The organism is uncultured Maribacter sp. (assembly GCF_947500405.1).
In the GTDB taxonomy this organism is placed as follows: Bacteria; Bacteroidota; Bacteroidia; order Flavobacteriales; family Flavobacteriaceae; genus Maribacter_B.
In genome coordinates this window covers 403,700-509,052 of record NZ_CANMRY010000002.1, presented here as the reverse complement: position 1 = coordinate 509,052, position 105,353 = coordinate 403,700, and the positions used below count along the sequence as shown (strand labels likewise).

Here is a 105,353-nt window from a genome sequence, read left to right as displayed (position 1 = left end):
GTAGAAGGCTTGTTTACTAATCCCAAAACATTGGTAGAGCCATTTTCTTTTAAACGGTCTTTCTTCTTTTTTTCTATTTCTTTTGCTAATGTTTTGGGCAACGACTTTTTTGACATATCGACACCTGTGATTAGTTCCATGTCTGCAATAATGTCTTGTTGGAAGTCTTTGACGAACTCAAGTTCCTCAATTTTTTCCTTTAGTTTTTTGATTTCATCGTTTTTACTCATACCCATATTTTGTTGTGCCAAGGTACTATATTTTCTTAACCAATAGGAAATGGTTGTTCTAGGAACATCGTATTTTTTAGAAGCACAATTTCTAGAGATTTGACCGTTAAGGATTTGGTCAACGACCAAAAGTTTAGTCTCCAAAGTTGCTTTTTGATAGCTTTTTTTTAGCCAGTGGTCTTTTTGTGGTTTCATAAGTGACTGTAATTAAATGATTAATTTTTAGTCAACCTATTTCAGGAAAGTTCAATCATCAAATAATTTACTAACTCTTTTGTCTATAGTACTTTCGCTATTAGGTGCAATCTTATTTTGTTTAAATTTTTCTGCTATCTCCTTTTTACTAAGACCGTCTGCCAATTCAGTTAAAATTTGGATATCATATTCATCTAGTTCAACAACATTATTATTGGAATGCATCTTTATTTGAGGAGAAATATAGGTGTTATTCTGGTAGACTTCATGCATTGCTGAAATTAACTCATTTAAGTTTTCACGCCCTTTACATACATAGGCATCTATTTTCTGTTTATTAAACAATTCTTTAATCTTTACAGGATTATCTTCCATAGAATTAACAATAACTTTTATAGAAGGTTGTATAGATTTTATGGCCTCTATAAGGGCTATGCCAGAAGTAAGTCTACGATTTGTATGACTTTCTTTAAACATAAGATCCGTAATTAATAACTCAAAAGGTTGCTTTGCCATATTAGCTACCTTAATTCTATTATATGCCTTATCACAATAGAGTTCTTCTTGTATTTTAGGAATATTAAACTTATTAGATAAAGCATTTACAATACCCGTATTAGTATCTTGAAAATCTTCTGCTATTAAAACTTTTTTGAACATATTATAAACTTTTTAATTCGGGATTTTAATTTCGGCTTTAAAACCTTTTCCTTTTTTAGTATCAAATATAATTGTTCCTCTAATTGCTTGAATACGCTTTTCTGTATTCTTAAGTCCATTTTTATTATTCATTGCCATTTCTGAAGCTCCCACTCCATTATCCGAATAATTAATTTGTAAACTATCTAGCGTTTTTTTAAATGTAATTTTAACTGCTGTTGCATTACTGTATTTTGCCATGTTTAGCATTAACTCCCTAAGTACCTTATATAATACTGTTTTATTTAATGCATTTAAAGTAGTCCAATCTACTTCCTTACTTCCTGCGGTATATAGTTTAATTTTTGTTGATGTATAGGCGCTAAGCATTTCAAGCAACTCGTTCTTATAATTAGACCCTGTTTCTATTTCATTTATTTCTCTAGAAAAATCACGACTTTGGTTGTAGAGTTCATCAAGTGTATCTAGCAATTTAGATTTATCAGTATTATTTTGAACCAAAAGCATAGAGTGGTTTATTTTGGCTCCAAAATCGTCATGTAATCTTCTAGATAATTCTGCTTCCGTTTTGTAAATAGTTTTTACTATTTCTAATTTGTTCTCTTGTTTTAAAAACTCCGCTCGTTTTTTATAAAAGTAGGAAACAGATACTGTAATTAAACAAGCAATTATAAATGCAGATAAGTATACTATTTTAGAATAGCGTTCTTTAGTATAAGCTAGGTCTTTCTCTGCTGTTTCTTTTTGTAAACGTAAAATAGATTCTTGTTTTTGCTTATCGTCATATTTATACTTGGCAAATTGTGTTTTTACTTTTAGTTCTTGTGCATACAAGCTATCTTGTAAAAAAACATACCTATCTCTAAGCTTTATATTAGTAGGTTCTAATTTTATAAGATATTTTATTGCATCTTTTTCTGCTCTAGGAATTTTTAATGTTTTAGATAAACGTATTACAGAATCGAAATAAGCAATTGCTTTTCTTGGATTCTTTTTAGAATAATACTCTCCTAAATGTGTATAACTGGCTATTTGGCCTCGTTTTTCATTATTCTTTTTTCTAATATTTAGAGCCTTAAAAAATTGATACTCAAGATTATTACCTGTTTTTAACCATTTGGCATAGGTTAGATTATCTAAAGACCTTGCGTATTCTTTTGAGTTATTTTGAAACAAAGAATCTATGACATTACTTTTTAATAAATTTATTGCTTTATCAAAATCTTTATTATCTATAAAAGCAGTAGCTAAATTATTCTCATAAATAAGTTTATCCTTTTTAGAGCTTGTAATTTCAATCGCCTTCCTATAATATTTTATAGCATCTGATTTATTTAATAGTTTTCTATGGTTAGTCGCTAAAGCATTATAAGAAGATGCTCTATATTTTATATCCTTTTGGGAACGCAAATATTCTAATGCCTCTGTTATTGTTTCTTTACTTCCAAAATAATCATTCTGATCTTGTTGAATTTGTGCCATAACAAGCAAGCGCCTTCCTATTTGGCTGCTATCTTTTATTTTTTGGAAATAATTTTTAGAACGATTATAGTAATAATATGCACTATCGTATACTTGGTGGCTTTTAAAATAATAGCCTATTCTCAAACTAGCTTTACCCATGAAATAACTACTATTCAATATCTGAGATTTTTGTAATAAAAGTTTATCATAATAAAAAGCACTATCAATTTGTTTAAAATTGTAATGAACAGTACTCTTATGGGATATAATTTCAAGTGTTAATGAATCTAATGGGTACTTGTTAACCAGTTTATATGCCTTATTTATAAATTCTATTTGATTATTTAATTCAATATTTCGGTTTTTACTACTTTCAACTAAAGACAATATATCATTATCTATTAGATTAAAGGATTTATGATTATTACATCTAATAAAAAGTATCATCATTATAAAAAGAAAAAGTAACCTTTTCAACATAATAAAGTTTATTCGGGCTAAATGTATATAAAATAAAAAAGCTGAACAATGATATTATTGTTCAGCTCAAAACAAGTAGTTTTATTTTTTAATAATCTATCTTGATGGTAATAGAAATAAGTTGTTTAATACTTATCCTCTTCCATCATCAACATGCCCATTATCCCCCTCAGTAGCTTGTGTCTCATACAAGGAATCTGTTTCTGCTACTGTATCACTATTACAAGAAAATAAGGCCATATTTAAAACTAGTGCCATTACGGCTATGATAATTTTTTTCATATTATTTATATTTAAAAATTTGACAATAAAGTGGCTGTCCGAGCTTTTGCTCAGATTGTTTTTAGGAACAACCACCCATTAAAATGTTTCTGTTTTTAAGAAGTAAAAATTGTAATGCAGCAGCTCTTAACTACTTCTTAATCCGGTTAATTGCTAACCGCATTACAGATTTCCGTAACAGCTAGTTTTGTACATTTGTTATGTTAGCATTTCATAACAACAACTTGCCGATAGGTCAAAATTAGGGGAGGTTAAAAGCAGTAGCGATAGATGATTCCATAAATTCCAATAGTTCCATAGAATTCCATTAAAATTCCAATAATTCCAACAAAATCATTGAAATGAAGACGTCTGAAACTTATAAAAAAGAGATCTTAGAGAAGTATAAAAAAGAAAAAGGAGGTGAAATGAATGGCTATTTAGCTAAGCCTACTCGGAAACAAATTAGACTTGCCTGCTCATGGTTATTAAGTAGAAGAAAAGAAAAAAATGATGACTATATTTTAAATCAATTTTTTCAATTTAAAGAAGGAGAAAATAAAGAAGCGCATATAAAAGGATTAAAAGGATATAAAGCAGATAAATTTGTTCCTGTTATACAATTTTTAAAAGGAAAAACATATGACCCTAGCACCGAAATTATAGAACTTGTAAGTTGGTTGATTGATTTTCAACCAAGGCCTTTGCAGGAATATTTAAAATCTGAAAGTTTAACTTTAGAAAAAAAACCATTAAACAAACCTAAATCTGCAACTGTACTTGAACCTGATGATTTAGAAACTACAGGTAACAATAAATTAAAACTCAAAGAGGAAAAAGAAAGGAGGAAACAAGAAGAAATTGAAAGAAAAAAAGAAAAATTGAAGGTGAAAAAGCGTAGATGGATTATAAATGGCTCTACTAGTCTTGCTTTTGGAATTATTCTTCTAGTAACAGTAATAAATAAAGATGAAATATTTGGTGATGAAGCAATAGTACCCTTAGAAAATAAATGTATGGCTTGGGCGCAAAACCATTATGAAGAAGTTTCGTGCGATATAACATTACATAAGACATACGGAACCAAAGTAGAACCATACGATGCTAAATTAGTAGCAAATTTTAAAAAAATAAATGTAAGTATGGCTACAGATTTTTTTGCTCCTATAACTAATAAACCTTTAATATGGTATGTTAAGAATAAAGAAGGAGAAATAGAATATTTTACAAGTCCAGGTCTTCATCCCATTACAGGTAAAACCCTTGATGAAATTACGTCCTATATCATCCAAAAATATGTGCCTTTACATTCTGAAAATGTAAATTCTTTTGTAAATTAATAGATATTGATTATCAAGGTCATGGATAATAAAATTGATGTTTTTGACAAACAATGCGATGAAAAATATTTAACAGAAAAGAAAATAGCAATTATGTTTTCTCGTAAAGCAAGAAAAGCTAATTAGAGCTTTACTTTACAACACTTTAACTTAATTTCACAACATTTAATACAAAATTTCACTTATAAGTGAAATTTTTTAATACATTTACCGACCAATGAATGGAATAATACGCCTTAAACATGTAACAGATTACCAAAAGGTTTGTTATTATTCTGTTATTATAGATAAGGACGATGAGCCAATTGAAACGGCAAATTCTTTGTTTGAAAACTTTGTTAAACAGCAAACCATAGACAACCTTGAAAAGTTAAATCATATACTTTCATGGCTGGCAGAAATAGGCAATAGATATGGAGCACAAGACAGGTATTTTAGAGACGAACAAAACCAAGGTGAAGCAATGGGCCTTCCCCCTTACGCCATGGGTCGACCACCCGTTTATACAGAAGATGGTAAAACAGCTCCAAATAACTTAAGGCTCTATTGTCATCGTTTAAACCCAAATGTTGTAATTCTATTTAACGGTGGAGTTAAAACTGAAGCGCTAGCACAAGAGTGTCCTAATGTAAAAACACATTTTTTACTTGCTAATCAACTTACAAAAATTATAGATCAAGCTTTTCAAAACAAAGACATCAAATGGATAAATGAAGATACAGATATTGATTATGACAATAATTTGATTCTATATTACTAACTAACATGAAAAAGAACAAAAACAACATTATTAGCGATTGGATATCCGAAAACGGCAATCCAGAAATTGATATCATGGTCAAACATAACTTGGCCATATCAACTAAGCTAGCCCGTATTCTAAAAGAAAAAAGTATAAGCAAAACTGATTTTGCAATAAAAATGGGAAAATCTCCATCAGAAGTAAGCAAATGGTTAAGTGGAACTCATAATTTTACAATCAAAACCATAGCCAAATTAGAATACACATTAGGAGAAAAATTAATTCATATAGAAAAAGAATATAAGTATGTAAAATTCTATATTTCTAGAACTGAGAGATCAAAAAAATCAATAACATATAATTTTATGTCTAGCTATGCTAGCTAATTATGGTAAAAAAAGAACAAAATCATATTAATCCTGAAAAAATTCACCTCTTACAAATTGAACCAATTGAAGTTTCAATTTCGGATTTGAAAGAGCCTTTTAATAATGAAGAAGCTATTGATATGAAAATAGCTCATGTAAGTGCACATAATCTTGATGAAAAAGGATTTTTATTTGGATTAGATCTTATCCTTACTTTAACTGATAGAGAGACTCAAAATACAGCACGATTTCGTTATAATTTTCATTATACAATAGATAACCTAGAGGATATGTATATCATTAAAAAAGGTGGAAAACCTACCTTTGCCAAAATATTTGGAGCAACTTTAGCTGGAATTTCTTATTCTACCTTACGTGGAATTATTTTTGAAATTTTATTAAACTCTTCTTGGGGATCAATAACAATTCCTGTTATCAATCCAACCAATATTTTAGAAAACTGGATTGAATCAGAGTAATTAGTTGCCAAAAATATATTTAATATAATCTTTGATTTATAAATTAGGTAAAAAACACAATTTAAGGCCTCTAATAAACAAAAATTGAGAGTCCATCTCAATAAAAAAGCCTCCTAATTTGCCCCCTTAAAAAAATAAAACCTCCCAAAAACAAGTGTTTTGAGAGGTTTTGTGTGGTCCCACATGGGCTCGAACCATGGACCCCCTGATTATGAGTCAGGTGCTCTAACCAGCTGAGCTATAGGACCCGCAAAATGCGGTTGCAATATTACTACTTATTTTATTATGTTGCAAGGAAATTCGGCGCTTCTATACTATTTCTTGACACAATTCTATTAAAACCCCATTGGTAGTTTTAGGATGTACAAAGGCAACTAGTTTATTATCAGCTCCTTTTTTAGGAATTTCATTTAAAATAGTAAAGCCTTCTTCCTTTAAACGAGCTATTTCGGCAACAATATCTTGTACCTCAAAAGCAATATGGTGTATGCCTTCCCCTTTTTTTTCTAAAAATTTTGCAATAGGGCTATCTTCCTTTGTTGCCTCTAACAATTCAATCTTATTTAGACCTGTCTTAAAAAAAGAAGTTTTAACTCCCTCAGATGCTACTTCTTCTTCCTTATAACAAGGAGTTCCCAATAGTTTTTTAAACAAAATATTAGACGTTTCTATACTATTTACAGCAATACCAATATGTTCTATTTTCTTCAAAATGTTACTATTTTTAGATATGAATATAGGTAAAAACTAAATTACTCAATATTCTGCGTACTTTTGTGGTATGGAAACGCAAAGACAGAAAAAAATAGCCGGAGTAATACAAAAAGATATTGTAGATATTTTACAACGTGCCGCAATAGATGGCGGACTTAAAGGCACCTTAATCTCTGTGTCTAAAGTTAACATAACTACAGATTTATCTATAGCTAAAATATACGTTAGTATTTTTCCTAATAAAGGGGCAAAAGAGCTTTTAAAAGGAATACAGTCTAACCAACCGCTTATAAAACATGAACTTTCGCAACGAACTAAAAATCAATTACGTAGAGTTCCTGAATTGTTGTTCTATTTAGATGACTCTTTAGACTACATAGAGAAAATAGAAGATTCTCTAAAAGGAGAAGAAAACCCTATTGAAAATAGAGACCTTTTAGACAAAAGAAAAAAATACTAAACATTGGGCTTTCCTCTATACATTGCAAAAAGGTATCTGTTTTCTAAAAGCAATCAAAATGCAGTGAATATTATAAATTTCATTACTTTTTTTGTGATTGTTGTTGGTTCTGCAGCTCTTTTTATTGTTTTATCTGGTTTTGCTGGTTTAAAAGAGTTCAGTCTTTCTTATACTAACACTATTGATCCAGACTTAAAAGCCTTGCCGCAAACGGGAAAATTCTTTTCTATTACCCCTGAACAAGAGGAGCAACTTTTAAAAATTAAAGGAATATCTTCTTATTCTAAAGAAATAGAAGAAAAAGTTTATTTATCGCACCGACAAAAAAACCATATTGCTTATATAAAAGGGGTAGATTCTAATTACATTAAAGTAACAGGTATTGATAGTACTATACAATACGGAGATTGGGCTATTAACCTTAAACAGGGTGTTACTGGTATTGGTATTGCAAATTTATTAGGGCTTACCATTAACCAATATAGAAACCCTTTGGTTATTCTTGCTCCAAAGCCTGGAAAAGGAAATACATCGCAACTAACGCTTAAGACTAAACCCTATAATGAGCTTGCTTTAATAATGAGTGGCGTATATATTATTGAAGAAAATATTGACAAAAAGTATGTTTTTGCAGATTTACCATTAGTACAAGCCTTACTAGAAAAAGAAAATACGCAAGTATCTGGCATAAATTTTAAAATTTCGGACGATGCTACTTTAAATGAATTAAAAAAGAAAATAGCAACTGTTTTACCAGCAGCTAATATTAAAAACAGAAAAGAATTAAACAGTACACTTTATAGAATGCTAAATACCGAAAACTTAGCTACCTACCTTATTTTTACTTTGGTTTTAATTATTGCTCTTTTTAATGTTGTTGGCGCTATAATAATGATGATTCTTGATAAACAACAAAACTCTAAAACCCTTTACAACTTAGGAACCACCATAAACGAGCTTAGAGAAATTTATTTTTTACAAGGTGTTTTAGTTACTAGTTTGGGAGGTTTTATTGGTGTTTTATTAGGCTCTTTATTAATTGGTTCGCAGTTAGCCTTTGGATGGTTAAAAATTACCCCAACCCTATCGTATCCCGTTCAATATAACTTTAGTAACGTACTAATAGTTTTAGCAACAATTATTGTGTTAGGAGTATTAGCTTCTTTAGTTGCCAGTAGAAGAATTTCTAAAAAACTTATTACCGCTTAAGATAGCTGTTGGCTGTTGGCTGTTGGTAAGAAAATTATTCTGGCTTAAAAAATTAGAAAAAAACAACTATTTTTCATTAATAAAAAGAAGAGAGAATAGAAAATGAAGGCATTAAAGCCATGATTCAAGATGAACTACTTTATGCTTAATTCTTTTTACTAAAAAAGGGCCAAGAACTAAAAACTATCTACGAAACTGATAATTTCCAAATTTTTCTAGAACCTCATCAAAAGTAGCAAAGACATCTTTAGAAGCATCACTAGTAACCATTTTCATTCTATATTCTTTAAAATCTGGAATACCCTTAAAGTAATTTGTGTAGTGTCTTCTGGTTTCAAAAACACCTAATTTTTCGCCCTTCCAATCTATAGACATTTGTAAATGCCTACGTGCGGCTGTAACACGCTCTTCCATAGTTGGCGGTTCTAAATGTGTTCCTGTATTTATAAAGTGTTTAACTTCTTTAAAAAACCAAGGATACCCAATACTTGCTCGCCCAATCATTGCCCCATCTAAACCGTATTCATCACGCATTTTTACAGCAGCTTCTGGTGTATTTACATCGCCATTTCCAAATACAGGAATATGCATTCTTTGGTTATTTTTTACCTCGGCAATTGGTTTCCAATCCGCATCTCCTTTATACAACTGCGCTCTAGTTCTACCATGTATAGCTATAGCTTTACAGCCAACATCTTGTATGCGTTCTGCAACCTCCACAATTTTAATAGAACTTTCATCCCAGCCTAATCTAGTTTTTACCGTAATTGGCAGCTTTGTATGTTCTACCATTGCTTTGGTTAAAGAAACCATTAAATCTATGTCTTTTAAAATTCCTGCTCCAGCACCTTTACTAACTACTTTTTTTACAGGACAACCAAAGTTAATATCTATAATATCTGGGTTAGATTTTTCTACTATCTCTACAGAGCGTAGCATAGAATCTAAATTAGCACCAAATATTTGAATTCCTACTGGGCGTTCTTTTTCGTAAATATCTAACTTCATTACACTTTTTGCAGCATCACGAATTAGTCCTTCCGAAGAAATAAACTCAGTATAAACCACATCTGCTCCTTGTTCTTTACACAAAGCTCTAAAAGGTGGGTCACTCACATCTTCCATAGGTGCAAGTAATAGCGGGAAATCTGGTAATTGTATGTCTCCAATTTTTGGCATGATGCAAATTTACCACTATTCCGGTAGCTGTAAAAACAGAAAATGCTACTATCTTAGTTCTATATTTTTAAGCTTTTCTATTCCGTATGAACCTATTCTTTTGGAATGAAAATTAATCTGCACCTAATCTTAGAGTATTTTGCTTTTTTTATTGGCTTTCAATACTACCGTTTGAAACTATGAACCTTTTTAATAGAGATGCTAAATTAGCACGTTTAAAAGAACTACAAAACGAAATATAATGCAAGTAATTCTTCCATTAGAAGTTGGAAATTTATATGGCCTAGTTACATTTCTTTTTGCATTAATGTTTGGGCCAGCAATCTTATTATTAATAATAGGGTTTATTTTAAGAGGTAAAGGAAAGCTAAAAGCCAGCAAAGCATTTTTTATCTTGGCTGGTGTTTACTTATTAGTAAGTTTGGGCGTTTGCGGTGGATTAATGGGAGGATTTTAAGATTATATTCTTCCTCGCTCTGCATTACGTTTAGTCTTTTTATTACTTTTAATTTTTTCATTACCAAACTTATATCTAAAAGAAAATTTAAAAAGCCTATTTTCTCTTCTTGTATACGTGGTATTATTTTGGTCTAAATAAATTCTAGAGCTAAAATCGTTACTTTGTCTAAAAATGTCTGAAACTCCTAAGGAAATACTAGCTTTTTTATTCCATAGTGTTTTTCGCAAATCTATATCTAGACTACTAATAGATGAATACCTATTATTACCAGAAATTAATGGGGAATAATACCCAAAATTTACGTCGGCCATTAAGCTTTTATCTGTTAAAAGTGTAAAACTGTTTCTAAACCTTGTAACATAATACCGTAAACTATTTTCTATTAATTCATTAGACCCAAAATTTATAAATTCATTTTCTTTATTCATAATAGAAAACAATACATAAGTATCCCAATAAGATGTAATGTTTTTATTAAAAGATAAATCTATCCCATAAGAAATATTACTATTAATGTTATAACTTAAATAGCGCAATAAATTAGAGTCATTGTCTTGAAAAACTTGCTCTCTGTATTGGTTTTTTTCATTTCTGTAAAAAACCTCAACAGCATAAGTTTTATTATAAACATATTCTAAAGCCAAATAGTTTCTTGTTGCTGGTAATAAATTTGGATTCCCTTCTATTACAGAATTATTATTTTGAAAATACTGAAAAGGGTTTATTTTATTATACCTAGGTCTATTAATTCTTCTATAGTAATAAAGTCTTAAATTATTCTTTTTATTAAGTAAATAATTTAAAGAAAAGGAGGGGAATAACTCTAAATAACTTCTTTTATTTTTAATACCTGTGGTGTTTAAAAAGCCTATAGTTTCGGTATATTCTGCACGCAAACCGGTATTTAATTTAAAATTACTCCATTTTGTATTAAAACTAGAATATGCAGCAAAAATATCTTCATCATAATTAAAGGTACCATCTTCTGTAGGGTTTATTCCTGGTTGGCTTCTATCAAAACCTTCTTGTTTAATGGTATTTTTAGATTCTATTCCTGCATAACGTATACCTGCCTCTATTGCTGCTTTTTTTCCTATTGGAGTTATGTAATCTATTTGCGCATTATATAAATTTATTTTTTGAAAAGAATCTGTACTAAAATTACTTTCGTTAATTGGTTCTCCAAAAGAGTTAAAAAATTCTGTGCTTAAGTTTTGGTTTATAGCTGTATCATAAAATGTATAATGAGAACCAAAAGAAATTTCTTCTCCTTTTTTTCTTAATTTATGTATCCAATCTAAATAATAAGAGGTATTTAGCTTATTCCTATTATCAAGTATAAAGGTGTTAAAACTAGAATTATCGCCTTCTTCTTCTATTCTCGTTTTAGAGGCAATAAACCTATCTTCTTTTGGTGTTATAGTATTAAGGCTATAAATACTTATATGATTTTTATCATTTAAATAATAATCAAAATATAGACTTATTAAATGCTTGTTTTGTTTGTTAATAGTTTCTTGGTTAGCAGTCCAAATAGAATTCGGGATATCATTCTCAAAAAAATTAGTAATATCTGTGAATTTGGTTGTCTTTTTATCTTTAGTAAGGGCATAGTTTATAGAAAAATCTGTTTTATTTCCCTTAAAATAATGGTCTGTACCCAAAGTATTTTTGGCAAAAACTCCTTGTTTATAACTCCCATATATTGCCCCATTATAACCTTCAGATAATTTTTTGCGCATTACAATATTAATAAGCATTCCGCCTTCTGCACTATATTTTAATGGCGGATTGGTAATTACCTCTATAGACTCTACGTTGCTTGCACTGGTTCCAGATAATAAATTAAAAATATCTTGCTTTGGTAAATTAATTTTACGACCATTAATCATTACCCCTATTTTATCTTCTCCCTTAATTTGTATTTTATCTCCAGAAATATGTACCGACGGTGTTTTCTTAAGAACATCCCAAACATCTGAATCTGTTAAAGCAGTGTTAGCTATGTTATAAACCAATCTGTCTGCTTGTCTTTCCAATCTAGGTTTTTGTAGTGTAACAACAACCTCATCTAGATTTTGTTCTATTAGAGGTATTGTAATTGGATCAACAACAATATTAGAACCAATGTTAATCGTAACAAAAGAAGAATAATTTCCAATATAACTTGCAGAGATGTAATACTTTCCTTTTTTTAATTTTTCTATTGTAAAACTTCCGTCTTCATTAGTAGAAGTGCCTTTTAAAAGTACCGAATCTAATGATCTTACTACAACGGTAGCATAAGAAATTGGATTCTGAACACCATCAACAATTTTTCCTGAAACAGAAAATTCCTGAGCGGAAACAATAAAAAAAATAAAAAAAGACCATAAAAAGAGTAGGTAATTTTTATTCATATAAGATTTAGCTATACAGTAAATATATTAAATATATCTAAGAATAACCCTACGATTTATGTGGCTTTGTAAAAACAATAATATAAAATAAGAAAAAGAGGGTTTTTCCATAATAAATCTTAAACCCAGCTTCTATTTTCTATAAAATGCATATATATCAGTACTTAAATTAAGTTATATTTGCAATTGCTTTTAAATACCGTATACTACGGTAAAAAAGAAATATAATTGCTCATTTTGTTCCTATGAAAAATATTAGAAATTTCTGTATCATTGCTCATATTGATCACGGTAAAAGTACTTTAGCGGATCGGTTATTAGATTTTACAGGGTCTGTCACTGATCGAGAAAAAAAAGAGCAATTGCTTGACAGCATGGATTTGGAAAGAGAACGTGGTATTACTATTAAAAGTCATGCCATACAAATGGAGTATACTTATAAAGGAGAAGAATATATTCTTAATTTAATTGATACTCCTGGCCACGTAGATTTTTCATACGAAGTTTCTAGATCTATTGCTGCTTGTGAAGGAGCTCTTTTAGTAGTAGATGCTGCTCAAAGTATACAAGCACAGACTATTTCTAATTTATATTTAGCATTAGAGAACGATTTAGAAATTATACCAGTACTTAATAAAGTAGATTTGCCAAGTGCAAACCCTGAAGAAGTAACAGATGATATTGTAGATTTATTAGGATGTGATGCTGAAGAAGTTATTCCTGCAAGTGCTAAAACAGGTATTGGTATAGAAGAAATCTTAAATGCAATTATTGATCGTGTTCCTGCACCAAAAGGAAATCCTGATGAATCTTTACAAGCATTAGTTTTCGATTCTGTTTACAATCCTTTTAGAGGGGTTGAAACTTATTTTAGAGTTATTAACGGAGAAATTAAAAAGGGACAAAAAATTAAGTTTGTTGCTACCAATAAAGATTACTTTGCCGATGAGGTTGGTACTTTAAAACTAGAACAACATCCACAAAAAAGTATTAAGGCTGGTGATGTTGGGTACTTAATTACTGGAATAAAAGATGCCCGCGAAGTAAAAGTAGGAGATACTATTACCGATGCTGCAAACCCTACAAAAAATGCAATTGATGGTTTTGAAGATGTAAAACCAATGGTATTTGCTGGTATTTACCCTGTAGATACTGATGAATTTGAAGAACTACGTGCTTCTATGGAAAAATTGCAGCTTAATGATGCTTCCTTGGTTTTTGCACCAGAAAGTAGTGCTGCTCTTGGTTTTGGTTTTCGTTGTGGATTCTTAGGAATGCTACATATGGAGATTATTCAAGAACGTTTAGAACGTGAGTTTAATATGACCGTTATTACCACAGTACCAAACGTTAGTTACCATGCGTACACACGTAAAGACCCAGAAGAAGCTTTAATTGTAAATAACCCTACAGATTTACCTGACCCTTCTAGTATTGATCGTGTAGAAGAACCATATATTAAAGCTACAATAATTACAAAGTCTGATTTTGTTGGTAATGTAATGTCTCTTTGTATTGAAAAAAGAGGACAAATTACTAACCAAACCTATTTAACAACAGAAAGAGTAGAGCTTAATTTTGATATGCCTTTAGCCGAAATTGTTTTTGATTTTTATGACCGTTTAAAAACAGTTTCTAAAGGATACGCTTCTTTTGATTATGCTCCTATAGGTATGCGTACTTCTAAATTAGTGCGTGTAGATATTTTATTAAACGCACAACCTGTAGATGCTTTATCTGCCCTTATACACGCGGATAATGCGGTAACTATTGGTAAAAAAATGTGTGAAAAACTAAAAGAGCTTATACCAAGACAACAGTTTGATATTCCTATACAGGCTGCTATTGGAGCCAAAATAATCTCTAGAGAAACCACAAAAGCATTACGTAAAGATGTTACTGCAAAATGTTATGGTGGTGATATTTCTCGTAAACGTAAACTTTTAGAGAAGCAGAAAAAAGGTAAAAAACGTATGCGCCAAGTAGGTAATGTAGAAGTTCCCCAAGAAGCATTTATGGCCGTATTAAAGCTTAATGATTAAATATTTAGCAACATAGGCATTGTTAATATTATTTATTTACAACTATAAAAATAATAGTATTTCTTCCTATTTTTGCTGTCCTAATTATCCCCCGATTATGACATTATACATTGCTCAATTTACCGCTAAACATAGTATTATTCAGTTAGAAGAGCGTTCTATTTTTACTTGGAGACAAGAAAGTGGAGACATAGATGAGTCTATGCTAATAAACAAGATTAAAAGAGAATCTTCGGTTCACTTTTTTCAACTTATTGCTGGTGCCAATTACCAAATAAATGAGAAAGATATTACAGTAACCATTAATAAAGCCCAGCCTTTTTCTTAGCTACGAGCAACATTTTTTAAAAAAAAGCTCCTTTGAATAATCAAAGGAGCGCTTTATAAAATTATTATTTCTCTAATTACCGAATGCAGCAGCGGCACAAATAGTTTTCTTGTATACATCAACAGATAGTCCCTGCAATTGAGACTCACTAATTGTATTTGTATCCCCATTAATTGTTACGGATAAAGATCCATCTCCATTTTCGCATACTTCTATCTTTGAATCTCCTGACCCGCAAGAATCGCAAGATTTATCGTCATCATCCTTAGAACAACTAGTAAAACTAACGGCTAATGCAAGTGACATAAATAATAAAACTTTTTTCATAATTAAATTTGGTTTTTGGTTTATTAAATTAATTTGAAAAAAGTAAACGAGTCCTTTGTAGTTATATTCTTATAAAGCTTTTATTTTGTAGGTAAATGTTGTGAAATGGATAATTATAGATATATAACTAACGTTTTGGTATATAATAAATGAAGATTTATTATAAAGATTTTCCTAAATAAACAAGCTTAAATCCTTTAGCAATAGTTTTAGTTTCTGCATCTATAGAAGAAATTATTTCAAGATTTCCCTTAATACCTTTAATAAACAATGGAATTGTAAAGATTTCTTTCCTTGTAAGTTCTAAAAGTTCTGAATAATGCTCCGGGCTTGTAATTTCTATTTCATTAATAGTAGGAAACTCTCTTGCTACTTCTGTTAATTTAATAAAATCATCAGAAAGCGAAAAAAGACCTTCTTTTGGGTTGTTTTCAGGCTTATTCATTTCGTCACTACTTACCAACCTAAACGCTCCATTTTCACCAAATTGTTTTTGAAATTTATTAATAGCAAATTTATTAATATCAGAATTACCTGTTAAAGCCATTAAATATCCCATATCATTTAACTCTATATTATCTTCTAATGTGTCCGAAAAAATATTAGCTTCTATTGCTTCTAAACCTAGTTTTGTTGCTTTATCTACATTGGTCTGGTTGTTATCTATAAGTACCACATGTCTATTATTTTTAGCTAAATATTGTCCTATTAATCTAGAAACCTTAGAGGCTCCTATAATTAAAATTCCTTCAGACTTTATTAAAAACACACCTACTAACTTTGCAAATAACCTTGCAGTAGTAGCGTTAAGTAAAACCGTACCTAAAACAATCATAAAAACAAGCGGTGTAATGTATTCTGCACCAGGCTCTCCTCTTGCTATTAATTTAGACCCAAATAAAGAAGCTATACCTGCTGCCACAATTCCCCTTGGTCCTACCCAGCCAATAAAGAGCTTTTCATTCATTTTTAAATTAGAACCTTGAGTACTTAAAAAAACTCCTATTGGTCTTATAACAAATACTATTACAGCAAAAAGAGCAAGTGTTTTCCAATTTAAAATTAATTCCATATCCGAAATATTAATATTCGCAGCTAATAGAATAAATAATATAGATATTAAAATAACACTTAAAGACTCTTTAAAATATAACAGCTCTTTTAAGTTTGGTAAGTTGTTATTGCCTATTACCATTCCCATAACAACTACCGCAAGTAAACCAGATTCATGAGCAAATATATCTGAAACAACAAAAACCAGAAGCACCGTAGATAAAGACACTACATTAAGAAGATAATGAGGAATAAATTTTTGCTTAATAGAAACAATTAAACCGTGGGCAAAAGTGAAACCAAAAGTTGCTCCAAATAACAGTATTTTTCCAAACTCTATTAATGCTGTTTGTGTAAAAGCTTGTCCTTCTCCTACTACTATAAACTCATAAACTAAAACAGCTACTAAAGCTCCAATGGGGTCTATTAATATTCCTTCCCATTTAAGAACTGCTGACACATCTTTCTTTAAAGGAATATTCCTAAGTATTGGTGTAATTACTGTAGGTCCTGTAACAATAATAAGTCCTGAAAAAAGAAACGAAACTTGCCAACTTAGATTAAAAATATAATGAGCTGCTAAACCTGCTCCAAAAAAAGTAACTACAGAACCAAGCGTAATTAGCTTTGTTATAACAGGGCCTACGTTTTTAATTTCGGAACTTTTTAAGGTTAAACCCCCTTCAAAAAGAATAATACTAATAGCTAAGGAAACAAAATAATATAAACCCTCTCCAGGGAAAAGACCTTTTGTACCATTCCAAATAGGTTCTATTAACTTTAACCCGTCTTCTGTATATAATGTGGATACAGGACCTACTAATAATCCTATGAGTATTAACGGTAAAATAGCTGGTAATTTTAGCCTCCAAGCAACCCACTGCGCTATTATTCCCAAAATAACAATACCTGCTAATTCTACCATATATTAAATTTTTAGAAATTTACTTTTTTTATTTTAATTATGTGTTTTTACAGGACTTTAATTCCTAAATAATATATTATTTTACTTGGTCTAAACTCTTATAAGTGTAAAACAAATTCATTTGCTTAGCACTATATTATCAATATTTTTTTACCCATTATTGGTTGGATTTTTTTTACAAAACAATTAGTATTATCTATTATTTAACTGTCAAAAATAATTTTACTTTCTGTTAGTAAAAAAGAACGTAAAATTAAGGAATACTTTCCAAAACAAAGAACCATAAAATACAATGAAAACAAGCAACCATATTTAAAATAATACTACAGTTTATAGTAAATAACTTTAAGCTGTTAAAAAACACCCAATAAAACCTCCTAATTCTTAATTTACCTTCTATATTTCTTAATTTGCAAAAATTCATTTTTTTATGAAACTACACCCTATAGAAACTGGTAATTTTAAATTGGATGGTGGTGCAATGTTTGGCGTTGTACCCAAAACAATCTGGCAAAGAACTAATCCTGCAGATGCTAATAATATGATAGATATAGCTGCCAGGTGTTTATTAATTGAAGATGGAAAAAAATTAATATTGATTGATACTGGAATGGGTAACAAACAGTCCAAGAAATTCTTTAATTACTATTACCAATGGGGAGACTATACCTTAGATAATTCTCTAAAAAAAATTGGTTTTCATAGAGACGATATTACCGATGTTTTTATGACTCATTTACATTTTGACCATTGTGGCGGAAGTGTGCAATGGAACAAAGACCATACAGGTTATGAGACTGCATTTAAAAATGCAACCTTCTGGACAAATGAAGAACATTGGAAATGGGCCACCCAACCTAACGTGAGGGAAAAAGCATCTTTCTTAAAAGAAAACTTATTGCCGATGCAAGAAAGTGGGCAATTAAAATTTATAGAACGTGGAGAAACTTCTTTCCTAAAAGAATCTGAATTAGGTTTTGGAATACTATTTGTTGATGGTCATACTGAAAAACAAATGCTTCCACACATAAATTATCAAGGAAAAACTCTTGTATTTACAGCAGATTTAATAGCTACTGTTGGTCATTTGCCTGTGCCATACGTAATGGGTTATGACACTAGACCACTAGTAACTTTAACAGAAAAAGAAGTATTTTTGAAAAATGCAGTAGATAAAGAGTATCTCTTGTTTTTTGAACATGATGCGCATAACCAAATGTGCTCTTTAAAAACTACAGAAAAAGGGGTGAGATTAGAAAACACCTATACATTTAATGCTTATTTTAATTAAGCTCAAAACATTTTAAATTATAACTAATAAATTTTATATGACTATTAAAATTTCTAAACCATTTGCAGGATTAGCTTCTGCACTTTTATTAATGAGTTGCGGTGCAACCAACCTTGTAACTACTCCTGTAGAAAACATAGATAAAACACCACTTAAAATAGCAGACCTTACTGAAAAAGAAAAACAAAATTGGGGTCATTTAGATTTAGTTACAGATACTATTCCTGGAATGAGTGTAGATAAAGCCTATAAAGAGCTTATTCATAACAAAAAAGGAAAAAAAGTTATTGTTGCTGTTTTAGATTCTGGAATGGATTTAAAACATGAAGATTTAGATGGGGTGCTTTGGACAAATACCAAAGAAAAAGCGGGTAATGGAAAAGATGATGATAATAATGGTTATGTAGATGATATACATGGGTATAATTTTTTAGGAGAGTCTTACAATGAACAGCTAGAATTTGCACGTATGTTGCGCTTAAACATAGGAACGCCTACTATGCTTGCAAAAGCAAAAGCAGAACTAGACAAAAAATACCCAGAAGCGGTACAAAACAAGCAGCAATACGAACAAATTTTACAACAAGTAAAAACATCGGACGCCGCAGTAAAAAAACTTTTAGGAAAAGACACATACACCAAAAAAGATTTAATAGGTATAAAATCGGAAGACCAGACTATGCAACAAAATGTTGCGGTTTTAATGCAAATGCTTAACTATGCAGATACAATTCCTGAAGTTCTAGAAGAACTTAATGGTGGAATAAAACACTTTACAGAAAGTGCTAATTATAACCTAAATAAAGATTTTAATGGTCGTAAAGAGGTTGGCGATAATCCTTATGATATTAACGATTTAGGTTACGGTGACGGAAATCCTCAAAATAGAGTAGAAGATGAAAGCCACGGTACGCATGTAGCAGGTATAATTGGTGCAGAACGTAACAATGGTAAAGGAGCAAATGGTGTAGCAAACAACGTTGCAATTATGAGTATAAGAGCTGTGCCTAATGGCGATGAATATGATAAAGATATTGCATTAGGAATACGCTATGCGGTAGACAATGGTGCAAAAATTATTAACTGTAGTTTTGGAAAATCTTTCTCTCCAAAAGCAGAATGGGTATATGATGCTATTAAATATGCTGCATCTAAAAATGTTTTAATTGTTCACGCGGCAGGTAATGATGGTCATAATATAGACGATGCCAACAATCCTAATTTCCCTAATGATCATAATAACTATTCTGGTACAGAAATAGCTAATAATGTAATTACTGTTGGTGCTCTAGCAGAAAGATATGGTTCAGAAATGGTAGCGCCTTTTTCTAACTATGGTTTACAAAATGTAGACGTTTTTGCTCCTGGTGCTGCAATTTATTCTACAATACCTGGTAATAAATATAAATCTATGGGAGGGACTTCTATGGCTGCCCCTGCTGTGGCAGGTGTTGCGGCACTTATCATGTCGCAATATCCAACCTTAAAAGCAACACAAATAAAACAAATAATTATGCAGTCTGGTTTAGCACCTCATACTAAAATTATACTTGGTGGCGATAATGCTAATAGTAGTACTTTAGATAAAGTTTCTAAATCTGGGAAAATTGTAAACGCCTATAATGCTTTATTAATGGCTAAAAACGTTTCTGCAGGAAAAACACAGTTATAAATTCATAATACATGTCTTAACTCCTTAAATTTTAAAGGAGTTAAGACATTTTTTTTACGACTAAAAAAATAAAAACGATGAAAAAACTTCTCCCTTTTTGTACTTTATTAGTGCTTGGTATAACAAGTTCTCTTTTTGCACAAAACAATACAAGTTATTGGCAACAACATGTAGATTATACTATGGATGTTTCTGTAGACGTAAAAACATATTTATTTTCTGGAACACAATCTTTAGTTTATACCAATAACTCGCCAGACGAAATTTCTAAAGTTTATTACCACTTATATTTTAATGCTTTTCAACCAGGTAGTGAAATGGATGCAAGACTACAAAGCATTAAGGATCCTGACGGAAGAATGGTTACCAAAGAAAAAAAAAGTAGAATAGCTCCATTATCAGATTCTGAAATAGGTTTTTTACACGCCACTTCTTTAAAACAAGATGGAAAAAAAGTTGCTTTTTCTGAAGCAGGTACAGTATTAGAGGTGCAATTAGCAAAACCTATTGCCTCTGGAGAAAAAACTACCTTAGAAATGGTATTTAAAGGGCAAGTTCCTATTCAAATTCGTCGTTCTGGGCGTAATAACACAGAAAAAGTAGCTCTTTCTATGAGTCAGTGGTATCCTAAACTAGCAGAATACGATTTTGAAGGTTGGCATGCAGACCCATATATAGTAAGAGAATTTCAAGGAGTTTGGGGAAATTTTGATGTAAAAATTACGATAGATAAAAACTATACAGTTGGCGGTTCTGGTTATTTGCAAAATCCTAATGAAATTGGTCATGGCTATGAAACTTCTGGAACCAAAATAAAAAAACAAAGAGGCAAAACCTTAACCTGGCATTTTAAAGCCCCTAAAGTACACGATTTTATGTGGGCGGCCGATCCAGAATATGTACATGATATTCTAAAAATGGAAAATGGTATAGAGTTACATTTTTTGTACAAAGACAATCCAAATATTAAAGAAAACTGGAAAAAATTACAACCAAAAACGGCTGCGGCAATGACCTATTTTAATGCCAACATAGGAGAATATCCTTATAAACAATATTCCGTTATTCAAGGAGGAGATGGTGGTATGGAATACGCAATGAGCACCCTAATCACTGGAGAACGAAAATTTGAAAGTTTAGTTGGTGTTATGGCTCATGAATTAGCACATTCCTGGTTTCAGCATGTTTTAGCCAGTAACGAGGCTAAACACGAATGGATGGATGAAGGCTTTACTACTTATATTTCTACACTTTGTATGAACGAAATAATGGGTACTAATAAAACAAACCCTTTAGAAGGAACGTATAAAGGGTATCAATATTTAGTAAAATCTGGACAAGAACAACCACAGACCACACATGCTGATCGTTATCATAACAACATGGCTTATGGTATTTCTGCTTATAGTAAAGGTTCTATTTTCTTATCCCAACTAGGATATATTATAGGAGAAGAAAAACTACAAGAAACTATAAAAAAATTCTATTCCGATTTTAAATTTAAGCACCCCGTTCCAAATGATATTAAACGTACTGCAGAAAAAGTAACTGGCATAGAGTTAGATTGGTATTTAACTGATTGGACGCAAACAACCAATACTATAGATTATGCAATAAAAGAAGTAAAAGAAGATGGAGAAAAAACTAAAGTTACACTAGAGCGTATTGGATTAATGCCTATGCCTCAAGAAATTTTAGTGACTTATATAGATGGTACAAAAGAAACTTTTTACACAGCTTTACGAATGATGCGGGGTGAAAAAGAAGGTATACAAGCTACCGTATTACCAGATTGGCCTTGGGCATTTTCTACATACAATTTTACTATAGAAAAGCCTATTGATAAAATACAGTCTATAGTCTTAGATCATACTAACTTAATGGCAGATGTAGACTCAACTAACAATACATGGAAGCAGTAAATTAATAAACAAGCTTGTAAGGATAAAATGAAAAATGCCATAATTATTGGTGGAACTTCTGGAATTGGTAAAAGCCTTTCCGAAGTATTAACTACTAATAATTGGAAAGTTGCAATAACAGGCAGAAGAGAAAAATTACTAAAAGAAATAAAAGAAAGTTCTAATAACAAAATTTTAACTCTACAGCACGATATTACTGAAATAGATATTTCGGATATAAAAATGGAATCTCTTTTTAAAAAATTAGAATCCGTGAATTTAGTGGTAGTTTCTTCTGGAATATCTGATTTAAACCAAGAATTAGAATGGCAAATTGAAAATGAAATAATTAAAACAAATGTTAATGGAATAGCTAAAATATATGAATTTGTATTTTCTAAATTCAAAAAACAAGGTTACGGACATTTAGTTGGTATATCTTCGATTGCATCACTAAGAGGGAATAGACATTGCCCTTCTTATAGTGCATCTAAAGCTTTTCAAGCAAATTATCTTGAAGCTTTAAGGTGTATTGTAAAAAATGAAAGATTAAATATTAAAATTACGGATGTTCAACCTGGTTTTGTTAATACCGTTATGGCTAAAGGAGATGGATTATTTTGGGTTGCACCTGTAAAAAAAGCCTCAACACAAATCTATGCAGGAATTTTAAAAGAAAAGAGAAAAATTTATATTACTAAAAGATGGAGGTTAATCGCTTGGACTATGAAAATTGCTCCAAGTTGGGTATTAGAAAAATTATAAAAACGCATTACAACATTAAACTTTTGACAATAATTAAAATCAATGTCAATAATATTGTATTCCTATGACGTCCGAGAAATGGTAAACTTTGAACAAATTATCCTTTTATTAGTTTCTGGTCAAGGCTCTTTATTAAGTTTTGCATTGCTTTCGGGTCTACTTAAGAAAAACTACTCCAACTTTTTCTTAGGTTTAATTACAATGGTAATTACTTTAGAGATTTTACACATTTGGGGAATAAGTATGGGATACCACAGTTCCAAATATGTAATTCCTTTTTGGCTATTTGGGTCCTATTTAATAACACCACCCGCGGTATGGTTGTTTATGCAATTAAATACCCAACCAACATTTCAGCCTAAACCTAAACACTTTTTTCTATTCTTACCTGCAGTATTAGAAATCTCAATAGAAGTACCCTTATATTACGGAAATAAAATCTTTGGAACAGATTATCGTTTAGAATTAAATTCTATTTGGCACACTTTTACAGAAGAAATACCCGTTATTGTAATGATTATTGTTCTCTTCTCTTTTGCCAAAAAATTAAAGATTTTAAATACAAGGTTAAAAATAATTAAACCAACTAAAAGTAGCTTTAGTCAACTCTCAAAACTTTATTTCTTCTTTTTAGTCTTTTCATTCTTAACAATTTTTTGGTTATTAGTTTCTGTGTTTAACTTTCAATTATATCCTATAATAGAAGTAATACTATTACTCTTTATATTTATTCTTGGCTATATAAACTATTTTAACCCTACATTTAATACTATCCCAAAAGTTTTAAAAAAGGATATCATAAAAGAAAAATTCCCTCAATTTTATGATAAAAAAGAACTAGAAAGATTAAACGCTTTATTTGAATATGAAAAAATATTTAGACAACAAAAATTAACTTTAAATGAAGTAGCCACTATACTCGATTTACCAGAACGATATATTTCGGGACTAATTAACACCTATCATAATACTAATTTTAACACTTTTGTAAATACTTTTAGGGTTACAGATACCATAAAACGCATTAAGGATCCTAAAGAGAAAAACAAATCAATACTTGGCATTGCTTTAGAATCTGGGTTTAGTTCTAAGTCAGCATTCAATGGTACTTTCAAAACCATTACTGGAAAAAACCCTTCTGATTTTCTCGATAAATAAAATATGTCCATAATCATGATTATGGACATATAGTTCATACTCAACAGATGAATCCTTTAAATTAAATTCGTTTTTTTGTCATTATACAAATTATGCACCTGTACCTTAACAAACATTTAAAACAATCTTTGCAAAGTGAAAAAACTAAATTTAATACTTGGGTTTTTAATAGGACTATTAATTTTTTCTTGCTCATCGGACTCCACCTTACTTGCTCAAGGGAAATACAAAGGAGCACCAAAACATAAAAAACCAAGTATTGAGGTTATTCCGTATTTAACAGAATATACTATAGATCAAGGGTTAGTTAATAATTTAAAATCAAAATTAGACCAGCATATCGATGACCTTTTTGAACAACATAATATTGCAGGAATTACAGCTACTATACTAATTCCCGAAAAAGGTATTTGGCAAACAAATAAAGGCTTCATTTCTAAGCCCGATAATATAGTTGTAGATAGTTCATCAGTATTTTACTGGGCAAGTGTAGGCAAATTAGTAACAAGTACAATAGTTCATCAATTAATCGTAGAAGACAAACTTTCTTTAGAAGACAAACTCTACAAATGGTTTCCTGATATTCAATATGCAAAAAAAATAACGATTCAACAATTACTTAATCATACCAATGGAATTTATAGTTTCAATTCAGATCCAAATTTTCATTACAGCGACAAAGATGATAGTCCAATTGGACTTTTAGAAATTTCAAAAGCCAAAGAAAATTTATTTAAGCCAGGAGAATATTGGTCCTACACAAATACCGGCTATTTGCTATTAGCGTTAATAACAGAAAAAATAGAATCTAAGACATTTGAACAAGTCGTGAAAGAAAGAATTTCAGATTCACTACATCTAAAAACATTAGAAGCATCTAAAGAAATACCTTCTAACTTGGCATTGGCTCATAACAAAGATACTATTATACCTAAAGATTCTTCAGGACCTTTGGGAGCAGGTAATGTCATAAGTAATTCAAAAGATATCGCAGTTTTTTTAAGTGCACTACTTAGTGGAAAAATACTTCCTATAGAAATGGTACACGATATGTTAAAAAATTTATACCCAATGTTTAATAAAGGACAATATTATGGAAATGGAATAATGTTGTACGATTTTAAAGAAATTAACAGTACAGATAATATGTGGATTGGGCATAGCGGAGGGACTGAAAATTATAAAACCATTGCTTTGTTTGATATAAAAACTAAAGTAATTATAGCTATTTCAATAAATGAAAATATCCCCGTCGAAGCTGTGGCATTACGATTAATGGAATTAGTTAACGAATAAAATTACATATAACAAAACAATAAACTTTAACTTTGTACTTAGTCCAAAACGAAACATTTCCTTGCATTCTACATTTGAGAAAAATTTTGTTTTACTACTAATTTGTTTAAGATTAAAACTTTTAGAAGAAAATAAAAACAACAGAAAAATACTTAGGATTACTAAGGTTCATAATGTATTTACCCTATATAAAAAGATTTATGCTTCTTTTATTAAAATTTACGAAAAATGGTAAAAGCAAATTATTTATATTTGACTTAGTGCCAATTAAAACATAGTACTTTTTCAACTGCTATGCGTTTCTTACACTAAATGATAGCACAATAAATTATGGACTTGTCTTACCCAAAAAAAGAAAAACTAAAAAGCAAAAAACGCATTGAACAGTTGTTCTTGGAAGGCAAAAATGTTACTAGTTTTCCTTTAAAACTAATCTATTTAGAAACTGCTCTTCCAGACCAAATAAAGGTACAAGCAGGAGTGGCAGTTTCTAAAAAAAAATTTAAAAGTGCAGTAAAAAGAAACCGCGTAAAACGTTTACTTAGAGAGGCTTATAGGCTTAACAAAACCATAGTTACAGGCAATACCGAAAGGAGCTATGCGTTTTTAATTTTATACATTGGTAAAGAAATGCCAACCTATCCTGTAATTGAAAAACAATTACAACATTTATTTAAAAAATTTAATGCCAAAACAAATGCACAAATTGGTTAAAAAAAAAGTTTTAATCCCTTTCATTGCAATAGCAATTTTAGTTACTGGTTCTAGTTTTAAAAGTGATTTCTTTGAAATAGCTAAGCAAATAGAAATTTTTACAACGCTTTTTAAAGAGCTAAACATGAATTATGTAGATGAAACCAACCCTGCAGAATTAATGGATACTGCTATTAAAAATATGTTGGAGGATTTAGACCCTTATACCAAATTTTTAAATGAACAGGATGTTGAAGCTTATAAAATTAATAATGCTGGCGAATACTCTGGAATAGGTTCTTTAGTGCGCTCTTATAAAGATAAATTACTAATAGTAGAACCATACAAAGACTATCCTGCAGATAAGGCTGGTTTAAAAGCTGGTGACGAAATAATAAAGATAGGAGATATTAATGTTGCCGATTTTGATGATAATGCAAGTGAGCTTTTAAAAGGTGCTAATGGTACTTCTGTAACGGTAACATACAAAAGACAAGGGGAAACCAAAACAACTACCATTAAGAGAGAAGGAATTGAAGTAGATGCCGTTCCTTTTTACAAAATGGTAGATGGCAAAACAGGATATATTGTTCTTTCTAAATTTAATGCTAAAGCGTCAGACCAAACAAAAGAGGCTTTAAAAGATTTAAAAGGAAAAGGAGCAGAAAAAATAATTTTAGATTTAAGAGGCAACCCAGGTGGTTTATTATCCGAAGCCATAAATGTTACCAATCTTTTTGTTCCTAAGGGAGAACTTATAGTTACTACAAAATCTAAAGTAAAAAAGTTTAATAGAGAGTATAAAACTAAAAACAAAGCAGTAGATACAGAAATACCTTTAGTGGTTCTTGTAAATGGTAGAAGTGCTTCTGCAAGCGAAATTGTTTCTGGTAGTTTACAAGATTTGGATAGAGCAGTTATTATGGGAGCCAGAAGCTTTGGAAAAGGTTTGGTACAACGTCCAATGAAACTAACTTACGGCACGCAGCTTAAAGTGACCATATCTCGTTATTACACAACCTCTGGTAGATGTATACAAGCACTAGACTATTGGAATAGAGATGATAGTGGAAATGCTGTTAGAAATACAGAGTTTAATGATTTTAAAACCCGAAACGGACGTAAAGTACAAGATGGCGGTGGTGTTTTACCAGATATAGAAATTGAAGCAGCAAAAACTAATGACTTAACAAAAGCCTTATTAGCTAGCCATACTATTTTTGATTACGCTACAGAATATAGTTATAAAAATAAAGTGGAAAATGTATCAAAATTTTCTTTTACAAGTAATGATTTTGAAGGTTTTAAAAACTTTGTTTCTAATAGCGATTTTTCTTTTGAAACTAAATCCCAAAAAGCCTTAAGGGAGGCTTTATCTGGCGATGATAAAGAAATTTATGGTTCTAATGTACAAGAAGGGTATAAAAATTTATTAGCCGAAATGGAAAAAAGTAAATTAAACGCTTTAGATACCTTCCAAAAAGAAATACAAAAGAACTTAGAGGACGAAATTGTAAAACGTTATTTCTATAGAGAAGGTCTTTACAATTACTATTTACTAAAAGACGAAGCTATTCTTGCTGCTACAGAGTTATTAAATGCCAATGAAAAATATACTTCTATTTTAAAGTAGTAATTTAAAATTCACAAGAAGCTTCATCTGATTTAATATAATATTTTCTATAGTTTTTAGCTTTAGGATTCATACACCCTTTTAGGTTTTTAATTTTAATATTTTTAAAATCTATTGCTTGTCCTTCACTTTGTAAAGCGATAAAACCTTGAGTTAAAGATTGGCCGTCCTTTTTTATCTTTGGGTTATGCCCTTCTATTGGACCACCTCCTACTTTTGGCTTGGTGTATGTTAAAACCAATTCTCCATTTATAATATGTTTTACAATAGAATCTCCTAAAACGATTAACTCTGCTCTTACCCACTGTCCTTTAGGATATGTTTTAGAAGTAGAACGTAAACAATGTTCCGCGCTTTTTACACCATTAAAAATAACATCGGTACCTGGAGAACACATATTTCCTGTAGGTCTTTTTATTCCTTTTTCTATTTCGGCTAAAAGTTGTAGTTCTACAGAAATAGGCCAATTTTGATCCTTCAGCATTGTTTTAGGGTCTTGCGAATGAAACATAATTCCACTGTTTAAATTAGTATAGGCAGGTGCACTTACATACCAACCATCTACAAACCGATAATCCATTTCTAAATGAAAATAGGAATATGGTGTATTATAATATAAATGTCCAAAACGGTCATTGAAATCCCCTTCATACTTATCATATCTAACCTGTATAATACTATCAGCTACTCTAAATGTGTCTCCAAAATTATCGCCCGTTTCATAGTGTTGTATTTTGGTTGTCCAACCACTTAAATCTTTACCATTAAATAAATTTTTCCATTCTTTACCATCCTCCTGTGCCGTGGTAAATCCCGAAATAAGATAACAGAACAATACCATTATTGCCTGTAAAAATGAACTCGCGTTTTTTAAGTTTTTGTTAAATGACATAAAGATATTTTTTTGTAATTTTTTATAAGTTACTCCCTATTTTGTGAACTGCTATAATTATTTTAACAAACTAACAAGTTGGTGCTTTCTTTTTATAATTCTGTATTTTAATTAAAAAAAGGAGTTCCGCTAAATAATGCGTCTTTTACTCTAGTATTTACCTCTTTTTTAAAAAGCTTTCCATTAATAAAACAAACCCATAAGTTTGTTTCTTCTTTTTTAGAAAAGTAAAATCAATCTTTAAAAATAGGAGTATTTACCAAATTTACTAAAGCCGGGCTCTCTTCTTCTAACAAGCGTTTGGAGCGTAAATATCTATCTACATTATAGGCATCATAATTAGCAGCACTACTATCTGTACTCCCAATTTGTACACGTCCAGAACCAGAAGAATGTATAAACTCTTTATTACCAATCCACATACCCACATGTACTACTCTCTCTTTGGTAGAATCTGTTTTTTTTCTTCCAAAAAATAGCAAATCTCCTTTTTGAAGAGTATTAAAATTACTAACGGAGTCTATTTCTTTGCCTGTATGTACTTGTTGTGAGGCGTCTCTAGGTATAACCATACCATTTATGAAATAGATACTTTTTGTAAAACCACTACAATCTACTCCCTTAGTAGAAGTGCCTCCCCATAAATAAGGTAATCCCATAAATTTTTTAGAAGTAGCTACTAAATTTTCTCCAGTAGGTTTTAGGTTAGATATCCAATTATCATATTCCATAGCTTGTATCTTTAAAACAAATCCTTTTCTACCATCAGGAAAACCAACTTTATAAAACTCTTTTTCTTCTCCTAAAAACTCCATAATACCTCCAGCAACAACATCCGATAGTATTTGCGATTCTTTATTTGCCATAGAATAAACATATCCCGTAGTATTGGTAAATATTATTTTTTGGGCTTTTTTCCATTGTAAATAGGCTTCATGATTTAAGACCGTAATTGCACCAAAATCTACCCAAGAAATATATTTATCTGGTGTTTGTATTAAAAACCAATCTCCTTCTCTTTTTAAAACGTTAACAGGTGTTCCTAATGTTGCTTGCGTGGCCAATTCTGCCGAATGTTTTGCATTACTCCTAATATTTGCTACAGAAATGGTAACAATGCCTTTTGTTTTTCCTTCCAAATCTGCACCAGGTAACATAGTAATACTGTCTACAAAAGCGAAGTTCTTTTCCTTTAAGTTTTTCTTTAAGGCTTCTACTGCGTTAGGTACATTACTTTCTCCTTTTAAAATATAGGTATCCTTCTGTTTTGTTGCCGCAATAGAAAACAAAGCAACACGCTTATCTGGAGCATATTCTTCTCGTATTTCATCTATTTCTGCCATTAATGGTATTTTTTCTAATTTAGTTTCGTCTATACAAGAAGAAACTAAAGTTCCAGTAAAAAGCAGTAATAACAAGGACCTATAAAACAAATTCATTTCTTTTTTTTCTGAAAATTAAAACTTTTTAAGGACTTACCTCCTTAATCTTTAAAACTATCTTCTTCATTTTGACTAATTTTAACGCCTAACGTATGAAAAAACTAAAAGTAATAGAACTTTTTGCGGGTGTAGGTGGGTTTAGACTAGGGCTCGAAAAAACAAATAAATACCAGATTGTTTGGTCTAACCAATGGGAACCAAGTACAAAAACACAACATGCCTCCTTGGTTTATGAAGCTCGTTTTGGTTCTGAAAATCATAGTAATGACGATGTTGCGAGTGTGTTAACTTCTAATATACCAGATGCCGATGTTTTAGTGGGTGGGTTTCCTTGTCAAGATTATTCCGTTGCTACTACCTCTCAAAACTCTAAAGGTCTTATTGGTAAAAAGGGAGTTTTATGGTGGTCTATACATCGTATTTTATCTGAAAAAAAGAATCCTCCTAAATATCTATTTTTAGAAAATGTAGACCGTTTATTAAAATCTCCCACTTCACAAAGGGGACGAGATTTTGCTATTATGCTACAAAGTTTAAATGCTTTAGGCTACGCGGTAGAATGGCGCGTAATAAATGCTGCAGATTATGGAATGCCGCAAAGAAGACGGCGTATTTTTTTCTTGGCTTACCACAAATCTACAAATGCTTATAAAAATCTGAAAAAAGTAAATAAGTTAAATTGGATTAGTTCTGAAGGCACTATAGCTAAAGCTTTTCCTGTTTTACCACAACAAAAAATAGATGCTACCTTTTCTTTAGAAGAAGATTTAGTAACACTTTCTAATACCTTTAATAAAGAAGGAAAACTATCTCCTTTTTTAAATACAGGTGTTTTTTGTGATGGAACCGTTTATACTTCTAAAACCCAGCCTAAACAAGAAACCATGAAAACTGTTTTAAAAGATATTTTACAAAATGGAGAAGTAACTCCAGAATTTTATATTGATAAAAAAGACCTCCCTAAATGGAAGTATTTAAAAGGTTCTAAAAAAGAAGTTAGAACTGCAAAAAGCGGATTTACCTATAATTATAGTGAAGGTTCTATGGTTTTTCCAGATGCTTTAGATAATGCATCTAGAACCATTATTACTGGTGAAGGGGGCAAAAGTGCCTCTAGGTTTAAACATGTTGTTGCTACTCCAAAAGGGCTGCGAAGATTAACTCCTATAGAACTAGAGCGTTTAAATATGTTTCCAGATAACCACACCAAACTAGATGGAATATCGAACACTAAAAGGGCATTTTTTATGGGAAATGCATTAGTTGTTGGTGTTGTAGAACGTATTGCAAAAGAATTATTTACTACTATTAATTCTTAAAAATGGGAGTCCAAAGTAATTTTACAACGGACTTAAAAAAAGAAAAAGGCCTTGCTGTTTTTTTAGATACGCTTTACCATAAGCATTTAAAAAAGTATTCTACAAAACGTATACAAGATATTAAACAGCAACTCCAGGGGGTTGATGTTTTATTTACTAATAAAGAAACTCAAGAAGTTTTTAAAGTAGATGAAAAAGCCCAACTAGATTATATTGGAGATGATTTACCAACTTTTGCATTTGAAATTAGCTATTTAAAAAAAGGTTCTCTTAAAAAAGGATGGCTTTTTGATACCACCAAAACCACAGATTTTTATGCCCTTATTACTGCTATTTATAAAGATGAGCCCAATGCTTTTACCTCTTGTAAAATAGCCTTTGTTAATAGAGAAAAATTAATTGCGCTACTACATTCTAAAAATATTACCCAAAAAACACTTTCTAATTATATAGCGTTGGATTCTAAAATTCAAGGCAAAATAAAAATTAAAGAACTACATAGTTATAAAGAAGGATACCTTTATTTATCGTCTACTAATAAGTCCGAAAAACCATTAAATTTGATATTAAAACTAGATTATTTAATAGAAAAAGGGGTTGCAAAAAGGCTAATATAATTTTTATTACAAACTATTGGGTTGGTTTGCTATTTGTAATAGCTTTAATTAGCATAAAAATTGACTAATCATCTTAAGAAAAGTGTATATAATCCTATTAGAACAACTTTTGTTGCTATAGTACTAATTAAATAAACCAACCTTTAAGTCTGTTTTATAAAATTTAAGGAATAATTACGTTCTAATCATTCCAACATGCGGAATACCATCTTCTAAATACCCTTCCCCTACTTGTTTAAATCCTAAGGAACTATAAAATTTTATTAAATATTCTTGAGCAGAAATATGAATTTTTGTTTCTTTTAAATTTTCTTCAACAGCTTTAATAGAGGCTTCCATAATAACTTTTCCGTAACCATATTTTCTTTCAGATTCTTTTACCACGACCCTACCAATACTAGCATCTTTAAAGTATTCGCCAGATTTAAAAATACGTGTATAAGCTACAACCTCATCATTTTTAAAACCAATAACATGTAATGCTTTTTGGTCTTTACTGTCTACATCTTGATAAACACAATCTTGTTCTACTACAAAAACCTCGGAACGTAATTGTAGAATTTTATAAAGTTCCTCTGTATTTAAATCCTTAAAAGTTTTTATTTCTATATGTAACATTTAGTCTTGTACTATTATATTTTTACTATCACATTTACCATACTCTGGTTGAATATTAACATGATTTATTCCAAAATCATGATATAAGATTTCTTCAATATTTTCTAAAATTGCATCAAATTCTGATACTTTAATATCTACATTAAAATCTATATGCGCTTCTAGATGAAATTCATCATCATTTAATTGCCAAATATGTACATGATGTATGTTTTTAACAACATCTATCTTACAAATTTCATCTACTATTTTTTGAACTTCAATGCTACCAGGAGTAAATAACATAAGTACTCTTGTAGACTCTACTAAAAGATGGTATCCCATATAGATAAGGTAAATAGCAATTGCAATGGTTAGCGTAGGGTCTACCCAATACATTTTAAAATATTTCATTAATAAGCCTCCTATTAACACTGCAAAAGATGCCAACATATCTGTTAATAAGTGTAAATATGCAGATTTCATATTCATATTGCCCTTAGCGTCATTCTTTAGTAATAAAACACTAAAACCATTTGCGAATATGGCAACTAAAGACAACCAAATAACTAAATTAGACTCTATTTCTTGTGGGTTTTTAAAACGCTCTACACCCTCCATTATTAAAATAACAGCTACAATTATTAAGGCTGCAGCATTTACAAAAGCAGCTATAATTTCTGCTCTTTTATAGCCAAAGGTTTTATTTGTTGATGCTTTTTTCTTTGCTAATACACTTGCTATATAACTAACAATTAAAGAAAGAACGTCACTAAAATTATGTAAAGCATCTGATAAAAGAGAAAGGCTTCCAGAAAGTAGTCCGCCAATTACTTGTACAACCGTAATTACAATATTTAAAAAAATAGATATTATTAAATTTCTACCTTTTTCTTTGTGATGATGAGAATGGTTGTGCGTATGTGCCATAAAGCCCTTTTTTCAACATAAAGTAGCTCTAAGATACTGTAAATTTAATTTACTTTTTATTCTAATTCTTTACAGGAAAAATTATTATTTTCTAACAATTTTATAACTGTTTCTTGTATATAATATTCACTTTCTATTCGTAAAATATTATCACAATCTTCTAAATCAAAATTCCAATGTATTTCTGAAAACAAACTATCTAGATTTAAAAATTCTAATGCTTATTTTGAGGGTATTGGATGCCTTTGTCATAAAAAAATACTAATTAGTAGGTTTTACAAAGTAGGTAAAAGTTATCTGAATTTAAAAACTAATAAATAGAAAAGTAATTAAGAATTTCTACATTTGTAGTCTGCTATACTAATTAAACATATTATCTGAGTCTTTCTTAAAAGACAAACTCTAAAACAGAGTAATTAATGCATAAAAACTTTTTTAGTTTTTATGCACAGATAATCACATCAATTTATTTATCAAATTATAACCAAAACAATAGACTACAAATCAATTGTATCACTTTGTAATATGCTTAATATTCTAATAAGTGATAATAATACAATAATTAAAAATGATTAATAAAAAATTAATTAGTAGAGATATAGAACTATTCTACAACAACGCATCAGAAGAAACTAGATTAGATAAAGGAATGGGAATTTTTGAGTTTGAAAGAATAAAATTTCTTATAGAAAAGTATATTTCGACTTCAACTACAAAAATAATTGATGTTGGTGGCGGTACAGGAAAATATTCTGAATGGCTTGCTAAAAAAGGGTATGAAGTTCACTTAGTAGAACCTATTTTAAAACATATAGAAATAGCTAAAAACAGAGCCAGTAAATTAAAAAATAAATTTTCTGTTCAATTAGGTGAATCTAGAAAATTAGAATTCCCAGATAATTATGCAGACCTAATAATTTTACACGGACCTCTTTATCACCTTCAAAAAAAAGAAGATAGAGACTTAACTATTTTTGAAGCTAAACGTGTTCTAAAAAAGAATGGAATTATTTTAGGTTTTGCTATTAACTATACTGCATCAACTTTAGTTGGTTTGTTAAATGGTTTAATTCATAAAAAACCATTTTTTGAAATGTGTAAAGAAGAATTAAAAAATGGAATACATAATCCTCCAGATGATTTTCCCTGGCTTTTAAAAGAAGCATATTATCATAAACCTGAACAACTTAAACAAGAATTTATAAATCAAAAATTAACTTATATTAATACTTATGCTGTTGAAGGAATGGCTTGGTTAGATAAAAACTATTTTTCAAATATGTTAAATATTAAAAGGAAAAATACATTATTAGAACTTATTAAAATTACTGAAAATGACACTTATTTATTATCACTTAGTCCGCATATAATGATAGTCGTAAAAAAATAAAAACACTTATGAAAAATAAAGAAAGGTATTACAAAGCATTAATAAAAAATAATGGTAGATTAAATGAAATTGACCTCGGAGAAAAAAATTTTCTTAATGAAAACGAAACTAGAAAAATAATCTCAGAACTTTTATCCGAACATAAAATTAAATATATTGAAGATAAAAATTGTAGTTATTCTACAAAAAATAGAAATAGAAAATAAAAAAAGCTGTGTATTAGAAATAATCTGGTACACAGCTTTATAAGTTAGTATTAAAACTATTACTTACAAGGTATTTTTTCTATTCTACGTTCGTGTCTACCGCCTTCAAAATTAGTATTTAAAAAAGTTTTTACCATTTCTAAAGCTTGTGGTAAAGAAATAAAACGTGCTGGTAAACTTAAAATATTAGCATCATTATGTTCTCTGGCTAAAGCAACAATTTCTTTGGTCCAACATAATGCACAACGTACTTTTTGGTGTTTGTTAGCAGTCATAGATGCACCGTTTCCACTACCACATATTATTATTCCTAAATCTACAGTACTATTTTCAACATCCTTTGCAACTGGATGTACAAAATCTGCATAATCTACACTGTCTGTACCATCTGTACCGTAGTTATTAACATCAATATTTAACGATTTTAATAAACCTACTATTGCAAGTTTATATTCTGTTCCGGCATGATCATTACCAATAGCTATTTTCATATGTTTAGGTATACTAATTTACAGTACAAATGTACAATACATAAGTGTATACCACAATAAATAGCTGTTTCACAACATATATTAATGTTAATAAAATATAAGTTGTTAATTACACTCGCAAATAATTGTATTAGTTGTTAATAAACTTACCAAAGAAAATAACTTTTAAATTTTGATTTCTAATTTAGAATTTGCCTTATAAAAGAAATCCAAAAAAACTAATTAACTTCTTAGAATATAACAGAAAGATATTAAGTCTACTTTTATAGAAGTTAACACTAAATTAATATTTAGTTATTATTAATTTCATGTTAACAGAGGTTATTAATATATGTTAATAAAATACGTAACATATTGATAACTATAAATTACAGACTTGTATAAATTGTCAATAAAAATATTAAACGGTTCAATACAAATTATTCTTCATTTTTTTATCCCCATTATTAACAAGCTATAATAACCACCATTGTTTTTTTAAATTTAATAAAAGAAAAATATAATATAATATATATGTTAATAACGTTAAATTAATTTTACTGTAATGGATAAAATAAAAAGTACTGAATTATAATTCGTAATTTTCCAATAAATTAGAAAGAAAGATTAATGTCAAAGAGAAATAAGAAAGCAAAGAATCATAGAAAGAACGAAATTACTAAAGGAATTTTTACAGTTTTAGAAAAAGATCCTAAAAAAAGCTTCACATATAAACAAATAGCATCTAGAATACATATTACAGATGCGCATGATAGAAACCAATTAATAAAAAGATTGGTACAGTTAAAAGAGAAAAAAAGAATTTTAGAAGAAACTAGAGGGCATTATAAAGCAGTTGCCTCAACCAAAACATACCAAACTGGTACTGTAGATCTTACTAGTAGAGGCAATGCATATATTGTTATTGAAGGAATGGATGATGATGTTTTTATTCCTAACAATAAAGTAAATAAAGCATTTCATAAAGATACCGTTGAAGTATATGTTTTTCCACAACGAAAAGGAAAAAAATTAGAAGGAGAAATAACCAAAATTGTAGAACGATATAAAACAGAGTTTGTTGGTATTGTAGATATGCAAAAAGATTTTGCTTTTATAAGACCTACAGATCCAAGAATGTATACTGATATTTTTGTATCTAAAGATAAAGTTGGTAAAGCAGAAGATGGCGATAAAGTAATTGTAGAAATTACAGAATGGCCAGATCGTACAGATTCTCCTTTTGGAGAAATAAAAGAAGTTTTAGGAAAACCAGGAGAACATAATACTGAGATACATTCCATCTTAGCAGAATATGGTTTACCACATGAGTTTCCTTTAGAAGTAGAACGTTATGCACAACAATTAGATACTTCTATAAAAGAAGAAGAAATTGCAAAACGTAGAGATATGCGTAATGTTTTAACCTGTACTATAGATCCAAAAGATGCAAAAGATTTTGATGATGCACTTTCTTTTCAGATTTTAGAAAATGGTAACTATGAAATAGGGGTTCATATTGCAGATGTTTCTCATTATTTACAAGAAGATACTATTTTAGATGATGAGGCTTATGAAAGAGCAACATCGGTTTATTTAGTAGATAGAGTGGTACCTATGTTACCAGAAATTTTATCTAATAATGCTTGTTCTTTACGACCAAATGAAGAAAAATATACATTTTCAGCTGTTTTTGAAATAGATAAAAAAGCAAATGTTATTAACGAATGGTTTGGTAGAACCGTTATAAACTCTAATGAGCGTTTTGCTTATGAAGAAGCACAACATATTATAGAAACTAAACAAGGAGATATTCCTAAAGAAATTTCTATACGTAATTCTTCTTATATAGTTTCAGATGAAGTAGTTAAAGCTACTTTAGTTATGGATGATCTTGCAAAAATTATGCGTGGCAGACGTATGAATAGTGGTGCTATTTCTTTTGATAAAGTAGAAGTTCGTTTTAATTTAAATGAAGAAAGTGAACCAACAAGTGTGTATTTTAAAGAAGCAAAAGATGCTAATAAACTTATAGAAGAGTTTATGTTATTAGCAAATAGAAAAGTGGCTGCTTTTATTGGAAAACAAAAACCAGAAAAAACATTTGTATATAGAATACATGATGATCCTAATGAAGAGAAGTTATTAGCTCTTAATGGCGTAATTTCTCGTTTTGGACATAAGTTAGACTTTAAAGATAAAAAATCTATTAGCGCGTCTTTAAATAAGCTTCTGGAAGATGTTAAAGGTCAAAAAGAACAGAATTTAGTAGATACGCTTGCTATACGTACTATGAGTAAAGCAACGTATACTACTAAAAATATTGGCCACTATGGTTTAGCGTTTGATTATTACTCACATTTTACATCGCCAATACGTAGGTATCCAGATGTTATGGTACACCGTTTATTACAACATTATTTAGATGGTGGTAAAACTGCTAATGCAGAAGCTTATGAAGAAAAATGTAAACATTCTTCTGAAATGGAAATTTTAGCTTCCAGAGCAGAGAGAGATTCTATTAAGTATATGCAGATTAAGTTTATGCAAGATCGCCAAGATAAAGAATTTGTTGGTGTTATAAGTGGCGTAACAGAATGGGGTATTTATGTAGAAATTATAGAAAATAAATGTGAAGGAATGGTAAATATTAGAGATATAAAAGGAGATTATTATATCTTTGATGAAAAGGAGTATGCCATTGTAGGTGAGCGTACTAATAAAACCTACCAATTAGGAGATGAAGTTGTTGTAATGGTAAAAAACACCGATTTAATAAAACGACACTTAGATTTTTCTCTTATAGGAATAAATGAAAAGGTTTCTATTTTGGAATAACTTTTGTTTTAGTACGTATATACATACTTAAAAACGAATATGAAAAAAACAGTTTTATTTTTTATTTTCATCGTAATTAGTCTACAGACTATATGCGCTCAAAATGAAAAAATAACCGTAGGATTGTCAGAATTTTCAGAACTAAAAGGTTTTGATGGTCTCTCTATTAATCTAATTAAAAGTACAGAAAATAAAGCAGTAATATCTGGTGATAATATTGATGAGGTTGTTTTTGTTAATAAAGAAGGTGTTCTTAAAATACGAATGGAAATCAATAAGATATTTAGTGGTTATAAAACTTTTATAGATTTATATTATACAAAACCTTTAATAATTATTGATGTTAATGAGGATGCAAGAATTGTTTCTAAGAAAACAATTCAGCAAGATGTATTAGAACTAAAAGCCCAAGAAGGAGGTGAACTTGTTATAGCAGCTGAAGTAGAACAACTTTTAATAAAAACGGTTACTGGTGGCGTTATAGAAACATCAGGAACAGCAGATTTACAAGATGTAGCTATTAATACAGGAGGTATTTATGAAGGTAAAAGTTTAATTACTAAATTTTCTACTGTAAATGTAAATGCAGGTTCTAGAGCAGAAATATATGCATCAGATTATGTAAAAGCTTCTGTAAAAGCTGGTGGCGAAGTATTAGTATATGGTAACCCTGCTAAATTTGAAGAAAAAACGGTTTTTGGCGGTAAAATAACTAAAATGTAATTTACCCCAATATGTTAGAAGATATACAGGCCGCTATTCCTCTCGGATTTTTATTAAGTTTTATGATTGGCCCTGTTTTTTTTGTTCTTTTAGAAACCAGTGCTATAAAAGGATTTAGAGCAGCAATTGTTTTTAATCTTGGGGTAATTACTGCCGATATACTTTTTATAACCATAGCTTATTTTAGTAGTTTTCAATTATTAGAAAACCTAAGCAACGAACCTGGATTGTATGTTTTTGGAGGTGTAATATTAGTAATATATGGTATAACTAGTATTGTAAAGAAAGAAGCCAAAAAAGAAGAAACTATAAAAGTTACCTCAGGACATTATATTAGTTTATTTGTAAAAGGTTTTTTACTAAACTTTATAAATATTGGAGTTTTAGTTTTTTGGCTTGGAATAATAATAGTAGTAGGTCCTAGTCTAGAAAATGACTCTAATAGAATTATACTATTCTTTGCTGCAGTATTAATTACGTATTTTACTATAGATATTTTTAAAATCTTATTGGCTAAACAATTAAAAAGAAAATTAACTTTTGAGAGAATAAGGTTAGTAAAAAAGTTTCTGGGAGTTGTTTTAGTTATTTGCGGATTAGTACTTATTATAAAAGGGTTTCTGCCAAAAGATAAATTTACTATCGAAGAAGGTATAGAAAAAATGGAACAGATAAGAGAGTAATAATGTACTAATAAACAGTATATTAAATAAAAAAACCCTCTATTAAGAGGGTTTTTTTGGAGGCATCGAGCGGATTCGAACCGCTGTACAAGCTTTTGCAGAGCTGTGCCTAGCCACTCGGCCACGATGCCATTTTAATGGTGCAAATGTAATGCCTTATTTTTAGCTTTCAAAAATATATAATCAGGATCTTTTCGATTTTAATGTAATAGTTACTTTTTCTACATCGCCACCTATAGGAGGGTTTATTTTAGAAACAGCTACAGATACTTCCATAACTATATTGATTTCTAGTAAAATACGTTTAATTATACGATCTGCAACATGTTCTAAAAGTTTAGCAGCAATTGCCATTTCTTCTTTTACAATATGATTTATATGAACATAATCTACCGTATCTTTTAAATTATCAGATGCTGCTGCATTAGCTAAATCTGCTTTTACAGAAACATTTACAAGATAATCGCTACCTATTTTAGTTTCTTCTGCTAAGCAACCATGATAGGCATAAACCTTAATATTAGTAACTTCTATTATTCCCATGAGTATCTTTAATTTTTAGCAAAATTAAAGCAAACATTTGGTTTTTAGTAGGTACATCTACAATTACTAACACCTTGGAATAAATCTAAACCTAATGTTACTACATGTGTTCCTGTACTATATCCTAAAATTTCATTAAGAATTACTTGGTAAGAATATCCAAAATAAAAATTGCTCTTTTTTAAACCAATAATTGGAGCTATATATAGTGGGTCACCAATTTGATCATTTAAAAAACGGTAGGTAACACCAGCATAGTAATAGTCTTCAAAATCGTACCATCTAAATTTTACATTTAAATCGGTAACAGATCTACCATCACTTTCAAATAATTGAAAGAAAACAGAAGGCTCTATTTCTAAATTACTGTTTTTACTTCTTTTATATCTATATCCCGTATAAGCGTAATAGTTTCTTAGTCTATTAGGTTCAAAAATTGGATTAAATTTTGATAAATCTTTATCAATTATGTTAGATGCATTTGCACTTATATAAAACTTATCTTTTCTATATAATAAACCTACATCAAAGTTATGATTGGTTGTTGCTCTATCATCTGTTACACTTGGATCAATAATGCTAAAGTTTTCAATATCTATTCTAAATTGGTTAAAATTATACGATAAACCAAAGGATAAAAACTCATCATCATACCTATCTATAGTTAAATGGTGGGCAAAAGATAATCTAGCTCCTCTTTGCTTAGTTTCTCCATTACTATCATTATATAATAAAATACCTACACCAGATTTTTCTCCTAATCGCATATCTGCAGCTAAAGATTGCGTGTCTGGCGCATCTTTAATTCCTACCCATTGTGTTAATCCATTAATCCTAATTTTTACATGATCTCCAATACCTGCATAGGTAGGTGACATTACAAAAGGATTATCTGCTAAATACTGCGAGAGTTGTGGTAATGTTAACTCTTGCGCTTTAGCACCAAAGACACTTAGTAGTAGGAGGACTAAGGTTAATAATTTATTATACATAGTAGTTTAGGTTAAGTTTTTATCTGTATAAAGTAAAGTGGCCAACAAATTCACGATCGTCTTCTTCTCCACGTAATTTTATTACATACCAATAATCTCCTGTTGGTAGTTCTGTTTGTCGGTAAAGACCATCCCATGGATTATCATTAATACCCATTCTATAAACTTCTCTACCATAACGATCAAAAATGATAGTTAGTATTTCTGGGAAGGCTTCTTGGTTTTTTGGGAACCAAGTATCATTAAGACCATCGCCATCTGGGGTAAACACATTTGGTATATCAATATCTATAAATTCCATGTAAATACTTGCTTCAGATTCGCAACCATTTTCATCTATAACGGTTACAGTATAGGTATCTGTACGGTTAATTCTAAAAGTATTATCTGTACCATTATCTCTATCGCCTATGATAAAGGTGTATTCTTCTTTTCCTCCTGTTGCAACTGCTGTAATTTCATTAAGGTTACGTTGCTCAAGAGATAGAACAAGAGGTTCAAAATCTTCTATTTCAAAATCAAAGGTTTGTACGCATCCATTTGCGTGTGCTATTGCTATGTAATGTGTTCCTGGAGTAGAATTTCTAAAATCAGGATTCAATTGCATATCATTAGGATCCGTAGAGTCTATTGCATATAATACATCTCCTAAAACACTAGAATCTTCTAAGGTTATGTTTACATAATTTGTAGGCACATCTCCACTACACTCATAAACAGGAACAATAGTTGCATTAAGGTTAACACCAGGTTCTACATCTACAACAATATTAGTTTCACAGTTATTAACATCTCTAACAAATATTAGGTAGTTCCCTGCAGCAAGATTTGTAAAGTCTAAACGATCTTGTACAAAATCTGTCTCAGAATTAGAGTTTATTGCTGTTCTATATGGCGCTGTTCCTCCTTGAATGTTAATAGTAATAGCACCATCTTCATCGCCAATACATGTTTCTGGGGTTATTACGTTTGGATCTACTGTTAAAAGGTCTGGAGCAGTAATAGTATAATTTAATTCTTCAAAACATCCGTTTTGATCTTGTGCAATAATAGTATAGTCACCAGGAGCTAAATCTGTAAATGTATTAGTAGTATCAAATTGGTTTAAGTTTGGAGAAATAGCATATTGATACCCTCCAGAACCTCCAGAAAGAGTTACTGTTATACTACCATTTTCTTCACCATTACATAAAACATTTATAACTTCTTCAGTGTAAGTTAAAGGCGTTGGTTCTGTTATAATTACTTCTTCTGCAGGAGCTGTACAATCTTCGCTGATTACATTTACATAATATGTACCTGCTGGTAGATTACCAAACTCACCTTGTGATTGTGGTCCTGCTATTCTTGATCCTATTGTTAAAGCAGCATCCGTAAATAATTCATATTGATAGTTACCTAATCCACCATCTGCACTTGCATATATAGTTGCTGTAGATTCTCCATTACAACTAATGATAGCAGCGGAAGTATCAACCGTTAAAGTAAGAGGAACTATAGCATTTTCTGTAATAGCATTTGAAGCTACAGAAGCACATGCGCCACCTAAATCTCTTACAAAATATTGATGTTCCCCTGCACCTAATATACCTGTTTCAGGTAATGGCATTGGATTACTAGTCATAGGTAGAAAAGTAATATTATCTGAACTATATTCGTAAGTACCACTACCGCCTGTTGCACTTAGTTCAAACTCTACTCCTGTTGCACAAGTTAATGGGTCTGTACGTAGTAAAGTTGCTTCTATTCTAGTTGGTTCTGTAATAGTTACCTGATTAGTTTCCACATCACAATTCCATCCATCAGAAACAGTAATACTATATATGCCAGGACCAAGATTTGTAAAATCAGGACTTGTTTGTTGTCCAGAAGTAAATGTAATAGAAGTACCTGTACTATCGTAATAATTAATTTGATACTCATAACTACCACTACCATTTATAACATTTGTTGCAGATACTGTTGCTGTTTTATCACCAAAACAAGCTAAAGTAGTATTTAATGGAATTGCATTTGCAGTTACTGCAAGTGGCATTACCAATAAATTAGGATAGTTATTTGTAATAGAACATCCACCAGCATCTACAACGGTAACGCTATAGTCTCCTGCAGATAATCCTGTAAATAAAATTGTGGTTACATCAAAAGCAGTATCGAATACTTCTGCTGTTGTTGTATTAGTAACGGTAATATCATAAGGAGCAAAACCACCTGTTGGGGATATACTTATTTCTCCCTGATCATTAGTACATTCAACATTTGTTAAAACAGTAGTTATTTCGGTTAAGTCCATATCTGGAGATACTATAGTTACCATATTAGTATCATCGTCACAGAAAGGCTCCGTAGTTTCTGTTATTCTTACGTAGTAATTACCACCGTTAAGACCTGTAATTAATCTTGGATTAACACTTGTATCTGTATTAACTTGCGCTCCAATTGGGTTATCTGAATCATCAAATACTTGATAATCATATGTACCACTATAACCAGTAATATTAATTTCAATTGAACCATTACCATCATTGAAACAGATTACTGGGTCAATAGCGGTTGCAGTTACTTCTATTAAATCATACTGTGCAATATCATAAGGCGCTGTATCAATGTAACAACCAGTATTTGTGTCCGTAATTCTAAAAGTATAGCTACCCACTTGTGTTAAGTTAAATTCAGCTGTAACATTAGTAGGAGTTGCTGTTAAAGTACCGTTTGTGTTACCTAATGGTAATAATTCGTATGTATATGAATTAGTTGGGTTTCCATTATCAGTAACGGTAATTAATACTTGTTCAGGATTAGCAATATCACAAGTAATAGCATCTACTTGAGAGACAACAGCAGTAAATGTATTAATAGGGTTAATAATAACAGTATCATCATCTGTACAACCATTATTATCTCTAACAGTTACAGTAATATTTTGTACAGCCCCAGTATCCACAACATCAAAAGTATTAGTTGTAAAGAAATTAGTACCATCTATACTGAAAGTATAAGGAGCAGTACCAGTCGTAGGAATATCTGCAGTAATGGTTGCTATACTTGTGGTGTTATCCGCAGCACAAGTAAAGTCTGTTGTTAAAGTTGCATTAGCTACTAATATAGTAGGTTCAATAATTTCAATACTATCGGTTTCTGTACAACCTCTATCTGAAGTTACTGTAATAGCGTAAGTACCAGGATTAAGATTTGTAAATATACCAGTACCATTAGTTTGAGCCGGGTCTACCCCATTATCAATAGTAAAAGAATATGGTGGATTATCATTTACACCAACAGCAGGAGTTACTAAACTAACTGTAATGGTTCCGTTAGCATCACCATTACAAGTAATATCTGTTTTTTGTGTTGTGTTTAGCGTAACAGCAGTAGGCTCTTCTAAAGATATTGGAGCATCGGCTGTACAATTAGGAGTACCTAACGTATTATCGGTTATTCTAACAATGTAGTCACCAAATCCTACTCCAGTAAATTGATTAGCAGTTGGAGCTATACCTGTTGCAGATAAATCTGAATGTAATAAGGTAGCGGTAAAAGTTCCAGAACCACCGTTTACAGTAAATTCTATAACACCATCATTAGTAGCACAAGTAGGTTGTGTTAAAGGTGTTGCACTTACTGTTAATTCAGGATCTATAGTAATATTTTCAATTTCAGAACAATTATTAGCATCTCTTATTTCAATAGTATAAGCACCAGCTGTTAAACCTGTATAAGTATAAGGGAAGCTAGCAATACTTTGGAAAGCGCTACCATTAATACGCATAGTATAAGGAGCAATACCTGTATTTATGGCATCTAATGAAACCGTTATTCCAAAACTACCTTCATCTGCACATTCGTCGTCAATAGCTAATGAAATATCAGGAGTTGTATCTGTATCTACGGTGATAGCTAATGGCACTGCGATTACACACCCGTTAGCATCTTGTACGTAAATATCCCAGTTTAAGCTTGTTGTTGGGTCTAATTCTATGGTATTATCAAAAGGATAAACCCCTGGGTCACCAGCACCACTAATAGAAGCACCATAACTATATGCTGCAGTTCCTCCTGTAGCTTGTACGGTTACAATAGCATTCGTTTCAATACAATTAGCATTTACATTGCTTACTAAAGATAGAGCTAAAGCTTCTGGAGCATCTATAGTAACAGTATTAGAGGTATCGTCACAGAAAGGAGAATCTGTTGCGGTTATTTCTACATAGTAAATTCCTGCAGCAAGACCATTTAAAGTTCTTGGGTTAACAGAAGTATCAGTGTTAACAATTCCGCCAACGGCAGTTGCAGTATTATCAAATATTTGGTAAGAGTAATTACCAGTATAATTATTTATTTGAATACTCATCTCTCCATTAGAACTATCGCTACAAGTAGCATCACTTACAAGTGCCGCTGTTACTTCTATTAAATCATACTGTGCAATATCATAAGGCGCTGTATCAATGTAACAACCAGTATTTGTGTCCGTAATTCTAAAAGTATAGCTACCCACTTGTGTTAAGTTAAATTCAGCTGTAACATTAGTAGGAGTTGCTGTTAAAGTACCGTTTGTGTTACCTAATGGTAATAATTCGTATGTATATGAATTAGTTGGGTTTCCATTATCAGTAACGGTAATTAATACTTGTTCAGGATTAGCAATATCACAAGTAATAGCATCTACTTGAGAGACAACAGCAGTAAATGTATTAATAGGGTTAATAATAACAGTATCATCATCTGTACAACCATTATTATCTCTAACAGTTACAGTAATATTTTGTACAGCCCCAGTATCCACAACATCAAAAGTATTAGTTGTAAAGAAATTAGTACCATCTATACTGAAAGTATAAGGAGCAGTACCAGTCGTAGGAATATCTGCAGTAATGGTTGCTATACTTGTGGTGTTATCCGCAGCACAAGTAAAGTCTGTTGTTAAAGTTGCATTAGCTACTAATATAGTAGGTTCAATAATTTCAATACTATCGGTTTCTGTACAACCTCTATCTGAAGTTACTGTAATAGCGTAAGTACCAGGATTAAGATTTGTAAATATACCAGTACCATTAGTTTGAGCCGGGTCTACCCCATTATCAATAGTAAAAGAATATGGTGGATTATCATTTACACCAACAGCAGGAGTTACTAAACTAACTGTAATGGTTCCGTTAGCATCACCATTACAAGTAATATCTGTTTTTTGTGTTGTGTTTAGCGTAACAGCAGTAGGCTCTTCTAAAGATATTGGAGCATCGGCTGTACAATTAGGAGTACCTAACGTATTATCGGTTATTCTAACAATGTAGTCACCAAATCCTACTCCAGTAAATTGATTAGCAGTTGGAGCTATACCTGTTGCAGATAAATCTGAATGTAATAAGGTAGCGGTAAAAGTTCCAGAACCACCGTTTACAGTAAATTCTATAACACCATCATTAGTAGCACAAGTAGGTTGTGTTAAAGGTGTTGCACTTACTGTTAATTCAGGATCTATAGTAATATTTTCAATTTCAGAACAATTATTAGCATCTCTTATTTCAATAGTATAAGCACCAGCTGTTAAACCTGTATAAGTATAAGGGAAGCTAGCAATACTTTGGAAAGCGCTACCATTAATACGCATAGTATAAGGAGCAATACCTGTATTTATGGCATCTAATGAAACCGTTATTCCAAAACTACCTTCATCTGCACATTCGTCGTCAATAGCTAATGAAATATCAGGAGTTGTATCTGTATCTACGGTGATAGCTAATGGCACTGCGATTACACACCCGTTAGCATCTTGTACGTAAATATCCCAGTTTAAGCTTGTTGTTGGGTCTAATTCTATGGTATTATCAAAAGGATAAACCCCTGGGTCACCAGCACCACTAATAGAAGCACCATAACTATATGCTGCAGTTCCTCCTGTAGCTTGTACGGTTACAATAGCATTCGTTTCAATACAATTAGCATTTACATTGCTTACTAAAGATAGAGCTAAAGCTTCTGGAGCATCTATAGTAACAGTATTAGAGGTACCAACACATTCAGGGAATGCTGTTTCCGTAATTCTTACAGAATATATTCCAGCTCCTAAAGTTGAAGCTACATTGAAAATATAAGGATCACTTGTTGCATTATCAGAGTTTGCAGTACCCGCTACAGCTGTACCAGTATTGTCAAACACTTCATAGTTAAAAGTACCTGTATAACCTGTAATAGTAACTTGTATTACTCCGTCTGTACTATCGCTACATGTAGCATCGCTTACAAGTGCTGCAGTTACATCGATTAAATCATAAGGAGTAATAGTATGTTCTACAGTAACGGAACAATTAGTAACCGTATCTGTAATTTCATAAATGTAAGTACCAGGGCTAGTTAATATTATATTCGTTGGATCTGCAACTGCAGTACCACTTGGAAGTTCTGCATAGGTATATGTTCCAGAGCCATTTGCTGCAACAATTTCAATAATTTCTTGACCATTATCACAATCAATAATTTGATTTTGAGTAATACTAGCCGTTACCTCTTGGATAGCTGGTATGGATACAATTTCATTAACAGTACATCCATTAGCATCTTTTACAACAACAGTTACATCTGAAGAACCAAAAGGTACTTCATAAGTATTTGTTGGTTGGTAATTAGCTCCGTTATCAAAACTATAAACATATGGTCCTGTTCCAGAAGGATTTCCAGGAGTTGCATCATTAATAGTAACAGTTATGGTACTTGCAGAATCGTTACAACTAAATGCAGAAGCTGAAGCTGTAATATCTAGCTCCGTTGGTTCTATAACATCAATAGGTAATGTTGTTTGACAACCTTTGGCTGAAATTACAGTTACATTATATGTTCCTTGCGTAAGGCCGTTAAATACATTTGTTGGTTGCGTTGTGGTTCCACCATCTAAACTATATGCATAAGCAACATCAATATTCCCTGCATTTAAATTTACTGTAATAGTTCCATTATTTCCTCCAAAACAACTAACAGCAGTCGGTACTAAAGTAAATGTTGGATTAGCAGGAGCATCTAGTGTAATAGTTACAGGTGTTGAACAATTTGTTGTAGTATCTTCTACTTCAAAAGTATATGCAACTGAATGTGTTAAACCAGTAAATACACCTGTTGTATTTGTTGGTCCTGCTGGAGTTATTTGTGTATAACTATAGTTTCCTGATCCACCGTTTGCAGTAACTGTTACTTCACCAGAATTTGCTGGATCACAGTTATCAGCGGCAGATACATTAGCTCCTAATGTTAAAGGAGGATATATAGTAATATTTTCAGTTTCAGTACATCCGTTTACATCAGAAATGGTAAATGTATGTGCACCAGAACTTAAGTTGGTAACCGTCATTACGTCGCCAACAATAGATAATGTACTTGCTTGTGGTGCACCACCATCAACACTAATAGTATGTGGTACAATCCCAATGGCATCTAAAGTAATATCTACAGAATAAGCACCTTCAATGGCACTACATTGATCATTAATAGCAACGCTAATTTCTGGTGTTGGATCTGTAATTAAAGTTATAGCATCTAATTGAATACAATTATTTGCATCTTTTACATAAACGATATAATCTCCACCTTCTACATTAAATACATTGGTAGAACTACCAGACCATGTAGCAGCAGTTGGTGCTGGATCAGTACTTAATGCAAGTTGATATTCGTATGGAGCTGTACCATATTGCCCAATTGCTGAAATTTGTCCTGCATTTACATTACAATTATCATTTGTATCAGCAGTTGCAGTAACAGCAAGTAAATTATTAGATTCTGTTATTGTAAATTCTGCTGATGTAGTAGTACAATCAGGATATGCTCCTCCTATTTCTGTAAATAAGATATAATATACTCCTCTTGGAAGTGGTCCAGCATTTGAAACGGTTCTACCAGTACCTACAGCTGGAGGGTTTACATTTAATGTATTTCCTATTCCAGTTGTAACATTAGATTGAGAGTTAAAAATTTCATAGCTAACTTGTGTTGCGCCACTATCATAATTATCAAAAGTGAAGGTAACATTACCATCTGCACTTCCTGTACATGTAATATTAGAAACTGTATCTAATGTAGATGTAAGTCTCGAAAGTGTATTAATTGGTGCAGCAGCAGTTTCAAAATAATAACAGTTTGTAGTAATATCATGTACCACAAAAGTATATGTTAATCCAGGTTTTAATCCAGTAAAGGTATGTGTAGGACCATTAGCAACATCAGGAGCATAATACGTTGATGCATAAGGAACACCAAAACTATCTAAAATTCCAAATTCATAATTTGTTCCTAAAATTGCTGTAGTTACTGTTACTACTGCAGTACCACCTGTAGTACAATCAGCTGTTAATGCAGATACATCAATATCTAAATCATCTGGTGGAGATGCTATGATGTTCGTAGTTACTACAGAACATCCGTTTGCATCAATTACATCAACTTCATAAATACCAAACTCTAATATAGGGAACGTATGATCTTCACCTCCTGAGGTAGTATTATAGGTTGCAGAAAAACCATTATTTCCAGTTAAATAATATGTATATTCTGCTACTCCACCTGTTGTATTTTCTACGGTTATAGATCCTGGAGATGTACCAGTAGCTATACAAGTAATAGGTACAAGGTCTATACTATAACTAATTACATTTGGTTCTGAAATTATAATAGTTTCCACATCTGTACAAGACTTTGCATCTGTTACAGTTACCTCATAGGTTCCAGCGGGTAAACCAGCTGTTTGTGTACCATAATTTGTAGTAGTTGTTGTATTTACTACAGAAATAGCAAAAGGAGCAGTACCTTGTGTATTATCTATATTAACGTTTATTGTTGCGCCTTCATCACCATTACATAAAATATCAACGGTTTGTACTAAAGACGTAATTACAGGATTAATTATAGGGTTTACTGTAGTTTGTGTAATAACAGTACAACCATTATTATCTGTAATTCTAAAATCGTAAGTTCCTGCAGTAGCAGCCGTATAGGTAAAACTGTTTCCTGTTATTGTTGTTGTTGTACTCCACGAAGTACCAGAATCTGTACTTACCTCAAAATATGCATATGGTAAATAACCATTATTTATAGTAACATCAATTACTGCTTCTGGAAAAACTGTACAATCTAGTCCTTTTGTTAAAACAGAGTTTGCTGTTAATTGAGGTTCAATAGTTTCTGAAAGAATGTTAGATATACATCCATAAGCATCGGTTACTTGAATATTATAAGTTCCAGGGGTTAAGTTTACAATTGTAAACGGATTTCCAACTACAGCCGTTTGCGAACCACCATCAATACTATAAGTATATGGAGCTACACCATCGGTAATATTAATTACGAGTGATGCTTGATCAGTACCATCATAACAATAATCTGAAGAGGCATCTACTGCAATTGTTGGAGCATCTGCAGTAGTAAGTGTTATTGGTTTATCAACAATACAACCACCAGCATCTCTTACATAAATAGTGTAAGTACCTGCAGCTACATTTGTAAATACATTAGTACTTTGGTATGCATAAACTATAGCAGGGCCAACAGTATTCTCTAATTGGTATTCATAACTACCCCAACCATCTGTTGCGGTAACCGTTATAGTACTATTTTCTATACAAGTAACAGGTGTGTTCGAAAATGTAAAGTCTAAAGCAGCTGCAGGGTCATTTATTACCATACTAGTTGTTGCTGTACAATTTGTTGTATCGTCTGTTATTGTAACCGTATAGGTATCCGCTGCAAATCCGCTAACAGCTATTGCAGTTGTAAGGTTTATGTTATTTTGCGATTGTACTACTGTAGTAGCGCTATTTTCTACAGTATAACTATAAGTAGTAGCAAAATCACTTACTGTAAAAGTAAATGCACCATCAGTAGCACCTAAACAACTTACGTTATTAGTCAATTGCGAAATTGCAGCTACTCGTGGAATATCTACCACTGTATAATTTTCTTCTATTTGGCACCCTTTATTGTCAGTAACTCTAAAGGTGTAGGTATCTGGAGCAAGAGCTGTAAATATACCAGAGTTTACTCCAGAAGTATTTGCAGTTGCAGTAGCAGGTGCAATAATTTCATAAGTAAAAGGAGTATTTCCATTGGTAACGTTTACCGTTACATCAGATGTTTGTGCTGGGCAATTAGGAGCTGTTGCAGTAAAAGTTAAATCTGTAGGTTCGTTTAATGGATCAATTACAATTGCTGGAGTATCTTCAGTACACCCATTAACATCTCTAACAGTTATGGTATAAGACCCTGCTGTAATTCCAGTACTAAATGTATCTAAACCTTGGAAGTTAACCCCATCTAAACTAAAGGTATAACCAGGAGTTCCTCCAGAATATCCAGTAACTTGAATTGTAGCTGAAGAGTTATCACAACGATAATCTTGAACTATATTTATTGTTCCAGGAGCTATTACTGCTGGAGCAGTAAGGGTAACACTATCTGTTGTTACACAACCTTTAGCGTCTGTTACGGTATAGTTATATGTTCCAGCTGTTAAACCTGCATAGGTAGTTTGAGTTGAAGGGGTACTACCATTAAAAACAATTTGATACGGAGCTAGACCACCTGAGATTTGTAATTCAGCAACGCCATCTGCACTAGTATTACAAAGAGGATTTGTAATAACTTCAACTACTGTTGGTGGGTTGTTTGCTGTAACAATAACTTGATTGGTAGTAACCGTACAACTTTCAGTATCTGTAATAATAAATTCATAAGTACCAGCAGTAGTAGTGAAATACGAAAAAGGAATACTAGGTACTGCAGTACTTGCTTGTATAGAAGTACCATCTCTAAGCACTTCGAAATTAAATGTTGGATTTCCGCCAGACATTGTAATGCTAATTTCAGCATCTGGTGTTGCGGAACAATCTAAATCTTTTATTAATGCAGCGCTGGCAGTTAATGTTGGAAAAACATCAATACTTGCAGTAGCAGTACAATTTTTACTATCAATAACCTCAATAGTATAATTACCTGGAGTTAAACCTGTAAAATCTTCTTCACTTTGGTAAGCTCCTCCTATTAAACGATACTGGAATGGTGCTACTCCCCCAGAAGTTACATTGGCAGTTAAAACTAATCCTGTAGCACTATCATAACATAAGCTATTAGCGTTCACTTCTAAAACAGGAGCTACCGTTGGGTTTAGGGTAAAGTTTCCAGTTACAATACATCCATTAGCATCGGTAACATTTACCGTATATGCTGCAGAAGTATCTGAAATTCCTGAAAAAGTTCCTGTTGTATTCGTGGTAGAGACTGAACTAGGGTCAATAATTTCATAGGTATAACCTGTCCATCCTCCAGATACACTAATAATGACACTACCATCTGCAATACATGTTGGATCCGTTGGTACAATACTGTCAATAGCTAAAGCATTTGTAGGTTGGTTAACCGTAATAGTACTAGTGTCTGTACAATTTGTAGTTTCGTCCGTAACAACAATGGTATAATCACCAGCCGTAAGACCAGTTAGGTTAATTGTATTAGCAGATTGTGCAGTTATTGCTGTACCAGCATTAATAGTATATGCATAAGTACTAGCAAAACCATTTACAGTAAAGTCAACAGCACCATCTGCAGCACCAACACAAGAAACATTAGCGACCAATGCACCAGTAACATCCATTGGAGTTACGGGGTTTATTGTAAAGTTCTCGGTATATATACACCCTTTATTGTCAGTAACTCTAAAGGTGTATGTATCTGGAGCAAGAGCTGTAAATATACCAGAGGTTATTCCAGAAGTATTTGTAGTTGCTGCTGCAGGGCCAATAATTTCATAAGTAAAAGGAGCATTTCCATTGGTAACGTTTACCGTTACATTAGATGTTTGCGCTGGGCAATTAGGAGCTGTGGCAGTAAAAGTTAAATCTGTAGGTTCATTTAGTGGATCAATTACAATTGCTGGAGTATCTTCAGTACACCCATTAACATCTCTAACAGTTATGGTATAAGACCCTGCCGTAATTCCAGTACTAAATGTATCTAAACCTTGGAAGTTAACCCCATCTAAACTAAAGGTATAACCAGGAGTTCCTCCAGAATATCCAGTAACTTGAATTGTAGCTGAAGTGTTATCACATCTATAATCTTGAACTATATTTATTGTTCCAGGAGCTATTACTGTTGGAGCAGTAAGGGTAACACTATCTGTTGTTACACAACCTTTAGCGTCTGTTACGGTATAGTTATAAGTACCATTAGATAAACCTGCATAGGTAGTTTGAGTTGAAGGGGTACTACCATCAAAAACAATTTGATACGGAGCTAGACCACCTGAGATTTGTAATTCTACAGCACCATCTGCACTAGTATTACAAAGAGGCTCAGTAATAACTTCAACTACTGTTGGTGGGTTGTTTTCTGTAACAATAACTTGATTGGTAGTAACCGTACAACTTTCAGTATCTGTAATAATAAATTCATAGGTACCAGCAGTAGTAGTGAAATACGAAAAAGGAATACTAGGTACTGCAGTACTTGCTTGTATAGAAGTACCATCTCTAAGCACTTCGAAATTAAATGTTGGATTTCCGCCAGACATCGTAATGCTAATTTCAGCATCTGGTGTTGCGGAACAATCTAAATCTTTTATTAATGCAGCGCTGGCAGTTAATGTTGGAAAAACATCAATACTTGCAGTAGCAGTACAATTTTTACTATCAATAACCTCAATAGTATAATTACCTGGAGTTAAACCTGTAAAATCTTCTTCACTTTGGTAAGCTCCTCCTATTAAACGATACTGGAATGGTGCTACTCCCCCAGAAGTTACATTGGCAGTTAAAACTAATCCTGTAGCACTATCATAACATAAGCTATTAGCGTTCACTTCTAAAACAGGAGCTACCGTTGGGTTTAGGGTAAAGTTTCCAGTTACAATACATCCATTAGCATCGGTAACATTTACCGTATATGCTGCAGAAGTATCTGAAATTCCTGTAAAAGTTCCTGTTGTATTTGTGGTGGATACTGAACTAGGGTCTATAATTTCATAGGTATAACCTGTCCATCCCCCAGATACACTAATAATGACACTACCATCTGCAATACATGTTGGATCCGTTGGTACAATACTGTCAATAGCTAAAGCATTTGTAGGTTGGTTAACCGTAATAGTACTAGTGTCTGTACAATTTGTAGTTTCGTCCGTAACAACAATGGTATAATCACCAGCCGTAAGACCAGTTAGGTTAATTGTATTAGCAGATTGTGCAGTTATTGCTGTACCAGCATTAATAGTATATGCATAAGTACTAGCAAAACCATTTACAGTAAAGTCAACAGCACCATCTGCAGCACCAACACAAGAAACATTAGCGACCAATGCACCAGTAACATCCATTGGAGTTACAGGGTTTATTGTAAAGTTCTCGGTATATATACACCCTTTATTGTCAGTAACTCTAAAGGTGTATGTATCTGGAGCAAGATTGTCAAAATTTGCTGTAGAACCAGAAATGGAAGTAGCTGTAATGTTTGATGGTGCAATAATATCAAAAACAAAAGGAGTATTACCGTTTACTACAGATACTGTTACATTAGATGTTTGTGCTGGGCAATTAGGGGCTGTTGCAGTAAAAGTTAAATCATTAGGTTCATTTAGTGGATCTAATGTTATTGGGTCTGTTGGAAATAAACAACCATTAGCATCTCTTACTGTTATAGTATAAGTTCCTTCAGTTAAATTTTCAAATCTATGTGCGTTAGGGGTTGTATCTGGAATAAAAGTAACTCCATTTATGCTATACGCATAAGGAGCGGTACCACCAGTTACATTTTGAGCTTCTATGATTCCGTCTTGTGTACAAGTATAATCATTAATAAGGGATGAATCTGCACTTAAAGCAGTACTAGGAGTAGAAATAGAATAATATTCAAAGTAATCACAAGAAGAACTTCCTTTTCTTTGGTTAATTGCTATAGCATAATCACCAGCTGTTAAATCTGGAAAATAACCCGAGGTATTTGTATCTAAAGCAGTTGCTAGGTTATAGTTGTCTTCATCAAAACCTACAGCATTAAATAAATAATATGTAAGTTGATAACCGTTGGCACTTAGCAGATTAAATTGAATAGATCCCGTAGTATCGCCAAAACACAATACATCTGTAATAGATATTGGGTCAAATTCTGCTGCAGGTTGAAATTCAATACTTACGGTATTTGATATCGCATGACAACTATTTCTGTCTACTACTACAAATGTATAGTCTCCTGGTTCTAGAATATCGAAAATTACACTGGTCTGATATTCTGAAGGAGGTATATCATTAATAGTTGGGTAAGATGTTATAGTTGTGCCTGTTTCATCAACATATTCCCAAATGGCATAGGTATGTGGTGTTAGCCCACCGTCTGAATCCATTTGAATATTCCCTTCTTTACAACTAATATGTTGCGATACTTGGGCTGTTAAGTCTAAATCATTTTCATCTATAATAGTAATTTGTTCATTATAAGAACAACCATCTTCTGTTGTTACGTAGGCTATATAATTGCCTGCATTTAAACCTGTGAAAGTAAAATTATTATCATCTTCAGCAGCTGTACTAGTGTCAACAATACTTCCTAGTCCTCCATTGGAGCCATCATTTAATCTAATTTCATAGTAATATTTTGCATCTGCATTAGTCACTTGTATTGTAGCTGTGCCTAAAGTCGTGCAGTTTGCAGGAGTAACATTTACATTATACTGTACATCTCTTTCTATAATACCAATTACTAGAGTTTCAAAAATACAACCATCTACAATTGGAGTTCCAGTGCTGTCTAGTTGTGTTACTTGTACTCTATATGCTCCATTTTCTCCTGTTCCAAAATCAAAATTAGGGCCGTTATTTGCACTAAAAGGGATTATAACATTACCAGTAGCATCATCTACCAATTGGTAACCATAACCCGCTCCTAATGGATTCATATTAATATATCCATCTGTAGAACAAATTATATCTTCTTTTGTAAAGGATATAGGTAAAGTATTTAGAAAAACATTAAAATAGAAACGACTTGTACATCCGTTTTGGTAGGTTACAGACAATCTATATTTACCAGCATCATTAACTAGGTAGTTATTACCTGTACTTACTTCATTCCAGTCGCATGTTAAATTTTTATTTGCGCAATCATCGCCAGGGTCATCCCCTTCACAACTACCCTCAACTAACCTTTCCCATACTATGTTTTGCGTATCTAATATGTTAATTTGAAGTAGTCTGGTATCATTAATTCCACATAAAAATAGTTTAGGCAATTCATCATTATCTATACTACATTGAACAATTTCACCTGCTAAATCATTTGCAGGGTCAGTATCGCTATTTACATCATTAAAATATTCAATTATTGGGTTTGTAATACTCCCTGTTCCATAAGGTTCTACATGGATTATTTCTTTAAAACCTTTACATGGATCTAGATCTTCTTTATCTACAATATAAGTACCTACTTCAGTAACAATTATTGTACTTGGGTCGTTGTCTGGATCGCCATCGGTTATTATGGTATCCGTTTGGTCAAAAATGCCATTATTATTATCATCTCTTCTCCATTCGTATCCTCCAAAACCATCTCCTGCATCTAATATTGCTTCATTACCACATAGTTCAACCGTTCTTTCAAAACTACAGTCAGAAAGGTCATCTAGTAAAAAGTTAGTAGCTCCTGGGATAACAAAACCGCAGGCATTGAAATCTGTTACACTAGGATCATCGGTTATTATAGCTGTATTTTCAACACCACTATAAGTAGAATAGGCTATATTTTCTATTAAATCGGAACAAGCATTAACAAAATCAAAACAGTTTTCTGCTACTTGTACACGCATTCGAATGGAATAAGGAGTAAGCCCTTGTTCTACTAAATTATTAGGTATGGTAAAAGTAACGGTTCGTGTTGCTGGATCATAAACATAAGTTACGCCTGTTGGTAAAACCATGTCTGCAGCTGTAAAGTCTGTTCCATTTGGCGGAGCAACATTTACAGGAAGAACATCTCTAATGGTATAATTATTAGCATCATCATTACCAATGTTTTGAAAAGATAATACATAGTCTAGAGTCTGTCCAAGATTTACCCCTTGCCCTGTAATATCTACACCGCCAGGGGTATTTACTCTTTTTTCTAATACAATATTGGGTTCTATAATTTCTACATCAAAGGAAACGAAGAAAACATCATACTTGTCTTGATCGGAGTTAAGGCGTAAAACGGCATTAGTAGCATCGTTAGGAATTACATTGTTGTTAGGGACATTGGTAACAGGGAATAAATCTACATCCCAACCTAAGGTGTTTGTACTGTTAGGATTACGTGTTGTTACTATGTTTGGGTCAATGGAAATACTGGAGTTAAAAAAGTTATCTACAGGGTTTACGGTACTGTTTAATGGAGTGAAAGCGATAGGGTCATAAGGAATGGTTGCATTAATAGCTAAACCATCTCCCGAATTTCCATTAACACCACCAAATGCATTATCTCCTTCTAGAGCCGCTACCCCTATATTAGCACGTACATTAAAAGGTGCTGGCAATGTAGTAAAACCACTTATTGGAATTTCAACATCTGGAGCAGCTGATGCAATCCCTGCATAACCATCAAAAGTGGTAATGTATTTACTACCAGGTAAGTTGGGGTTTTCATAAACTATTACCATAGACCAACCACCTGAAATTCCACCTGAAATTCCACGACCATTACTAGCAAGCACATTGGCAACAGTATATTCTCCATCTGGATTTGCAAGACCTGTAATTATAGAGGTTACATCTTTATAACAAGCATATGGGCTATAATATCCAAAATCTGTATCGCCATTACCATCAAAAAGGATTTCGTCTGCTGTTATATCTTGGTAAGAACCATTTGGAGTTTTAAATTTTATATTGTCTATATTGCTCCTGTCCGAGTTTACATAAACGGCACCCCAATAAAGACCCGCATATCTAACTAAGGCGCAACCTTCATCTGGAACATCTAATGTGGCACTACTGGAGCTAAATGTGGAATCATCAGTATCAATGTCAATATAATACATATGAGAGTTATCATTCGACATTGATGATGGACCTGTAGAGTTATAAGGGATATTGGCAGTATCATGTCCATTACCCGTCCATACCCATTGCCATTGAGACCAACTCCAATTCCAGGATCCAGTTTCTCTATTAACAATGTTGTTGGCTATGAAAGTTAGCTCACCGCGAATATCTGCTGAATATCGAACATCAAAGTCGTTTTTTACTTGCGAAAATCCTGAAAATCCTAATAAAAAAAGGAATAGTATAAAAAAAAGTAGGTTTGGTTTCTTAAAAGTAATGGCTTTCATTTGGTCACATCTTATGTTTTGGTAAAATTTCCAAAGATTTTAGAAAACAGATTCTATTCCTATTGGGGGGATTTTACTAAAACAAATATTAATTATATAAATGATGTGTAGAATTTTATGTTGTAACATGCTCTTTTATTGTTGTGAAAGCACATTTACCTAATGTTACAAAAACAAGGGTTCTCGTATTTTAATGAGGTTTTTTGTTTATTTTTTTAATTAAAAAGGTATAAATTGTCTTTATTTAAGGTGTTATTTTTATAAGAAATGCTCAAAATAAGGAATGTTTTTCAAGTAAATGAACACTAAATTTTAGAGTAGTTTTATGTGTTTTTTATATTTTTTGCACAAAATAAATTCTCTTTTTTTACTAAAAAAATATATGATAAAAGTGAGTGGTTTTCAATGAAAATTTAAGGGTGTAAACTATACTTTTGGGATGAATTTTTTTCCTCTTTTTAGTTCTTTCCAATAATTTTCGTTTTTTAAACATCTAGGATTTTTCCTTATTGTTTTTCTCAAAAATTTGATAGGATCCTCTTATAATATTAAAAAATTATGTCTAGCATAAATAGAAAACAAACATTATGTATTGTCCTGAAATAGATTGGCCTTTTTTGCATTATAAAAGGTTAGAAATTCTATTTTTCGTTTATTTTTTTGATACGATTTGTACGGAACGTTTTTATTTAAGTGAGCATGACTAGGAATGTTTAATTCCAAGCTGCAATGCTTTTTAATAGTCTTGTACGCTGGATTTTTATAGTTGTTCCACTAATTTTCTGGCGGTAATAGTATCCTATATAATTTTCAGTTTACTTATCTTATTTTGATTATCGAATTCAATAATGTCAACGACATCAAATTCTACTCTTTGATTATTTTTTAAAGTCCATTTATAGGTAAAATAAAGAGCTAAATTGTTTGAGTCATTTTCTTCAAAAATTCCTTTTAAGTGAAGTTCAGAATTTAATGTATCACTATTTAATTCACGATAAAATTCATCTGTTTTTTTTATTTCGTATAGTGGTGAATCCACCATTCCATTTTCATTGAATAATGCAACTACTTTTTCAATATTTCCATTTTCAAGATGAGTTATATATTGCTTTGCTATTTCCTTTTTATTCATTATTTCATCAATTTTAAATTTCAGAGTTTGTTTCTCAGCTTTTGTACAACTGAGGTTTTTAATTTTTTTTAATAAAAAAACTATTAAACCAACGCTATAGATTAGTTTAATAGTTTTTACTCGATAATCGAGATTTAAATGCTCCGACGCTTGCGTCGAAATCAATGCTAATTTTCTTTCTAATGCCTCGTGGGCTTGCCCCGAGGTAGTTTACTTTTTCTCTAATTTAAAATTAATTCAGTATTGGTATTTGTGAATTACAAAGGAGATAATTTTAATTATTCCTTTGCTTAACAATTTTATTTACTACTTTAGTTTGTTATAAATATTCGATTTTTTTTTGATTACCAGAAATGAATTCTATTAAATAATCGATTTTTAAAATTTGTTTTGTAAATCCGACGTAGTTTAACTTCAATGTTATTTAATACCTAATTTACACAAAATCTTCTTCTCTATTAACTCTCATAATCCACATCTTATCATCATAAGAATCATTTAATTTAGAGTAATAAGATATTAGTGCGTTATTCCAAGACTCATGTCTTTTTAAATACACATAACGGTATTTGTTTTCTGGATTAATAAAATAACTTGCATTTAATCCATAAGAGTTAAGCAGTTTAACAAATCTATTTGCGTTGTTAGGGTTTGCAAAAACATTTGCAATTATGTAGTAACCAGAATTAGCACCATCTATAACATAGGTTTTTGGTGAAGGCTCTGTTGCAGCAATATTATCTTTTACGATAACATTAGATTGTAAATTGTTAGTAGCATATTTAGAAGATTTTTCTTTTAATTTGTCCACATTACTTGCATAAGCTTCATTACTGTATTTATTATCTACATTCATGATCCATAGCTTACCATTGTAATTGCCGTTTAAATTACTTTTATAAGCTTCAGCAGCTTGATCCCAAGAATCATAACGTTTTAAATACACATATTTAAGTCCGTTATTTTGGTTATCTATATAATTTGCATTAATGCCTTTATCTTCTAATTTGTGTAAAAATTTATCTAAATATTGCCCACCTTTATACACATTTGCAATAACATAATACCCATCTTGTACACCATCTAGATTTTTAAATTTTCTACTTTTTATTGGTTCTTGTGTTGGGGTTATAGCAGCATAATCTCTTTGTTGCGTGTTATCTCTAGTAGCTTCTGGTTGCACTGTTTTTTCAATAACTTTATTTGTTTTTGTAGTATTAGGAGTTACAGTTGCAATAGATGTGTTTTTGGTGTATGAATTATCTTGTTCTTTTAGTATTGGGTTTGTTGTGTTTTGTGCAACAGTTGGTTTATCTCTACCAGTATAAAATAAGTCTTTAGCTCTTTTTTCTACATCTGGTCTTTGGCCATTAGTTTCACTACGAACCATTTTCATCACAAGATTAAATCTTCTTTCTAAATCTAGTTGTCTGTTAGCTTCTAATGAATCTTGCTTAAACATAAGTTCTGCAAGTACTTCATCATTCTCTTCTAGTTTCTTTTTAAGAGCCTCTAACTCATCATTTTTTACTAAATCTTCTGCTTTAATTTCTGAGTTATCTGCTAGATTTTCTTCATAATCGTCCTCTAACATTACACGGTCTTCTGTAAGATTAGGAGTAAAGGAATATGCAAAAGAAATTTCATGCGTTACTCCAAGATTATCAAAATCGGTACTTAGCCCCTTTTCCATGGTATACCCAAGAGATATTCTTCTATTAATATTAAAACCAATACCGGCAGATGCTCCATAAAAAGAATCATAACCACCTTGTACCCATCCTAACTTTGGCAAATCTAATAACAAACTACCGCCAAGTTCTACATCTTCTTCTCCTTGCATTTTTACTCTTGCTAAAGGCATAAGTCTTGCGTTTTCCATTATACCAGCAGAATTTTTAAACCGATGAGTATATTGTAAATGCCCAGAGTAGGTCTTATCTTTAAACTCGGTAAGTGTTTCGCTTGTTTTTAAATTATAATCAAAAAGATTTTCTGCAAAAACACCAACATCAAAATTTCCGTAAGAAATATTAAACCCTGGTTGAAAAGAAAGCACATTACTATCTTCTGTTCCGTTTAGCCTAAAATCATTTACATCTACAACATCTACATTATTTCTATTTAAACCAGAACTATAGTAAGCAAGGTTGGCTCCAAAAGTAAAGTTGCTTTTATCGCTTAATTTAATACCATAAGCATAGTTAGCCAAAACACCTATATTAGATAAAGGTCCCACTTTTTGAGTATACAAACTTAAACCTAATCCACTACGGTCTCCCATTCTACCACTATAACTTAAAAAATACGTTTGTTCGTTATCTTTAAATTGTACCGATTGGTTTCTGTGTAATAAATTTATATAAGATTTATCCTCTTGTACCGTAGAAAAAGTAGGGTTTATTAAAAAGCGATTGTATTTTAATAAGTTTTGTGGTGCTACTTTATATGGTAAAATAGGGTCGTCTTCTTGCGCATTTACAGCTGTAAATGTTAAGAAAGCGAATAGGATTAGTTTGGTTAATTTTTTTAGTCTCATCTTGTTAACGAATAACTGTAATTGTACCTTGTTTAAGAGTTTCATTAGCATTCTTTATTACGTAATAGAATACCATGTTTTGTTTAGCAAATGATGTTGTAGATTCTGGCCAGTTATTTTGGTAGCCATTTACATTAAGTAATTCTAAACCTTTATCTGTATAGATAACAACATTAATATCTTGTTTATTAGAATAGGTATTTGGTATAACCCATTGGTCATTTGCTCCATCACCATTTGGCGTTATAACATTAGGAACATTAAATAAGTCTTGGTAAACAACAGTAAGTGGTTTACTAATTTCGCAATTATCAACATTTGCTATTAATACATATTCTCCTTCTTGCGTAAATGTGTACGAGTTTGTAGACCCTAATTCTATACCATTAGCATCTAACCAACGGTATGTTGTACCACCACTTGCAGTAACTGTTTTAGAACTACCTTCTGGAAAAACTATCTCTCCATCAACATCTACAGTTATTAAACTTGCATCTAGAGGAGTAATATTAATTTCATTAGAATATAAGGTACATCCATTTTTATCTATAGCTAATCTATAGGTTCCTGGCGCAGTAACATTCAGTGTTACCCCAGAAGTACTTACAGAAGAACCATTAAGTTCCCAAGTATATGTTTCTGTAGATAAATCTTTTGTGGTTGACACTGTAATTACATCACTAGAACTACAATAAATAGTACTTGTACTACTAATAGTTACGGTTTCATTTGTTAATAATTGTACCGGTAAAGTGTCTGAAGTGTCATTATACGTAGCAATAGTACCTTCTATAGTATAATCTCCATTTTCAGAAGTATCTGTTAAGCTAATAGTTTTACTAGTTGCCCCAGAAATATCTACACCATCTTTTTTCCATTGGTATGTAAAACTGTCTATAATAGAAGTTGTAACATCTGTTTTAGTACCGTCGTTTGCAACAGCATTAATGGTTTTTACTTCTAATACAATAGCAGTTGATACACAGGCCGTATAATTGGATTGATAATCTGTAATAATTTCAAATGATGCAGGAACTACAGCTGTTGTAGTTTCAGAATTTCTTATTGTACCAGGACAGGCACCACCAGCTTGTGTTACTTCTGCATAGTACGTTCCTTCTTCGGTTATATCTAATGTACTGTTAGTGGCACCACTTATTATAGTATTGTTTCTATACCATTGGTAGCTTGGTGTAATTGCTGTAGTAGTTACACTTAAGGTTTCTGGTTGTGATGGTAAAACCACTACATTGGCACCATTGTTTCTTGTTACCGTAAAATTGTCTGCGTTAGTTATTGTAATAGCAGCAGATTTTTCGGTACAAATTCCAGAAGCAGAAATTTCTACTTGGTAGTCTGCCTCAAAACCACTAACACTTGCATCAACTATATATGTTTCTTGGGTTGCTCCTGTAATTATAGTATTATTTTTATACCATTGGTAAGACCAACTAGGATCTGTTAAATTCATGGTAAGTGTTTCGGTATCTCCATTACATAGAGCAGTTTTAGAAGGCGAGTTAATTGCAATACCAGAACCTGTTGCTCCAATAGTAACATCTACCCAGTTAGAATCTGTATTCCCAGAACCAGTACATTCTGGTCCATAATCTATAAACGCATTATAAATACCGCTTTGTGTTACATTTATTGTATGCCCTTTTTCTGATGTTAATTCGGTACCACTTCTATACCATATATACTGGTATGTTTCTGGATTTGCTATATTATCTACCTGTAGTGTAATAGGATTTTCACTACATATATTTCCTGGAGGAATACCATTGCCAGCTTCACTAATATTTAAGTTACTTGTTACATCCATGTAGTACATACTATAAGTAGAAGATTCTGGACTAGTTTTTTCTGGATCCGTACTACGAACTCTCATTTTATACCCCTGTCCTCTTGTTGTTGTTGGTATTGCAAATTCTATATCAAAATCTGTAGTAGTATTTTTATCTGTTGCTTTTGCTAACTCTGTTGGAGAACTAAAATCTCCACTAGCATCCGAAAGTTCTAAAATAAATTCATTGTTAGTGTTTACGGTACCTGCCCATTTAATTTTTGCATAGTATTGGTTAAAACCACCATTACCTGCGCAAATATTTACCCAAGGAGAGTTTCCAGGTAAGTTTGGATTATCAGCAGGAGTTGGTGCATTTATTACAATTGCTTGTGCGCTAAGTGTTGTTGCACCAAGAAAAATAAAAAGCATTAAGAGTAATGCATTGCCGTAAGTTAGTCTTTGTTTCATAAGTAGATGTAGTTTTGGGTTACTACTATATTGGGCCGTTTTTTTACTTAAAAGTGTTTTTACTGTCGTTCCATAACGTAAAAATTTTGAAAATAACGCATTTGAACCCCTTTTTTTTACACTTCATAAGTAACAAACACAAATATGTTAATTATTTTAGGGCTATAGAATTTAATGTTGTATGGGTATTTAAATGTGTTGTGAAACGCATTTTTTATAGAGTCTGTACTTTTTAATGTACCAGTATTACTGCATTTTTGCTACTTTTGCAGACTAAAGATTAGAAAGAATGAGCGACGATTCAAAACCGTTAAATTTTATTGAGCATATTGTTGAGGAAGACCTAGCAAATAATTTTCCAAAAGAGCATTTGCGCTTTCGTTTTCCACCAGAACCAAATGGATATTTACACATAGGACATGCAAGTTCTATATCTCTAAATTTTGGACTTGGATTGCGCTATAATGCACCTGTAAATCTACGTTTTGATGATACAAACCCTGCAAAGGAAGAGCAAGAGTTTGTAGATGCTATTAAGAAAGATGTTACGTGGTTAGGATATGAATGGGATACCGAACGGTATGCTTCAGATTATTTCCAGCAATTATATGATTGGGCTATTTATTTAGTTAAAAAAGGAAGGGCATATGTAGATAATCAATCTTCTGAAGAAATGGCTGCTCAAAAAGGTACACCAACAGAGCCTGGAACAGAAAGCCCAAACAGAAATCGTTCTGTAGAAGAAAATTTAGCTCTTTTTAATCAAATGAAAAAAGGAGAGTTTAAAGAAGGAACTCATGTTTTACGCGCTAAAATAGATATGGCTTCTTCCAATATGCTTATGCGCGATCCTATCATGTATCGTGTGTTACACAAAGCACATCATAGAACAAATACCGATTGGTGTATTTATCCTATGTATGATTGGACACATGGAGAGAGTGATTATATAGAGCAAGTATCGCATTCTTTTTGTACCCTAGAATTTGCTATGCACCGCGAATTGTATGATTGGTTTTTAGATCAAGTATATGATGAAAAAAAGGTAAGGCCAAAACAAAGAGAGTTTGCTCGCAGAAACTTAAGCCATACCGTAGTTAGTAAAAGAAAACTAGCTCAATTAGTAGAAAACGGAGTAGTTGGTTCTTGGGATGATCCAAGAATGCCTACTATTTCTGGTTTGCGAAGAAGAGGATACACACCAGAATCTATCCGTAATTTTACAGAGACTATTGGTATTGCTAAACGAGACAATTTAATTGATGTTTCTTTATTAGAATTTCAAGTTCGTAACCATTTAAACAAAGTTGCTCCTCGAGTAATGGGAGTTTTAGACCCTTTAAAAGTGGTTATTACAAATTATCCAGAAGGAGAAGAAGAATGGTTAGATGCTGAAAATAACCCAGAAGATGAGAGTGCTGGTTCTAGAAAAGTTCCTTTTTCTAGAGAATTTTACATAGAAAAAGAAGATTTTAGAGAAGAAGCAAATAAAAAATTCTTTAGACTTAAGTTAGGTAAAGAAGTTCGTTTAAAGAACGCTTATATTATTAAAGCAGAGTCTTGTACAAAAGATACCGATGGGAATATTATAGAAGTGCAATGTACCTATGACCCAAAAAGTAAAAGTGGTAGCGGTACCGAGGAAAGCCTAAGAAAAGTAAAAGGAACATTACACTGGGTATCAATAAAACATGCTGTAGAAGCAGAAGTTCGTTTATATGATCGTTTATTTACAGATGAAAGTCCAGATACGCATAAAGGCAAAGATTTTATGGATTTTGTAAATCCAGATTCTTTGCAAGTAATAAAAGGATATTTAGAACCACACCTTAAAGAAGCTAAAATTGGAGATAGAGTTCAGTTTCAGCGTTTAGGATATTTTTGTGTAGATCCAGATTCTACTTCAGAAAAATTAGTTTTTAATAAAACAGTTGGTTTAAGAGATTCTTGGGCCAAAATTGCGGAGAAATAGAAGTATAAGCTTTAACAATAGAATAAAAAATAATCATTGGTATTTTTTATTCTATTGTGTTATTTTACGAGGTTTTGCAGAGTTTTTAAAATAATTAGAAGCGCATACAAGCACTGAAGCTCAAAGTGCTTTAATATTGCTTTATTTTAAGTTTTTGCTTCAAGAAGTACTTTTTTTAATTGTTGTACTATATTTTCTAATTCTTCTAAATTATAAGAGGCAAATCCAAACCGCATTCCGTTATGACCAGAATTTGTTGGATCGTAATTTTTCCAATCTGTAATTATCAATTTCTGTTTTTTAGAAATTTCTGAAATTTGCTTCCAGGAATATTTTTTATCTAAAAGAATCCAAATTGCCATACCACCTTTAGGAATTTCAAAATTTATAAATTCAGAAACTTCTTCTTTTAATCGTTTGCAGAAATAATCTCTTCGCTCTTTGTAAATTTTTAAAATCTTATTTGTGTGTCTATTTAAATCTCCATTAGAAATAAATCTGGCAAATGTCATTTCTAAAATTGCATCTCCTTGCCTATCCATATATTTTCTTCTAGTAGCCGCTTCATCAATAACATCTTTTGTAGCAATCATATAACCAACTCTAAAAACTGGCGCCACACTTTTACAGATAGAACCTAAGTAAATTACATTTCCATTGGTATCATGGCTGGCTAATGGTAGTATTGGGGAATGGCTGTAATGAAAATCATAATCATAATCATCTTCTAAAATTGCAAAGTTGTATTTCTTAGCTAGTTGTAAAATAGCAACCCTGCGTTCTGCAGATAGTGTTACTGTTGTAGGATGGTGGTGGTGCGATGTTATGTAAATTCCTTTAACCGTATTTTGTGAACATAGTTTTTCTAGAGATTTTATACACAATCCGTCCGAATCTACTTTTACTCTTTTTAATTTAGCTCCTTGGTGCAAAAAAGTTCTATCTGAAGAAATATAATTGGTTTCTCCAACTACAATGCAATCGTTTGGTTTAATAATTAATTGCGCCGCCAAGTATATTCCCATTTGGCTTCCTCTTGTAATTAGTACATTGTTTTTTGTAATTTTTAAGCCTCTTGTTTCATTTAAGTATTTTGCAATATTATTTCTTAAATCCTTGTTTCCGTGTGCAGTACCATAATTAATAAACTGTAAGGTATTTTTTTTAGCTACAATATTTCTATAAATTATAGCAAGTTCTTTTAGTGGAGCTAATCTTGTATCTGGGACGCCATCATTTATATAAATAAAAGTATTGGCAGTTTTTTCTTCATGTGCTATTAGGTGCTCATTCCTATAAAAAGAAAAGCCAGCTTTTCCAGTTTTAGTAGCTTCTTTATTTTGTAAAAAATCTTTTTGAGTAATAATTGGAACTTTAGAATTCACATAAGTTCCTTTTTGTGGCAATGTAGTTATCCAACCTTGTAGTTGCAGTTCTTCATAGGATGCAAGAACCGTTTTTCTATGAATGTCTAATAATTCTGATAATTTTCTAGAACTAGGCAATTTTGCTCCAGAAATTAATGTGCCATCTTTTATTAAGCCAATAAATGCATTGGTTAATTGCAAATATATAGCAGTACCTTTTTCTTTATTTATTTGAATGATAGATTTGTATGGAATCATCTGGACTATTATCTATTTTAAAACTGGATTATTTAAGTAGTCCATTAATGTATTAATTTTATTTTAGAATTAAGATTTCTAATTAAAAAAACATTCCATGCTACAAATTAGACCCACATGTGAAAATTGTAATAAAAAGTTACCTCCAGATAGTACAGAAGCTATGATTTGTAGTTATGAATGTACTTTTTGTACCGATTGTGTAGAACATATTCTTTATAATGTATGTCCTAATTGTGGAGGAGGTTTTGCACATAGACCAGTAAGACCTAAAGAAGAATTACTAAAGAATAAAGCAAGTAATAAAGTGGTTTACAAACCTATAAAAATGAATGACTTTAAACTTTTATTAGATAAACAAAAGAGTATAGAACCACAAAAAAGATAAGTATGGCAGATTATAAAATTACAGACTTAAACAAAGTAAAGAGAGGCTCTAATAGAGCAACGTACGATATTACTACAATAAATTCTATTATAGATGCGGGTTTTATAGCCCACGTTAGTTATATATATCAAGGAAAGGCAATTAGTATTCCTATGGCATATGTTCGTTTAGAAAATAAGATATATATACATGGTTCATTAAAAAATAGAATGTTATTGGCTATTCTAGAAGCAAAAGAAGCTAGTTTAACCATAATGCATTTAGACGGATTAGTATTGGCGCGTTCTGGCTTTCATCATTCTGTAAATTACAGGTCTGCTACCATATTTGGAGCTGTAACCTCTATTGATGATGACGATCAAAAAACAACTATTTTAAAGGCTATAGTTAACCAAATGGTACCAGACCGATGGGATAGTTTAAGACCAATGACTCATAAAGAAAGAAACGCAACTTTAGTTTTAGAAGTTAGTATGGATACAGCTTCTGCAAAGATTAGAGATGTTGGTGTAGTGGATGAAAAAGTAGATGAAGACCTACCAATATGGGCTGGTGTTGTGCCGGTAAAACAGGTAGCTTTACCTCCAATATCGGATGATAAGCTTTCGGATGAGACTAAAATTCCAGTTCATGTTTTGGAGTATTATGAAAAAAACAAATTGTAATAAAAAACCCGTTTGGAAAATCTTCCAAACGGGTTTCTATTTTTTATGGAAATTCTTATGAATTATCAGATGTAGAAGGCCCCTTTTTCTTATTTACAATTCCTTTCTTAGCATTTTGTTCTTTCATTGCCTCCCCAATTTGGTTAGACGCCGTAAAAGATGCAATCATATTATTTAGCATATCGCTTCCAGCCTGTGGCGAGTTTGGTAATAATATTAAGTTAGAATTGGTTTCTTCTCCAATAGATTGCAAGGTATCATAATGTTGCGTAACAACAATAAGAGCAGATGCTTCTTGAGAGTTGATACCAACGTTATTTAATACATCTACAGATTCTTCTAATCCACGAGCAATTTCTCTACGTTGGTCTGCAATACCTTGTCCTTGTAAACGCTTGCTTTCTGCTTCTGCTTTTGCTTTTTCTACAATAAGAATACGAGCAGCATCCCCCTCAAACTGAGCGGCAATTTTTTCTCTTTCAGATGCATTAATACGATTCATAGCTTCTTTTACCTGTGCATCTGGATCAATATCGGTTACTAAGGTTTTAATAATTGTAAAACCATAATTAGTCATTGCTTCTTGTAATTCTGATTTCACCGCAATAGCAATATCATCTTTCTTTACAAAAACATCATCTAATTTCATTTTTGGAACTTCGGCACGTACCACATCAAAAACATAAGAAGTAATTTGATCGTGAGGATATTCTAATTTATAAAAAGCATCATATACTTTATCTTTATGTATAACGTATTGCACAGATACCTTTAGTTTGGTAAAAACATCATCAAGTGTTTTAGTTTCTACAATTACATCTAATTGTTGAATTTTTAAACTTACTCGTCCGGCAATACGTTGTACAATTGGAATTTTAAATTGTAATCCAGATTGGCGAATGTTACTAAATTTACCGAAGCTTTCTATAATTACTGCGGTTTGTTGTTTTACTATAAATATCCCAGAAAATATAATTACTGCGACTAATACTAGAATGGGTATTAATGTTAAATTCATGGTTGTGTGGTTTTAAGTTAAAAAATCAATTTACAAACTCTTTCACTAATTTGTAGGTAAAATACTCCTTTTGTTACATTTTTCTCTTTTAAAGAGTATTAATTGCTTTTTTAATTCTTGCAATGGTTTGTTCTTTTCCTATCATTTCTAGTATGTCAAAAATATGTGGGCCCTTCATATCGCCAACAATAACAAGACGTAATGGAGGCATAACTTTACCAAAAGAAAGTTCTTTATCTGTAATCCACTTTTTTACAATAGTTTCTACATTGCCAGAATTAAAATCTTCTATTGGGCTTATTACAGAAATTACTTCTTTCATAATATCTGGTGTGCCTTCTTTCCATTGTTTTTTTACAGCTTTTTCTGGATAGGAGGTAGGAGCAACAAAAAAGTAATTGCTTAAATCCCAAAAATCTTTTACAAAAACAGCACGTTCTTTAATTAAAGAAACTACTTTTTCTGTCCATTCATCATTATATTCTTGTGAAGGAATCTGTTTTTCGGCAAGTATTATTTTAAATAACGAGGCCAATTCTGCATCCTTCTTATTTTGTAAATATTGCTGATTGTACCACTTTGTTTTATCTGGATCAAAACGTGCTCCAGATTTGTTTACACGTTCTAAACTAAATTCTTTTACTAATTCTTCTAAGCTAAATATTTCTTGCTCGGTTCCAGGATTCCATCCTAATAATGCTAAAAAGTTTACTACGGCTTCTGAAAAGTATCCTTCTTCTTTATATCCTATAGATTCATTCCAAGACAATGGGAATACAGGAAAACCTAATTTTTCCCCATCACGTTTGCTTAGTTTTCCTTTACCAACAGGTTTCATAATAAGTGGTAAATGTGCAAAAGTAGGAGCAGACCAACCAAAAGCGTCATACAATTGTTGGTGTAAAGCTAAAGAAGGTAACCATTCTTCACCACGAATAACATGGCTAATTTCCATTAAGTGGTCGTCTACAATATTTGCTAAATGGTACGTGGGCATACCATCGCTCTTATAAAGAACTTTATCATCTAACACATTGGTATCTATAGTGATTGTTCCACGAATAACGTCTTGTAAAATTAGAGTTTCGTTTTCTGGTGTTTTAAATCGTATAACATAAGCATCCCCATTATCTAATTTTTTTTTGGTTTCTTCTTTAGTTAACGTAAGAGAATTATCTAATTTTAATCTATTATGCCAATTATATATAAAGGTTTTCCCTTTTTCTTCGTGGTCTTTTCTATGCGCATTTAAACTATCGGCAGTATCAAAAGCATAATAGGCCATGCCTTTTTCTATAAGCTCATCGGCATATTTTTTGTACAAATGTTTACGTTCGCTTTGTCTGTAAGGACCAAAAGCACCTTCTTTACCTGGGCCTTCATCAAAAGAAAGTCCGCACCAGTTTAGTGCGTCAACAATATAGTTTTCTGCACCTTCTACATATCTATTTTGGTCTGTATCTTCTATTCTAAGAATAAAATCTCCGCCATTTTTTTTTGCAAATAAATAATTAAATAAAGCAGTACGTACACCGCCAATATGTAAAGGTCCGGTAGGACTAGGTGCAAAACGTACACGAACTTTGTTATGAGCCATTATTTTCTAATTTTTAAGGTGTAAAGATAGGTTTAACGGCCTTAAACCCCAAAGCCCTTTTTTTGTAACTTTGGTATAAATTTATTTGTATTGCACAGTTACCAAGATGTACTATTTAAAATAAACCTCTTTATTCGTAAGTATTATACTAATATGCTTATTAAAGGGGCTTTGCTTTTTATAGCATTTGGTTTTCTTTTTTTAATTGCAGTATTAGGAGTAGAGTATTTTCTTTGGCTTAATTCTACAGGCAGACTCTTATTATTTGTATTAGGAATAAGTATTATTACATACCTTCTAATTACATATTTATGTATTCCATTATTCTATTTATTTAAATTAAAAAAAGGATTATCTAACAAAGAGGCAGCTGTAATTATTGGTAAACATTTTCCAGAAGTAGGAGATAAGCTCTATAATCTTTTAGATTTAGATGAAGACCCAAATAAGTCGGAATTATTATTGGCAAGTATAGAACAAAGAAGTAAAAATTTACAACCAATTCCTTTTGTAAATGCCGTTACCTTTAAAGACGGATTAAAGTATATAAAGTATGCTGCAATTCCTCTAGTTATAATTTTAATTATTGGTTTAACAGGAAATCTAAAATCGTACTTTGATTCTTATAAAAGAGTTGTTAATTATGATTTGGCATATGAGCCACCCGCACCTTTTTCTTTTCACTTGTTATCTACAAATTTAACCGTTTTAGAGAACCAAGATTTTACTTTAAAATTAAATGTTGTTGGCAAAATAAGACCAGATGAAGTTTATATTATTGTAGATGGTAAAGAAATGTTATTGCACGAAAATAATGGGGAATATGAATATACTTTCAATGCGCCTTTAGTTTCTACTAATTTCTATTTTAAGGGGAATGAAGTTACATCTAAAACGTATTCACTTATTGCATTAAAAACGCCGAGTATTGAAAATTTTAAAATGATTTTAGACTATCCAAACTATACCGGACTGTCTAATGCTATTATTGAGAGTACGGGCAATGCAAGTTTTCCGGAAGGCACAAAAGTAAGTTGGAATATTATTGGGAAAAACACCGATGCTATTCATATGAATACAAAAGATTCTATCTATACTTTTCTAAAAAACAAGAACAGGCATACCCTTTCGGAACGTATTTATAAGGACAGGGAATATACACTTACTACCTCTAATAAGAATGTCTCTAATTTTGAACAAATTAATTTTACTTTTAAAGTTGTAAAAGATGCTAGTCCTACTATTTCAGTTAATCAGGTAATAGACAGCTTAAATCCTAATATTTCTTATTTTGTTGGTAATGCCACAGATGATTATAAGTTAAAAGAACTTAGGGTGGTTTGTTTTGAAAAAAGTCAACCAAAAGCATCGCAAAGTATTGTTTTAGAGCAACTTAACACTAATTACAATCAATTTTATTATACGTTTCCTTCTGGCTTTTCTTTAGCGAAAGGTAAAGAGTATAATCTTTACTTTGAAGTAACAGATAATGATGCCTTGCACCATGGTAAAACAACAAAAAGCGAAGTATTTAATTTTGGTCTATTAGATGATAATCAATTAAAAAATAAAGAATTAGAGTCTCAAAAATCATTGATTAATAATTTGGATAAGTCCTTAGAAAAGGCCAAGGAGCAGAAGCAAAGTCTTAAAGAAATTAACAACAATCAAAAAGAAAAAGAAAACCTTAACTATAACGAAAAAAAGAATATTCAAGATTTTCTTGAAAAACAACAAGAGCAAGAATCTTTAATGCAAAAATTTAGTAAAGAACTTAAAGACAATTTGGATAAGCAAGACAAAAATTCTGAAAAAAGTAAGTTATTACAAGAGCGTTTAGAGAGACAAGAATTACAAGCTAAGAAAAACCAAAAATTATTGGAAGACTTAAAAAAGGTTGCCGATAAAATTAATAAAGAAGACTTATCTAAAAAATTAGAAGATGTTGCTAAAAAACAAAAAAATAGTGAACGTAATTTGGAGCAATTACTAGAGCTTACAAAACGATACTATGTTACCGAAAAACTAAATCAACTCTCTAAAGACTTAAAAGAACTTTCGGAAAAGCAAGAAGAATTATCTACTAAAAATAAAGAGGAAAAAGCTTTACAAGAACAATTAAAATTAAATAAAGAGTTCCAAGAAATATCTAAAGATATGGAAGAACTTCATAAGGATAATCAGGATTTAAAAAAACCATTAGATTTAAATACTAATCCTGAAAAGCAAAGTGCAATTAAGGAAGACCAGAATGCTGCTAAAGAATCTTTAGAAGAAAAAAACAAAAAATTTTCTCCAGAGAGTAAAGAAAGCGAAATAAAAAATGCGAGTTCTAAGCAAAAGTCTGCTGCCCAAAAAATGAAAGAATTAAGTGAATCTATGGAAGAGAGTTCTAGTGCTTCTAGTGATTCTACTTCGGTAGCTGAAGATGCAGAAATGTTACGTCAAATCTTAGATAATCTAATTACATTCTCTTTTAAACAAGAAGCACTTTATAATAAAATGAATGTACAAGATGATGGTCAAAATGTTTTTGATACTAACATTAAAGAACAACAACAGCTAAGACTTTTATTTGAACATGTAGATGATAGCCTTTTTGCACTTTCTTTGCGGAGAGAAGAATTATCAGAATTTGTTAATGAACAAATTACTGAGGTTTATTATAATGTAGACAAGGCCTTAGAAAATGTAGCTGATGGTCGTTTATATCAAGGTGCATCTAATCAAAAATATGTTATAACAGCTGCCAATAGTTTATCTGATTTTCTCGCTAGTATTTTGGATAATATGCAACAAAGTATGCAAATGGGAAAAGGAGAAGGGGATAGTCAACAAGGTTTTCAGTTACCTGATATTATTAAATCTCAAGGCGATTTAAAGGAGAAAATGGATGGTAGTGGTAAACCAGGACAGGGCCAATCTGGTGGTAAATCTGGTGAAGGTAAGAGTGGCGCTAATGGTGAAAAAGGAAAAGGTAAAGAAGGAAATAAATCCGGTAGCGAAAATGGTCCTGGTTCTAAAAAAGGTGCATCTGGATCTAATGGTAAGGATGGTAAGGGAGTAGGCAAAAAAGGAATAAATGGGGAAGGTAATGGTACATCTAGTGGTGAAGGATTAAGTGAGTCAGAATTAAAAGAAATTTATGAAATTTACAAAACACAACAAACTATACGTAAAGCTTTAGAAGAACAACTTTCTAATATGATAAAAGAAAGTGATAAGGAACTTGCTAAAAAGTTGATTAAACAAATGCAAGAATTTGAGAATGACTTATTGGAGAATGGTATTACCAAGCGTACAACCACTAAATCTAATGTTATTCAATACGAACTTCTTAAGTTAGAAAATGCTGCTTTAAAAAAGGGAAAGAAAGAAGAAAGAGAGAGTAATAGTAATAAAAATACTTTTACGAATCCAATACTTACTAAGCCCTCATTATTAGAGGATTATCATAATGAAACCGAAATATTAAATAAACAAAGCTTACCTTTGCGCCACATTTTTAAAAACCGTGTAAAATTGTACTTTAAATCTAATGATTAATTTTCACTATGAGACAGATTTTAATACTCTTAACCAAGCACATTATAGTACTTGGATTAATGCTATATTAGAATCTGAAGGTTTTACTGTAAGTACATTAGATTATATTTTTTGTGATGATAATTATTTACTTAAAATTAATCAGGATTATTTAGACCATGATACCTTTACAGATATAATTACTTTTGATTATACTGTTGGCAAAATTATTGGAGGAGACATTTTTATTTCTATAGAACGAGTAAAAGAAAATGCTTCTAAATTTGGTGTGCAATTCCACAATGAACTACATCGTGTTATGGCGCACGGAGTTCTTCATTTAATTGGATATAAAGATAAAACTAAAGAGGAATCTTTAGTTATGATAAATAAAGAAGAGGAAAAAATTAAAATGTTCCACGTGGAACAATAAGGATATGTTTGGAGAAATATATGATGTTATCGTTGTAGGAGGTGGTCATGCTGGAGCAGAAGCAGCTGCTGCAGCTGCCAATATGGGTTCTAAAACTTTATTGGCAACAATGAACTTAGAGACCATTGGACAAATGTCTTGTAATCCTGCCATGGGCGGAATTGCAAAGGGACAAATTGTTCGTGAGATTGATGCACTTGGAGGATATAGTGGAATTATTACAGATAAGTCTGCTATACAATTTAAGATGCTAAATAAATCTAAAGGACCTGCAATGTGGAGCCCACGTGCACAAAGTGACCGTAGACGTTTTTCCGAGGAGTGGCGTTTAATGTTAGAGCGCACACCTAATGTAGATTTTTACCAAGAAATGATTTCTGGTTTACTTATAGAAAACAATAAAGTTGTTGGTGTAAAGACGTCTTTAGGAATTGAGATTAAAAGTAAATCTGTTGTATTAACTAATGGAACTTTTTTAAACGGACTTATCCATATCGGAGAAAAACAATTCGGTGGTGGTAGAGCAGGAGAGAAAGCTGCAACTGGTATTACAGAACAATTAGTTGGTATTGGTTTTGAAAGTGGACGTATGAAAACAGGAACACCTCCCAGAGTAGATGGTAGATCGTTAGATTATTCTAGAATGATTGTACAACCTGGTGATGTAAGACCCGAAAAATTCTCTTATTTAGATACTGCTTTTCTTGAAACGCAAAGAGATTGTCATATGACCCACACTTCTGAAATGGTTCATGATTTATTGCGTGAAGGTTTTGATAGATCTCCTATGTTTAACGGAAGAATTAAAAGCCTTGGGCCTCGTTATTGTCCTTCTATAGAAGATAAGATTAATAGATTTGCGGATAAGAATAGCCATCAAATATTCGTAGAACCTGAAGGTTGGGACACTGTAGAGGTTTATGTAAATGGTTTTTCTACATCATTGCCAGAAGATGTTCAATTTAAAGCATTGCGTTCTGTGGTTGGTTTTGAAAAAGTAAAATTCTTTAGGCCAGGATATGCTATAGAATATGATTATTTTCCACCTACACAATTGCAACATACATTAGAGACAAAGCTTATTGAGAATTTATATTTTGCAGGTCAAATTAATGGAACTACTGGTTATGAAGAAGCAGCATCACAAGGTTTAATGGCTGGTATAAATGCCCACTTAAAGATTAACGAAATAGACCCTTTTATTCTAAAAAGGGATGAAGCTTATATAGGAGTTTTAATAGATGATTTAATTACGAAAGGAACAGAGGAGCCATATCGTATGTTTACCTCTCGTGCAGAATATAGAACATTATTACGTCAAGACAATGCAGATTTACGTTTAACACCTTTAGGTTTTAAACTTGGTATTGCCAAAGAAGAACGTCTTATTAAGATGGAAGAGAAGGAAGCTAAATCTAATATGTTTGTAGATTTCTTTAAAAACACTAGTGTTGTTCCAGAAGATATTAATCCAATTTTGGAGAATATAAATTCTGCTTTAGTTAAGCAATCTGATAAAATGTTTAAAGTATTTTCTAGACCTAAAGTTAAGATGGAAGATATGCTTAAGCTAGATAAAGTTTCTTCATTTGTAGAAGAACACAATCTTAATAGAGAAGTTTTAGAGCAAACAGAAGTACAAGTAAAATATGCAGGATATATTGCTAAGGAAAAAAATAATGCAGACAAACTTCAACGTTTAGAAAATGTAAAAATCCCTGCTAATTTTGACTATACCAAACTAAAGTCTTTATCTTATGAAGCAAGAGAAAAGCTTACGGCTATACAACCTGTAACTATTTCTCAGGCATCAAGAATTAGCGGAATTAAACCCAGTGACATTAGCGTGCTTTTAGTATTTATGGGAAGATGACGCAAGGCCTTTTTTATAACCAAAAGAAGTCTTTAACAGTATTAATTCTTGGGTATATTTTATTAGTTGTTTTAATCTCTTTATTAGTTACAAATTCTGGACCCTTAAACCAACATATTGTTCTTTGCATTATTACTTCTTTGCTTATTGGATATTCTATTTCTTATGAGGTTTCTAAAGATTTCGTAATATTTAAGCATTTAAAAATATTTGGGTTCACCATTTTTAAGTCTAAAATACATTTTCCTTTTCCAGACTATTTAATAGTTTTTTCTGCTAAACATAAGCAAGGAGCAGAGTGGGGTTCTGTTGCTGCTATTGGAAAAGAACGAGGTGGTGATAATTATGTTATTAGATTTTTTAAAGGAAATAAACATTTTACTATTTATCGTACTAATTCTTTAGAAGATGCTAAAGAAAAGGCTAGTGAATTATCTGTTTTCCTTAACGTAGAAATTCGTGGTAAAAAGTAAATTGTTCCACGTGGAACAATTTTAAGAGTTATTTTTTGGCGTAGTTTTTGATGCGTAAAAGCAACTAATTAAAGCCATTAAAAAATGAAGAAACTTCTATATGTTTTTGCTTCTGTTGCCTTCCTTACTTCTTGCGTTCCTATTCGTATTGCACCAAGCATTTCTGATTACAATGTTACTAAAGGAAAAAAGTTTAAACGAAGTTTGTCTAAAAGGCAAATGTTTATTTTTGAGGATCCAAAAGAAGCAAATGATTTTTACAATTATGTGAATACTAAATATGATTTACAACATATAGATGTGTACGATAATGTTCCTTTTAAAATTAATGAAGAACAATATTTCTTTTCTTTTTATGAAGTAAAGATTCCGGATAAAGCAATTAATTTTTTTCCTTTTGTAACTAGCGTTTTATTCAATGCTGCAATTGGCAATTTTGAGGACGCAGAGATTGAAGACCCAACTATGGACAGAAAAGATAATTGGTATTTGGCTATTGAAGTGTATAGCGATTTAGAAAAAGATTGTTTAGAGATAAATTCACTTTCTAGAGAAGTTGTTTTAAAGTATCTTCGTACTTTGAAAAAAGAATATTTGTCTACGCACAATTACAATGAAATTGTATTTAAAAACTAAAGATTTTTTAATAACAGGAGAGGAGTTTCAACTAGAATATAATTCTGATTTAGATATGTTGGTGACTAAACCCCAACCAGAAAATTTAGATTTGTATTACGAGAGTGATGCTTATATTTCACATTCCGATGCTTCTGTTTCTTTTTTAGATAAGATTTACCAAATTGTAAAGAAGTATAGCATTCAAAAAAAAGTTTCACTAATTAATTCCTATGCGGTTTCTAATAAAAATGTATTAGATGTTGGAGCAGGAACAGGAGATTTTTTATTAGGAGCAAAAAATGCAGGTTGGCAAGTTTGTGGAATGGAACCAAATACAACTGCAATTACAAAAGCACTGGAAAAAGGAATTATACTGTATCCAGATTTTTCGCAACTACAAAATAAGAAATTTAATGTTATTACCCTTTGGCATGTTTTAGAACATCTTCCAAATTTAGACGACCAAATTCAAAACTTGAAGAACTTGCTTATAGAAAATGGAACCCTAATTATAGCAGTTCCTAACTATAAATCTTTTGATGCAAAATGGTATAAAGAAAATTGGGCAGCTTATGATGTGCCAAGACACCTTTGGCATTTTTCAAGAACATCTATTTCTAAATTATTTAAGAAGCATAACATGGAAGTTGTAAAAACAAAACCCATGTGGTTCGATTCTTTTTATGTTTCTATCTTATCCGAAGAACACCAACCTGGAAGTAAAAATATTTTTAGAGCATTTATAGTAGGTTTGTGGTCCAATATCCGTGCGCTGTTCAATAAAGAATGTTCTTCTGTAATTTATATCCTTAAAAAGTCTTAATTCTTGTTTTAAGCGTTTTTAAGAGCTTTTTGCAGTAGGGAATTTATAATCTAATTACTTTTTTTAGAAGCAGCGCTGAGCTTATTCTATTACATCAAAATAGTATAATATATATTTATGATAAATGCATGAATTAATAGATTTTCGTTATACACTAAATTAGTGAGGAATTTTGAAGTGTTGGTGTGCAATTTTAACAAATATGAGTATAAAGGCTTTCAATTTAAAAAGCTTTGTTATTTTAGCGCAGCAGAAAAATAATTTCGGCAATAAGAAATATTAAACAGAACAAAATGAAAAAGATTTTATTAGTATTAGCTGTATTAGGAATGGCTTCTTGTCAGCAAGAGAAGATAGGTTATGTAGATAACGTAAAGCTAATGGATGAATACCAAGAAAAAATGGATGTAGAAGCTAAGTTTAAGGCAAAATTAGAAGCTTTAGCAAAAAAGAGAGATAGTATTTCTCAAGCTTTTCAACTAGAAGCTCAGGCTTTTCAAATAAAAGCACAAAAAATGTCTCAGAAAAAAGCGCAAGAGGAGTATGGCTTAATGCAACAAAAAGGGCAAGTAATGGGACAACAATTACAACAAGAAGACCAACAACTACAAGCTGCTGGACAAGTAGAGATGGATAGCATTGTAAGCAAAGTAAAAAAACAAATTAAAGCTTTTGGTAAAGCACAAGGATACACATACATCTTAGGCGGTGGCGATGGTGGTAGCGTTCTTTACGGTACAGATGCTAATAATTTAACAGATAAAGTTGTTAAAATCTTAAATGATAATTACAAGAAGTAAGTAAACTTATTTTACGTTATAAAAAATCCCGCTAATTTTTAATTAGCGGGATTTTTTTGTGTATTACATCTAAAACTCAAAAAAAGAGGGAAAAAACTTAGGGAAATTACCGTATTTTAGTAAAAAATACAACTATGTCCATTAAACTAGATAGGCTTAAATTTTTTTTGCAGGGTGAAGTCAGTACAGCTCAAATTTTTTCTGAAGGAAGAAATTCTCAAAGGTATAGTCCTTTTAATTCTTTGGACTACATATTAGAAAATAGGTTAAATGAAAAAAGTGTAGAACTTTCTATTCTTTTACAAGAAGTAGCCCAAGAAGAGTTTAAAAAACAAAACCCATCGCCTGAAGATCCAGATTTTTCAAAATATGTAAGATATTCATATACAAATATGGAATATAAAGAGGTTTTTGTAGGAAATAAATGGATATTAGTACCTATAGATACCTGTGTAGATTTTAGATCTACAACGATAGGAAATGTAAGAGGTTTTATAGTAAATATTAATTATGGTAAAGATTTTGCTACTTTTTCATCTACAGAGAGATTAAGAACTTTTAACCAAAGCCAATGTACTGGAGAGCAGTTAAAAGTAGAACAACAAAAAAATCCTTATTCTGTTAGAGACGAACAATTTAATTGGCAAAGAGCAGGGCAAAAAGCTTATGGAAAAATAGAAAAACACGTTACCACTTTAGATGATGTTGGCTATATGTATGGGAGATTACCAAAAGAGTTTAAACGTACCTATGCCTATAAAATATCTAAAGCTGCTAAAAAAGTAGGAAAACCAGCAAAGGCAGGTAAAATTTTTCAAGGGGGAGAAAAATTGGCACGAAAAGCAAAAGTACTTGGGCCTATTGGAAATGTACTTACAACTGGCAATATATTTTATGAAGTTGTTTCAAATACTTGGGACGCTCATACGGTTGTAGATGGAGTTTTACTAGTAGTTGCAATTGGGGCGACTACATTTGGTGCACCAATGGTATTAACGGGTATTGCTATTTATGGAATACTAGATTATGCTTTTGATATTAGTGAAACTATAGATCGGCATTTTGGTAGAGATTCTGGTCTATGGGATGAAAAACCAATAAGTTCTTTTCCTTTAGATAATAAACCACTTTTAAAATTATAATTTAGGTAGTAGAATGATGAAATTTTTATTTAAGGGTTTATTAATGGGAAATTACTGTTTTGCACGTCGCTGGGTAAATAAAAAGATGCCCTATCAGATTATACCTGCTACAGTTCATATTTTCACTTCACCTTTTGCATTTATTTCAGCTGGTATTTATGCAATTATTTTAGATAAGCTAACTTTTAAATTTGAAAGTTATTTACCAATTTTTATTTTTTTGGTAATAGTTATGTTAGGAGTTTCTTATCCTACAGAATATTATGCAAAAAAAGCTATTTATCAGTGGGGTTTAGAAAAGGAGTATAAAAGTTTAAGTAAAGGACAAAAAACTATTAAAATGCTTTTTGCTTTTTGCTTTTTTTGGTTTGGTTTTGCCATTTTCTTTTATCTAACAATTAAATATGTAGAGGGATATTTAATAAACGTATGAAATTTTTATTTAAGGGTTTATTAATGGGAAATTACTGTTTTGCTCGTCGTTGGGTAAATAGGAAAATGCGTTATAACATTATTCCAGCAACACTTCTTACATTTATTTCACCTTTTGTTTTTGTAGTAGCAGGTTTGTACTTTACATTTATAGGTTTATTATCGTATAAATTTGAAAGTAAGTTACCAATTTTTATATTTATAGGTGTTGTTGGCTTAGGCTTTTCTTACCCTGTAGAATACTATGCAAAAAAAGCTATTTATCAGTGGGGTTTAGAAAAGGAGTATAAAAGTTTAAGTAAAGGGCAAAAAAGGAGTAAAAGGATATTTGCTTTTATTTTCTTTTGGACTGGCTTAATAATTTTCTTTTATTTAGGAACAAAGTATTATGCGAATTATACTAATAGATAAATAGTTTTTTTAAGTAAAATTTATTTATCTAGATATAATCAGTTATGAAATTTTTATTTAAGGATTTATTAATGGGAAATTATTGTTTTGCTCGTCGTTGGGTAAATAAGAAAATGCTCTATAATATAATACTCCGTAGCTCGAGTGTCACGGTCGTTCCGAGTATTTTTATCATTTTCTGATTGTAAGTTATGTCGTAAAAATTAATTCAAATTTCTTACATTTGAAATACCACTTAAGAGGAAAGGAGATTAATAAATATAGGGTAACAGCGTGGTCATACGAGTTAAAGAATTTTTATGATGCTTAAATGAGTTGTATACCATATCGCTTGGTCTCCCTCATAAGATTTAACTTAATTTAATAGACCCGAGCAGACAATCATGTCACTCGGGTTTTTTTTAGAATATGAAAACATCAATAATATACAGTCTTACTGAAAATTTTGAATCCCAAGCAAGAACCACGTCTGATGGTGTAGAATTTTGGATGGCAAGAGATTTACAGCACCTTTTAAGTTATAAAGAATGGAGAAATTTTAATCTAACCATAAATAAGGGAAAAACAGCTTGTGAGGTTTCGGGAGAGCATATAGATGACCATTTTGTTGACGTCAACAAAATGGTTACAATAGGTTCAGGAGCGGAGAAAGAAATTCAAGATATTATGTTAACAAGATATGCTTGTTATCTAATAGCTCAAAATGGTGACCCTAGAAAAGAAACTATTGCTTTTGCCCAACGTTATTTTGCTATTCAAACAAGAAAAGCAGAGCTTATAGAAAAGAAAATTCTTGAGCATGAGAGAGTACAGGCTAGAGAAAAATTAAAATCTACTGAAAAAGAATTATCTCAAGTAATATTTGAACAAACAGGGGGGAATAAAAATTTTGCATTAATAAGAAGTAAAGGAGATGCTGCATTGTTTGGAAAAACAACCCAACAGATGAAAGATAGGTGGGGTATAAAAAATAAGCCTTTGGCAGACTTTATGCCTACAATACTTTTAAAGGCTAAAGATTTTGCCACGGAGATTACCATATTTAATGCTAAAGAAAAAAGCATGAAGACAGAAGGGCAAATTTCTAAGGAGCATACTACCAATAATAAATCTGTAAGAAGTACTTTAATCTCAAGAGGTATTAAACCTGAAAATTTAGCACCAGAAGAGGATATTAGTAAGATTGATAGACGCTTAAAAAGTGATGAGAAGAAGAGTATTAAAAATCCAAAAAAATTAAAATAACTTTTTAAATTATCCCTGCAACAAAAACACCAAGAATATGGCTGGCATAAAGTAAATAGCTATAGTTCTTGCGCCATCATAATCTTTGGCAACACGTTGTCCAAAAAGAAGCATTAAGAGCACTAGACAAGATAATATAGCTCCATACATAGCCATGATGGAAACTCCATCACTACATAATTGGTATATGCCAAGAATACACAAAACACCAGCAATAATTTCTGTAATTAAAATTATTGCAACCATTGCAGGAACTATATTTTTAAGAGGCGTTTCTGCAAAGTGCCCTTTTAACCAAGAAACGTTACCACTCCAATCGGCAATTTTATCGTATCCACTTTGTAAAAAAGTAATGATTAAAAATAGAAGAATAAGAATTTCGGTAGCGTTGGTAAGTAATGGTTCCATAGTTATAGTTTAGTTAGGCTGCTTTTGCGTGTAGTAGTCTGGTTAATCGTATAGAAAGGTCTGTTAATATTAGTTTAGAATTGCCGTTACGTTCTATATGGTAAATAGCAGTTTCTAATTCTTTTACAATATTTACAATATTATTTTCATGTATAAAGGGCGCAAACTTTTTAAGCTGAAACCCCTCGGATTCTATATGCATATAAGCAAGCTCTTCGGCATTAAAGTTAATAAGCATAGCTTGGCGCATTACTGCCATGCAGTAGAGTAAAAACTTTTTTTGTGTTTCTCTACCAGTTTTAGCAACCTCTTCGCTCCACAAAATTAAATCATGGATAGCAGCTTTATTTCCTTTAGCTTTAAAAGCACTACGTACCCATTGTACAAACCATTTTTCAAAAACTAAATCTTCAGAATCTTTATTTAATAAATCTAACGCTTTATTAAAATTACCATCGGCTTCATGAGCAAGACGTAATGCTTCTTCTCTATTTGCTCCTTTTTCAATAAGGGCATTGGCAATAGCATCTTCTGCAAGCGGAGGAAAATGTAGTATTTGGCATCTAGATTTTATAGTTTGTAGTATTTGCTCTTCATCCTCAGCAAGTAAAAGAAAAACCGTTTTATTAGGTGGTTCCTCAATAAGTTTTAAAAGTTTATTGGCTGCAGAAACATTCATTTTTTCGGCCATCCAAATAAGCATCACCTTATAACCACCTTCGTAAGATTTTAAGGCTAATTTTTTAACAACATCTAGTGCTTCATCAACCCCAATTTGTCCCTGTTTTTTTTCAATATCAATTAATCTATACCAATCAAATAAATTACCATAAGGTTGTTCGGTTATAAATTGTCGCCACTCTTGCATATAATGGTTACTTACCGCATGGCTTTTTACTTTGTCTGAGTTAGCAACCGGAAAAACAAAATGCATATCTGGATGCGCATAAGAATCGAACTTTGTATTGCAGGAACTATTGGCTCCATTATTTTCTTCATTGGTGTTTCCACAAATAATATATTGGGCATAGGCTAATGCCATAGGCAGTAAACCACACCCTTCCGGCCCTACAAATAGTTGCGCATGTGGTATTCTACCAGCATCGGCACTTGTTGCTAAATGTTTTTTAATATGGGAAAGCCCTAAAATTTGACTAAATAACATAAGCTCAAAGATAGCTTTTTTGGTCTATTCTTTAATTATAACGTTATAGTAGATTTATTAAGCCTTATACTTTAGCTAAAGGCCAGAAATCTTTACCTTTACCATTCAAGAAAGCATATTTAGAAGTGTTTAATGATAAGTTAAACCGAATTAAAAACAAACACACAGCAATAGATGAAAGTAATTAACGATTTTAATTTTGAAAACAAAAAAGCACTAATACGTGTAGATTTTAATGTGCCTTTAGATGAAGATTTTAATGTGGCGGATGCAACAAGGATAGAAGCTGCAAAACCTACAATTATTAAAGTTTTAGAAGATGGTGGTAGCGCTGTTCTTATGAGTCACTTAGGAAGACCAAAAGGATCACGTAATGCCGATATGTCTTTAAAGCATATTTGTGATAAAGTTTCTGAAATTTTAGGTGTTGCTGTAAAATTTGTAGAGGACTGCGTTGGGGAAGCTGCAGAAAAAGCAGTTGCAGAATTAAAAAGCGGAGAAATTTTATTGTTAGAAAACTTACGTTTTTATAGTGAAGAAACTAATGGAGATGTTGCTTTTGCTGAACAACTTTCTAAATTAGGAGACATTTATATTAACGATGCTTTTGGAACAGCACATAGAGCACATGCTTCTACAACTGTTGTTGCTCAGTTTTTTCCAGAAAATAAATGTTTTGGACTTTTACTTGCTAAAGAAATAGAGTCTATAGAAAAAGTTATGCAAACAGGAGAAAAACCAGTTTTAGCAATTTTAGGAGGAGCCAAAGTTTCTTCTAAAATAACAATTATAGAAAACATATTGGATAAGGTAGACCACCTTATTGTTGGTGGTGGAATGACCTATACTTTTGTAAAAGCACAAGGAGGTAAAGTAGGAGATTCTATTTGTGAGGATGATAAAATGGAATTAGCTTTAGAAATTCTTAAGCAAGCAAAAGAAAAAGGAGTAGAAATACATATTCCTGTAGATGTATTAGCTGCAGATGATTTTAGTAATGAAGCCAATACACAAGTGGTAGATGTAAACGAAATTCCTGACGGATGGCAAGGTTTAGATGCAGGTCCTAAAACATTAGAAAACTTTAAAGAGGTTATTTTAAAGTCTAAAACTATTCTTTGGAATGGTCCAATAGGTGTTTTTGAAATGGAGTCTTTTGCCAAAGGAACTATTGCATTAGGAAATTATATTGATGAGTCTACACAAAATGGAGCTTTTTCTCTTGTTGGTGGTGGTGATTCTGTTGCTGCAGTAAAACAATTTGGCTTCCAAGATAAAGTAAGCTATGTATCTACAGGCGGAGGCGCAATGTTAGAGAGTTTAGAAGGAAAAACGTTACCAGGAATTGCTGCTATATTAGCATAGTAGGTACGTTATCGACAAACGGTAATAAATTAAAAATCGCACATTTTAAGAGAGAAAATTTTATTCTCCCAGAAAAATGTGCGATTTTCGTTAGTCCCGAAATTAAATAACGTACTATGAATTTTTTAAAAAAGCGTTTTCATTATAGTATTTCGCTATTCCTTTTTGCGTTTCCACTACTTGCACAAGAAGAAGATACTACGCCACAAAACGAAGTAAAAATTATTGAGTCTAAGGATATTCCTTTAGATACCTTGGCGTTACCATTATTAAAAAAAGAACCTGTTGCTATTACAGACCCTACTGCGGTTATAAAAGATAATCCGTTAACTCTTACTGTAAAAGAAAATACATCAGCTAAGTACGATTTAAAAGACCATGAACATGCTGCAAAGTACGATAGTTTGTGGATGAAAGAACTTTTAGAAACTAACGTTCTGTTTGAGGATATATATGCCGAAATAGAAAATTTAGATTTGGATACAACCTTTGAATCTGAAATTAACACCGATTCTTTAAAAGTAAGACTAGAACGTTTAAACCAAAAAACGCCATTTAATATAACCTACAACCCATCTTTAGAAAGCGTAATTAAATCTTTTTTAAGCAGAAAAAGAGGTTTAATGGAACGAATGCTAACGGTTAGCCAATTTTACTTTCCGCTTTTTGAACAACAATTAGACAATTATGATATTCCTTTAGAAATGAAATATTTGGCTATTGTAGAATCTGCATTAAACCCTAGAGCAAGGTCTAGAGTAGGAGCAACAGGGTTGTGGCAATTTATGTACGGTACTGGTAAAATGTATAACCTAGATGTAAGTAGTTATGTAGATGAACGTAGCGATCCTATAAAAGCAACGGAAGCAGCCTGTAAATATTTAGGAAGACTGTATGATATTTTTGATGATTGGGATTTAGCATTAGCAGCCTATAATTCTGGTCCAGGGAATGTAAATAAAGCAATTAGAAGGTCTGGAGGACAAAAAAATTACTGGAATATAAGAAGAAACCTTCCTAGAGAAACCGCAGGTTATGTGCCAGCATTTATAGCAACCATGTATTTGTTTGAGTATGCAGATGAATATGGTTTAAAAGCAAAAGAAGTAGACCGTAATTATTTTATCACAGATACCATACATGTAAAAAGCCTAATAACCTTTAAACAAATATCGGAACTAGTTGGTGTTGATGTCGAGGAACTAAAACTTTTAAATCCGTCATACAAATTAGACGTTATTCCTTATGTAGATGGTAAGAATTATGCATTGCGTTTACCAGTTGCTGCTATGGGTAAGTTTGTGGCAAATGAAGCTGCTATATATGCCCATGTAGAAAAAGAATTAAAGAGTAAAGAAAGCCCTTTACCACAATTAGTAAAAGCGCAAGACCAAATACGTTACAAAGTTCGTAGCGGAGATTATTTAGGAAAAATAGCAAGTAGGTATGGAGTAGGAGTTAGCCAAATTAAACGCTGGAATGGTTTACGAAGTAATAATTTACGAATAGGACAAAGGCTTACTATTTTTACAAGAAACCCATCTACTACTACTTCTAAGAAAACAGTAGCAAAAACTACTAAAAAAGTGGTGATTCCGCCAGAAGCAAAGGTGCATACGGTACAAAGTGGAGACTCCCTCTGGACTATTTCAAAAAAGTATCCTGGAATTAGTATAGAGAATTTACGAGAATGGAACGGTATTAGCGGTAAGAACTTAAAACCAGGAACAAAGCTTAAATTATGTGCTTGTCCATCATAAAAAATATACCATGAAAAAGAAATTAAGGGTGTTTTCTGTGCTGCTTTTTGTAGCAGTGCTTTTTGGCTGTAAAGAAACCAATAAAAAGAGTTATTTACCAGAGTCTATCGGAGCAATAAATAACCTTACGGTTGTTATAGAAAACGACTTATGGAAAGGAGAAGTAGGAGACAAAATTAGAGAACATTTTGCGGCACCCGTTGTTGGCCTTACTTGGGATGAACCTTTATTTAATATAACCAACGTTCCCGCTAGTGTATTTTCTGGCGCTCTAAGAAATACAAGAGCAGTATTATATGTTCAAAAAGACACGTTAAATATTGCACATATAAAAACAGATATGTATGCTAGACCTCAGAAAATAGGTGTTATAAAAGGACATAACAATAAAGAAATAATTGCCAATATAGACAAAAAAGCTACCGAAATAATTGCAGCATTTAAAAAGCAAGAAATTGATGAAGCGCAAAAAAGATTTTTACGCTCTTTAAACAAAGAAAAAGCTTTAGAAAACCAGTTTAATATTAGTCTAAACATACCTTCTATTTATAAGGTAGGAAGAGAAGTAGATAATTTTGTGTGGATAGACCATCAAATTCCAAAAGGAACAGTAAATGTAATAGCCTATGCAGTGCCTGCAAACAGTTTTAAAACAGATTCTACCTTAGTAAAGAATATAGTGCGTATGAGAGATTCTATTGGAGAGAAATATATTCCAGGACCAGATGTAGAAGGCAAAATTACACACATGCGTACAGAGCCAGCCTTTTCTCCAAATATTTTCCCTGCAGAAATAAGCGGAATGAAGGCTATAGAAGTGCGTGGTATTTGGGATATAAAAAACTATCCTATGGCAGGACCTTTTATAACTTATATTATTGATGATACTAAAAACAATAGAAAATTAGTATTAGAAGGTTTTACGTTTGCACCAGCAACAGAAAAGAGAGATTATATGTTTCAGTTAGAAGCAATCTTAAAAACACTTAAGATTAATGTAAAAGAAGGCGAAAAATAGACCTTTTAAGGCACTGTTTTAATAAACACATTCTTGGCCTTGTTTGAAACAAAAAAGCTCATTAGCGATTGCTAATGAGCTTTTTTGGTTTTAAGCTTTACTTTTTATACAAAGGCAAATCCAGTAGACATTCTATATATTAATGCATAAAGGGCAATAGCAATTAAAAATACACATGCCCAAGAAAGCACTTTAAAATATCTTTTTAAAAACTGGCTTCCCCAATTTTTGAAAGCTTCAAAATAAATTTCTTTTAATAGTAGTAATTTCTCCATAGTAAACAATATTTGGTTCACTACAAAGTTCTGACTTGTTTTGAATGAGGGAAAAACCTTTGGCTAAAACGCTGAATTAAAAGGATGTAAGGGTTTTATTTGCAGGCGCATAGATAAACAGCAATTTTATGGGCTAACTTACTAAGGGAGCTTTAAGCATTTGCTTACAAAAAATAAGTAATCACTATTTTTTCACCTCTATTTGTAAGATTTATCTTTACTGCCTGTGAAGTTAAATTTCGGAATTAGTCATAAAAAAAGAAAAAGCATCTTAAAAAGACACTTTTTCTTAAAATTGGTTGGTTGAAATATTTTTTACTGAAATGGAAAACCAGTAGCTATTCTAAAAATAAGAGCATAGAGCACTACAAGAAAACTGGCAAAGCAAAACCAAGTGAATATTTTAAAATATGATTTTACAATTTTACTCCCTAAGCTTTTAAATGCTTCGAGATAAATCTCTTTAATAAGTAGGACATTTTTCATGATTTTTGGGATTTGGGGTTAAATAGTATTATGTATACATAACTATAAATGAGCTTATAAGGTATGTATTAGCCTTGTGTTTGTTGTGAAAACACCCACTTTTGTTGTGAAAAATTAGTTTGTGTTTATTTAAGTATAAAACAGTAGAATATTAGGCAATAAAAAAGCCCACAGATATATAATATCTATGGGCTACTATATAGGTTAAAAGTTTTTTACATTTTTACTATTATAAATTCTGATCTACGGTTTAGGTAGTGTTTTTGCTCTGTACACCTAACAGTACCATCACATTCATTAATTAATCTTTCTTCACCATAACCTATTGCACTTTCTATACGTTCTGCTGCAATACCCTTAGAGATTATATAGTCTCTAGAAGATTTAGCCCTTTTGTCTGATAGGTATTTGTTATAGGCTCTTTTACCTCTAGAATCGGTATGAGACTCAATTTTAATAATCATATTAGGATATTCTGTCATTACTTCTACAAGTTTGTCTAGTTCTACAGCAGCATCTTTGCGTATGTAAGATTTATCAAAGTCAAAGTGAATCATTTCTGTTTTCAGCTTCTTAATCCCATCTTCTACAGCAATCATTTCTTTTAGCTTACGTAAAGAAACATCTACGCTAATTGTATCGTTTTCTTTTGTTGTAACCTCTTGCAAGTCGTCAAAATAAGTTCCCTTTGTGGTTTTAATAACATATTTGGTTGTAGCCTCTAAGTCTTCAAAAATAAAGCTACCATCATCACCAGTTATTACTTCTTTTAGTTTAATGTTATTTTCATCTAATAATTCTACTAATGCTTTTGGCATAACATCATCGGTAATTAACTCTGTTACAACACCAGCAATTGCATTTACATTAGCAGGTATTTCTTCTAAAACTAAGTTTTTAAAGGCATAAATATCATCATCTCCTTTACCACCGTCTCTATTAGAAGCAAAGTAGCCTTTTTGAGTCTCTTCATCTATTATATAAGAGAAATCATCTTTATTACTATTAATTGGTTGTCCTAAATTAACTACATCTAAAAAGCCTTCCTCTTCTTCAAAAGATACTTCATAAACATCTAAACCACCAAGACCAGTATGCCCGTCTGAAGAAAAATAAAGCTTTTTATCATTAATAAAAGGAAACATTTCTCTTCTTTCTGTATTAATTTCTGGACCTAAATTCCTAGGTTCAGAAAAACTACCATCTTCACGAACGTCTACCATAAAAATATCAGTTTCTCCGATACTTCCAGGCATATCAGAAACAAAATATAATTCTTTGCCATCTGGACTTAAAGCTGGGTGCCCTGTGGAGTAATTATCACTATTAAAAGGTAATTCTGTAGCCTCTGTCCATTCTCCATCTACTTTTTTAGATTGATAAATTTTAAGGTGATTTATTCCTTTTTTATCTCTCTTTAATTTTTTACCATAATTATTTCTTGTAAAATACATGGTTCTATTATCAGGAGCAAAAGTTACTGCTGCTTCATGATATTTTGTATTTACCTTTTTAGAGAATTTAATAGCATCTTTTAGCTCTTGAGATTCTTCATTTATCTTGGCAACATACAAATCTAAATATGGTTGGTTATTCCATTTATACCGTCTGGTACTAAAAAAAGAAGAGTCTTTTGCAGAAGCATAAACAACTCTATTATCATCATGAAACATTGGAGAAAATTCTGAAAATTCTGAGTTTATAGAAAGATTTTTTACTTCAAACTTTTTACTTGTTCCTAAAATATTATCTAAAACAATTTCATTAGGAGTAGCTTTCTCTGAATTATTTATTGCAGCAAGGTCTTCTTTCTTTAATTTTCTATTGTATAAACGCATTAAACGTTTAGATCTAGCGTATTTTCCTGTTCCTTTAAGAGAGTGTGCGTATTTAAAAATATTATCGGCAGACATTTCTTTTTCATACTTTTCATAAAGTATGTTATACCAATGGTATGCTTTTTCCATGTCGGTATTAAAGTAATGGGAATCTCCTGCTTTTTGTAAAACATCGTAGGAGTAATTTTTTTCGTTCTTTTTAAGAGCCATTTCGTATAAATCTGCTGCTTCTGCGTACCACATTTTATTAAAATAGTAATCTGCTCTTTGAATAAGTTTACTTTTGTTAGGTGTACCGTCTATGCTTTTAGAGGTTAAATTTTTGGTAATACTTTCTTCTGAAGAATTATTTGTAATAAAATCTTCTTTAGTTGGAGTTTCCATAGCTGGTTGGCTATTCTCAACTTCCATTATCCAAACTTCATCTTTAAATTTACCATTAAATTTTGAAGTTACTTTTGCTATAGACTCTTTCCAATTACTCTGATAATCAATATATAAGTAGTTTAATTGATTTTCTGGATTTAGAATATAACCAGAATTAAACCCTTTTTTCTTATATTTTTTAGCAGCTTTTTCTTGACTTTTACTGAAAACACCAGCAATTATATAATAACCATTATAAATATCAGTAAGGTTTGTAAAAGTTCTATGTGCAATAGTATTTGCTTCTGCTGCCTGGGCAAAAGAAATTTCATTTGTTTCTTGCTCCAGTATGGGGCTAAGATTTGCGCCTGGTTGTAACATAGCACTATTTTCTTTCTCTTGTGCACTAATGCTTAAGGATAGAAAAAGGATAAAAGCTGTAAGTAGTTTTTTCATGATTTGGGTAATTAGAAAAACCTTGGGGATTTAATTTTGGTTAATTTAGATATTAGTTGGTATCGTATAAAAATCTCGTGCGTACCCGAGTTATAAGCATTTAGTTCATTAGTATTGTAATCATAAGCGTACCCTATGTTAAATTGTGGGCTAATTTGAAAGCCAAAAAGTGCTCCGACAGAATCATCCCATCTATAGTTAACGCCTAAATTTAGTCTTTCGTATAATAAGAAGTTTAGAGAAAGGTCTGCTATAAGTGGAGCTCCCTCTACATACTTCACAAAAGTAGATGGCTTAAATTTTAATAAAGGGTTTATATTAAACACATAACCACCTATAAAATATAAGTGCATACGGTCTTTGCCAACGGACTCTTCTAAAACGTCATACCGTTTGCTATATAAAATATTTGGGGTAGAAACTCCTAAATAAGCATTACCGGTATAGTAAAAAAGACCAGCACCAACTGTTGGTAAAAATTCACTATTTATATTCTCATTAAAAAGAACATCTGGGTCTCTAAATGTTCCTTTAGACCAGTCTACACTTAAAAAACGTCCGCCAGCTTTTATACCAAGAGCCAATTTGTGTCCTTTTCTATTTAATATAATATTGTGGGCATAATTAACATCTATAAAAGTTTCACTAGATGGGCCAATTTGATCTTGCACAATAGATAAACCAATTCCGTCAAACTTTTCAAAAGGAGAATCTAGTCCCAACGAAATAGTTTTTGGAGAACCTTCTAAACCAACCCACTGACTTCTGAATAGTGAAATTGCTGTAAAATGACCCCTAGAACCCGTATACCCAGGATTTACCGTCATGGTATTATAATTGTATTGGGTGTACTGCGGTTCTTGCTGTCCGAATAGGTTAGGAACAGATAGGAGAAACATAGCAATGAAACTTAATTTTGGAATTATATGTCGTTTTTTAGTATTCATTTTTTAGCGTGTAATGTATAACCATCCTGTTTTTGGTTCTTTTTGGTTTTCATTTAAAAGAAGTATATAATAATATGTACCAATTGGTAGTTTTTGTTCTGCATTTGCAGTAGCTCTACCTTCAGAGGTACCATCCCAATTATTGTTGTATCCTTTTGTTTCATAGACTAAAGTTCCCCAACGGTTAAATATTTGCAGAAAATTATTTGGATAATTTTCTATACATTCTATAAAAAAGAACTCGTTACTACCATCATTATTTGGCGAAAATTCATTGTAAATAACTAAGCATTCTTCTTCTACAGAAATGGTAACTTCAGATTCATCATTATCTGTATTTAAATCCATTTGGTCTACAAAAGACATTCTTGCTACGTTAGTATAATTTGTTCCCTCTATTACTTCTACCGTTAGATTTAATTCTGCAGATTCATTACTGTTTAATGAAGGAATGGCCCAACTACCAATAGTATAATCATAGGTGCCATGCGTAGTGTTTTGTGACACAAACTCAAAACCATTTGGTATAATTTCTTCTACTTCTATATTTGTAGCTTCTATGGTTCCTAGGTTTGTAGTGTTTATAGTAAATACTATTTGATCCCCAACCGCTGCTGTAGTTATAGATGCTGTTTTGTTTATAGCAATATCTGTAATAGGATTTGTAAGTGTGTATTCACTTTCATCATCTTCATTAGGAGTATTAGCATCATAATTGTCTGGAGTAGAATCTACATCTAATTCATTAGTTCTTGTAACCTGAGCTACATTTTTATATTCATCTGTAGCTCCTGTTGGTTCATTAATACTAACAGAGTAGCTTAAAATTATATTTCCAGGAGTTATAGAATTTATAACCCATGTAATTGTATTGCCAGCGTAGGTACCTCCATTAGAAATAGAAGATGCATCTACATTTAAACCAATTGGTATATAGTCTTCGATTACTATTCCTGTTGCCGTATCTGTTCCTGCGTTTGTTACTGTAATCTCAAAAGTTACTTCTTCTCCAATGTTTGGACTTGAACTAGAAGTTGGTGCTAGTTGTTTATCCAAACTTAAATCTACGGTTGTAATAGTAACATTATCTACAGTATCTTCATCATCTTCAGACTGGTCCCCATCATCATTATTTGGTGTAGAATCTGGATCTATTTGATCACTAGCGGTTACTTGTGCAATATTTTTATATTCATCTGTAGCGCCAGTAGGTGCATTTACAGAGACCTCATAAGTTAAAGCAGTTGTACCGTTTGTTACTGTTGCTAAATTCCAAGTAATGGTATTTCCAGTAATGGAACCGCCGTTAGAGATAGAAGTAGCATTTACAGTATACCCAACCGGAACTATATCCTGGATGCTAACATTAGTAGCATCATTAGGTCCATTATTGGTAAGGTCTATAGTAAAAGTTATAGAATCTCCAATATTTGGATTAGTGTCAGAAACAGATTTGCTAAGCGATAAATCTGCCGAGTCATTAGTAGTTGAAATTAAAAACGAAACAGCATTACAAAAACAGTTTCCAACAGCTGGTTCTAATTCTATTAATAAGTTAGTACCTACTCCACAAAAAGTAGTAGTTGTAAAAGAATCGGTTTCGCTAATAGTATTTCCACTTAGTATTTCGGCATCTAAACTTCCTGTATAAATTGCAGGTCCAGATTTGTTATCTGATGCATCGGTACAATAAACAGAATAATTTGCTCCGGATGCAATAGTATATGCACCAATATTATCAATACTAAAATCTATAGAATAGGTATAATCCGAACCACTATTGTTATAAGCTCCTTGCGGAGTTATAGAAGATAATGCTATTTCCGATTTAAATGTTTCTAGTGCAATTGCGCTGTCTCCAGTAAAAATCTCTGTAGTACCACATGCAACTCCATTACAATTTAAAGCATCTGTAGTTACATAGGTTGTTAAATCTATATTTGCGGAGGTTGTACAACTAGTAGACTGGTTTGTAATATCAAAACTATAAGATAAAAGATCTGATGCCGTTGCTCCTTGCGGAAGCTGTAGTTCTACTTCTTCATGGTTACCAACCGTATTTGTAGTAATATAAGTTAATTGTAAAGCACTTGTTGATGCAAAAGAAGAGGGTACGTAATGTACGCCATCTGGAAGGATTATTCTAACAAAATCACTAGTACCAGTAGTACCATCTAATATAGAAGTTGTAATATCTACTGTTTCTGGTGTACAACCTTCTAAACGAGCAGTGTTTGTTATAGATAAAGAATTGTCTGTACTATAAGGAGGTTCTGCACCAGTAATGATTATTGGATTAGCAGCTGTTCTACTTCCACTACCTGTTGCTGGTGTACCATAAGGATTATTTCCTGTTACGGTATATGCTGTTCCAGTGTTAGAAACGTAATTACATTGCGGACTTAAATCTAAATTAATTATTGCAATTTGCTCATTTATATTAGCAGAATTTAGAGAACCTACTAGTCCGTTATTTGCTGCAATTAAGGTATGATCTAATAGATTTACAGATACATTATTCCCTGTAATTGTTGGGGTTATACTTTCTGTATTACCAGAACCTCTAGGGTATTCTATAATAATATCATTAATTAATATAGCCGAGATATCTCCAGGAACATCAAAATTCATTACAGGAGAAATTAAATCGGCCTCTCCAGCATTTCTAGCTTCTAAAATAATATCGTAGTTTGTACAAGTATCTACCGTTGTATTTGGCTCACTTAATATTTGTAACTGTATAGCTGCTGGTGCTGGCTCTAGTGTAAAAACTTCTTCATGGAAAAAAGCTATGCCACTAAAGTTAGTTGGATATGCAATACAATCATAATTATGAGATATTCTTAAATCTATAGGAGTACTAGAGGTATAAGTTCCTTCAAAACGAATTTTTCTACAAATCCAATTACCCGCTTGCATATTTCCAAACTGTATATAGGTAACATCATTTTCTTCTGTAAAAGTTAAAGGGGTTTCCGTTGCACCATTAACTAAAAATGCATTTGTAATAGTATAATCTGCTCCTGTATCTACGCGTAACCAGTTATTATTTATTTCGCCAGCATCTTGCTTACAGATGTCTATTATGAAACCTTCAATTTCTGAGTTTCCTATTTCCACCGCATTATCTGAAGAAATCCAATAGTTTGGTATTGTATAATTAAAATCTTTAACATCACTTTCGGTTTTTTGTACAGGGCTATCTGCATAGGCATATTCATCATAGGTAACCGAAATGTTATGGGAACTTAGAGCAGGTGTAGCACTAGTTGCTGTTAAACTTATAGATACACTAGGGTAATAATTTCCTCCTTGGTCTAAATGTGTAAATCTTGGGCCAGGTGTTATTGTTACAATATTTCCTGAAACCGAGTAATTTAGTCCATTATTCCAAGATGCGGGATCTTGGTTTTCTGGTATAAGATTGGGATACCCGTAACTACTTACAAGATTATTAAATTGCATACCGTCTGGTATTTGTATTGTAGTATTATCCCATAAAAGTGGTGGTCTAAATTCATCTGGAAATTTGTCTCCAACACCAGATGCTTGTGACAATCCTACATATAACCATTTTTCATCGCAGCCGTTAACAGAATCATTTATATCGGTATTAATTTCTATTGTATTTTGAAAAAAGAAAGCCCTTTCATTATAGGTGCCGCAACCTACTTCATTACTAGAACTATCTAAACTGTAAAAACGACCTAGGAAAGAGTGAAATTCATATAGTCTTGCTTCTTCTGGAAAATCTTCTCTGAATTCAAAATTTAATTCTAAAGAAATTTCATCAGCCTCTAAACCTTCTCCATATTGGTATGTACCAGATATTAAAGATTGATAAGAAGATAAATCTAAAGTAAAGAAATTATCATTTGTTCCTTGTGTGGTTATTACTGGGCTATTGGTAATTGGAAAAGTTTGGGGTATTCCAGTAGATATATCGTTTATAGTAATTGTTCCATCTGTAAACGTTATAATATCTGCCATGCTTTGGCCGTTATCTGTAACATAACGCATTTCAAAATGTAAATTATCTTGTGTACTATTTTCCATTATAGCACTAGAAGTAACAACCATTTTATCTTTGGCCATATAATACTTTGTAGCATGTATATTTGGGTCTAATGTTACTTTAGTACTCATAGAATCATCTGTCCATCCAGAAGTGGTTCTATGTGCATCAAAACTTGTAGTTGTGGGGCCTGTACAACCATTAGGGCAATGCGTGGTTATATTAAACGTGCCACAATGCAAGTCTTTATCATAACAAGAACTTTCATAAGAAGTAGTATAATTTAAGGCTAATTCTTCTGGTCCAGAATAGGTGCTACAATCTATATTTAAAGGAAAATTTATAGGAATGCGTAAAGCATAAGAATTGTATTCAAAATCTTGTAATTGTGTTTCTGTAAAAATAATTTGATTACCAATTTGTACGTATCTAGAGTCTGCACTAGCATCTAATGTTATACCATTTTCTATATCTAAAACTACTCTGTAAATTGTAGAAGGATCGTTAGAAAACATTTCTATTCCATTACAAGTAGGAGATTGGTTAGATGCTACAAAACCTCCAATAAAATTTAGATTAAAAACAGCACCATCTTCGGCATCTAAGTCATAATCTTCTGGAAATTCCCAATTAAATAAAGCATCTCTTCTTACATAATGTCTTTCTAATTCTTGTCTTAAGGTTTTATTACTATTGTTACATTTATTTACGGTCCATGTATCTAAATTTAAACTTAAACTTTCTGAGTAGGTCGCACTATAAGGATCACATGCAGGGTTTAATTGTAGCATAGTAAGGTCTACACTTATTTCTGTAGATGCACCAGGTAACATATCATCATAAAAACCATCTCCATCTAAATCTTCTAATCCGCCAGCACCATCTGGATCGCTAGTAAAAAAATCTGTTCCAAATAAATAGGAGCCTAGTCCAGTACCACTTGCTGTTGTAGTTGGCCATCTTTGTGGAGAAAAATTTGTACCACCAGAAAATCTAAAATTAGATAATTCGCGATTTGTGTTATTATCATCTCCATACATAGGGTTAAAACCAGTAGAAGAATATCTATTATCCCATGTAAAACCAATATTAAAGTTTACATCATATGCATTATCTGCACTAGCATCATTTTCTAGTCTGTAGGTATAGGTTACTGGTGCGTCCCAACGTGGTCGTGGCTCGCTTACGGTATATAAATATATGTCTGACCATTCTTGATCTACGCCAATAAAACCAGGAATTTGCGCACCTATTTGGCAATATGCACCGGGAGAACACCCCCATTTTGGACTATGCCTAGTTACTTGGTTGTCTGCACAATTTGTCAGGATTAGTCTTTCATTAAGAACAATATTTTCATTTTCAAAAAGAGCATCTCCATCTCCAACTTGCCCAGCAAACGGAGCAATATTAAGGTCTATTTGGTAGGTATATATATTACCATTTATAGATGGGGTAAGTATAGTACCGTTAAATGATAACTCGTAATTGCTTTGTAAACCGGGTGAAATTTCTACATCATGAACAAAGGATTGTATGCTACCGTTACCTGAGTTTGTTATAGTAATAGGTCTATTTGTAGTTTGCCCAACAAGAGCATTTTCTGTAGTAATATCTTCTACGGCAAGGTAGGCACTTAAAAAACTATAGGCATTTACGGTTACATCTGTATCATTATGAGACCTAGCTGATGTTCCTTGTAAATAAGTTATAGTATGCGCATCTTTAAAAAGTCCGCCATTATAAGAATATTGTACAGCTTCACAAGCAGCTGTTTTACTAAAAGTAAATTCTACAAAATCAGAAACTTGCCAATTTGCATTACTTGGTCTTTCTATTTGAAAGATTGGATTATTTAAATCTGTTATATCAAATTCTGATAATGTAAAGTTAGAAGAACCTGTTTGGTTTGTTATAAGTGCTGTTCCTGTTTGGTAAGTTACACCATCTGGTAAATCAAAAATTATTTTAAAAGTATTTATGTTCGCCATTTTGGCTGTAATACCAACGGTACTTACACCATCATTACTTCCTCCACAGGGCCCCATATTTGTAGAACTTAGGTCTACTCTAAAATTTCCATTATTTATTTGAGAGAACCCTGTGTTTATTGAAAACAGAATAAAAATAAATAATAGTAATAAATTAGTCTTATTAGGTATAGATTTATTTAAATCAAGGAAACTTTTAACATGCATAGCTTTCTGATAAACACAAGTGCCATATTTTTTGACTGCTTGTGGTTTATCACAAATCTATATATATAGGTGGAGGAGGAATATTTTTTGTTGTGAAAGACCAATAAATAGAGGTAAAGTCTAAACTTATGTTAATTTCCTACAAAGCTAATTTTTAAAAAGTTAATGGAATTTGAATATTAAAAAGAGGTAATGCTTTTATAATTTCTGTAAAAAGAGAGTAATTAGAAAAATTGAGCCATAAAAAAACCCAGCATTAGCTGGGTTTTTTTATGGCTTTATATAAAGATTATTCTTCTTTATTTTCTTCTAATTTGTCTTCGTCTTTAGAGGCATCTTTAAATTCTTTAATGCCACTACCTAAGCCCCTCATTAATTCAGGTATTTTTTTACCTCCAAATAATAAAAGAACTACTACTACTACTAATATTATTTGTGGTGCACCAATGGCTAAAAATGTTTGTAAAGCTATCATATTTTATGATTTTTATAGAAAACAAAGATACTAAAAAGTTTATAGAATTGTATTAAATTTTAAAAAGTGAATATTTAAAAAAATAAAGTAACAATTATATATATTTATAATGCTTAATAAGATAATTTATTGTTGTGCTAGTTAAAGTTTAATACTAGCATTATATTTGTGACTAATGGCTAAGAAAACAAAGAAAAGGAAAGAAATAAAAAGAAAACTGCTTCATAAGTATCGTTTAGTAATATTAAACGAAAGCACTTTTGAAGAGAAAATATCTTTTAAGCTTAGTAGATTAAATGTTTTTGTAACGGGAACATTATGTATTATAGCACTAATTGGCCTTACTACTTTGTTAATAGCTTTTACCCCTTTAAGAGAATATATTCCTGGGTATTCTTCTACAAAATTAAAAAGGCAAGCTACTGTACTTACCTATAAGACAGACTCTCTAGTAAGAAGATTAAATTATACCAATAGGTATTTAGATAATATTCGTAAAGTTCTAAGAGGAGATATAGAGAATAATGAAGTGAGTAGAGACTCCCTTTTTGGTAAGTTTAAGTTGGATCCTTCTACGGTAGATTTAACACCCATTAAACAAGATTCTTTATTAAGAGCTGAGGTGGCTTTAGAGGATAAGTATAATTTGTTTGAACAAAATACAACAAACACAGATTTTATTCTTTTTCCTCCAATCTCAGGAATGATTTCTCAAGAATACAATGCAAATGCAAAACACTATGCGGTTGATGTGGTTGCACCAAAAGATTCTCCAGTAAAAGCTATTGCAAACGGCATGGTTATTTTTGCAGAATGGACAGCAGATACTGGTTATGTAATTATTATAGAACATAAAGATGGTTTATTAAGTATTTATAAGCATAATGGTTCTCTAAACAAAAAACAAGGAGAAGTAGTTAGGGCAGGAGAAGTAATTGCTTCTGTTGGAAATACAGGAGAGTTAACTACAGGACCGCATTTACATTTTGAAATTTGGAATAATGGTGCGCCAGTAAACCCATCAGATTTTATAGATTTTAAATAAAACTTATGTCATTAAAATCCGTAGCTGCAAAAATATTTGCAAAGAATATTGTAAATAAAACTTTAAAATGGGTAAATAACCCAATTAAAGCACAGGAAGAAGTGTTTAAGAATCTTATTAATTCTGCAAAAAACACTTCCTTTGGAAAGGATCATAATTTTAATAAAATATCTTCTTTTCAAGATTTTTCTAAGCAAGTTCCAGTAAGAGACTATGAAGAGCTAAAGCCTTACGTAGAGGAAGTTTTAAAGGGCAAAAAAGATATTCTATGGCCAGGAAAACCTATATATTTTGCCAAAACATCGGGAACAACTTCTGGAGCAAAATATATTCCAATTACAGAAGAATCTATAAAAGAACAAGTAAATGCTTCTCGTAATGCAATACTAACTTACATACACGAAACAGGTAATTCCTCTTTTGTAGATGGTAAAATGATTTTTTTACAAGGTAGCCCAGAATTAGAACTAAAAAATGGAATTAATGTAGGTCGCTTATCAGGAATATCAGCACATTATGTTCCAAACTATTTACAAAAAAACAGACTTCCTAGTTGGGAAACAAACTGTATAGAAGATTGGGAAACTAAAGTAAATGCTATTGTAGAAGAAACCATAAATGAAGATATGACTGTTATTGCAGGAATACCTTCATGGGTACAAATGTATTTTGAAAAGTTAAATGAAAAATCTAAACTAAAAGTTGGCGACTTATTTAAAAACTTTAATCTATTTATTTACGGAGGTGTAAATTACGAACCATATAGAGCCAAGTTCGAGAATTTAATTGGAAGAAAAGTGGATAGCATAGAACTGTTTCCTGCAAGTGAAGGTTTTTTTGCTTATCAAGATTCTCAAAAAGAAAAAGGGATGCTTTTGTTACTAAACTCTGGAATATTTTATGAGTTTATAAAGACAGATGATTTTTTTGAGGAAAACTCAGAAAGACTAACCATAAAAGATGTTGAGGTTGGTATAAATTATGTAATGATTATATCTACAAACGCAGGTTTATGGGGCTATAATCTTGGAGATACCGTTCAGTTTATTTCTTTAAAACCCTATAGGATAATAGTTTCCGGACGTATAAAACATTTTATATCAGCATTTGGAGAACATGTAATAGCAAAAGAAGTAGAACAAGCAATGCAAGAAGCTATTGGCGCAACTAATGCTAGCGTAAATGAATTTACGGTTGCACCACAGATAACACCGCGAGAAAATGAACTTCCTTATCACGAGTGGTTAATAGAGTTTGAAAGGGTACCAGATAATATGGAAAAGTTTATTGAAACTTTGGATGCATCTTTACAAAACCAGAACAGTTATTATTACGATTTAATAGTTGGAAATGTGCTTCAAACATTAAAAATTACTGAAATAAGAAATGGAGGTTTCACTTCTTATATGAAATCTATTGGAAAATTAGGAGGTCAGAATAAAGTGCAACGTTTAAGTAATGACCGTAAATTAGCGAATGTATTGCATAAGTATAGTACTACAATTAGTTAAATATAAATTGTAATTTTACGCGAAATAGATATGGGAAAAGCAATAATTACAACTAGAGCGCAAGAATCTACAAATGCTATAGAACGCTTATATATTACAATGCGTCATTTATTTAATCGTGGCTTTTATAAACCTACAGGAATATCTGGCCAAACACTTAAAGACGCTTTACTTTTATTACGCCCAGAAATTTATGGTTCCATTGCAGAAGAAAAATCTGAATTAAATGGCCTTATCTATGTTTTAGAACGCTTACCAGAAGGAATAGAGCAATGCAGATTTATTAACCTTACCGCAGACGAAGGGTACAGCAAATCCCACTTTAAGGCTATAGTACCACCAAAAAGAAGAAGAAATTGTTATAGAATAGACGATGAGCAAATGAATATTGAAATAACCAGAGGACGCTCTGATATTTATGATATTCTAACGCATATCACTTTTTTAATTATAGAGTCCGAAAAAATTTGCAAACGCGTATTAATAGAAGATACAAACAAAACAATAAGAGACTGGGCAAAGTTAGAAGCTGCAGTTAGTAAAAAGAAACTATCTCAGTCCGAAAGAGAAGTAGCGCTAATACACACAGCAAATATATTAGGGCGCTCTTTTGATGAAATTATTAGTGTTTACGAAAAGTTTGCTACCAAAACTGACCCAGAAAGGTTCTTAAGAATAATATACTGGTTAGGTAAACTAGCAATAGAAGAAGAGGTTTCTGGAAATAAGCGAGCAATTACATTTAGCGCTATTCTTAGAGAAACCTTAGGTCACCATATCTATGGAGAACTTTGGGCAAATACAATAAAAGAAACTTTAGTAGCTAATAATTTACTAAATAGACCCATCCATATTATTAGTGCAAACATGCATAGTGTAATGAATTCTTTATTTGCAAGAAAAGCACTTAAAAACGAATTTAAAGACACGAATAACGATTTAGAAATATATGAAGCCTTAAGTGCTCCAGAAAACGGTAAATTAAGGGATAAGGTTAAAAGTGTTGCATTAAAAAATGGGATGATTAGTATAAACGATAAATCTGGAACTAATATAGATATTCAGATTTTTGACATGGCTAAATTAGGAAAAGATAGTTGTTGTTATTCTTTGTCAGATACTTTAAGAGAAGACGAAATACCGGTAATTTTTGTGATGGACTATGCATTTGGAGAGCAAGCTTACGAAACTATAGATGAGTTTTTAAAACCATTTAAAAAAGAAGGTAAAGAGCCACAATTTTTAAATATAGATTCAATCTCCGTAATGGGTAAAGCAGGTATATTAGATGGTGGTAAAGGAGATATAATGATTCCGTCTGCTCATATTTTTGAGGGTACAGCAGATAATTATCCTTTTAAGAATGAATTATGCGCAGAAGATTTTAAAGGAAACGGACTGCAAGTTTTTGAAGGAACAATGGTATCTGTTTTAGGTACGTCATTGCAAAATAAAGATATTCTTAAGTTTTTCTATGAATCTACATGGAATGTAATTGGTTTAGAAATGGAAGGGGTACATTATCAAAAAGCAATACAATCTGCATCTAAAATACGTAAGAGTATAAAAGAAGATGTTAAAGTTAGGTATGCATATTATGCATCAGATAATCCGTTAGAAACAGGTAGTACATTAGCTTCTGGTGGACTTGGAACAACAGGAGTTAAACCAACCTATTTAATTACAGATAAAATTCTAAAACAGATATTTAACACAAAATAAAATGGCAGATAATTTACCAAAAAACAATACTTCTTCTGATGAAATAGATTTAGGGCAGTTGTTTGAGCTAATTAAAAAGGGATTAGATAATATTGTTAGAGGATTATTAAGAGTCTATTTATACTTTAAGAAGAATTTTTTAATTCTTGTAGGGCTTGCAATTATTGGGGTTACCATAGGATATGGATTAAACCAAATATCTGAAACTACAAAAAAGACTGAAGTAATTGTAAAGCCAAATTTTGAAAGTAAAGATTACTTATACGGAATAGTATCAGAATTACAATCAAAAATTAAAGGCAAGGATTATGACTTTTATAGTAATTTAGAAATTGAATTAGAGCAACTTAAAGGTTTTAAAATTGAGATTGAGCCAGTACAAGCAAAATCTAATGTTGATTTAGAAAAATCTTTAAAGTATTTAGAGTATTTAGGAAGTCTTAAGGATGATAACTCAATAAAAGAAGTTATTAAAAATGAAGTTTTAGAAAGTAGCTATGTAAACCATAAAATTTCTTTTTATTATAAAAATGAAGAACTTGGACAGTCTGCTGCAAAAAAGATTATGACTTTCATTAATGATAATGATTATTTTAAAGAATTAAAAGAAATATATTTAGTTAATTCTGAATCTCAG

Annotated in this window: 77 protein-coding genes and 2 tRNA genes (1 of these 79 cut by a window edge); 45 read left to right on the top strand and 34 right to left on the bottom strand. The window is 31.6% G+C overall.

The genetic code is table 11. From position 1 onward, the window contains the following. From Q0945_RS04400 to Q0945_RS04385, 4 genes are all read right to left on the bottom strand, one after another. Positions 1-425: helix-turn-helix domain-containing protein (locus tag Q0945_RS04400; RefSeq protein WP_299431156.1), on the bottom strand; the 425-nt coding region annotated here is incomplete at its 3' end. A gap of 51 nt (positions 426-476) precedes the next feature. After that, positions 477-1,085, bottom strand: a complete 609-nt coding sequence (locus Q0945_RS04395; protein WP_299431154.1) for a DNA-binding response regulator — start codon at positions 1,083-1,085, stop codon at positions 477-479. Positions 1,086-1,097: 12 nt separating this feature from the next. Continuing rightward, the gene (locus Q0945_RS04390; RefSeq protein WP_299431152.1) at positions 1,098-3,029 is read right to left on the bottom strand and encodes a hypothetical protein; all 1,932 of its coding nucleotides are present in this window, start codon (positions 3,027-3,029) and stop codon (positions 1,098-1,100) included. Positions 3,030-3,161: 132 nt separating this feature from the next. Further along, positions 3,162-3,311: a hypothetical protein gene (locus tag Q0945_RS04385; RefSeq protein ID WP_299431150.1), complete on the bottom strand. Its 150-nt coding sequence runs from the start codon at positions 3,309-3,311 to the stop codon at positions 3,162-3,164. A 341-nt stretch (positions 3,312-3,652) separates the two neighbouring features. Between Q0945_RS04385 and Q0945_RS04380 the strand changes: the two genes are divergently transcribed. The 4 genes from Q0945_RS04380 to Q0945_RS04365 all read left to right on the top strand — a co-directional run bounded on the left by Q0945_RS04380 (position 3,653) and on the right by Q0945_RS04365 (position 6,219). Continuing rightward, positions 3,653-4,630 carry a hypothetical protein gene (locus Q0945_RS04380; RefSeq protein ID WP_299431148.1) on the top strand — a complete coding sequence of 326 codons (978 nt, stop codon included), beginning with the start codon at positions 3,653-3,655 and terminating at the stop codon, positions 4,628-4,630. Between the two features lie 217 nt (positions 4,631-4,847). Next, positions 4,848-5,390, top strand: coding sequence for a hypothetical protein (locus Q0945_RS04375; protein WP_299431146.1), 543 nt, complete (start codon positions 4,848-4,850; stop codon positions 5,388-5,390). Positions 5,391-5,395: 5 nt separating this feature from the next. Beyond that, positions 5,396-5,758, top strand: a complete 363-nt coding sequence (locus Q0945_RS04370) for a helix-turn-helix transcriptional regulator (RefSeq protein WP_299431144.1) — start codon at positions 5,396-5,398, stop codon at positions 5,756-5,758. A 2-nt stretch (positions 5,759-5,760) separates the two neighbouring features. Continuing rightward, a complete protein-coding gene (locus Q0945_RS04365) occupies positions 5,761-6,219 on the top strand; it encodes a hypothetical protein (protein WP_299431142.1) in 459 nt (152 codons plus the stop codon). Positions 6,220-6,393: 174 nt separating this feature from the next. Here Q0945_RS04365 and Q0945_RS04360 read toward each other — a convergent pair. Both Q0945_RS04360 and mce read right to left on the bottom strand, forming a co-directional pair. Further along, positions 6,394-6,467, bottom strand: a tRNA-Ile gene (locus tag Q0945_RS04360). Positions 6,468-6,528: 61 nt separating this feature from the next. After that, the gene (gene mce, locus Q0945_RS04355) at positions 6,529-6,930 is read right to left on the bottom strand and encodes a methylmalonyl-CoA epimerase (protein ID WP_299431140.1); all 402 of its coding nucleotides are present in this window, start codon (positions 6,928-6,930) and stop codon (positions 6,529-6,531) included. Between the two features lie 70 nt (positions 6,931-7,000). Here mce and rbfA point away from each other — a divergent pair, with 70 nt between their 5' ends. Beyond that, positions 7,001-7,393 carry a 30S ribosome-binding factor RbfA gene (rbfA, locus tag Q0945_RS04350; protein ID WP_299431138.1) on the top strand — a complete coding sequence of 131 codons (393 nt, stop codon included), beginning with the start codon at positions 7,001-7,003 and terminating at the stop codon, positions 7,391-7,393. A gap of 3 nt (positions 7,394-7,396) precedes the next feature. Beyond that, the gene (locus tag Q0945_RS04345; RefSeq protein WP_299431136.1) at positions 7,397-8,602 is read left to right on the top strand and encodes an FtsX-like permease family protein; all 1,206 of its coding nucleotides are present in this window, start codon (positions 7,397-7,399) and stop codon (positions 8,600-8,602) included. Between the two features lie 183 nt (positions 8,603-8,785). On the opposite strand, the gene dusB is transcribed toward Q0945_RS04345, so the two are convergent. Continuing rightward, positions 8,786-9,781: a tRNA dihydrouridine synthase DusB gene (gene dusB, locus Q0945_RS04340; protein ID WP_299431134.1), complete on the bottom strand. Its 996-nt coding sequence runs from the start codon at positions 9,779-9,781 to the stop codon at positions 8,786-8,788. A 241-nt stretch (positions 9,782-10,022) separates the two neighbouring features. Here dusB and Q0945_RS04335 point away from each other — a divergent pair, with 241 nt between their 5' ends. Further along, positions 10,023-10,238: a hypothetical protein gene (locus Q0945_RS04335; protein ID WP_299431132.1), complete on the top strand. Its 216-nt coding sequence runs from the start codon at positions 10,023-10,025 to the stop codon at positions 10,236-10,238. Positions 10,239-10,240: 2 nt separating this feature from the next. On the opposite strand, the gene Q0945_RS04330 is transcribed toward Q0945_RS04335, so the two are convergent. Continuing rightward, positions 10,241-12,640 carry an outer membrane beta-barrel family protein gene (locus tag Q0945_RS04330; protein ID WP_299431130.1) on the bottom strand — a complete coding sequence of 800 codons (2,400 nt, stop codon included), beginning with the start codon at positions 12,638-12,640 and terminating at the stop codon, positions 10,241-10,243. Positions 12,641-12,885: 245 nt separating this feature from the next. Here Q0945_RS04330 and lepA point away from each other — a divergent pair, with 245 nt between their 5' ends. Continuing rightward, a complete protein-coding gene (gene lepA, locus Q0945_RS04325; protein ID WP_299431128.1) occupies positions 12,886-14,682 on the top strand; it encodes a translation elongation factor 4 in 1,797 nt (598 codons plus the stop codon). Positions 14,683-14,779: 97 nt separating this feature from the next. Beyond that, a complete protein-coding gene (locus Q0945_RS04320) occupies positions 14,780-15,010 on the top strand; it encodes a GTP-binding protein LepA (protein WP_299431126.1) in 231 nt (76 codons plus the stop codon). Between the two features lie 72 nt (positions 15,011-15,082). Here the strand turns inward: Q0945_RS04320 and Q0945_RS04315 are convergent, their stop codons facing one another. Both Q0945_RS04315 and Q0945_RS04310 read right to left on the bottom strand, forming a co-directional pair. Next, positions 15,083-15,316, bottom strand: coding sequence for a hypothetical protein (locus Q0945_RS04315; protein WP_299431125.1), 234 nt, complete (start codon positions 15,314-15,316; stop codon positions 15,083-15,085). Between the two features lie 181 nt (positions 15,317-15,497). Continuing rightward, on the bottom strand, positions 15,498-17,315 hold the full coding sequence (locus Q0945_RS04310; protein ID WP_299431123.1) for a sodium:proton antiporter: 1,818 nt from the start codon (positions 17,313-17,315) through the stop codon (positions 15,498-15,500). A gap of 430 nt (positions 17,316-17,745) precedes the next feature. Here Q0945_RS04310 and Q0945_RS04305 point away from each other — a divergent pair, with 430 nt between their 5' ends. The 8 genes from Q0945_RS04305 to Q0945_RS04270 all read left to right on the top strand — a co-directional run bounded on the left by Q0945_RS04305 (position 17,746) and on the right by Q0945_RS04270 (position 27,724). Next, positions 17,746-18,606, top strand: a complete 861-nt coding sequence (locus tag Q0945_RS04305) for an MBL fold metallo-hydrolase (RefSeq protein ID WP_299431121.1) — start codon at positions 17,746-17,748, stop codon at positions 18,604-18,606. A 37-nt stretch (positions 18,607-18,643) separates the two neighbouring features. Beyond that, a complete protein-coding gene (locus tag Q0945_RS04300; protein WP_299431119.1) occupies positions 18,644-20,278 on the top strand; it encodes a S8 family peptidase in 1,635 nt (544 codons plus the stop codon). A 77-nt stretch (positions 20,279-20,355) separates the two neighbouring features. Continuing rightward, complete coding sequence (locus tag Q0945_RS04295) at positions 20,356-22,200, top strand: M1 family metallopeptidase (RefSeq protein WP_299431117.1); 1,845 nt, start codon at positions 20,356-20,358, stop codon at positions 22,198-22,200. 27 nt (positions 22,201-22,227) lie between these two features. Further along, a complete protein-coding gene (locus Q0945_RS04290) occupies positions 22,228-22,944 on the top strand; it encodes an SDR family NAD(P)-dependent oxidoreductase (RefSeq protein ID WP_299431115.1) in 717 nt (238 codons plus the stop codon). Between the two features lie 42 nt (positions 22,945-22,986). Then, on the top strand, positions 22,987-24,102 hold the full coding sequence (locus Q0945_RS04285) for a helix-turn-helix domain-containing protein (RefSeq protein WP_299431113.1): 1,116 nt from the start codon (positions 22,987-22,989) through the stop codon (positions 24,100-24,102). Positions 24,103-24,237: 135 nt separating this feature from the next. Further along, positions 24,238-25,398, top strand: coding sequence for a serine hydrolase domain-containing protein (locus Q0945_RS04280; RefSeq protein WP_299431111.1), 1,161 nt, complete (start codon positions 24,238-24,240; stop codon positions 25,396-25,398). 330 nt (positions 25,399-25,728) lie between these two features. After that, a complete protein-coding gene (rnpA, locus tag Q0945_RS04275) occupies positions 25,729-26,112 on the top strand; it encodes a ribonuclease P protein component (protein ID WP_299431109.1) in 384 nt (127 codons plus the stop codon). Continuing rightward, positions 26,096-27,724, top strand: coding sequence for a S41 family peptidase (locus Q0945_RS04270; protein ID WP_299431170.1), 1,629 nt, complete (start codon positions 26,096-26,098; stop codon positions 27,722-27,724). The genes rnpA and Q0945_RS04270 overlap by 17 nt, the downstream gene beginning before the upstream one ends. A 4-nt stretch (positions 27,725-27,728) precedes the next feature. Here Q0945_RS04270 and Q0945_RS04265 read toward each other — a convergent pair whose 3' ends face one another. Both Q0945_RS04265 and Q0945_RS04260 read right to left on the bottom strand, forming a co-directional pair. Beyond that, complete coding sequence (locus Q0945_RS04265; protein WP_299431108.1) at positions 27,729-28,616, bottom strand: DUF1080 domain-containing protein; 888 nt, start codon at positions 28,614-28,616, stop codon at positions 27,729-27,731. Between the two features lie 233 nt (positions 28,617-28,849). After that, a complete protein-coding gene (locus Q0945_RS04260; RefSeq protein WP_299431106.1) occupies positions 28,850-30,055 on the bottom strand; it encodes an SH3 domain-containing C40 family peptidase in 1,206 nt (401 codons plus the stop codon). Positions 30,056-30,150: 95 nt separating this feature from the next. Here Q0945_RS04260 and dcm point away from each other — a divergent pair, with 95 nt between their 5' ends. After that, the gene (gene dcm, locus Q0945_RS04255; RefSeq protein WP_299431104.1) at positions 30,151-31,377 is read left to right on the top strand and encodes a DNA (cytosine-5-)-methyltransferase; all 1,227 of its coding nucleotides are present in this window, start codon (positions 30,151-30,153) and stop codon (positions 31,375-31,377) included. Between the two features lie 2 nt (positions 31,378-31,379). Continuing rightward, positions 31,380-31,994: a hypothetical protein gene (locus tag Q0945_RS04250; protein ID WP_299431102.1), complete on the top strand. Its 615-nt coding sequence runs from the start codon at positions 31,380-31,382 to the stop codon at positions 31,992-31,994. A 174-nt stretch (positions 31,995-32,168) separates the two neighbouring features. Here Q0945_RS04250 and Q0945_RS04245 read toward each other — a convergent pair whose 3' ends face one another. From Q0945_RS04245 to Q0945_RS04235, 3 genes are read right to left on the bottom strand one after another with little or no spacing between them, the layout of a single operon-like run. Beyond that, positions 32,169-32,612, bottom strand: coding sequence for a GNAT family N-acetyltransferase (locus Q0945_RS04245; protein WP_299431100.1), 444 nt, complete (start codon positions 32,610-32,612; stop codon positions 32,169-32,171). After that, a complete protein-coding gene (locus Q0945_RS04240) occupies positions 32,613-33,521 on the bottom strand; it encodes a cation diffusion facilitator family transporter (protein ID WP_299431098.1) in 909 nt (302 codons plus the stop codon). 56 nt (positions 33,522-33,577) lie between these two features. Continuing rightward, complete coding sequence (locus Q0945_RS04235) at positions 33,578-33,715, bottom strand: hypothetical protein (protein ID WP_299431096.1); 138 nt, start codon at positions 33,713-33,715, stop codon at positions 33,578-33,580. A gap of 374 nt (positions 33,716-34,089) precedes the next feature. On the opposite strand from Q0945_RS04235, the gene Q0945_RS04230 reads away from it, so the two are divergent. Then, complete coding sequence (locus Q0945_RS04230; RefSeq protein ID WP_299431094.1) at positions 34,090-34,911, top strand: class I SAM-dependent methyltransferase; 822 nt, start codon at positions 34,090-34,092, stop codon at positions 34,909-34,911. Between the two features lie 8 nt (positions 34,912-34,919). After that, the gene (locus tag Q0945_RS04225; RefSeq protein ID WP_299431092.1) at positions 34,920-35,117 is read left to right on the top strand and encodes a hypothetical protein; all 198 of its coding nucleotides are present in this window, start codon (positions 34,920-34,922) and stop codon (positions 35,115-35,117) included. A gap of 59 nt (positions 35,118-35,176) precedes the next feature. Here Q0945_RS04225 and Q0945_RS04220 read toward each other — a convergent pair whose 3' ends face one another. Then, a complete protein-coding gene (locus Q0945_RS04220) occupies positions 35,177-35,608 on the bottom strand; it encodes an RpiB/LacA/LacB family sugar-phosphate isomerase (protein ID WP_299431090.1) in 432 nt (143 codons plus the stop codon). 609 nt (positions 35,609-36,217) lie between these two features. Between Q0945_RS04220 and rnr the strand changes: the two genes are divergently transcribed. The 3 genes from rnr to Q0945_RS04205 are packed head-to-tail and all read left to right on the top strand — an operon-like array spanning position 36,218 to position 39,831. Then, on the top strand, positions 36,218-38,425 hold the full coding sequence (gene rnr / locus Q0945_RS04215; RefSeq protein WP_299431088.1) for a ribonuclease R: 2,208 nt from the start codon (positions 36,218-36,220) through the stop codon (positions 38,423-38,425). 39 nt (positions 38,426-38,464) lie between these two features. Further along, entirely contained in the window at positions 38,465-39,148 is a 684-nt protein-coding gene (locus Q0945_RS04210; protein ID WP_299431086.1) for a head GIN domain-containing protein, read from the top strand. A gap of 11 nt (positions 39,149-39,159) precedes the next feature. Continuing rightward, positions 39,160-39,831 (top strand): LysE family transporter, encoded by a 672-nt coding sequence (locus tag Q0945_RS04205; RefSeq protein WP_299431084.1) that lies wholly within the window; start codon positions 39,160-39,162, stop codon positions 39,829-39,831. A 57-nt stretch (positions 39,832-39,888) separates the two neighbouring features. Here Q0945_RS04205 and Q0945_RS04200 read toward each other — a convergent pair. The 7 genes from Q0945_RS04200 to Q0945_RS04170 all read right to left on the bottom strand — a co-directional run bounded on the left by Q0945_RS04200 (position 39,889) and on the right by Q0945_RS04170 (position 64,626). Next, positions 39,889-39,962: transfer RNA gene (locus tag Q0945_RS04200), tRNA-Cys, on the bottom strand. 52 nt (positions 39,963-40,014) lie between these two features. Next, entirely contained in the window at positions 40,015-40,374 is a 360-nt protein-coding gene (gene folB / locus Q0945_RS04195; RefSeq protein WP_298489336.1) for a dihydroneopterin aldolase, read from the bottom strand. A 44-nt stretch (positions 40,375-40,418) separates the two neighbouring features. Beyond that, the gene (locus Q0945_RS04190; protein ID WP_298489338.1) at positions 40,419-41,366 is read right to left on the bottom strand and encodes a type IX secretion system membrane protein PorP/SprF; all 948 of its coding nucleotides are present in this window, start codon (positions 41,364-41,366) and stop codon (positions 40,419-40,421) included. Between the two features lie 19 nt (positions 41,367-41,385). Next, the gene (locus Q0945_RS04185) at positions 41,386-58,698 is read right to left on the bottom strand and encodes a T9SS type B sorting domain-containing protein (protein WP_299431081.1); all 17,313 of its coding nucleotides are present in this window, start codon (positions 58,696-58,698) and stop codon (positions 41,386-41,388) included. Between the two features lie 799 nt (positions 58,699-59,497). Then, a complete protein-coding gene (locus tag Q0945_RS04180; RefSeq protein ID WP_299431079.1) occupies positions 59,498-59,830 on the bottom strand; it encodes a nuclear transport factor 2 family protein in 333 nt (110 codons plus the stop codon). Positions 59,831-60,266: 436 nt separating this feature from the next. Beyond that, positions 60,267-62,369, bottom strand: a complete 2,103-nt coding sequence (locus tag Q0945_RS04175; RefSeq protein WP_299431077.1) for a PorP/SprF family type IX secretion system membrane protein — start codon at positions 62,367-62,369, stop codon at positions 60,267-60,269. 4 nt (positions 62,370-62,373) lie between these two features. After that, a complete protein-coding gene (locus Q0945_RS04170) occupies positions 62,374-64,626 on the bottom strand; it encodes a gliding motility-associated C-terminal domain-containing protein (RefSeq protein WP_299431075.1) in 2,253 nt (750 codons plus the stop codon). Positions 64,627-64,915: 289 nt separating this feature from the next. On the opposite strand from Q0945_RS04170, the gene Q0945_RS04165 reads away from it, so the two are divergent. Next, entirely contained in the window at positions 64,916-66,598 is a 1,683-nt protein-coding gene (locus tag Q0945_RS04165; protein WP_299431073.1) for a glutamine--tRNA ligase/YqeY domain fusion protein, read from the top strand. Between the two features lie 146 nt (positions 66,599-66,744). On the opposite strand, the gene Q0945_RS04160 is transcribed toward Q0945_RS04165, so the two are convergent. After that, entirely contained in the window at positions 66,745-68,223 is a 1,479-nt protein-coding gene (locus Q0945_RS04160; protein ID WP_299431071.1) for a PLP-dependent aminotransferase family protein, read from the bottom strand. 97 nt (positions 68,224-68,320) lie between these two features. Here Q0945_RS04160 and Q0945_RS04155 point away from each other — a divergent pair, with 97 nt between their 5' ends. Then, positions 68,321-68,611, top strand: coding sequence for a DUF1272 domain-containing protein (locus Q0945_RS04155; protein WP_299431069.1), 291 nt, complete (start codon positions 68,321-68,323; stop codon positions 68,609-68,611). Between the two features lie 2 nt (positions 68,612-68,613). Beyond that, a complete protein-coding gene (locus Q0945_RS04150) occupies positions 68,614-69,276 on the top strand; it encodes a pyridoxamine 5'-phosphate oxidase family protein (RefSeq protein WP_299431067.1) in 663 nt (220 codons plus the stop codon). A gap of 55 nt (positions 69,277-69,331) precedes the next feature. Here Q0945_RS04150 and Q0945_RS04145 read toward each other — a convergent pair whose 3' ends face one another. Together Q0945_RS04145 and gltX are read right to left on the bottom strand one after the other, a co-directional pair. Then, a complete protein-coding gene (locus tag Q0945_RS04145; protein ID WP_299431065.1) occupies positions 69,332-70,294 on the bottom strand; it encodes an SPFH domain-containing protein in 963 nt (320 codons plus the stop codon). Positions 70,295-70,382: 88 nt separating this feature from the next. Continuing rightward, positions 70,383-71,891 carry a glutamate--tRNA ligase gene (gene gltX / locus Q0945_RS04140; RefSeq protein ID WP_299431063.1) on the bottom strand — a complete coding sequence of 503 codons (1,509 nt, stop codon included), beginning with the start codon at positions 71,889-71,891 and terminating at the stop codon, positions 70,383-70,385. Between the two features lie 153 nt (positions 71,892-72,044). Here gltX and Q0945_RS04135 point away from each other — a divergent pair, with 153 nt between their 5' ends. The 11 genes from Q0945_RS04135 to dinD all read left to right on the top strand — a co-directional run bounded on the left by Q0945_RS04135 (position 72,045) and on the right by dinD (position 83,666). Further along, a complete protein-coding gene (locus Q0945_RS04135) occupies positions 72,045-75,437 on the top strand; it encodes a DUF4175 family protein (protein ID WP_299431061.1) in 3,393 nt (1,130 codons plus the stop codon). Continuing rightward, positions 75,430-75,849, top strand: coding sequence for an rRNA maturation RNase YbeY (gene ybeY, locus Q0945_RS04130; protein ID WP_299431059.1), 420 nt, complete (start codon positions 75,430-75,432; stop codon positions 75,847-75,849). The genes Q0945_RS04135 and ybeY overlap by 8 nt, the downstream gene beginning before the upstream one ends. Positions 75,850-75,853: 4 nt before the next feature. After that, a complete protein-coding gene (gene mnmG, locus Q0945_RS04125; RefSeq protein WP_299431057.1) occupies positions 75,854-77,722 on the top strand; it encodes a tRNA uridine-5-carboxymethylaminomethyl(34) synthesis enzyme MnmG in 1,869 nt (622 codons plus the stop codon). Continuing rightward, positions 77,719-78,195 carry a hypothetical protein gene (locus tag Q0945_RS04120; protein ID WP_299431055.1) on the top strand — a complete coding sequence of 159 codons (477 nt, stop codon included), beginning with the start codon at positions 77,719-77,721 and terminating at the stop codon, positions 78,193-78,195. The genes mnmG and Q0945_RS04120 overlap by 4 nt, the downstream gene beginning before the upstream one ends. Before the next feature lie 84 nt (positions 78,196-78,279). Beyond that, positions 78,280-78,831 (top strand): hypothetical protein, encoded by a 552-nt coding sequence (locus tag Q0945_RS04115; RefSeq protein ID WP_299431053.1) that lies wholly within the window; start codon positions 78,280-78,282, stop codon positions 78,829-78,831. After that, positions 78,809-79,636 carry a class I SAM-dependent methyltransferase gene (locus tag Q0945_RS04110; RefSeq protein ID WP_299431051.1) on the top strand — a complete coding sequence of 276 codons (828 nt, stop codon included), beginning with the start codon at positions 78,809-78,811 and terminating at the stop codon, positions 79,634-79,636. Before Q0945_RS04115 ends, Q0945_RS04110 begins: the two co-directional genes overlap by 23 nt. Before the next feature lie 293 nt (positions 79,637-79,929). Beyond that, entirely contained in the window at positions 79,930-80,436 is a 507-nt protein-coding gene (locus tag Q0945_RS04105; protein WP_299431049.1) for an OmpH family outer membrane protein, read from the top strand. Between the two features lie 134 nt (positions 80,437-80,570). Continuing rightward, positions 80,571-81,578, top strand: a complete 1,008-nt coding sequence (locus Q0945_RS04100; RefSeq protein WP_299431047.1) for a hypothetical protein — start codon at positions 80,571-80,573, stop codon at positions 81,576-81,578. Between the two features lie 13 nt (positions 81,579-81,591). Beyond that, positions 81,592-82,011: a hypothetical protein gene (locus tag Q0945_RS04095; protein ID WP_299431045.1), complete on the top strand. Its 420-nt coding sequence runs from the start codon at positions 81,592-81,594 to the stop codon at positions 82,009-82,011. Then, positions 82,008-82,421, top strand: coding sequence for a hypothetical protein (locus Q0945_RS04090; protein ID WP_299431043.1), 414 nt, complete (start codon positions 82,008-82,010; stop codon positions 82,419-82,421). The genes Q0945_RS04095 and Q0945_RS04090 overlap by 4 nt, the downstream gene beginning before the upstream one ends. A 408-nt stretch (positions 82,422-82,829) precedes the next feature. Beyond that, positions 82,830-83,666 (top strand): DNA damage-inducible protein D, encoded by an 837-nt coding sequence (gene dinD / locus Q0945_RS04085; protein ID WP_299431041.1) that lies wholly within the window; start codon positions 82,830-82,832, stop codon positions 83,664-83,666. Between the two features lie 9 nt (positions 83,667-83,675). Here dinD and Q0945_RS04080 read toward each other — a convergent pair whose 3' ends face one another. Both Q0945_RS04080 and holB read right to left on the bottom strand, forming a co-directional pair. Beyond that, on the bottom strand, positions 83,676-84,074 hold the full coding sequence (locus tag Q0945_RS04080; protein WP_299431039.1) for a DoxX family membrane protein: 399 nt from the start codon (positions 84,072-84,074) through the stop codon (positions 83,676-83,678). Between the two features lie 13 nt (positions 84,075-84,087). Then, a complete protein-coding gene (holB, locus tag Q0945_RS04075) occupies positions 84,088-85,239 on the bottom strand; it encodes a DNA polymerase III subunit delta' (RefSeq protein WP_299431037.1) in 1,152 nt (383 codons plus the stop codon). A gap of 174 nt (positions 85,240-85,413) precedes the next feature. Between holB and Q0945_RS04070 the strand changes: the two genes are divergently transcribed. From Q0945_RS04070 to Q0945_RS04060, 3 genes are all read left to right on the top strand, one after another. Further along, positions 85,414-86,604, top strand: a complete 1,191-nt coding sequence (locus tag Q0945_RS04070; protein ID WP_299431035.1) for a phosphoglycerate kinase — start codon at positions 85,414-85,416, stop codon at positions 86,602-86,604. Between the two features lie 116 nt (positions 86,605-86,720). Continuing rightward, on the top strand, positions 86,721-88,364 hold the full coding sequence (locus tag Q0945_RS04065; RefSeq protein ID WP_299431033.1) for a LysM peptidoglycan-binding domain-containing protein: 1,644 nt from the start codon (positions 86,721-86,723) through the stop codon (positions 88,362-88,364). 10 nt (positions 88,365-88,374) lie between these two features. Then, positions 88,375-89,382 carry a DUF4837 family protein gene (locus Q0945_RS04060; RefSeq protein ID WP_299431031.1) on the top strand — a complete coding sequence of 336 codons (1,008 nt, stop codon included), beginning with the start codon at positions 88,375-88,377 and terminating at the stop codon, positions 89,380-89,382. A gap of 104 nt (positions 89,383-89,486) precedes the next feature. Here the strand turns inward: Q0945_RS04060 and Q0945_RS04055 are convergent, their stop codons facing one another. The 6 genes from Q0945_RS04055 to tatA all read right to left on the bottom strand — a co-directional run bounded on the left by Q0945_RS04055 (position 89,487) and on the right by tatA (position 100,438). Then, complete coding sequence (locus Q0945_RS04055) at positions 89,487-89,657, bottom strand: DUF6747 family protein (protein WP_299431029.1); 171 nt, start codon at positions 89,655-89,657, stop codon at positions 89,487-89,489. A 315-nt stretch (positions 89,658-89,972) separates the two neighbouring features. Next, a complete protein-coding gene (locus Q0945_RS16115; protein ID WP_366135784.1) occupies positions 89,973-90,143 on the bottom strand; it encodes a DUF6747 family protein in 171 nt (56 codons plus the stop codon). 215 nt (positions 90,144-90,358) lie between these two features. Beyond that, positions 90,359-92,803: an OmpA family protein gene (locus Q0945_RS04050; RefSeq protein ID WP_299431028.1), complete on the bottom strand. Its 2,445-nt coding sequence runs from the start codon at positions 92,801-92,803 to the stop codon at positions 90,359-90,361. An 11-nt stretch (positions 92,804-92,814) separates the two neighbouring features. Next, the gene (locus tag Q0945_RS04045) at positions 92,815-93,750 is read right to left on the bottom strand and encodes a type IX secretion system membrane protein PorP/SprF (RefSeq protein WP_299431026.1); all 936 of its coding nucleotides are present in this window, start codon (positions 93,748-93,750) and stop codon (positions 92,815-92,817) included. Positions 93,751-93,753: 3 nt separating this feature from the next. Next, positions 93,754-99,963, bottom strand: a complete 6,210-nt coding sequence (locus tag Q0945_RS04040) for a gliding motility-associated C-terminal domain-containing protein (protein ID WP_299431024.1) — start codon at positions 99,961-99,963, stop codon at positions 93,754-93,756. A gap of 289 nt (positions 99,964-100,252) precedes the next feature. Beyond that, entirely contained in the window at positions 100,253-100,438 is a 186-nt protein-coding gene (gene tatA, locus Q0945_RS04035) for a twin-arginine translocase TatA/TatE family subunit (RefSeq protein WP_298485377.1), read from the bottom strand. A gap of 175 nt (positions 100,439-100,613) precedes the next feature. Between tatA and Q0945_RS04030 the strand changes: the two genes are divergently transcribed. The 4 genes in view from Q0945_RS04030 to Q0945_RS04015 are tightly spaced (at most 30 nt apart) and all read left to right on the top strand, a layout consistent with a single transcriptional unit that may run on beyond the window. Continuing rightward, positions 100,614-101,483, top strand: a complete 870-nt coding sequence (locus Q0945_RS04030; RefSeq protein WP_299431022.1) for a M23 family metallopeptidase — start codon at positions 100,614-100,616, stop codon at positions 101,481-101,483. A 5-nt stretch (positions 101,484-101,488) separates the two neighbouring features. After that, entirely contained in the window at positions 101,489-102,994 is a 1,506-nt protein-coding gene (locus Q0945_RS04025; RefSeq protein WP_299431020.1) for a GH3 auxin-responsive promoter family protein, read from the top strand. Positions 102,995-103,024: 30 nt separating this feature from the next. After that, the gene (locus Q0945_RS04020; protein ID WP_299431018.1) at positions 103,025-104,716 is read left to right on the top strand and encodes a hypothetical protein; all 1,692 of its coding nucleotides are present in this window, start codon (positions 103,025-103,027) and stop codon (positions 104,714-104,716) included. A 1-nt stretch (position 104,717) separates the two neighbouring features. After that, positions 104,718-105,353 carry the 5' portion of a hypothetical protein gene (locus Q0945_RS04015; RefSeq protein WP_299431016.1) on the top strand. 369 nt of this gene lie beyond the right edge of the window, so the window shows 636 of its 1,005 coding nt (coding positions 1-636); it begins with the start codon at positions 104,718-104,720; its stop codon lies off the right edge, out of view.

What these genes read in the sequence shown, in the direction of transcription:
- Q0945_RS04300 (WP_299431119.1), top strand. Translation starts at nt 18,644, where the DNA reads ATGACTATTAAAATTTCTAAACCATTTGCAGGATTAGCTTCTGCACTT.
- Q0945_RS04305 (WP_299431121.1), top strand. Translation starts at nt 17,746, where the DNA reads ATGAAACTACACCCTATAGAAACTGGTAATTTTAAATTGGATGGTGGT.
- Q0945_RS04245 (WP_299431100.1), bottom strand. Translation starts at nt 32,612, where the DNA reads ATGTTACATATAGAAATAAAAACTTTTAAGGATTTAAATACAGAGGAA.
- Q0945_RS04270 (WP_299431170.1), top strand. Translation starts at nt 26,096, where the DNA reads ATGCACAAATTGGTTAAAAAAAAAGTTTTAATCCCTTTCATTGCAATA.
- Q0945_RS04285 (WP_299431113.1), top strand. Translation starts at nt 22,987, where the DNA reads ATGTCAATAATATTGTATTCCTATGACGTCCGAGAAATGGTAAACTTT.
- Q0945_RS04100 (WP_299431047.1), top strand. Translation starts at nt 80,571, where the DNA reads ATGTCCATTAAACTAGATAGGCTTAAATTTTTTTTGCAGGGTGAAGTC.
- dusB (WP_299431134.1), bottom strand. Translation starts at nt 9,781, where the DNA reads ATGCCAAAAATTGGAGACATACAATTACCAGATTTCCCGCTATTACTT.
- rbfA (WP_299431138.1), top strand. Translation starts at nt 7,001, where the DNA reads ATGGAAACGCAAAGACAGAAAAAAATAGCCGGAGTAATACAAAAAGAT.
- Q0945_RS04135 (WP_299431061.1), top strand. Translation starts at nt 72,045, where the DNA reads ATGCTTATTAAAGGGGCTTTGCTTTTTATAGCATTTGGTTTTCTTTTT.
- Q0945_RS04330 (WP_299431130.1), bottom strand. Translation starts at nt 12,640, where the DNA reads ATGAATAAAAATTACCTACTCTTTTTATGGTCTTTTTTTATTTTTTTT.
- Q0945_RS04385 (WP_299431150.1), bottom strand. Translation starts at nt 3,311, where the DNA reads ATGAAAAAAATTATCATAGCCGTAATGGCACTAGTTTTAAATATGGCC.
- Q0945_RS04230 (WP_299431094.1), top strand. Translation starts at nt 34,090, where the DNA reads ATGATTAATAAAAAATTAATTAGTAGAGATATAGAACTATTCTACAAC.
- Q0945_RS04370 (WP_299431144.1), top strand. Translation starts at nt 5,396, where the DNA reads ATGAAAAAGAACAAAAACAACATTATTAGCGATTGGATATCCGAAAAC.
- Q0945_RS04180 (WP_299431079.1), bottom strand. Translation starts at nt 59,830, where the DNA reads ATGAATAAAAAGGAAATAGCAAAGCAATATATAACTCATCTTGAAAAT.
- Q0945_RS04365 (WP_299431142.1), top strand. Translation starts at nt 5,761, where the DNA reads ATGGTAAAAAAAGAACAAAATCATATTAATCCTGAAAAAATTCACCTC.
- Q0945_RS04105 (WP_299431049.1), top strand. Translation starts at nt 79,930, where the DNA reads ATGAAAAAGATTTTATTAGTATTAGCTGTATTAGGAATGGCTTCTTGT.
- Q0945_RS04155 (WP_299431069.1), top strand. Translation starts at nt 68,321, where the DNA reads ATGCTACAAATTAGACCCACATGTGAAAATTGTAATAAAAAGTTACCT.
- Q0945_RS04160 (WP_299431071.1), bottom strand. Translation starts at nt 68,223, where the DNA reads ATGATTCCATACAAATCTATCATTCAAATAAATAAAGAAAAAGGTACT.
- Q0945_RS04110 (WP_299431051.1), top strand. Translation starts at nt 78,809, where the DNA reads ATGAAATTGTATTTAAAAACTAAAGATTTTTTAATAACAGGAGAGGAG.
- rnpA (WP_299431109.1), top strand. Translation starts at nt 25,729, where the DNA reads ATGGACTTGTCTTACCCAAAAAAAGAAAAACTAAAAAGCAAAAAACGC.
- Q0945_RS04150 (WP_299431067.1), top strand. Translation starts at nt 68,614, where the DNA reads ATGGCAGATTATAAAATTACAGACTTAAACAAAGTAAAGAGAGGCTCT.
- Q0945_RS04145 (WP_299431065.1), bottom strand. Translation starts at nt 70,294, where the DNA reads ATGAATTTAACATTAATACCCATTCTAGTATTAGTCGCAGTAATTATA.
- Q0945_RS04090 (WP_299431043.1), top strand. Translation starts at nt 82,008, where the DNA reads ATGAAATTTTTATTTAAGGGTTTATTAATGGGAAATTACTGTTTTGCT.
- Q0945_RS04375 (WP_299431146.1), top strand. Translation starts at nt 4,848, where the DNA reads ATGAATGGAATAATACGCCTTAAACATGTAACAGATTACCAAAAGGTT.
- Q0945_RS04175 (WP_299431077.1), bottom strand. Translation starts at nt 62,369, where the DNA reads ATGAGACTAAAAAAATTAACCAAACTAATCCTATTCGCTTTCTTAACA.
- Q0945_RS04380 (WP_299431148.1), top strand. Translation starts at nt 3,653, where the DNA reads ATGAAGACGTCTGAAACTTATAAAAAAGAGATCTTAGAGAAGTATAAA.
- Q0945_RS04260 (WP_299431106.1), bottom strand. Translation starts at nt 30,055, where the DNA reads ATGAATTTGTTTTATAGGTCCTTGTTATTACTGCTTTTTACTGGAACT.
- Q0945_RS04290 (WP_299431115.1), top strand. Translation starts at nt 22,228, where the DNA reads ATGAAAAATGCCATAATTATTGGTGGAACTTCTGGAATTGGTAAAAGC.
- Q0945_RS04390 (WP_299431152.1), bottom strand. Translation starts at nt 3,029, where the DNA reads ATGTTGAAAAGGTTACTTTTTCTTTTTATAATGATGATACTTTTTATT.
- Q0945_RS04220 (WP_299431090.1), bottom strand. Translation starts at nt 35,608, where the DNA reads ATGAAAATAGCTATTGGTAATGATCATGCCGGAACAGAATATAAACTT.
- Q0945_RS04055 (WP_299431029.1), bottom strand. Translation starts at nt 89,657, where the DNA reads ATGGAGAAATTACTACTATTAAAAGAAATTTATTTTGAAGCTTTCAAA.
- Q0945_RS04025 (WP_299431020.1), top strand. Translation starts at nt 101,489, where the DNA reads ATGTCATTAAAATCCGTAGCTGCAAAAATATTTGCAAAGAATATTGTA.
- Q0945_RS04320 (WP_299431126.1), top strand. Translation starts at nt 14,780, where the DNA reads ATGACATTATACATTGCTCAATTTACCGCTAAACATAGTATTATTCAG.
- Q0945_RS04165 (WP_299431073.1), top strand. Translation starts at nt 64,916, where the DNA reads ATGAGCGACGATTCAAAACCGTTAAATTTTATTGAGCATATTGTTGAG.
- Q0945_RS04050 (WP_299431028.1), bottom strand. Translation starts at nt 92,803, where the DNA reads ATGAAAAAACTACTTACAGCTTTTATCCTTTTTCTATCCTTAAGCATT.
- ybeY (WP_299431059.1), top strand. Translation starts at nt 75,430, where the DNA reads ATGATTAATTTTCACTATGAGACAGATTTTAATACTCTTAACCAAGCA.
- Q0945_RS04190 (WP_298489338.1), bottom strand. Translation starts at nt 41,366, where the DNA reads ATGTATAATAAATTATTAACCTTAGTCCTCCTACTACTAAGTGTCTTT.
- gltX (WP_299431063.1), bottom strand. Translation starts at nt 71,891, where the DNA reads ATGGCTCATAACAAAGTTCGTGTACGTTTTGCACCTAGTCCTACCGGA.
- mnmG (WP_299431057.1), top strand. Translation starts at nt 75,854, where the DNA reads ATGTTTGGAGAAATATATGATGTTATCGTTGTAGGAGGTGGTCATGCT.
- Q0945_RS16115 (WP_366135784.1), bottom strand. Translation starts at nt 90,143, where the DNA reads ATGAAAAATGTCCTACTTATTAAAGAGATTTATCTCGAAGCATTTAAA.
- Q0945_RS04295 (WP_299431117.1), top strand. Translation starts at nt 20,356, where the DNA reads ATGAAAAAACTTCTCCCTTTTTGTACTTTATTAGTGCTTGGTATAACA.
- Q0945_RS04170 (WP_299431075.1), bottom strand. Translation starts at nt 64,626, where the DNA reads ATGAAACAAAGACTAACTTACGGCAATGCATTACTCTTAATGCTTTTT.
- Q0945_RS04205 (WP_299431084.1), top strand. Translation starts at nt 39,160, where the DNA reads ATGTTAGAAGATATACAGGCCGCTATTCCTCTCGGATTTTTATTAAGT.
- Q0945_RS04095 (WP_299431045.1), top strand. Translation starts at nt 81,592, where the DNA reads ATGATGAAATTTTTATTTAAGGGTTTATTAATGGGAAATTACTGTTTT.
- Q0945_RS04030 (WP_299431022.1), top strand. Translation starts at nt 100,614, where the DNA reads ATGGCTAAGAAAACAAAGAAAAGGAAAGAAATAAAAAGAAAACTGCTT.
- Q0945_RS04070 (WP_299431035.1), top strand. Translation starts at nt 85,414, where the DNA reads ATGAAAGTAATTAACGATTTTAATTTTGAAAACAAAAAAGCACTAATA.
- Q0945_RS04065 (WP_299431033.1), top strand. Translation starts at nt 86,721, where the DNA reads ATGAATTTTTTAAAAAAGCGTTTTCATTATAGTATTTCGCTATTCCTT.
- Q0945_RS04240 (WP_299431098.1), bottom strand. Translation starts at nt 33,521, where the DNA reads ATGGCACATACGCACAACCATTCTCATCATCACAAAGAAAAAGGTAGA.
- Q0945_RS04310 (WP_299431123.1), bottom strand. Translation starts at nt 17,315, where the DNA reads ATGGTAGAATTAGCAGGTATTGTTATTTTGGGAATAATAGCGCAGTGG.
- Q0945_RS04185 (WP_299431081.1), bottom strand. Translation starts at nt 58,698, where the DNA reads ATGAAAGCCATTACTTTTAAGAAACCAAACCTACTTTTTTTTATACTA.
- dinD (WP_299431041.1), top strand. Translation starts at nt 82,830, where the DNA reads ATGAAAACATCAATAATATACAGTCTTACTGAAAATTTTGAATCCCAA.
- Q0945_RS04040 (WP_299431024.1), bottom strand. Translation starts at nt 99,963, where the DNA reads ATGCATGTTAAAAGTTTCCTTGATTTAAATAAATCTATACCTAATAAG.
- Q0945_RS04225 (WP_299431092.1), top strand. Translation starts at nt 34,920, where the DNA reads ATGAAAAATAAAGAAAGGTATTACAAAGCATTAATAAAAAATAATGGT.
- Q0945_RS04210 (WP_299431086.1), top strand. Translation starts at nt 38,465, where the DNA reads ATGAAAAAAACAGTTTTATTTTTTATTTTCATCGTAATTAGTCTACAG.
- Q0945_RS04060 (WP_299431031.1), top strand. Translation starts at nt 88,375, where the DNA reads ATGAAAAAGAAATTAAGGGTGTTTTCTGTGCTGCTTTTTGTAGCAGTG.
- Q0945_RS04265 (WP_299431108.1), bottom strand. Translation starts at nt 28,616, where the DNA reads ATGTCATTTAACAAAAACTTAAAAAACGCGAGTTCATTTTTACAGGCA.
- rnr (WP_299431088.1), top strand. Translation starts at nt 36,218, where the DNA reads ATGTCAAAGAGAAATAAGAAAGCAAAGAATCATAGAAAGAACGAAATT.
- Q0945_RS04080 (WP_299431039.1), bottom strand. Translation starts at nt 84,074, where the DNA reads ATGGAACCATTACTTACCAACGCTACCGAAATTCTTATTCTTCTATTT.
- Q0945_RS04335 (WP_299431132.1), top strand. Translation starts at nt 10,023, where the DNA reads ATGCAAGTAATTCTTCCATTAGAAGTTGGAAATTTATATGGCCTAGTT.
- tatA (WP_298485377.1), bottom strand. Translation starts at nt 100,438, where the DNA reads ATGATAGCTTTACAAACATTTTTAGCCATTGGTGCACCACAAATAATA.
- Q0945_RS04315 (WP_299431125.1), bottom strand. Translation starts at nt 15,316, where the DNA reads ATGTCACTTGCATTAGCCGTTAGTTTTACTAGTTGTTCTAAGGATGAT.
- Q0945_RS04395 (WP_299431154.1), bottom strand. Translation starts at nt 1,085, where the DNA reads ATGTTCAAAAAAGTTTTAATAGCAGAAGATTTTCAAGATACTAATACG.
- Q0945_RS04120 (WP_299431055.1), top strand. Translation starts at nt 77,719, where the DNA reads ATGACGCAAGGCCTTTTTTATAACCAAAAGAAGTCTTTAACAGTATTA.
- Q0945_RS04115 (WP_299431053.1), top strand. Translation starts at nt 78,280, where the DNA reads ATGAAGAAACTTCTATATGTTTTTGCTTCTGTTGCCTTCCTTACTTCT.
- holB (WP_299431037.1), bottom strand. Translation starts at nt 85,239, where the DNA reads ATGTTATTTAGTCAAATTTTAGGGCTTTCCCATATTAAAAAACATTTA.
- Q0945_RS04020 (WP_299431018.1), top strand. Translation starts at nt 103,025, where the DNA reads ATGGGAAAAGCAATAATTACAACTAGAGCGCAAGAATCTACAAATGCT.
- dcm (WP_299431104.1), top strand. Translation starts at nt 30,151, where the DNA reads ATGAAAAAACTAAAAGTAATAGAACTTTTTGCGGGTGTAGGTGGGTTT.
- Q0945_RS04045 (WP_299431026.1), bottom strand. Translation starts at nt 93,750, where the DNA reads ATGAATACTAAAAAACGACATATAATTCCAAAATTAAGTTTCATTGCT.
- lepA (WP_299431128.1), top strand. Translation starts at nt 12,886, where the DNA reads ATGAAAAATATTAGAAATTTCTGTATCATTGCTCATATTGATCACGGT.
- Q0945_RS04250 (WP_299431102.1), top strand. Translation starts at nt 31,380, where the DNA reads ATGGGAGTCCAAAGTAATTTTACAACGGACTTAAAAAAAGAAAAAGGC.
- folB (WP_298489336.1), bottom strand. Translation starts at nt 40,374, where the DNA reads ATGGGAATAATAGAAGTTACTAATATTAAGGTTTATGCCTATCATGGT.